Origin of the sequence: Pontibacter fetidus (genome assembly GCF_010119545.1) — a bacterium.
Classification (GTDB): Bacteria; Bacteroidota; Bacteroidia; order Cytophagales; family Hymenobacteraceae; genus Pontibacter; species Pontibacter fetidus.
This window is the reverse complement of the sequence record NZ_JAAEAA010000001.1, coordinates 57,672-173,014: the sequence shown is the minus strand read 5'-3', so window position 1 is coordinate 173,014 and position 115,343 is coordinate 57,672. Positions and strand designations below refer to the sequence as shown.

The window sequence follows — 115,343 nt, the reverse complement described above, 5'->3', positions numbered from 1 at the left end:
GAGAAAATACCGCGCTGTTTATTATTGTAAACCGTTTGCTGCACTAATGCATAACTCGAAGCCGGCAAATATGGTCCGCGGTCCTCGCACTTATACTGTATACTGTCGATCAGGCTTTGCTGATGCTCTACGCGTACACCCATGGCAAAAGGCTTGGCTTCAATCGTTACCCCAGACGTATGCAAAGTTTCAAAAATATCGCGGGCACTGTGGCCTGTTGCCAGTATCACCGATTCGCCGGTATATTCCTGGCCATCCTGCGTCACGACACCTTTCATTTCACCACGCTCTACTATAAAACTGGTCACGCGCTTATCAAACAACACTTCGCCGCCAGCCTCGCGCACCGTTTCCCGGATAGCTTCTATGATCTTTGGTAATTTATTGGTACCAATGTGCGGGTGGGCATCAAATAAAATATCCGGCGTAGCTCCGTGCTGAACAAATATCTGCAGAATGCGCAGCAGGTCGCCACGCTTTTTAGAACGGGTGTATAGTTTCCCATCAGAGTAGGTACCAGCACCGCCTTCTCCGAAACAGTAATTGGAATCCGGGTTAACGATATGTTCTTTGTTAATGGCAGCCAGGTCGCGGCGGCGGCTTCTTACGTCTTTGCCACGCTCCAGAACGATAGGTTTAAGCCCAAGTTCGATACAGCGCAAGGCAGCAAATAAACCAGCCGGGCCGGCACCAACTATAATCACAGGCTTCTCTTTAGAAACATCTTTGTAACTATAGACCGGCGAAATAATTTCCGTAGGAGGGGTGTCTAAATAAAGGTCGGCTTTAACGCGTACCAACACCTGGCGGCCGCGGGCATCTATAGAGCGCTTAATGCGGTGCAGATATTTAATATCTTCCGGGCGAAGACGGGCAGTTTTTAGTAATTCGTGTTCTAATTGGGCGGCATCAAAAGCCACCTCGGGAGCCAGAACAAGCTCCAGTTCTTTTTTTCTCATGTAACGCAGGTAAGGTAGTTAACCTTAAACTTTATAATTGTTGAATGCTAATTACTGATTGTTGAATCAGCTATAGTTTTAAATTGCTAAATGGCTGGATTGTTAAATTGTTCTCCAACTATAGTTGTAACATTCTCCAAAATCTGGCGCCGGTATCCAACCGTTGACGCACAGTGGATGCGAGTCTCCAGACTCACTGGGTTATACTATAGTTTGAAGATAACACCGCAAAGATAATGCAAATTCAATCTATAATAAAAAAGACCTCACAGGTCTCTAAGACGCTGTGAGGTCAAACTCATAATAGATGTCATCTCGAGGAAAGGAGAAATCTATCTCAACTATAAGCTGTATAAGATTTCTCGTTTTGGCGCGCAATGACTATTCGACAATTAAATCTCCCCGTTCAGCACTTTATCTACCCAGCCTTTGCCCCATTCTTCGTGTTCCTGCTCGGTAAATAGTTCCGGGTAAAAAATGCGTTTCTGGAATTTTGGAGGCAGGTATTTCATCCAGTTGGTACCGCCGGTGGCTGCAATTACGTCTGGGTCGCGCTGCAGGTAACGCACTGCCGATTTGTAGTGCATCAATGGCCAGTTTACGTTTACATTACTGTCCAGGTCGCGCATCTGGCGTTTAAGCTTTTCGTTCTGCTGCTCCGCCTCCGGTAGTCGTTTGTACACGCTCCAAACGTTTTTGTTTTCGTATTCTTTTGCAAACGCGATCAGCTGCGTAGTATACTTCTCTTCAAACTGAACCAAGGTCAGGGTTTTGGCACCAGAGGCTACTTCGGTGGCGCCCTCTTTCCAGTAAATACAGCCTATCATTTCTTCCTGGGTGCTCTGTAAACCAAGGGCGGCGCGCTTATCTTTTGCTACCAGGTTGCGCAGGTCCGTAGAGGCAATTTCTATCATCCGGTACTGCGCCGACTGGAAACCACTGGCCGGCATCAGCGCCATCCTGAACTGCAGGAACTGTTTCGGGTCCATGCCATCTACCATCACATCAAACGAGTTGATCAGGTTATCGAAATAGCGGTTAATGCGCTTCAAGCGTTTAGTTAATACTTCAGCTGTAATAGCTTTGTCTTCACCAATTTGCCTGTACTCTTCCAGGCACAGCTTAAAGTAGAGTTCAGTTATCTGGTGGTACATGATAAATATCTTCTCATCCGGAATTGTGGTGCGCGGATTCTGAAGGCTCAGCAGCGTATCCAGGTGAATGTAATCCCAGTAATTCAGGAAATCGGTGTGGTAAAGGCCTTCCAGGTAAGCCGCCAGGTCCTGGCCCAAAGGCACATACTTTTGTTCCAGGCGCTTTAATTGTTCCAGCACTTCCGGTTTAAAGTTGTAGTCCATAGTTGGTTCTTTTGATGAGATGCACTTTAAAGCTACAAAGTAAGCAAAACTATAGTTTGCTACATGGCAAATTCTAAATATTATAACGGCTATGCTATATTTTACGATGCAGCACAGCAGAATAACTATAGATTAACTACATACTACACTACAAACTATAGTTTCAACGTGCGGCAACACGTTTTTATAGAGCAGGCAGCGGAATTGGTATAGCAAAGAAGCCGGTTCGTAGAAATAAGGCTAATTTATAGGTATGTTGCTAAAATAATGGGAGTTTATTCATAAATTTGGTTTCTACGATATTTTACTCATACGCTTACCTGTTATGGCCGAAAAAAGCAGTGTTTTTGATATGATTGGTCCCGTTATGATCGGTCCGTCCAGCTCCCATACAGCTGGTGTGGTTCGCATCGCAAGAGCTGCCATCCGCATACTGGGTGCAGCGCCCGAAGAGGCCATCATCACGTTCTATAATTCGTTTGCACGCACCTACGAAGGCCACGGCAGCGACCGTGCTATAGTTGCCGGCCTGCTTGATTTTAAAACAGACGACAAGCGTATAAAAGAAGCATTTGACCATGCCAAAGAGCGCGGCCTGAAGTATACCTTTAAGTCTGTTGGTAATGCAAGCACCATGCACCCTAATACCATTAAACTTAACCTGAAAGCGCAGGGCCGCGAAGTAGAAGTGGTAGGGCAGAGCCGTGGCGGCGGCGTGATACAGATAGTAGAGGTAGATGGGTTTACAGCCAGTTTTTCGGCTAACCTGCATACGCTTATTATTGATGCCGATGATAAGACGGGGAGTATAGCGCATATAGCTTCCGTAATTGCCCACGACGATTGTAACATTGCCACGATGAACGTATCGCGAAAAGGCAAGAACGAGCTCGCACGCCAGTTCATCGAAATGGATTCCGGCATTAAACCTATCACTTTAGAATACCTGAAACAGCTCAGTTGGGTAAAGCATGTGGTCTACATCCCGAACATTGATCTTTAACCGACCTATTATCACTGATAAACTATGAAGAAATCTACTAACCTGTTGCTGGCTCTTGCCCTGGGTTCAGCTTTGCTAACTGCCCCGGCTTTTGCCCAGGATAACCCCGGCACAGGCGGCTGGACATTGCGCGAAGCTATAGAATACGCCCAACGAAACAACCTGCAGGTAAAGCAATCGGGTGTAAACCGCGACCTTAACAAAATAGACCTGAACCAGTCCCGCATGGACCGTTTACCTGACCTGAACGGGAACGGTGGCTATAGTTTCAACACAGGTTCGTACCAAAACCCCGTAGACTTTAGCCTAAGCACCGAAAACTCCCAGACGGCAAATTTCCAGGCAAATACCTCGCTGCCGCTGTTCATGGGTTTTCAGCAGAACAACCTTATCAAACAGAATGTACTTGACCTGCAGGCAAGCGAGCAGGATATACTGGCGTTACAAAACGATATCACACTGCAGGTTATCACGTCTTACTTAAACGTTTTGTTTTCGGAGGAACTGATAAAAACTGCCGAACTACAGCGCAACACCACCCAACAGCAACTAAGCAGAACCAGGCTGCTTTTTAAAGCCGGTAGCGTAGCCGAGCTTGCCGTACTGGACCTAGAGTCGCAGCTGTCTACCGACGAGCTGGATATAATTAATGCTCAGAACCAGCGTGACATTGCCCGCTTGTCATTGATACAGCTTCTGAACCTGGAAAACGAGCAGGCAAAAAACTTTAACATTATTATACCTGAAGTACCGGAGCCTGATACAAAACCTGTGCTTACAGAACCTACAACGGTTTATGATGTGGCGTTACAAACGCAACCTGGCGTAAAAGCCGCCGATCTGCGCGTTTTAAGTGCCGATAAAGGACTGGCAATAGCGCGCGGTGCATATTATCCGAGAGTATCGTTGGCAGCAGGTTTAAGTACCCGTTACATAAAAGGAGGTCAACGTATTATCGGCACTGAAACAATATCGGGCAGGCAGGAACAAATATTTTACCTGGATAGAACCGGTAACGATAAGCAAACCTTCTACATGCCCTTTACTTTTGAGCAGCCTATCTCTGAGAACAGCAACATCATAAACCAGTTCCAGGATAATATCAACAAGTTTGTAGGCGTCAATGTCAGCATTCCGGTGTTTAACGGATTTCTGGCCCGCAACAATGTGCAGCGTGCTAAACTGGGCCAGGTTAATGCTAAAATAAACGCTGATATAGAGCGTAACCAGCTACGCCAAACGATAGAGCAAGCTTATGTAGATGCACTGGCAGCACAGCGTAAGTATACAGCTGCAAAACAGCAGGTTACCGCCCTCGAAAAGAACTATAAAAATGCGGAGCTTCGCCTGAATAGCGGTGTAATCAATACCGTAGATTTTTTAGTGATCACGAGCAACTACCGCAGAGCCCAATCTAATTTAATACAAGCCAAATACGAGTATACTTTTAAACTTAAGGTACTGGACTTTTACCAGGGTAAAGAAATCTCATTATAAGAAACTATGGCAGCCAAAAAATCAAAAAAGCTCATCCCCATTTTAATTACTGTACTTGTTGTAGCTATCATTTTTATAGTTGTAGCCAAAAAAGCCGGCTGGATAGGTAAAGAAGAAGGTGTGGAAGTGGTGCTGTCTGATGCAAAGAAGACAGAGATTATCGAAAAAGTAAGCGCATCTGGTAAAGTACAGCCTGAAACAGAAGTAAAAATTAGCCCGGACGTATCGGGTGAGATTATAGAACTGAACGTGGAAGAGGGCGACTCGGTAGTGAAAGGCCAGTTGTTGCTTCGTATCCGACCTGATAATTACCAGTCGTTTGTTGATGCGCAGCAGGCCACTGTTAACTCATCCAGAGCGCAGCTGTCGCAGGCAAGAGCCCGACTGGCACAAGCCCAGGCCAATCAACTGCAGGTAGCGCAGGCGTATGAGCGAAACAAGAAACTATACGACCAGAAAGTAATCTCAGAAGCCGAATTTGAGCAGAGCAGAGCCGCTTATAACTCGGGTCGCCAGGAACTGGAATCGTTGAAGCAAAGCATACGTGCTGCCGAATTTGGCGTGCAGAATGCCCAGGCATCGTTAAAAGAAGCCCGCGAGAACCTGAACAAAACTACTATTTATGCCCCGGTTAGCGGCACCGTTTCTAAACTGAACGTAGAGCGCGGCGAGCGTGTGGTTGGTACATCGCAAATGGCTGGTACCGAAATTATGCGTATTGCCAACCTGAACAACATGGAAGTACGCGTAAACGTGAATGAGAATGACATTATACGCGTAGCGCTCGGCGACTCGGTTATAGTGGAAGTAGACTCTTACACAACCCGCGACGAGAAGTTTAAAGGTGTAGTTACGGCCATTGCCAACACAGCCAAAGACGCTGCCACCCTGGAAGCTGTAACTGAATTTGAGGTACGCATCCGTTTACTGAACGAATCATATGGCCACCTGGCTAAAAAGAATCCGCGCCCTTTCAGACCGGGTATGACGGCTTCGGTTGATATTATTACAGAGCGTAAGAACAATGTACTGTCGGTGCCTTTATCGGCGGTTACTACGCGTGCTGAGGAAGAGAAGAAACCAAAAATGAACGAGGCCAGCACGGGAGAGCAAACCGAAGAGGAAGAAGAAAAACGCCCGGCTGTAAAACTGGACGAGATCGTATTTTTGTACGACGCGGCTACCAACACGGTTAAGGCTCAGAAAGTAACCACTGGCATCAGCGACTTTGATAATATCGAGATTATCAGCGGAATTAAAGCTGGTCAGAAAGTGGTATCTGGGCCGTTCAGAGCGGTATCTAAAACACTGAAAGATAAGAGCAAAGTTACCGTAAAAGATGCAAAGGATATCAGCAAAACAGACGCTGGTAAAGACGAAGAAGAAGAGCAAGAATAACGAATTCATTTTGGAAAAAATAGCTGTAATAGGAGGGGGAAGTTGGGCAACGGCACTGGTAAAGATCCTTTCCGAAAACAAATCGCAGGTACATTGGTGGATGCGCAACAAAAACGATGTGCAGCACCTGGTAAACTATAAGCACAACCCCCGCTACCTGAGTGGCGTGCAGTTTGACCTGAACTATGTAAAACCAAACCCGGACCTGCAGGCCGTAGTAGCTGCCGCCGACTGGGTAATACTGGCTGTGCCAGCCGCTTTTGTGCAGGAAGCTATAGTTGGGCTGCCTAAAGATGCCTTGGAGGGTAAAGTTATAGTTTCGGCTATAAAAGGTATGATACCGGATGAGAACATCCTGATAACCGAGTATGTAGAGCAGCACTTTAATGTGCCTAACAGCCACCAGTTGGTAATTGCCGGTCCGTGCCATGCCGAAGAAGTTGCCCTCGAGAAGCAGTCTTACTTAACTATAGGCTCGCACGACATTAGCACAGCCGAGCGATTTTGTGAGCTGCTGCGCAACCGTTATGTAAAAGCCAACCCACTTGATGACCTGGACGGCATTGAGTATTGCGCCGTGATGAAGAACATTATTGCCCTGGCCTGTGGTATTGCCCGCGGCCTGAACTATGGAGATAACTTCCAGGCGGTGCTGGTATCTAATGCCATGTTCGAGATTGAGCGTTTTTTAGATGCCATTATGCCATTGCACCGTTCGCTGAGCGGCTCCGCTTACCTCGGCGACTTACTGGTTACAGCTTACTCGCAGTTCAGTCGCAACCGCACGTTCGGTAACATGATAGGCCGTGGCTATACTGTAAAATCGGCGCAGGTAGAGATGAACATGGTGGCCGAAGGTTATTACGCCGTGAAAAGCATTTACGAGCTCAACAAAAAGCTGAACGTGGTCATGCCGATCACGAATGCCGTGTACCTTATACTTTACGAGAAGATTTCGCCGGGAGTGGAGTTTGAGATTTTGAAGGAGAAGCTGAAGTAGAAGCTATAGTTATAGTGTAGTAAAAGGACTTGGATACTATTATACACTAGTAGTGTGCAACGAAATTAGAACTATACTTTAAAATGCATATTAACTCTAAAATAAGCTTGCCCACTATTTCGACCTTCCTTTTACTTATTAGCTTCGGCTGTGGTAAAAAAGAAGAAGTTACATGTATTGATGATTGTATGGAGTCATACTTGGAACAAAATGAGATGGTCAGCTATAAAGGTGAAGAAGTAGGCTGTAAGTTCTTTTTGAGTTTGTATGAGTACCAAAACAAGCAATATTATGTGTTAGATAGCCATTGTTCTGATGTGGCAATTAACCCTACTGACTGTAATGGCAACACCTTGTGCGAAACCGGGAATGAAAAGGAATGCAATGAGTTTTTTAAAAAGACAAAGTATATAGGTATAGTTGGAATTAAGCCATAAATCACCACACACAATAACTTCTATAGCACATAAACGCACTATAGTAGGTACGTTAAGATCAAAAGTACATCATGCTTCTAATTTTACACCTTACTTAGGTAACTCAAACGACCAACTTTATGGAAGATCCACAAAACGAAAGAGATAACGCTACTGCTGATAGCACAATTCCGAAAGTGACAGGCATTGGCGGCATCTTCTTTTTTTCAGACAACCCGGAGCAAACACGGGAATGGTATGCCCAAAACCTTGGATTTGATGTGGATCAGTGGGGCTCAACCTTTGCTTCCCGAAACGCTGACCGGCCCGAAGAAATTAACTACCTGCAGTGGAGCGCATTTAAAACCGGGGATGCCTATTTCTCTCCGTCCCAGAAAGATTTCATGATCAATTACCGTGTTCAGAACATAGAAGGATTGGTTAGCAAACTCACAGAAAATGGGGTAACTGTACTCGACGAGATCACGACCTATGACTACGGTAAATTTGTGCATATCCTGGATGCTGAAGGCAACAAGATAGAACTATGGGAGCCGGTAGATGCTGCTCTGAAATAAACCGGCTTGTACAGCAGATACAAAAATTAGAAAGCTATAGTTAAACTATAAATACTTCCGAAACTATACCTAAACGCAGCACCTTGCAACTATAAACTATATCAATTTAAGCTTTTGTGTTATAGTTAAGGACTGATGTTATAACGGCTATTTATTTTCGGGGCTACTACCATTCAGGAATCAAAATATTCTCTAATTTTCCGCCACTTTCCAATCACAAATTCAACCTTTTATGAAAAAAAAATTACTCCTGAGCCTGCTTGGCCTTGGCAGCTTTTACACGGCAAATGCGCAGGTTGCCGATTCTACTAAAACAGCGCCACCTGTTGTAGAAAATGTAGCAGACAACTATAAACCGGTGCGCTTCTTACTGGGCGGTGCCTTTGAGTTTGGCGGCGATGAGGTAGGTACCGTTACGTTTACCAATGGCGATGAGCAGTCGATAAGAGCAGGGCAGGGCGTAGCTATTGCGGTAGGTGCCGAGTTTCAGTTCCGGAAACTGGAGCAACTGCGTTTGCGTGCAACAGTTGGCTATAAATACGTAACCACTGCCGCCGACAATGTCCATATCCGGTTAACCCGCGTGCCCCTGCACTTTACAGCAAACTGGATGGCTACCGAAAAGCTGAGATTTGGAGCAGGCATTGTAAAACACCAGGCTGTAAAATTAAACACAGATGGTCTTAAAGATATGAATGGTAATTCTGGTAATGCAACGTATGATGCCAGCACCGGCGCTATTTTCGAGATCGCGTATAGCGGCATCGGCATTTCATATACCATCATGGACTATACCGACAAGGATAACTTTACGTACTCGGCTAATTCCTTTGGTATAACGATAAGCGGCGTACTGCCTAAACGTAAATAACTTACAAATACCACCTGGATACTTTATGGTAAAAGTAGTTTGCGCCATTATAGAACATAACGGCAATGTGCTGCTAACACAGCGCAGCTCCAGCATGGCACAACCACTATTATGGGAGTTTCCGGGTGGTAAAATAAACGCCGGTGAGTCGGAGACTGATGCGTTGATACGTGAAATAGAGGAAGAACTGAACCTGCTTATAGTTCCCCACCAACGGCTCACCCCAGTCGTTCATAGCTATAGTTCTAAAACTATAGAATTGATTCCGTATACCTGCGAATTGCAATCCGGTGAAATAAGTTTGGCTGAGCACATGGCCTATAGTTGGGCAACTATAGATGAGTTGCTTAACTATAGTTGGTGCCCCGCCGATGTACCAATCGTAGAAGAATATATTCGCTTGAAACGTCAGGTATAAATTTACCTCCCCCTGCCCCCTCCTAAAAACAGGATGGGGTAATATAAAAATTAAAGCTAATCATTTTGATAGTGGGACTCCTTCCCCTGTTTTTAGGGGAAGGCTGGGAAGGGGTAATGCTCAACCCAAGCAACTTCCCTGATTTAGCCCTATCTTTGCAGTATGGCACAACTCCCGGAAACTTTTGAAACCCGTATGCAGCGAATTTTAGGCGCTGATTTCCCAGACTTTCAGCAGGCTTTGCAACAAACGCCACCTGTCAGTATCCGGGTTAACAAACAAAAGTATACCGCAGACCTAAACCTCTCAAAAGTGCCCTGGACTGATACGGGCTATTACCTGGCAGAGCGGCCATCCTTTACCTTAGACCCACTGTTGCACGCCGGCGCATATTATGTGCAGGAAGCAAGTTCCATGTTTGTGGAGCAGGCGCTAAAACAAACTATAGATTTGGATCAGCCGCTGCATGTATTAGACCTGTGCGGCGCACCTGGCGGTAAATCAACACACCTGGCCAGCCTGATCTCTAAAGATAGTTTACTGGTCTCAAATGAAGTGATAAAAAACCGGGCATCTATACTTGCCGAAAACATAGCCAAATGGGGTACGGGAAATGTACTGGTAACTAACAACGATCCGCGCGATTTTGGAAGGCTACCGGAGTTCTTTGATGTGATGGTAGTGGATGCGCCATGCAGTGGCGAAGGTATGTTTCGGAAAGACCCGCAGGCAGTGGAAGAGTGGTCGGAGGAGAATGTGGTTCTTTGCGCCAGACGCCAGCAACGAATATTATCTGAAGTATGGCAAGCCCTGAAACCGGGGGGCATTTTAATTTATAGTACCTGTACCTGGAACGAAGCCGAGAACGAAGAGAACATGGCCTGGCTTGCCGAGCAGGAAAATGCCGAAAGTATAAAACTCAATTTTGATACCGGATGGGGGATTGTGCGTTCTGAAATGTTGGGCGTGGAAGGTTATCGTTTTTACCCGCATGCCGTGCAGGGCGAAGGCTTCTTTTTAGCTGTGATGCGTAAAGCCGGACAGGCAGAAGAAGAGAGCTATAGCACAGGCAAAAAAAAGAAGTATAAATTACAGGAAGCCGGCAAAAAAGAGAAAGCGCTGGTACAAAACTGGGTACTAAATCCGGAAGACTTTGCCTGGATACAGCACAACGAAACCATCTTTACCATACCCCAAGACCTGTTTGAGGCAGCCGACGAAGTATACCAGAAACTATATGTGGTGTATGGTGGCACGCAGGTAGCAGAAGTAGCAGGTAAAAAAGTAAAACCACTTCAACCACTGGCTTTATCGCAATACCTTAACAAAGCAGAATTCAACACCTTTGACCTGGACCTGGAACAGGCAATCCGTTATTTGCGCAAAGAAGACATCAACCTGGGCACAAACGGTTCGGACTGGGTGCTGCTACAATATAAAGGCTTTCCGTTGGGCTGGGCAAAACAGATCGGCAACCGCATCAATAATTACTACCCAAAAGAGTGGCGCATCCGGATGGACCTGCCAAATGAGTTGCCAGAAAAGTCTGTATTGGAGTAAACCATAGTTTGATTTAACTAGAACACAGTTGTCATCTCGACGAAAGGAGAGATCTATTCAAAATTCATAATAGATTTCTCACGCTGTTCGAAATGACAATAAAGAAGAAAGCCGATGCAACTATAGTTTGCACCGGCTTTTTAATTATAGCAAGGTTAACTTTTTAACCTTCTAACTTCCAAACTTTCTAACTATAGTAGCTTTATAACTATAACTTACTCTACAAACAGCACAAGCCCTTTCAAATACTCACCTTCCGGGTGAAAGATGGAGATGGGGTGGTCCGCGGGCTGGGAGAGATGGTGCATTACTTTTATATTACGACCGGCCTCAATAGCCGCTGCCATTACCGTGTTGTTAAACAGGTATTTATCTACTACCTGCGAGCATGAGAACGTGAAAAGTATACCGCCCGGCTTAATCTTTTTCATGGCCTCGGCATTCAGGCGCTTGTAGCCCATCACGGCATTGTGGCGCACCTTCTGGCTCTTGGCAAAAGCAGGAGGGTCCAGCACGATCAAATCATACAAGTCTTCCTTGCCTTTTAAGAAATCAAACGTATCCACGGCATAGGCTTCGTGGCGCTCAGGCGCGCTGCTCAACTCCCCGTTTTTTATAGTCAGCTCAATTGCCTTTTTAGATACATCCACAGAGTGCACCAGTTCGGCGCCGGCATTTAAAGCATACACCGAGAAACCACCTGTATAGCAGAATGTGTTCAGTACTGATTTGCCTTTAGAATAACGGGCAAGCAGCTCGCGGTTCTCGCGCTGATCTATAAAGAAGCCAGTCTTTTGCCCGGTTTCCCAGTCTATAAAGAACTTATTGCCATTTTCAGTTACTACTACGCCACCTTCCGATTCACCAAACAGGTAACCATTAACAGCACCCGGTACAGACTTCTGTGGCAGTGACTCAGCACTTTTATCGTACACCGCACGCAGCTTAGTGCCATAAATTTCCTGCAAAGCTTTAGTTACAAATTCGCGCACATTATACATGCCCAGCGAGTGTGTCTGCACTACGGCGGTATCTTTATACATGTCCACGATAAGGCCCGGCACGCCATCGCCTTCGGCATAGATCAGGCGGTAAACATTTGTTTCAGGGTTATCAATTAAGCCTAATCGGTTGCGGTAATCGTAGGCCTGCTGCACTTTGCTCTTCCAGAAACTATAGTCTGGTTCTACCTGCTCAAACGAAAAGATACGAACGGCAATAGAACCCAGCGCATAATGGCCCATCCCCAGAAACTCGCGCTTACTGGAGTAAACCTCCACAATTTCGCCTTCTTCCGGCTCACCATCTGCCTTGCGAATAGCCCCCGAAAATACCCAGGGATGTAAACGTTTAAGTGAGTTCTCCTTGCCCGGAGCCAGGTATAATTTAATAAAAGACATTTCTGATTGTTAATTGATGATTGCTACTTGCCCATACTAGCTCAAGTATAAGCAAACAGCAAAGGTAGGCAATTCAGTTCTATAAGTATATAAGACCGGAATAGTCAGGGCAGTTAAACTATAAACTATGGAAATTACATTTTCAGGAAACCGAGACTTACCAGTTGCTGGTATAACTTCTGAACAGGCAGGCCAACTACATTAAAGTAAGAACCTTCAATCCGCTCGATGCCTATTTTACCGATCCATTCCTGTATGCCGTAAGCGCCAGCCTTGTCGTAAGGTTTATAGGTGTTAATGTAATAGTCTATCTCTTCGTGGCTAAGCTGCTTAAAGTGTACTTTAGTAATGTCGTGAAAAATGTCTTTGATATCACGGGTAAGGATACAAACGCCTGTAATTACCTCGTGGCTGGTGCCGGAAAGTGCGCGGAGCATCTCATAAGCTTCCTGGTAATTGCTGGGTTTGTTAAGTACTTTATCGCCAAGACAAACAATGGTATCAGCCGTCAGCAAAATATGGTCCGCCAGGTCTTCAAAATACTGATCTGCTTTGTGCGATGCTAAAAATTCGGCGATCTCTTCGCGTTTCAGTTCAGAAGGAAAATCTTCTTCAACGTCTTTTACATGCACATCAAACTTCAGGCCCAGTCCGGTGAGCAATTCCTTCCGGCGAGGCGAGTTAGAGGCAAGCAGCAGGGGCCGTGATAAATTCATCTTCTTTGATCGAGCTAAATAAAAATCCGCAGATAACCTTTGGGTAAAAGAACGTTGATTTTTGCGGCATAATGGCACCACTGTAACATACGCGTTTTACTTGATCCATGCTGACATCGTTGGTAATAAGGGCAAGGCGCGAAGCACCGGTATCTACCTGCCGGATACAAGCTGTAAAATTACGCTCGTAGCTCAGGCGGCTATAGTTACGCTGTAATTCGGGGTCTATACCTAATACGCGCTGGAAAATAAAATAGTGCATCACAGTCAGGTCCAGGTCTTTTACTTCCTGTGGCACATCCCAATCTATCAGGTGGTGTACTTCCGGCTTCAGGCGTAGTTTATAAGCGTTGCCAGACAAGTATAAACCAAAGGCCCATTGCTTTCCAACTATAACCTCATTCAGTTCCACCGGGTCTTCTTTCGGAGTTATGGTGAAGTAGGCTTCCAGGCGTTTCAGAAATTCCTCATCCGATATATCTATCTGCTGAAGCACACGGTGCGTCGGCAAAATACGCAAATCATCGGCTTCCGTATTGGTCAGGTACATGAGGTGGTAATTGTAGGCCTCATAACCGGTATGCGAGGGGTTCTGTGCTGTCATGCGTTTGCGGTATTCCAGCGAGCCTTCGTAACGGTGATGCCCATCTGCCAGCAGTACCTGTTTTTCGCTCAGCACATCCATAAACTGCTGCATCACGTCATGGTCGTGTATCACAGCCAGCACATCGCGTACGCCCTGGTAATCTTCTGTTTCGTAGATCGGAGATTTTATACTTTCATCCATATACTGTTCCAGTATAAACTCCGGATCAGTATACAAGCCATGGGTGGCACTGCTGTTCAGTTCTGTTTTAGCGAGCAGGTCAATGCGGTCGTTTACAGCGCTTGGTATCGTATTTTCATGGCGGAGCAGCACGCGTTCGCTCCAGTCGTAGGCTTTTATATGGCAGATAAATCCTTTGCGACAATATTCCTTTTGCTCGCCGGGCAGCTTAAAATACTGGTAGTACACATAAATGCCCGGCAGCGGATCCTGGGCGATTATCCCTTTTTCTTTCCATTGCTGTAGCAGTTCAGCGGCTTCGTTGGCGGGCTGTGTGCCACGCGGCACGGATAAATGGATGCTGTTATACGGATTCTGGTATAAGGCTTCGCGCTGCTTTGCCGATACCACATCAAACAGCGGAGACGTGAGTGCCTCAATTTTATGGTCCAGGAAATGACTATAGCGCCAGGCTTTTAAGGGTAATATCTCGGCCATGTTATGGGGTAAGGAAGTATAGATTTTTGTTACTCAAAGTTGCCTAACGCATTACGGCGCCAAACGTTTAAGGTGCCAGTTGTTTTCCTGCAACTCATACACAATGCGGTCGTGCAAGCGGTTTGGGCGGCCCTGCCAGAACTCTACATGGTCAGGTGCCAAAATAAATCCGCCCCAGTGCTCAGGTCTTGGTATTTCTGGTAAGGCTGCAAATTTAGAAGTATAGGCTGCATCTGCTTTTTCAAGTTCTTCGCGGCTTTCTATTTGTTGGCTTTGCGGCGATGCCCAGGCCCCGATCTGGCTGCCTACTGGCCTGCTGTGGAAATAGGCATCGGAAACCTCGGCAGATACTTTTTCTATCTTACCTTCTACGCGCACCTGGCGCTCCAGTTCCGGCCAGAAAAATGTGAGCGATGCAAACGGATTTTCCTGCAGGTCGTGCCCTTTGCGGCTGCTATAGTTGGTAAAAAAAACAAACCCATTAGTGGTTACATCTTTCAGCAAAACTACGCGTGCAGATGGCCTTCCGGACTTATTTGCCGTAGAAAGCACCATAGCAGTAGGCTCATTGGCTTCGGCAGCAATTGTTTCTTCCATCCAGGCCTTAAACTGGGTTATTGGGTCGTTGGCTACAGATGCTTCCGTGAGCGATTCCATAGCGTAATTTTTGCGGATAGCCGCTATATTTGGTAACAAAGACATAAGCTACATCGGTTTTGCCAAAATTATAAAAATATCCGCTGTAGTACCAATTTAGTTGTAAAGCTATAGTTAAGGCTTTTGACACGGTTACTATACCTAAAGCTACAAATACCCGTAGTGCATTACCTATTACTACAAAGCATACTTTGCGTTATAAATAAAGGCGCATTATGTAACTCTAAACAGGGTAAAAAGAGTACAACAAAAATACCTAAACAGACTTAATGATGATGGAAGAAGCAAGGTTGACAAAGCCTCAGAGTGGCAGTATACTTATCTCAGAACCCTACCTTGGCGATCCTAATTTTGACCGCTCGGTGGTGCTGTTGTGCAACCATAACGAAGCAGAAGGTACGTTTGGGCTTGTACTTAACCGTTTATCCAACCTCAAGCTCTCGGATGTGGTGGATATTTACAACGATACCTTTGATGTAACGCTGGGCATTGGCGGTCCGGTGCAATACAACACCCTGCATTACATACACCGGTTGTCCAATTTACCGCAGGCTGTAAAACTAGGCGAGGACCTGTACTGGGGTGGCGATTTTGAAATGCTGCGCACCATGATCGGCTCAGGTATAGTTACTTCTGCCGATATTCGTTTCTTTTTAGGCTACTCTGGCTGGACGCCGGGACAATTGCAGGAAGAGATCGATAAAAATGTTTGGATAGTAAATAACAATGCTGTGAATAAATTGTTTAATTTAGAGGCAGATACTCTCTGGCGAAGCATCCTGCGCCAGATGGGGGGCAAGTATAAGGTTTTGTCGAATTATCCGGCAGACCCTCGCCTGAACTAATGTTATTACGTCGTAAACTTATCCGTAATCATGACTACAGAAAATAAGGATCTGGACACTACCGGAGCTGAGGTTAACAAACCTGAGAATCAAAATGCAGCTGATGAACAGAAGCAACCTGAATCGCCGCAACCTATTGCTGAAAACATTCCTGCTGAGGCCAATGCGGTTGAGCAAAACCCAGAGGCCTCCGAGAACGAGGTTCCGAAAGAAGAGCAGCCGGAAGTAAATCCTGAACTGAAGACACAGGAAGAGGCAGTAGCTACTGAAGAAATCACAACTGCATTTACAGAAGCTAATACCAATGTTACCGATGTTGCTGTCACAGCCACAACTATAGCTCCGGAAAACCAGGCCACCGAAATCACACCTCAACTGCCTGTAGCAGATGCACACCCTAAGGCAGTTAGCCCTGCAGAGCATGATGAGGATGAACTGGAAGAAGACGACCATACAGACTATAGCCAGCTATCGATAAATGAACTAAGAACCCTGCTGACCACTACTCTGAAAGGCGGCGACCTTCGCAAAAAACATAAAACTATAAACGAGCTGCAACGCTATTACGACCTGCGTTTCCAGGCGGAGAAAGCTGAAGCGCTTGACCGTTTTAAGCAGGAGGGTGGTACTGACGAAGATTTTGATTACCATACTACACCCGAGCACCAGGACTTAGAAAAACTGCTGACCACCTACCGCGACAGCCGCCACCAGGAACGCCAGCAAACCGAAGAGCAACGTCAGAAAAACCTGGAGCGCAAGCAGGAATTACTGGCCCGCCTGCGCGAACTGGTAGAGTCTTCGGAGACCAAAAGCAGCAGCGATGAATTAAAACGCATACAGGCCGAATGGAAAAGTATAGGCCCCGTTCCAGCTGGCGCAACCCAGCAACTATGGGATTCTTACCACGCCCTGCTCGATATCTTTTATAACAACCGCAGCATCTTTTACGAACTGAAAGAACTGGACCGCAAACGTAACCTCGATGCCAAGCTGCAGTTGATAGAACGCGCAGAGGCTTTAGAGAACGAGCAGTCTATCAACAAAGCGTTGGAAGAGTTACGCCACCTGCACGAGGAGTGGAAAAATATTGGCCCTGTACCAAACGACCAGCGAGACCCGATCTGGGAGAAGTTTATTCAGGCGTCTGAAAAAGTACATACCCGCCGCAAAGCTTACCAGGAAGACCGCAAAGTACATGAAATGCAGAACCTGGAGAAGAAGCGTGGCTTGCTGGAGCGCCTGCAGGCTTACCAGGGCTTTACTACAGACCGCATAAACGAGTGGCGCGACAAGACCGATGAGATACAGAAGTTAAAAGAAGAGTGGGATGCCGCCGGATTGGTACCGAAAGAATATGCAGAGGATATAAACAAGAATTTTTGGGGTAACTATAAAGCTTTCTTCCAGCACAAGAACCAGTTTTTTAAAGGGCTTGATGAGCAGAAAATGCAGAACCTGCGACTTAAAACTGAGCTATGCGAACAAGCCGAAAGCCTGAAAGATAGCACCGACTGGAACGCGACCAAAGAAAAACTGATACAGCTGCAGAAGAAATGGAAAACGATAGGCCGTGTGCCGGATAAGTATTCCGATAAAATCTGGCAGCGTTTCAGAAGTGCCTGCAACGAGTTTTTTGACAAAAAACAGGCACAGGAACAAAGCCGCACTGCCGAACTTGAAAAGCTGTCTTCTGAAAAGATGGAGCTGACGGACAGGATTTCTGAAAAGATATCACAGCCTACAGAACCAGCCTCGCTGGAAGAGTATGAACAGTTTGTTAGCCAGTGGCGTGCCCTTGACCAGAACAACCAGCGTAGCAGCCCCAAAGTAGAGGAGAAGTTTATTGCCCTGATGGAAAGTTACCTGGAACGTGTACCTGGCCTTAGCCCTGAAGAGCGTGCTGAAATGGTTGTGAAACTGCAGGTAGAGCGCCTGAAGAGCAGCCCTGATGCAGCACAAAAGCTGCAGCATAAAGAGCAGGGCATACGCCGTGAGATTACGCAACTGCAAAACGATATACAAACGCTACGAACCAACATCGAGTTTTTTGCCCGTTCAAAAAATGCCGACAAGCTGCGTGAAGAGTATGAAGGCCGCATTGCAGATGCCCAGCATCGTATAGATCAGCTAAACCGTCAGCTAAAGGCTTTCAGAGGCTAATTTTTTATACCTGACATTCAAAACATTAGGCTAAACCTATAAAAAAAGTTGCAGTAGGTATTTGCAGATTTCAAAATAGAACATACCTTTGCAACGCTTTAGAACACTAAGGCACACCAGAGTAAGCCTCCATAGCTCAGCTGGTAGAGCAACTGACTTGTAATCAGTAGGTCGTTGGTTCGATTCCGACTGGGGGCTCACCTCAAAAAGCACATGTTTGTACTACATGTGCTTTTTAATTCAAACATAAGTACAAGCCTCCATAGCTCAGCTGGTAGAGCAACTGACTTGTAATCAGTAGGTCGTTGGTTCGATTCCGACTGGGGGCTCATACCCCGAAAGCCTTCAGAAACTTCTGAAGGCTTTTTTGTTTCTAAACCTGTCCAATTCCCGTTCTATGATATGTCAGGTTTAATCCTTTATTTTGACTTCTGATCTCAACGGTATCGCGCTATATGCAACTTATAGAAGTAAACACCCCGGAACTTGAAAAAGATTTTCTGCAGGTTCAGCTAAACCTCTACAAAAAAGACCCGAACTATATCCGACCTTTGGATAAGGACGTACTCAACGTGTTTGATCCGAAGAAAAATAAATTACTTAAGGACGGAGAGGCTATACGCTGGATACTGAAAGACGACAAAGGTAAACTGATCGGCCGCGTGGCTGCCTTCATAAACCCTAAAACCTCTAAGGGCGGTGACCAGCCAACCGGTGGCATGGGGTTTTTTGATTGCATTGATAACCAGGAAGCTGCCAATATGTTGCTTGATGCGTGCAAAAACTGGTTGCAGGAGCGTGGCATGGAAGCCATGGATGGCCCTATAAACCTGGGAGACCGCGATAAATGGTGGGGCCTGCTGATAGATGGCTTTTACCCGCCAAACTATGGCATGCACTATAACTATCCGTATTATCAGCGCCTGCTTGAGAACTATGGGTTTGGTTTATACTTTAAACAGTATACCTATTACCGCAAGGTAGATGATGAGCTTCCGGAGAAGTATTATGAGAAAGCAAAGCGTATTTTAGCTGACCCTGCCTACCGTTTTGAGCATATGGTAAAGTCAAACCTGCCAAAGTATACTGAAGACTTCAGAACGGTTTATAACAAAGGGTGGGCAAAACACGAAGGCGTAAAACCAATGACCGAAGCACAGGCTGGAGCCGTCATGAAATCATTAAAGCCGGTTATTGATGAGCGCATTATGTGGTTTGCTTACTATAACGATGCACCTGTCGGTTTCTTTATTGCCATACCAGAGCTGAACAAATTGTTTAAGTATGTAAACGGGAAAATGGATTTGTGGGGTAAGCTTAAACTAGTATACCACCGCTGGAGAGGCGCAGGATCAACTATGTACGGCATTGTGTTTGGTATAACCCCGGAGCACCAGAGCAAAGGTGTAGAAGCTGCCATGATTGTGGAAGCAGGAAAGCTGATTCAGAACAACCCAAGCATACCTTATGTGGACCTGCAAATGAACTGGATAGGCGATTTTAACCCAAAAATGATGCACTTGGTAGAGCAGATCGGAGGCCGCATTTACAAAACACACGCTACTTTCCGCTACCTCTTTGACAGAACAAAAGAATTTAAGCGGATGCCGGTAATTAAATAAGGCCTGGCAGGTCTAGTTTTGGGTCAAAGGCCCTTCGCGTCAGGTCTTCCCATTCCCAACCGGTTTTATCTATGATCGTTTTTAGATTACATCGCCGGTAGGCTATTTGCGCTACTTCGTTACCGGATGGTTGCTTTAGGGGTATACCAGCTTTATGTAATTCAGATACATCGAGGGGAGGCGCGGGAGCTTCACTTACCTCTACAAAGGTAGACCCTATCGTTTCGATATAGCTGGTTAAGGCCTTCCGTAAAGGCAGCATAAATTCCTTGTCAGGGCGTTTGTCTTCATCAACGTATAGGTACAGTGTGCTGAGTAATTCATCAAGCATCACCACATTTAAAAGCAGGCTGTTTTCTTTCCGGACATGGTGGTAATAGAACAGCACAGGATAGGCAAGGTGCATCTGGCCCTGATGCACCAATTGATCCTCTAAGCCTTTAAACTGGGTGTTTAGCATCTTAAAATCATTTCCATTCCAGTTACTGATCAAAATGGACTGCACACTATAGCCTATCGATGCAATCCGGATGCTTAATGAACGGCGCTTAGTAACTGCCTCCAGCACAGGTACCATATACGTTATAGCTATCGTTATAAATATCAGCCCGGAGAAAGAGATCACGGAAGCGTATATTTTCCATAAATCAGAGCCACCAATAAAATCGCCGTTCCCCATCGTAGATAGCGAATAGCCAGTGTAGTAAATGCGTTCAAAATTATCGGCTGGTTGGTTTGTTTCACTTTTTACTACTGCCCTTGGGTCCGAAATAAAAATTAGCGCATTGCCTGCCCAAAGCATCAATACCCAACTACCAACAGTGGCAATAATTATGATAATACCCACCCAGGTTAGCAGCACCTGCGACCGAAAAAACTTACTTATTTTTTTAAAAACATTCCAGATCCCTTTGCTTAAGATATTACTTACAGGGCCAGCGCCACGCGCCGATAGTGTCGTGTAAATCAGGTCGTAAATGGTCAGTAAAATCAAACCAATTCCACTGGCAGCAAGCAGAATATTTTGCATCTAATTTTTAAGTGTGGAGTTTTGCATCTGACATTATACCTTTACTTGTAACAGCAGGTTGTTCAGCGCATTGCTATAGTTTGGCTATGCTGTTCGTATACTTATGGATTCACTTACACAAATTGTATTAGGAGCCTCGGTTGGCGAAGCTATACTTGGTAAAAAGTTAGGGAACAAAGCACTTTTATGGGGCGGTATAGCCGGCACCATTCCGGACCTGGATGTACTGGCCAGCCCGCTGCTGGATATGGTAGGTGAGTTGAGTTTTCACCGTTCAGTTACGCATTCCTTTCTGTTTGCTATAGTTGTTTCGCCGTTGCTGGGTTTGTTGCTGAAAAAGCTATTTAAAAATAATGAAGCTACCTGGCAGGAGTGGGGCTGGCTGTTTTTCTGGGGCTTTGTAACACACGCTTTGCTCGATAGCTGTACTACCTGGGGCACACAGCTTTTCTGGCCATTCAGTAACTATGGCGTCGCGTTTTACAACATTTTTGTTATTGATCCGCTTTATACATTGCCTTTTCTGGGTTTGGTACTTGCTGCTGCTTTTTATCCAAAATCAAATCCTGCACGCCGGTTGCTAAACTATACTGGCCTGGCCATTAGCACGGCATATCTGCTTTTTTCATTTGGGGCTAAGGCGGCTGCCAACAAGGTATTTGAGCATAACCTTACACGGCAAGGTATAAACTATAGTTCCTATATCAGTAAGCCTACTCCGCTCAATACTATTTTCTGGTCTGTTACTATAGAAGCTAACAATGGATTTTATCACGGGTTCTATTCGCTTCTTGACAAAGATGATACAGTAAACTATAGTTTTGAGCCTCAGAATACACACCTGCTTGCACCTTACCTAGGAGACGAAAAACTAAGCCGTTTACTCGAAATCACAAAAGGGTACTTTACGGTTAAGCCTGCTGCAAAAGGAATTTATATCAATGACCTTCGCTTCGGCAAGTTTGATGACTGGAGAAAAGAAGGCGGCGGGTATGTGTTTGTCTACCACGTCTGGAGAAACCCCGACGGCACATTAAGTTTTAAAGAAATAAACAACCGGCCTAAGTTAGATAAAGGTTACTTCCAGGACTATTGGGAACGTATTAAAGGAATTTAAAAGAAAAGAGCAGGCCAATAACCTGCTCTTTTCTTTAGAAGAATTTATCAAAGTATAGAATGGTTAATCAGAACTATAGTATTTAGTTGGTATAAAAGGTTTAAATACAAAAGCTGGGTATCTTTACACTATACTGTTAGGTAATTAATTCTTTAAATCAGACACAATAAAATAAGTATAAGATGAATAATAACAGATGGGCTTTAACAGGCCGTAAAGCTATAGTTACTGGTGGCTCAAAAGGCATTGGAGAAGCAACCGTAAAAGAATTTTTAGAACTTGGAGCTGACGTGCTGGCAGTAGCCAGAAATCGTGAGGACCTGGAAAAACTGCAGAACAACGCTACAGGTAACCTACATACGCTTGTGGCTGACATGAGTACCTCCGAAGGCCGTGAGCAGTTACTGAATTGGGTGAATACCAACTGGGGAGCGCTGGACATACTGGTAAACAACGTAGGAACAAACATTCGCAAGCCTACCGCTGCCTATACTTCCGACGAGTATGATTTCATCATGAATACGAATCTTCGATCTGCTTTTGAGCTAAACCGTTCTATGTATCCGCTTTTAAGCAAATCAGCCCAGGGCAATATCATTCATGTTACTTCGGTGGCCGGGCTTACGCATGTGCGCACTGGCAGTGTGTATGGCATGACCAAAGCAGCTCTCACACAGCTTACCAGAAACCTGGCCGCCGAATGGGCACCGGATAACATCAGGGTAAATGCGGTTGCACCCTGGTACATCAGTACACCGCTGGCTCAGACGGTGCTGCAAAACGAAGAATTTTACAACAATGTGATCAACCGTACTCCTTTAAAAAAAATTGGTAAACCGGAAGATGTGGCTGGTGCTGTTTCGTTTCTGTGCATGCCTGCTGCCGCATACATTACCGGGCAAACTATAGCCGTAGATGGCGGATTTACGATCAATGGTTTTCATCCGCAGTAAATGTTTATTTTTAGCTATAAAACGCGTAAAAGTATGCTTGTAAATAGTGGTTTTTCTGCACAAAAAAGTGTAAATTTGTATGTTTAGGATATGGGAGTAATCATAAAACTCGTTGCTCTCTAAAACCCCGACAAATGGCTATAAACCGAACCCTGATTCTCTTCTTTATTTCCCTAATCGCTTTATCAGTTTCATCCTGCAGGCCTGCCTGTCCTATTATGCAATGCAACGTGCGCATGGTGCACCCGCATGGCGAAGGCATTTACAGAGGCGTGCCCATATGGAAAAAACAAAATATGAAGTATGGGGAGAAGGTAAAAATTAACAAAGAAAAACAGAAGCGGAATGAGAAGGATAAAAGCCAAAATAAGAACTAAACTATATAGAGCAATGGCTATTTTTAGTTAAATTGCCTGCTATTACATTTATCAAACAAATTATTTATACTTCGAAACATGACTGAAGGCGAAAGAATAATACCAATAAACATTGAGGACGAAATGCGTGGCGCATACATCGATTACTCAATGTCTGTTATCATTTCGAGAGCCTTACCTGATGTTCGGGACGGATTAAAGCCGGTGCACCGCCGCGTGCTTTATGGTATGTCTGAACTGGGGGTATCGTATAACAAACCATATAAAAAATCAGCCAGGATAGTAGGAGAGGTACTGGGTAAGTACCACCCACACGGCGACTCTTCGGTATACGACACTATGGTGCGTATGGCCCAGGAATGGTCGTTGCGCTACCCGCTGGTAGATGGCCAGGGTAACTATGGCTCGATAGACGGTGACTCGCCGGCTGCCATGCGTTACACCGAAGCCCGTTTAAAGCGTATCGCCGATGAGTTGCTGAACGACCTGGACAAAAATACAGTAGACTTTGTACCTAACTTCGATGACTCGCTGAAAGAGCCGAGCGTTATGCCAGCCAAATTCCCGAACCTGCTGGTAAACGGAACATCTGGTATTGCAGTAGGTATGGCCACTAACATGGCACCGCATAACCTCACCGAAGTTATAAACGGCATTATAGCCTACATCGATAACCGCGAGATTACCATTGCAGAGCTGATGCATTACATTACGGCACCAGACTTCCCGACCGGTGGTATCATTTACGGGTACGATGGGGTTAAATCGGCATTCGAAACAGGCCGTGGCCGCGTGTTAATGCGTGCCCGCGCAACATTTGAGACAACCTCAACCGGTAAGGAGCAGATCATTGTAACGGAAATCCCTTACATGGTAAATAAAGCTACGCTGATCGAGAAAACAGCTGCCCTTATCAACGAAAAGAAAATTGAAGGCATTTCGGATCTGCGTGACGAGTCTGACCGCGATGGTTTGCGCATTGTGTATGACCTGAAGCGTGATGCCATCCCGAATGTTGTACTGAACAACCTGTACAAGTATACAGCCCTGCAATCTTCGTTTGGTGTTAATAATGTGGCCCTGGTTAAAGGCCGCCCAATGACGCTGAACCTGAAGGACCTGATCCATCACTTTGTTGAGCACCGCCACGAGGTAGTTATCCGCAGAACGCAGTACGAACTGGATGAAGCGAAGAAACGTGCCCACATCCTGGAAGGCTTGCTGATAGCGCTGGATAACCTGGACGAAGTAATTAACCTGATCCGTTCGTCGCGCGACCCTGAGATTGCACGAAATGGTTTAATGGAGCGTTTTGCGCTTTCTGAAATTCAGGCCCGTGCTATATTGGATATGCGTTTACAGCGCCTTACCGGCCTGGAGCGTGATAAAATTCAGGCAGAGTATCAGGAAATCATGAAACTGATTGATTACCTGACGTCTATTCTGAATGACGAGGGACTGCGTATGCAGATCATCAAAGACGAACTGGCTGAAATTAAGGAACGTTACGGCGATGTGCGACGCACCAGTATTGAAGCCAGCACAGGCGATATCTCTTACGAAGACATGATACCGGAAGAGAACATGGTGATCACCATTTCGCATGAAGGGTATATCAAGCGTACGTCACTAAGCGAATACCGTAGCCAGAGCCGTGGTGGGGTTGGTTCAAGAGGTGTTGCTGCATCTAAAGAGACTGATTTTACTGAGCACCTGTTTGTGGCGAGTACGCACAACTATATGTTGTTCTTTACAGAGTTTGGTAAAGTATTCTGGCTTAAAGTATACGAGATTCCGGAAGGAGGGAAGACGACCAAAGGACGTGCCATCCAGAACATTATCCAGATCGAAAAAGAAGATAAAGTTCGTGCGGTCATCAACATCCACGATCTGAAAAACCAGGACTACATTCTGAACCATAACCTGGTATTTATTACCGAGAAAGGTACGATCAAGAAAACGATACTGGAGTCTTACTCACGCCCAAGAACTAACGGTATAAACGCCATAACTATAAACGAAGGCGACCGACTGCTGGACGTGCAGCTAACAACCGGTAACAGCGAAATAATTATTGCACTGGAGTCGGGGAGAGCGATACGCTTTAACGAAACACAGGTTCGCCCGATGGGTCGTAATGCTGCCGGCGTAAGAGCCGTAACACTTGCCGGACCAGAAGATAAAGTTGTTGGTATGGTTTGTGTAGAAAGCAACGAGACCGAACTGCTGGTTGTATCTGAGAACGGTTATGGCAAGCGCTCTATACTGGATGAGTATCGTATTACCAACCGCGGCGGTAAAGGTGTAAAAACCCTGAATGTAACTGAAAAGACAGGCAAACTGGTAGCCATCAAAGGGGTGATCGATACAGACGACCTGATGATCATAAACCGTTCTGGCATCACGATCAGGCTGAATGTTTCGGAAATTCGTACAATTGGCCGTGCTACGCAGGGTGTGCGCCTGATAAAGCTGAACGAAGGTGACCAGATATCGTCGGTTGCTAAAGTGGAGATGAGTCCGGAAGAAGAACTGGAAGAAGCTGTACTGGAGCAATCGGAATTGACGCCTGAGGAAACTTTACAACCAGACGTAATGGTAGATCCTGAAACAACAGAGGAATCATAAACCTCTGCAGGTCAGGAATTTATTTGCTTTCAATTAACGTTAAATAACTATTACAAACCTTTCATAAACACGCATGAAAAAAGTACTCTTAACTGCCCTGGCTGCCGCTACCATTTCTGTGGCAAGCGCTCAGAATTCGGCTGTGAACAGTGCCATTCTTAACCAGAAAAATGGTACACTGGATAAAGCACAGACAGAGATTGACAAAGCCATTTCGCACGAAAAAACAAAAGATAAAGCTAAGACGTGGTTTACGCGTGGTACTATTTACCAGGATATTATCGGTCATCCGATCTATGGTAAACTTGCTACTGAAAAAACGCCAACTATAGTTATCGAATCTTATAACAAGACGATTGAGCTGGATGGTAAAGATGGCCAGTATGGCAAGCAGGTGCCGGCACGTATGGAGCAGCTGTATGGGGTAGTTTTAAACCAGGCAGTAGAGAACCACAACAACCAGGTGTGGGACAAAGCAATAGAGAACTATGAGCTGGCGCTTAAAGTAAAGCCAGGCGATACTACTGCGCTGAAGTATGGTGCTTATGCCGCTATTAACGCTAAAGACTATAAAAAAGCGTTAGGTTTCTTTGATACTTTGATTAAAACTGGTCAGGCTGGCGAAGATGTATATAAAACAAAAGTGCAGTTACTGCAGGAGTCAGAAGCATCTGATGAGCAGGTAATGGCTGCACTGGCAGAAGGCCTGAAAGCACATCCGAACAGCGTATACATGATGCAGGAAGAACTGCGTTATTACCTGAAGAACAACCGTGCAGACGAAGCGCTTTCTAAATTAGAAAAAGCAATCGAAAAAGACCCTAAAAATGCGAGCCTTTATGCCGTATTAGGTAACCTGCAGGAGAAAAAAGGTAACTTGGACGGTGCGTATAAGAGCTACCAGAAAGCAATTGAAGTAGATCCTAAAAACTTTGATGCTTATTATAACCTGGCAGTACTTGAGTTTAACAAAGGCGTAAACGTTGCCAAAAAAGCCGAGAAAATGGACTACGCCACATACCAGAAAAAAGGTAAGGCTGTAGAAGCAGAGGCTAACAAATATTTCCAGGCATCAGTACCATATTTCGAGAAAGCAATTGAGATACAGCCAGAAGACCAGGCTGCACTTAAAAACCTGTTATCAGTTTATACACGCTTAGGTCGTAAGGCTGATGCGGACAGAATAAGCAAAAGACTAAAGTAATTTTTAGTTAACCACATAAAGAGGGAGGCTCAAAAGGCTTCCCTTTTTATATGCCTCAAACACTACTTAACATAATATAAATTATAAGACTGATTTATACTTTGTAAATAAGTGTCACTGATAATATACTTTATGTTAAATAGCAGCTTATTTTAAAAGAATCTATAGTTTCGGAAACTAACATACGATTTGGTTATTAAATAGCTTAATACATTAACGCTGTAGCATAAAGCTATTCTATAAATTGAATTTGAATTGTTTACACAACGTTGCTTTACTGTTTGTCGTGGCTGGCAATGCTTGTGTCGGATGGTTATAGTTTGTTAGTAGCGTTTGATTATATTTAAACTATACCAAAGCTATAGATTTATGAAATGCCCAGCCTGTAACGAAACGCTTCTGATGAGCGATAAAAACGGAGTTGAAATTGATTATTGCCCGAAATGCCGTGGTATCTGGTTAGATCGTGGCGAACTGGAAAAGATCATCGAACGTTCCGGTGATCACTATTCTAAAAAGGAAAATTACGAGTCGGATTATAAGCGCTATGGTTACGACAAGTATGGCCGCGAGAACAAGCATCCGCATAAAAAGAAAGAATCTTTTTTAAGTGATCTGTTTGATTTTTAGTACATAAAAAAACCTCTGCTTCATAAGGCAGAGGTTTTTTTATAGTTTAAATTACAGCTTATTTCTGCGCTTTAGCAGTTGAAACAGAAGAACCATTAGCGTTTATTCTGGCTAATCTGGCTGTAGTTTTAACTTTAGTAATTTTAGTTAACAAACCGATGCCCAGTATTGGCTTTACAACTTTCGTTTCGTACTGTGGGTAAAATACCACATCATAACCAGGATTAGCAACCATCAGGTTATATAAGGCATAATTTGCTGTACGGTCTGCTACCATGTTACCAATTACCGGAATTGATGCAATATTAACGTTACCGCCTCCTTGTGTAGAACCACCTTCAGCTTTCAGAATTCTCTCAAAATCGATACCCAAAATTTTAGTAGAACTAGCTTCTGCTGAAACCTGGTCAGAATATGTAAAATCAGATTTAACAAGCTCAACGTGTGTGTTAGGCTCACGCATTGTTCTGTTTACACTTGTGCAACTTGTAGTAAATGCAGCTGCTACTGCGGCTAAGAATAAAACTTTTTTCATGTATTAAGTATTAAATTTGTTTTAGCATTTGAAGCCTGTTATCCAGCAAACCAGATGCTCCATAACCGGCTAATGGCTGCAAATATATAAAATTGAATATATTCATTAAAATATATATTTATTTAAATTTATTTTCAGTTATTAAGTGTTTAACTATGAACTAATTGCATTTAGATAATACCTATAGTTTATACCTTTTTAGTAAGTACCCTCTCCCCTTTTAGCACTTTGTAACTATGGAAGTAACTATACATGTTGGTTTAATAGGTTTCGGCATGGCTGGCAGGTTGTTTCATGCTCCATTTATCTCAAATGTACCCAGTCTGAAGCTCTCAAAAATTAAAGCAAACCGGCCTGAAAGTATAGCATTGGCAAAACAGCGTTACCCAGATGCTACTATAGTTACTGATGAGCAGGACATTTTTAGTGATGCGCTACTTGACCTTGTAGTTATCGCGACTGCTAATCCGACGCATTATAGTTTAGCGAAAGCTGCCTTACTGGCTGGTAAAAATGTGCTGGTAGATAAACCGTTTACCATCACCACTGCCGAAGCCGATGAGCTTATAGCCATAGCCAAACAAAAAAATAAGCTATTAACAGTTTACCAGAACCGCCGTTGGGACAGCGATTTTAAAACAGTAAAAAAAGTTTTGGCAGAACAGCTGTTAGGGAATGTGGTGGAGTATGAAGCTCATTTCGATAGGTTCAGGAATGAGATTAAACTAGCTACCTGGAAAGAAGAAAATTTACCCGGCGCCGGCATCTTATATGACCTTGGCGCACACCTCATCGATCAGGCTTTGGTGTTGTTTGGGGAACCGCAGGAAGTTTATGCCGATATCAGAAAACAACGCAAAGACTCACTTATTCCGGATTACTTTGAAGTGCAGCTGCATTACCCTACGTTAAAAGCTATTCTGAAAGCTGGTATGCTGGTACGCGAAACAGGGCCGCATTTTATAATTCACGGCGATAAAGGCACGTTTATTAAGTATGGCATGGATGTACAGGAAGTCGCATTAAAGGCTGGCTCCTTCCCTACTGCAGCCGACCAAAACTGGGGCACAGAACCGGAAGCACTCTGGGGAACCCTGCATACAGAAATAGACGACAAACCTTACATCGGAAAATATAGAAGCGAACCCGGAAACTATAGCGAGCTGTACCAGAATGTATACCAGGCTATAGTTGGCACCCAGGAGTTGGAAGTTAGACCGGAACATGCCCGCAATACCATTAAAGTAATAGAACTGGCCATACAAAGCAATCACGAAAAGCGCCGTATAAGCTATAGCTAACCTAATCAAAAAACGCCTGTAAAGTATTAACTATACAGGCGTTTTTTTAATGTTTATAGTTTAAACTATACGTGGTGATATAGCAGTTCGGTTTGTGGCTTTTGTTCCAGGTTTGCGTATTCTTCATCATTCTCGCCACGCAGCCAGCCCACTATAGCTAAAGCTATAGCCACTGCAACAGCAATAATAAATGCCGGAAAAAAACCATCCAGCTTAAAGTTACTTACAAGTGCATCTACCAGTTTCAGCATCAGCGCTGTTACAATCAGGCCCACAATGGCCTCGAGTAAAAAGAATGTAACCAGGTTAAGTAAGCCGCCAAGCAACCAGCCTATAGTTGCTGTTAAAATTGCTGTTAAAAATGCCACCCAAAGGGCCGTCCAGAAGCTTTTAACATGCACGCTAGACATGGCATAAGAAAGTAGTAGAATTACCGCCGCTGTTACCAGTAAATTAATAATAAAGTCCATAGTTTTATTTTTTAGAGTTTAATTTCATTAGACTTCATACTACGGTAAAATACTATATTTAGATAACCACTGGCTTATTTCTTATAAGCAGGTTTAAGTTTCGCTTTATAATGCTGCTCAAATTTATGCACTTTGGGTCGGGCCAGACTTACTACATAAGGGTCTGAAGGGTTGCGGGCGTAATAGTCCTGGTGATAGGCTTCGGCGGGCCAGAACTTGGTAAAAGGTACAACTTGCGTTACGATCTTGTTTTTAAACTTGCCTGAGGCATTCAGTTGCTGAATCTGTTTTGTAATAATTGCTTTTTCGGCAGGCGAGCGGTAAAAAGCTACCGAGCGGTATTGTTTGCCATGATCCGGGCCTTGTCGGTTAAGCGTGGTTGGGTCGTGGGTGGCAAAAAATACGTCAACCAGTTCCGGAAAAGTGATTTGGTCCGGATGATAATAGACCTGTACGGCTTCGGCATGGCTGGTTAGGCCTGCGCTCACCTGTTTATAAGTTGGGTTACGCTCCTTACCGCCTGCATATCCCGAAATCACGGCCTCCACTCCTTTCAACCGTTCAAAATACGCTTCGGTGCACCAGAAACAGCCACCGGCGAAAGTAGCTTTCGCTAGCCCTGTCGTATCTGCTTCAGCCAGTTCAGTAATGTCAGCTTCTTTAGATTGGGATTGTTCAGGATCAGGCTGGCTACATGAACTCAGGAAAAGCAAAAACGGTAGGAAAGTATAAAACAGTGTTGCCATAAGTATAAATCTATAGTTTATTTACGGCAATGACTGTGCTCCGGGTTTATTAACCTTAAAGCATTAGGGCGAATACGAAAAAACAATCTGTTTAATACAGGCTGTGCTTGCGGTCTGCAATAACTTTATCAAAATCCCAGGGAACCTGCTCTTTAAAAGCATGCTGGCGTACCTGGCAATCCCTTTTAATACAAATGCTGCACGATGGCTCAATACATGGGTCAGTGTGTACGAATAATTCGATGCTGGAATCTATTTTATCCCGAACCAATGCCCCCAGGGCTTCTACTTCATCGTGCGCTTCCAGTACATTTAAATACCAGGGCACAGTTAAGTGGCAGTCTATGTGCAGGGTAGTGCCATATTTTATCACACGCAGGTTATGAATATCGATCCAGTTTTCGCGGCGGTTCTCGTTTAACACTTTCACAATACGCTGCAGCAGTTCATAATCAGCCTCATCCATAATACCAGCCACCGACGAGCGCAAAATTTTATACCCTGTATAACAGATAATCCCGCCAAAAATTACAGCCACCACACTATCGAACCAAACCATACCCGTCAGGAAAATAAGCAGAAGACCGATGAGAATACCCGCTGTGGAATAGGCATCAGATTTCAGGTGCTTCCCTCCTGCAATCAACACCAGCGAATTCACGTTTTCGCCGCGGCGCTGTGTAATAAAACCTACCAGATAGTTGATTATACCAGTAGCAGCAGTTAACAGAATACCAATGTCGAGTTGGTTTAGCGCGTGGGGCTCAAAAAGATTGTAAACGGATTTGAAAATGATGACACTGCCAGCTACTAATATAAGCGAACCTTCGAGGGTGGCAGCTATAAATTCAATCTTTCCATGGCCGTAAGGGTGGTTCTCGTCTCGGGGCCTTGCCGATAATACCAGGCTATACAACGAAAAACCGCCGGCCACAACGTTTATGATAGACTCCAGGGCATCAGTAAGTATGGCGTTGGAATTTGTAAGGAAGTAGGCTACAAACTTAGCTATCAGAAGTAACACACCTACTACCACCACTACAAGTTGTAGTCGTATGTTTTCGCGCAGGCGACTTATAGTTGATAGCATCCGGAAGTTAAGCTGTGGTTGGAAGAAATGTTTACCCCGCAAAGGTACAAAAAATACCCGCCATTAACGGCCTCTTCTACACAGCATTCATCTGTACTCCTCCAGAAAATGGATCACGAAAGCTTCCGCTTATAACAGGTCGCTTAAATCCAGCCAGTTCGGGTTCATTGACTCGATCAGTTTCTGATTATCGTTAGAGCTGCTTTCTTTTATCTGCTTTTCGCGGGCAAGTGCTATTGCTTCACGGTCGTAATGCTCGTAATACACTAATTTCTGGGTGTGCGACTGGCCTTTTTGCAAGTGTTGCTGTAAGTTTTCAGAAGTGCCGATCTGTAAATTATTGCCGGGCTCACCCCCGCAAATGTATACAAAGTAGTGATTATCGTGTGCCTGCATCTTTCGCTATATTTATGTTAAGCTATACGTGTTAGAATTGGCTACGTTGGCTTACCAGTTAACTATGTTTACACAACGCCCGCAGTTTAGCGTGTATTGCAAAACTATGCTGAAACTATAGTCTATTCACCAGGGGAAGGAGTCGCCAGCAGCCATTGGCAGGCATCTTCAATGTCATAAAACGTCTGGATCTCTACTTTAGAGCTAAGCTTTACAATTTCGTCGGTGCTGATCTGGGTATAGAAGGCAGGCGAATAGACCCATGCAAAATGTCGTGTACCTAACGCATACATCCCCGGAAACCATACTTTGCCAACCCACTCGATAGCACCCGGGTAATGCCCTGTCACTTTTATGTTATTGTTCAATATTTTTGGGAAAGGATGCGCCCGCAGTGTATCCAGAATGGCAGTACAACCCGCTCTTGCTCTGTCGGCATACAAAATTCCGGACCAGTCGGCCAGCAATACATCATTACTTTTACAGCGGTATAATTTCAGAAAGTCTTCTACTTCCGGAGCCGGTAATTGTTCTTCAACTTTCAGAAGGTCTCTAACTTTTGTTAAATGCATAACTCACCTTAAACTAACTGGTACAATTTTGTATACCGTAATTTATAAGATTTTGTGGCGCTTTTAACTAAATTTTAAGATCTGGCGGGTGTTCGTTAGTATTTTTACGGGCAGCCTTTTACGCCTGAATTTAAACCATGATGTTATTTTGCGGCGTATACTGCTTATGGCACTGAACAAAAAAATTGCTTACTTTTTACAGAAAACCTATTCGCCTGACGCGCGCATAGATGACAAAATGCTGGGCAAAGACCTTACATTTATAACCAATGAGAATGGAGAACCGGTAACGCTTTTTATTGGCACCCGCCGGCCGGATGGTGCCATTACCGGGGAACGGTATGTGCGAACTATAGTTCGGAAACCCAACAGCCAGGAAATCTTAAAAAGCCACTGGGATTTGAAAGGCAAAGTAGATCGCGCCTGAACTATAGTTCTTCCAGGTCGTAGTCTTTGCCTTTACCAAACTGTATAAGCTCGTGCAGCAGGTATAGTTCTAAAGTATACAGGTCTTTTAATTGGTACACATTTTCTTCCGGCATATCTACTACCCAAAATTCGTATACTTCGCCGTGGTTACGGAGCCTGTATTTATTTCCTTTCCGGAGATTATTAAATGCTAAAGCCATAGTTGTTTTCAGAAGTGCAAAGGTATGATTTGGTAGTTTGCCTTCCGCACTAATTTCAGGATTTTACGCGCAATGTTGGTTAAAGTATAGATGGCAACTATTACCCGGTCTACATCACTATAATTTATGCGTACCTTTGCCCCTTTAATTCGCTTATACTGTGCTGGATATTATTTTTGAAGATGCCCATTACGTGGCCATCAATAAACCAAACGGCTTACTGGTTCACCGTACACGCATCGCTGAAGAAAAGAAAGAATTTGCCTTGCAACTGCTGCGCGACCAACTGGGCCAAAAGGTATACGCCGTGCATCGCCTGGACCGTGGCACCTCGGGTGTGCTGTTGTTTGCTAAATCTCCGGAAGCTGCGGCCCCACTAGTAAAATTGTTTGAAGAACGGGAAACAGGTAAAGTCTATTATGCTATAGTTCGTGGTTATACTCCCGAAGAAGCCACTATCGATAACCCCATCCGGCCGGACAAAGACCATCAGCATAAAGCAACACAGGATGCCATTACCCATTACACCCGCCTGGCAACTATAGAATTACCGATACCGGTTGGCCGCTACACCACTGCGCGCTATAGTCTGGTGCAAGTCAAACCCGAGACCGGCCGCATGCACCAGATACGCAAGCATTTCGCACACATACGCCATTACATTATCGGGGATAAAAAGCACGGCGACTGGCGTCATAATAAAATGTTTCTGGAAGAGCTAGCCAGTTCAACCATGCACCTGCATTCCGAAACACTATTTTTCATACATCCTTTTACAGCCCAGCAAATACACCTAAAGGCGCCGCTATCGCCAGGCATGGCACAAATTTGCCAACACTTTAACTGGATAGAAGCATTAAAATCACATCACGTAATGTTACCTGAAAGTACGGCAGTTATTCCTGGTGAAGGGCACGTTTGATAAGCTCTACCTGCAGGTGGGCAACTAACTGGTTTCGGGCATCGGAGTTGATGACCAGTAACATATAAGCCATAGGCGAAAGGCGCCAGTCCTGTATCACCTGGCCGTTTTGTGCGCGGTAAACGGTTTTTATATTTTCCTGTAGGGGCAAATGCATACAGCTGCAAACTTCAGTGGCACGTTTTACAGCCTGTCCCAGTTCTTCCCGGCTCTGGCAACCATGTTTTTCCAGCAGGTCGCTGGCATAAAATTTCAGGTTACGTTCGGCTATACTGTCCAGAAAACCATTGATGAGGTTGCTATACTGTAGTTGTTCGAAGGTTGCTAACATAGTTTCAATTGCTTTGGGTTTATACATTACCGGGCCGTAGCCTTTTCCTGCTGCAGATCACGAAGTTTCTGAAACAGGTCTCTTTCTTCTGTGTTCAGGTGTGTTGGTAGTGCTATAGTTATCTTTACGTAAAGGTCTCCGTACTGGTCGGGTTTGCCATAAACAGGCATGCCTTTGCCGCGCAGGCGCAGCGTTTTATCATTTTGTGTGCCTGCTGGTATCTTCAGTTTCAATTCGCCGGTCAGGGTGCGAACATGTGCATCCCCGCCAAGTATAGCTGTGTATAGGTCAATGCTGGCGGTGGTATACAGGTCGTTGCCTTTGCGCTCAAACGTAGGGTCTGGCTTAACAAAAACCTTAATGTACAGATCGCCTGGTGTGCCACTACCGCCCATCTGTCCGCCTTTCCCTTTTATCCGGAGCACCTGCCCGTCGGCCACGCCTGGTTTGGTAGTAATACGCAGCTGCTGGTTGTGCAGGCTAAGTAACCGTGACGCTCCATGATATGCTTCCTGCAACGTAATTTCCATTTCAGCTTCCAGGTCCTGCCCTTTTGGTGCTTGCCCTCTGCCGCCTCTGCCCTGCTGCCCGAAGCCGCCACCACCGCCTCCAAAAAACTGCTGAAAGAACTCCGAAAAGCCACCTCCAAACATATCGGCATCGCCTTCAAAACCACGGAAGCCACCGCCTGGCTGACCACCATAATACTGGCCCTGCTGGCCTCCAAAACCACCGCCTGCATTCTGGTACTGGCGCCAGTTAGAGCCCAGCTGGTCATACTGCTTCCGTTTTTCTTCGTCGCCAATTACTTCGTAGGCTTCACTAATGTCTTTAAACTTATCTTCGGCAGTTTTGTCGCCTTTATTTTTATCCGGGTGATACTTTTTGGCAAGCGTCCGATAAGCCTTTTTTATATCTGCCTGAGAAGCTTTTTTATCGACGCCCAGTATTTTGTAATAGTCCTTGTAATCCATAGTTGAAGTGCTTTTATACTGCCTGTAAAAACATCAGTAGTATAACTTATAAAACGTGCTAATGCCTTACCGGTTTACACTAAATTACAAAACAGCTATAAACAAGAAAAGCACCTTTGCAGGTGCTTTTCAAGAGTACAGATATCGTTCGTTAAATCGTGTCTGTTACAACCAGCAAGGCGTAGATCACACCCGGAATCCAGAAGAGCAGCGTTAGAATAAGGCTGATCCAGAAGGAAGTTCCAATACCATCGTGCAGGAAAACAGCCAGCGGCGGAAGCAGAACTGCCAGAATGATTTCAACTATGGATGTTCTGGAGCCACTTTGTTTCATGGCTTCGCGCAGGTCTTTTTTAAGCTCTTTCTTTTCAGCTTTTGTCATAGTTGCTACACGCTCTTTTACAAGCTCCAGTGCTTCTTTTTCGGAGATTGTGTTGGTAGTAGCGGCAGCCTCAATCTTAGCCGGAGCTACCGGAGCCAGTTTTACAGGAGCAGTTACAGCTTTGGTTTCGATAGATGCCTGCAGGGCCGGAGCTTCGGCTTTTTGTGTGGCTTCTTCTTCGGCTGCGGCCATGGCTATAGTGCTTAGGCTTTGTGTTTCGTCAGCAGTTACTGCCGGAGCTTGTTTTTGCTTGGCCTCATAGTAAGGAGCTTGCTTATGTGCAGCAAACTCATAATACTTAGCAGAGTTACACGCAAAAAGTAACTGGCCGGCAATCAAAACAAACACTAATTGAAGTAAATTTCTGAATTTCATAGTTAAAGGGGTTATGTGATAGTTTATTTTGAAAAAATCTAAAAGTGGGTTTTACTGCTATTTCATACTATATATAGTTGGTTTTTGTTATAGTATTTAGGGCGAGTTTGCTAAATAGTGCGGTGTCTGAACTATAGTAGACCTAATAACTAAAGAATTAAAGCAGTATTACACATGAGCTTATAAGCATGATAGGTTATAGTTCATCCTCTGCAGATAGTTCAGGCCTGAAATATGAGAGGGTAGCTTCTAGCGACGTATAAATCGCACGTTTCAGATACTCCCATCGTGCTTCGTCGGTCTGCACAAATTTCTGGTTCACTTCCAGTTCAACGCCAATGTATTGTTCGTCTGTAAATTTTCGGCGCAAATAAGTCGGAAAACCATCTGCTATACCTAAGTATGGGTAGTTGAACCGTACTACTATATCTTCAGCACAGTTTTGAAGTTCCTGTTTCCAGCGGCGGCAAATTGTTTGTTCCAGCTTACGCTTTGGGTCATAAAGTAACCCGATGTCTGTTTCGCGCACTTCGCCATTCAGCTCCGGGGTAAACGTGTGCACAGCTACATGCAACACCTGTCTGCCAGCCATCACAAAATCATCTATCAAATGCTCTACCTGCTCCCGGTACGGGAAGTAATATTCCTTTAGTATAGCTGCCTTTTCATCGTCGTGGATATCTTTGGTTATATCGGAAAAGAGTTTGGCGTGGTGCAGCGACCGGTTAAGCTCAACCAGCAAGCGCGAGGTTTCAGCATAAAACGTTTTATCTGCTAAGGGCTCCAGTTCCTTAAACAGCTCCAGAGCCCCAATGTCATAGCCTTCATGCGAGTTCAGCACTTCCTGTTTTTCTTTGAATAAGGAGGTGTAAACGGCAGGTACCTGGTTGCCGCCATGTTCGCAGGTAAGCAATAGTTTTAGCATGGTTTTTCAGGTAAGTATACGCCGCCTTTTTGCAGGCAGTGCGCCAGTTGCGTATATACTTTTTCTATTGTCTGGGTATCCGGGTTTAGTCTGGTGGCTTCTAAAATACGTTTGGCCAGGTTACCCCGCGAAAGAATGACATTGAGCGCATGCTGTACTTCCGGTTGCTCTTCTAAATTGATGCATTCGTTAGCCAGGTGACGCCATAGTTCGCCGGCTGTACAATTACCTTTCTTATCAAAGCCAAAGCAACGCAAAAATTCCAGGTCGGTTAGTATGGTTTCCTGTCCGTTTGAAATAACCTGAACCAGTATCCTCGAAAGCCTCTGCTCATCAAAGCTCATCAGTTCTTTCAAGGCTACCCAACGTTCTCCTATCAGAGCTTGTATAACAGCTATAGTTGCCTGCACCACGGCCATATCTGCTACCGGGCTCTCCTGTATATCCAGCAAACGGATTTCAATGGTATTGCGCTCGAAACGGGCAATGGCGCCACGTGAGTTCAGAAACTCTTCCTGCAACGTTCCTTCCGGGTCGTAAGGCGCTACATCGGCATACATTTTTTGTAGTATCTGCTCTTCGTAGTCCTTCTTATTGAAAACCGGCTCTGGAATAACCTTGCCAGCTATACTTGGGATTTTGCCCTGATTATGTCGGTATACTTCCAGCCGAGAATCAAACATGCCAGTTACTTTACCGTCCAGTATAGGCGATGAGGCACTTAGCGCAGGTAATATTGGCAAAATCATGCGGATAGCGGCATGCAGTTTAGCAAACTCTTCGTCGTTAGCAAAAGGCAGGTTTAAATGCGTGCTTTGCAGGTTTGCCCATCCATGGCCTTTGCAATCGAAAATACGGTTATAGGCTTCGTAAACGGCATTATGCTCGTGCGGCCATAGTTGTGTATCGGTATCAGGGTTCATGAGCGGGTGCGCGCCGGTTGGCAACAGCATGGCGTCATACTTTTCCAGCATCTGGTTTATCTTCTGAACATGTTCCTGAAACTTGCAATGCAAACCTTCTAAGGATCTTACCGGCCCCTGCGTTTTAAGCTCCACTACATGTAACACCAGTTCGTTAGACCAGGCTATTTCACCAAACTCTACATCAGAAATGTATCGCCCAACTTCATCATATATCAGCTTGTCGGTGATGGGCAGTACACGCAAGTCTTTTTTACTCACGATCATGTACTCCATTTCCACACCGTAACCCTGGAACAGGTGCAGCGTGCGTTTAGGTTGGCTATCCATCGGTTCTGATGTTTTTATGGTTGTCGATACGTCGTTTAATGGATTTGATGATAGCAGCATATAGTTCTTTTTTTAGGATCTTATCTTCGCAACCCGCGTCTATACTTGGGTTATCGTTTACTTCTATTACGTAAGCTTTTCCGTCAATTTCTTTCAGATCCACCCCATACAAGCCGTCACCTATCAGGTTAGCGGCTTTAAGGGCAGTATGCAACACATGAAACGGAACATCCTCAAACGGCACCACTTCATCATCTCCTTCTTCGTCCTGTTTCTTTTTCCCGTTCCAATTATAAATTTGCCAATGGTCTTTGGCCATAAAATACTTGCAGGCATATAAAGGCTGTTTATCCAGCACGCCTATACGCCAATCGAAATCTGTCGGCGTAAATTCCTGGCCAATTATTAGCTCAGAATCCGATAGCATTTCATCCAGCTGTTTTTCCAGTCCTTTCCGATCTTTAGCCTTTACCACACCTTGCGAGAAAGAACTGTCCGGCTTTTTAAGCACACAAGGCAGGCCCAGTTCCGCTTCTACTTGTTCCCGGTTATCCTTATGGATGATCATGGTTTTTGGTACAGGCACTTTTGCTTTCGTTAGTAATTCGGCCAGGTATACTTTGTTGGTACACCGAAGTATAGAAACCGGATCATCGATCACCACCAAACCGTCGGCGTGCGCTTTACGGGCAAACTTATAGGTATGATGGTTAACTGAAGTTGTCTCACGGATAAACAGGGCATCGAACTCAGCCAAACGGCGGTAATCGTCTTTGGTAATGAGTTCGGTATAAAACCCTTGCTGTTCTGCTGCCTCTACGAAATTTTGGATGGCGCGTTCGTTTGATGGCGGAGCTTTTTCTTCTGGGTCCACTAAAATGGCCAGATCGTATACTTTACGGCTGATACGGGCACCTGAAAAACGGTGGCGTGCAAAGTATGCTTTCGCGAACTTAACCATATAACGTTTGTGGTTTTCCGGCACATCGGTAACAGGTATAGGCGATATACTTTGCAGCACCCATTCGTCTTTGAAAACAAACTGGGCACGCAGCAACGGCGCCTGGAACAGGTCGTGCAGTTGCTTGCAAAGCTTCTCGTACTTCTGTGCTACATTCTGGCCAAAGTATATGCTCAGGGTAAAGGTTTTAGACTTTAACTTACTAAGGCTTTTCTGTACCAGGTCGTTAATTTCCATGGTAATGGCCCGCGCTATAGTTGGCGTTTTAAGGTCCTGCATGGTGGTAACGCTGGGTATGGGTTTGTGGCCACGGGCCTCAGCCAGCAACGACACATAATAACCGGCACTCTGGTATTTATATGATCGGCAAAGATTAAATATTCGGGCGTTTTTTATATCTGTATAAGTAGTATCTGTCAGGTACGTCTGGGCATCAACAACTTCTACATCCTCCATTTTCGTCTCCCAGTCTTTCGGGTAATCGACTACTACTATTTTTCGCATGTTAAGTGTTTTCAGTTTGGGTGTTTTTCGGCTCTATGGCCAATAGATTTGCATCGAAGGTTGACATGCCCAACATGATTGAGCTAAGCAGATGCGAAAGTCCGACTTCGTAATAATTGTTTTTAAAATATGGGTTCTCTGGATAAGGATCGGCAACTACTACATGCTGCAGATCATCGGTAAAGCCACAGAGCACAACAAAATGGCCCATCGGGTAACCCTGTACATCATCATAAACCGAGTTACCGGCTTCGTCGGCAAATTCGCGGGCACTGCGGTATAAGTAGGTTGCACTTAAACCTGTTAGCATTGGTATACCGTTATCGAAAAAAGTGCGAAGCAACGTTACGGTAAGGTCTTCGCAACGCAGTTTGCCGCCCAGTTTCAGAAACTCGATATAAGCAAGGGAGGCTCTTTTGAGTTTTTTACCTGTTTTAATGGTTAGCTGCTCTTCCAGTTTGGCTATAATTTCTTCGTTGGACAGGCTGAACCAGGTAGGGTCAAATACATTTAGATTATAAGTGAAAATGGTTGCATCATAACCGCGCTGCAAGGCATGGCAGGCCAGCATCACTTCCAGCGTACCTCCCTCATCCAGGTAGGGTACTTCTTTTATCACTTCGCCTAGCGGAATGGGGTCCTTGAAATACCGGTAAACAGCATGTAGGCTGGTAGGTCCGCAGGTTGAATCGTCTGGTTGGGTATGTATCTTAATCGGAATCAATAGGTATAATTTTCTGAATGAGATTGATACTGTGTGACCCTTATACGCTGAGAAAACTATAAGTTTTTTTAAATAAATAAGATACTATAGGATGAAAGCGGCCTGTACTAGCTAGCTAACCGTAGCCGGAAGAGTTATTTAACTCAAAATGATTATCTTAGATACAAAACAACAAACGTACTTAAAGATGAGCTGGAGTTTCGGGTTGAAGCAGCGCAATAAAATAGCCCTGGCATTTGCGACTATTTTTGTGATAATTGTGCTTGCCAACTGGTTTGTGAGCTACACGATGGAGCGCGTGGGCAGGAATTTCCAGTCTGTATACCAGGATAGACTGGTGCCTTCAATGGACATTTCGGAAATACTGGAGCGCTATTACCAGAACCGGATGTTGTTAGAAGAACATGTAATGGCAGAAGACATTTCGCAGCATAAAAGGCTGCGACAGCAAATAACTACCAACGCCCAAACTATAGATTCGCTTGCAAAAAAATTTGAAAACACTTACCTCGTTGATAAGGAATTGCAGGAACTGGCTACTTACAAAGTACAATTTAGGAAGTTAGTTGACATACAGGATCGTATCTTAAACCTAAGCGCCCAGGGCCAGAAAGCAGAAGCCAGGCAACTATACCGCACCGAAGGTCAGGAAGCTTTTCAGGATTTACTGACGCCGTTGCACGCGCTCATCCGGGTGCAAGGCGATGTGGGACAGGAACTATACCAATCAGCAGACAGAAGTGTAAAAATGCTGAAGGTACTCACCTATCTTGTAATTGGGCTGGCTGTTATAGTTGCGCTTATAGTTGGCACGCTCCTGCAGACTTCACGCAAACTAAATACCGTAAAGCCGCAGAAGTTTAACCTGAACTAGGTAGAAACTACTATTTAGCAAGCAATGCTTCTATAGCCGCATCAACTTTTTCAAAATCAAAGCCTTGTAACACCTGCTGCATCTGCTGATTAATTTGTTCAGTACAAAGGTTTCCGATGCTTCCTTCATGGGTATGATTTACTTGAGTAGGCGCTTCAAACGTGCCGTTGGTTATAGTTGCTCCAATGTTCTTGTATGCGTCTCTAAAAGGCACGCCCTGCAGTACTTCGTTATTCACCACTTCCACGCTGAAGGCATATTTATACTTCTCGTCCTGCATGATGTTGTCTTTAACTATAAGCTTCGGCAGCATGTAGTTTGCCATCTGCAGGCAGTCGAGTATCGTATTAAATGCCGGAAACAGGCTTTCCTTCAGCAACTGCATATCGCGATGATAGCCTGATGGCAGGTTTGCAGTTTGCAGTGCTATTTCGTTTGGCAGACCTTGTAGTTTATTGCTTTTCCCACGGATCAGTTCAAACACATCCGGGTTCTTTTTGTGTGGCATGATGCTGGAGCCGGTAGTCAGTTCATCCGGCAAACTCACAAAAGCAAAATTCTGACTCATGTACAGGCAAAGGTCCATCGCCATACGGCCTATAGTTGCAGCTATAGTTGCCAGTGCCGTTGCCACCACGCGCTCGGTTTTACCACGCCCCATCTGCGCATACACCACATTATAGTTCAGGCTTTCAAAACCAAGCAATTCTGTAGTTAGCTGGCGATTAAGCGGGAACGAAGAACCATACCCAGCTGCGGAACCCAACGGATTTTTGTTACTGATTTTGTAAGCAGATTGTACAACCAACAGGTCATCGATCAGGCTCTCGGCATAGGCGCCAAACCACAAGCCAAAGGACGATGGCATAGCCACCTGCAGGTGCGTGTAGCCAGGTAACAATTTAGCCTTGTGCTGTTCACTTAGCTGCTGCAACGTATGGAATAAAGTTTCTGTAGCTTCTACTACCTGCCGCAGTTGGTGGCGCATGTATAGTTTCAGGTCAACCAACACCTGGTCGTTGCGCGAACGGCCGCTGTGTATCTTTTTACCAGCTTCGCCAATGCGTTTGGTCAGCAACAGCTCTACCTGCGAGTGCACATCTTCCACGTCATCTTCAATCAAAAAATTACCCTGCGCTACTTCTTTGTACAGTTGCTTGAGCTCGCGTTGCACAGCTTCCAAATCGTGTTGCTCCAACAATCCAACCTGGTTCAGCATACGCGTGTGTGCCAGCGAGCCAAGTATATCAAACGGTGCCAGTTCCAGGTCCATTTCGCGGTCGTTACCCACCGTAAAACGTTCTATTTCTGCCTGTACCTGTATGTCTTTCTGCCAGAGTTTCATCTGATTGATGGTTAAATTGTTGGATTGTTAAATTGTTGATGTAAAATGAAAATAGTTAGTGTTCGATTAACTTTAAACTATTAGGCATTCATCATTACTCATTATTAATTATACTCAGCATTTGGATGTAGAGACGAATGCCTTCTTCCAGTTCCTTTAGTTCGATGTATTCGTCGGCGGTGTGAGAGCGGGCGGAATCTCCGGGGCCCAGTTTAACGGATGGTACACGTAGCAACGCCTGATCGGAAGTGGTTGGTGAACCGTAGGTGTTGCACCCCAAACTTATGCCTGCCTGAACTATAGGATGATCAATTGGAATATTGGATGGCTGCAGACGTACTGAGCGTGGCGTAACAGTTGCCTTTACATGCTGTTTCACTGTCTCGAGCACTTCATCCAAACTATAGGCGTCGGTCACGCGCACATCCACGGTAAACTTACAGGTATCCGGTACTACGTTATGTTGCGAACCAGCCTGCACTACGGTTACGCTCATCTTTATCGGACCAAGCGTATCGGATACTTTCTCGAATTTATAGTTGCGGAACCACTCGATATCTTGCAACGCTTCGTAGATGGCATTCACACCTTCTTCGCGGGCGGCGTGACCAGCTTTGCCGTGGGCTACACAGTCCAGTACCAGCAGTCCTTTTTCGGCTACGGCCAGGTGCATTTGGGTAGGCTCGCCAACTATAGCAAAGTCAATTTCACCTAGTTTCGTAAGTATAGACTCCAGCCCGTTTGTACCTGATATTTCTTCTTCAGCGGTGGCGGCAAGTATAAAATTATAGTTGAGATTCTGCTTCGGATAGAAGTGCAGGAATGCAGCAATCAGCGATACCAAGCAACCACCTGCATCGTTGCTTCCCAGTCCGTATAGTTTGCCGTTTATTATAGTTGGCGTGAACGGATCTATAGTATAGCCGGCGTTTGGTTTTACGGTATCGTGGTGCGAATTTAAAAGTATAGTTGGCAGCTCGGGGTTGAAGTATTGGTTATAAGCCCACACGTTATTTCCTTGTCGCTCAGCTTTTACGCCATGGCGCTCCAGGAAACTATAGATGGCATTGGCAGCCTTATCTTCTTCGCGACTAAAGGATGGAATGCTGATCAGTTGCTGCAACAGCTCTAGTGATTCTTTGTATAGTTGGTCTGTGGTCATGCTTATGCTTCCAGGGCTATAGTTGTTCCGGCAGCCTTCCCTTCTGCCATCGCCAGCACATCTTCTGACTGCCCTATTTTAACTATACTTACCCCACTTTGTAACGTGGCAAACGCGTTATCCAGTTTCGGTAACATGCCTGCAAACACCTGCCCTTTTTCCTGCATCGTTTTATACTTATCAGGTGTCAGCAACTCTACAACCGAATCATCATTGGCTGCATCTTCCAAAACGCCTTTTTTCTCGAAACAGTAAAGCAGCTGCACTTTATACTTTTGTGCCATCGCCACCGCTAAAACCGAAGCTACTGTATCAGCATTTGTGTTCAGCAACGAGCCTTTTCCGTCGTGCGTGAGCGGGGCAACTATAGGTGTGAATCCTGCCTGCAGCATAGCATCCAAAGCTGCAACATTTATACTTTCAGGGCCTTTTACATCACCCACAAAACCGTAATCTATAGTTTTAACCGGACGTTTTTCTGCTTTAATAATGTTGGCGTCTGCACCTGTTAAGCCGATAGCATTATTGCCAAGTGCCTGTAGTTGCGCCACAATATTCTTGTTCACCAAGCCACCGTACACCATCGTTACAACTTCCAGCGTTTCGGCATCTGTAATACGTCGACCATCCACCATTTTAGGTTCAATGCCAAGCCGCTGGCCAATGGCCGACGCAATTTTACCGCCACCATGTACCAACAACTTCGGACCAGTTACTGCAGCCCAATCAACCAAAAAGCGGTGCAGCAACCGGGGATCATCAATCACATTACCACCGATCTTAACTATCGTGAGTTTTTGCATGAAGTACTTAAATTGTCATTTCGAGCAGAAGCGAGAAATCTAAATCAGCTTAAATCTGTGATAGATCTCTCCTATTGTCGAGATGACAGTTTTATTTTATAGTTAAAGCTTAATCCTAAAATTCCTGAATCTTAAAATTCTTAGTTCAAAGATTCCAGCATGCGTTTCAGAACAGCCTGCGCAGCGAATGTGCGGTTGATGGCTTGCTCCAGTACCAGCGAGTTTGGTCCGTCCAGAATTTCATCGCTCAGTTCTACATTGCGACGAACAGGCAGGCAGTGCATTACTTTCGCGTTGTTGGTAAGGGCCAGTTTTTCGTTGGTCATCATCCAGCCTTCACCATCTGTCAGCACTTTGCCATACTGCTCGTAGCTCGACCAGTTCTTTACATATACAAAGTCCGCATCCTTCAAAGCTTCGTCCTGGTTATGCAGCACCGTAGCGCCTTTGGTAAACTCATCGGCCAGATCGTAGCCTTCCGGGTTGGTAATCACCAGCTCCACATCGGCCTGTTGCATCCATTCGGCAAACGAGTTGGCTACACATTGCGGTATTGCCTTTACGTGCGGAGCCCATGTTAACACTACTTTAGTCCTTTTACCTGCAGGCTTTTGCTCGGTTATCGTTACCAGGTCTGCCAGGCTTTGCAGCGGGTGGCGTGTAGCCGACTCCAGGCTTACCACCGGTACATTGGCGTAAGAGATAAACTTGTTCAGCAGGTCTTCGCTATAGTCTTCTTCGCGGTCCTGCAGCTTCGGGAATGAACGGATACCGATGATGTTGCAATACTCGCCCATCACAGCTGCAGCTTCTTTGATGTGCTCTACCGTAGTACCGTTCATAATGGCGCCATCCTGCGTTTCAAGTGCCCAGCCTTCCTTGTCCAGGTTCATCACCATCACGTTCATGCCCAGGTTTTGTCCGGCTTTCTGGGTACTCAGGCGCGTACGCAGGCTTGGGTTCAGGAAGATCAGGCCAAGGGTTTTATTCTCGCCCAGCTTTTTATAGTTGTATGGATTTTCTTTCAGGTGCAGCGCTTCTTTAACCAGCTCATTCACATCGGCCACATCGTGCACAGAAGTATATTTTTTCATTCTTAGTTTTCCTGAAGGGTATAAACAATAGATTCAAACGCCGACACAAAAGCTTCTATCTCCCGGGCGCTTATAGTTAGTGGCGGCAACAAGCGCAGCGTGTTTTTGTCGGATGACGAACCTGTGAAAATGCGGTGTTTCTCCAATAGTTCTTTTCGTATCGGCGCGCACGATTCTTCGAGCTCTACTCCTATCATCAGGCCCTGACCACGCACTTCGCGTACGCCCGGCAATGCCTGTAGTTCCTGCATCAGGCGTTGGCCCATGCGGGTGGCATTATCCAGCAACTGCTCCTGCTCCATCACTTCCAGCACCGCAATACCAGCAGCACAGGCCAGGTAATTTCCGCCAAATGTAGTACCCAGCATGCCATGCTTTGCTTCAATGTTCGGGCTGATCAGCACACCGCCTATCGGGAAACCATTACCCATTCCTTTTGCCACCGTGATCAGATCTGGCTTCACACCGGCATGCTGATGCGCAAAGAATTTACCAGAACGACCGTAACCCGACTGCACTTCATCCAAGATCAGCAGAGCCCCGGCTTTTTTGCAGCCAGCTTCTACCGCCTTCAGGAAAGTTGGCTCCGGAATATGCACGCCGCCTACCCCCTGTATGCCTTCTACAATTACAGCAGCCAGTTCTGAGCCATGTTCATTAAGGGCTTGCGCAAAAGCATCCAGATTGTTCAGGGGCAGGAAAACTACGTTATCTGTCTCGTTAACCGGTGCAATGATCGATGGGTTATCGGTAGCAGCTACGGCAGCCGATGTACGGCCATGGAAAGCGCCTTTAAAAGCGATGATCTTTTTACGGCCTGTTTGAAAAGAAGCCAGCTTGATAGCATTCTCGTTGGCTTCAGCGCCGGAGTTGCACAGGAACAAACTATAGTCTGGGTATCCGCTGAGCTCTCCGATTTTTGCAGCCAGTTCTTCCTGCATCGGCATCTGCACCGAGTTAGAGTAAAAACCGATATCGTATAGTTGGCGGGCAATGCGCTTTACATAGTGCGGGTGGCTATGGCCGATTGAAATTACAGCGTGGCCGCCATACAGGTCCAGGTAGCGGGTACCTTTGTCGTCCCAGATGTAGCAGCCCTGGCCGCGTACGGGATTAATATCAAAGACAGGATAAACGTCGAAGAGATTCATGGTTTATTCGTTGAATTAGATGTAGGAAGTAAGACAGTAAAGGAAGTACTCGACGTACATAGCTTTAATTGTTGATGGTTATATTGTTTAATTGTTGTTTTCAATACTATTGTCATTTCGAGCTGTAGCGAGAAATCTATTTTGAATTTGAGATAGATCTCTCACTTTGTTCGAGATGACATCTCCTGAAACTATAGCTTAAAACCCAGCCGGTTTCAGCTTTAATCCGGCGGTTTCTTCCAGACCGAACATTAGGTTCATGTTTTGTACCGCCTGGCCTGATGCGCCTTTCAGCAGGTTATCGATCATGCTGGTGATCACGAGCATGTTGCCTTGTTTCTCCAGGTATAAAATACACTTGTTGGTATTTACCACCTGCTTCAGGTCAGGAGTGTTGTCGCTTATCCAAACGAATGGATGTGTACTGTAATAGCTGCTGTATAGTTCGCAGGCTTCGGCTATAGTTAAGCTGCAAGGCAGGTAACTGGTGCAAAGTATACCACGCGTAAACGGCCCGCGATACGGTACAAAATGGATGGCAGGCAACTCCTGCGCTGGCTGTAGTTCGTGCAACGTTCGCCGGATCTCATTCAGGTGCTGGTGGTTAAGCACTTTATAGTTGGAAATATTGCCACTGCGCCAACTATAGTGTGATGTCGGGCTCAGGCTTTGGCCCGCACCGGTGCTACCGGTGATGCCGCTTACATGCACTTCATCAGTGATCAACTCTTTGGCAGCTAATGGTAGCAAGGCCAGTTGGATGGCCGTAGCAAAGCAACCCGGGTTAGCAATGTGCTGTGCCTGTTGTATAGTTTCGCGAAGCATTTCCGGTAAGCCATAAGTAAAAGCACGACGGGCCGCATCTATAGTTTGCGCTTTGCCTGCTTCCCCGTTCCAACGGAAGTCCTGGCTCAGGTCGATGATCTTAGTGCTTTCTGCAAAACTGTTCTCAGCTAAAAACTTCTTCGCTTCGCCATGACCAACGCATAAAAACAGCACATCCACTTCCTGATCAAACGAGTCGCTGAAGTATAGATCGGTTTCGCCTAACAGATCGGCGTGCGCGATGTGTACTGGTTTACCTGCCTGGCTCTTGCTGTGTGTGAAAACCAGCTCTACATTCGGGTGATTCAGCAACAGGCGCAGCAGTTCACCGCCTGTATAGCCGGCTCCGCCAATTATACCTGCTTTTACTTTTCCGTTGCCCATGCTGCAGTAGTATTGTTAACGTTGTGATATAGTTTGGTTTGGTTACCAAAAATCTTGGTAAAGCCTTTCACATCGTCAGCAGTCCAGGCGCGGTTCATTTCGCCGTAGCTGCCAAACTTATCGCTCATCAGGTCATGTTCACTCTCAATTCCTTCCACCTGGAATCTATATGGCGCCAGCAGCACATGTACTTTACCTGTTACAGTTTGTTGTGTGCTCTCCAGGAAAGCCTCAATGTTGCGCATGGTTGGGTCCAGCAGCTGACCTTCGTGTAGCCAGTTACCGTACCAGGTTGCCAGTTGGTCTTTCCAGTATAGTTGCCATTTAGTTAGCGTATGCTTCTCCAGGGTGTGGTGAGCTTTTATAATTACCATTGGTGCCGCAGCTTCAAAACCAACACGTCCTTTAATGCCGATAATGGTATCACCCACGTGGATGTCGCGGCCTATAGCAAACGGACCGGCAATCTCCTGCAAACGCTGAATTACCTGTACCGGACTTTCAAAGATTTCATCATTCAACCCAACCGGCTCACCGTTCTTGAAAACTATAGTTACGCGCTCCGCTTCCTGTTTTGTAATCTGTGTCGGGTAAGCAGATTCAGGTAATGGCAGATGTGAAGTCAGTGTTTCTTTGCCGCCAACTGATGTGCCCCAAATGCCTTTGTTAATGGAATATTGCGCTTTGGTAAAATCCATCTCCACGCCATACTTGCGCAGGTATTCGATCTCTTCTTCACGCGACAGTTTCATATCACGAATAGGCGTGATGATTTCTACATCCGGGATGATGGCCTGGAAAACCATGTCAAAACGAACCTGGTCGTTACCAGCGCCGGTGCTACCATGTGCTACGTAATCTGCACCAATGCTTTTAGCAAAGTTGGCTATACTTAAGGCCTGCGTTACACGCTCCGCGCTCACTGAAAGCGGATAGGTATTGTTCTTCAGCACATTACCAAAGATCATGTACTTAATGCAGCTCTTGTAATAGCTTTCTTTCTCATCAAGGTGCGTGAATTGCTTAACACCTAAACTATAAGCGCGGCGCTCAATTTCCTGGATTTCTTCTGCAGAAAAGCCGCCGGTATCAACTAAAGCTGCATATACTTCCAGCCCTAGTTCCTGCGACAAATAAATGGCACAATAAGATGTATCTAAACCGCCGCTAAAGGCTAACAAAACTTTCTTCATAACTATAGATTATACTTTGATAGCCTTAGGAGGCTTGCTTATTTTCGTCTTTATCCTGATCTGGTAACAGTACCGGCTGCACCGCCAAACGCTGACGGTAACGCACCCAACGCTCCTGCAAACTGGCTGGTTTTGCAGCTGGCTTTTGCTCTGTAACCGGCAATGGTATAAATGTCGGCTCCTGTGCCGGGTCAAATAGCATGGCCGTGCACAGGCAGTTGCTGCGGTTCTTGCTCGTCAGTATCGGGAAGTTTACGCAACTTTCGCAGCCTTTCCAGAACGACTCATCATCTGTCAGCTCAGAATAAGTAACTGGTTTGTAACCCAGGCCAGAGTTGATCTTCATAACCGCCAACGCCGTGGTTAAACCAAAGATTTTGGCATCCGGGTACTTGGTGCGTGATAGTTCAAAAACTTTTTGCTTGATCTGGCGGGCAAGGCCGCTTTTGCGTAGCTCCGGCGAAACTATAAGGCCAGAATTAGCCACGTATTTGCCGTGCCCCCACGTCTCGATGTAGCAGAAACCAGCCCACTTACCATCCGGGTGCAGCGCTATTACGGCTTTCCCTTCCTGCATTTTCAGGGCTACATATTCGGGTTTGCGTTTGGCTATACCGGTACCACGGGCCTTCGCCGAAGCTTCCATTTCGTCGCAAATTGTTTGCGCGTAACCCACGTGGCTTTCATTTGCCACCGTAACTATAAAATCCGGTAAATTGGTCATTTAAATATAAAACAGATTATAGTTGGCTGCCTGAACAGCCTGTAGTGCTAAAACAGAGATAATACAAGTGCCTTGAGCTGCCTTTCGAAAAAGCTGAGCTTACACGGATGTATCCTGAAAAAACTTATTGGTTGGGAAGCAGGATCACCGCGTAGGCGATCCGATAAATCGTCGGCCTAGGGCCTGCACCTGAATGTAGAGAAGGCGCACCTGAAAACTGCCCTGCATATGCGGGCAGAAAAAGTCGCACGCTTTGTGGCAGCGTGTTTTATCGTTGGCTTAGCACCAGATAAAAGGACCTTTTTTTTCATTTCTTAACAGTAGGTAAAAAAAGCTTTTAGTGGTTAAATACTACTAAAACGGTGCAAATGTTTTCACTAAAAATTTTCATAAACAACAATCAATCCAAAATTCAAATAAAAATTATACGTCATATACTTAATAGTATAATTATAGTGGATTTCAAAATGAACAAACTATAGAAATTAGCTTTTAAGGTTTAACTTGCGCCTTTTCTGACTAGCGATGATGAAGAACCTGAACCTGCCGGTAATGATCGGTATCTTATTTTCTGTTATAGGCCTGGTTACGCTTTTCCTGGTAGGCCAGGCCCTGACAGCGGCTATCTGGCTGAGTTTTGGTAACGGGCTTTTGCTTACAAGTTTGCGGTTTACGCGGGTAAATGAGTTTGGTGAAGCAGAACAACAGCCAGTGCCTAAGGCCAGGGTATATGCCGGCATTTTCCTGATCGTGTTGGCGGGAATATTGTTGCTGTTACAAATAATACAGGACCTGCAGCAACCTGCGGCTTAACTATAGTTCAGATCCTGCTCTCCAGTGTCAGGATAACTTTATAGGGTGCCAGGTCGCGTTTAAGTGTAAGGCGCAATTGCTGCCCCGGCCTGCCCTCCAGCATATCCAGTATGTTGTTCAGGTCCATCTCCTGGCAGTCCTGCCCGTTAATGGAAATAAGCTGATCGCCTGCCTTTATACCTGCTTGCTGCGCTGCCGAATTTTTAGAGACATTGGACACAACATATACTTTAAATCCGGGCATAGGCGTACTTACCTCAAAACCAGCAATGTTATAACTGAAAGGCTGCTTATACTTGCGGTTAGGCAACAGCACAAGCCGGTTATGCGGGTAGTCAAAAATTACGGTAAAACGTTTCAGGATATCCGAACCCAGGTTGCCGTTCCGGTTAGCTACTTTCAGGGCAACGCGTATGGCTTCCTCGTCAGGGTATGAGGCTGGTAAATCTGCAAATTCATACCGCCCTATCGACATACTGTTTAGCCGCCCGATCTTCCCATTTATATCGCCGCTCAGCCCACGGCCCAGGTAAGCTTCCATAACTTTGGGTGGCAGTTTTAGTCGTTCGTTGGTAGGTAAGTATAACGAAAGCGAATGGCTTGCACCGGTATCTACTACCAGTTTTACTTTCAGCGTATCGCCGTTATACTGCCTTACATTTGCAAACAGGTACGCTTTGCAATCTTCGATATGTAACTCGTGCACTTCGGCTTTTTTGTTGATCTTGAGTTTCGTATCCGGTTTATAAAGCGTGATCATTTGGGTGTTATAGTTCACCTTCACAATAAAATTCTTGAAAATATCGTAGCCTATAATGCCATGTATCGGCATCCCCATACGGCTCGACAGATCAAAAATATCTTCCAGCAACACATATACTTCATGGTTTTCGCCTTTAATAGTAGGCAGGTACATGTTGTTACCACTCGAGATAAGTGCTTCGATAGCATAGCCCTCACCAAGGCCCTGCACTGTTATTTTCCGGGAGTTGTTCAGACTGAGGCTATCGGAGTAGTGCAGTTGGGTAATAAGCGTGCTGTTAACCCCGGAGTCGAGTATAAAGTTAAGCGGCTTAGAATCGTTGATGCGAACCTGGATAACAATAAGGTTGTGTACCAGTTTAAAAGGTAGCTTTATTTTGCTGGCGTTACTGGTGAAAAAAGCAGTATCCCGGGGAATAAGATGCTCCTGCGCCTCTGCGAAATGAGAGAAGCAACTTAACAGACAAAGCAACACCGGGTAGAATGCTTTTGTCATCATGGTTTGGCGGGGTTAATAATATAACTTCAGAATAGTATTACATACGTATGAAATATAAATATAATCAAACATAAGATAGGTTATATTAAAATAAGTGCGTGATTTAAATAGATAGTCGCAGTGAAGTCAATTGTACTCTCCTAACTAAATGATGAAGCAAGTTGCATTTCCAACAAATCTACCACTTGCTGAAACTATAAGATATTGTACAAAACTAACCGCACACAAAATCAACCATAGCCTTGTTTAAAAACCCGTTTGGCCATTTTCATTTGAAAATGCGGCAGTTATAAGTATATTAAGGATAACCACCGACACTGCAGCTGCAGTATAATTAAACTTTAATAAGATTAACAAAAAAAAGCAGATGAAGCCTTTACTTATCGTATAAGCTTTTTAGAACTGCAATTAAAAACATGACAACAACAGAGAGCCCCACTTATAAAATCTATACCCCACAGCACAATTCCGAATTAGATCGCAACCAAGTCATTGACTTTCTCTATCATCACCTGGATGCATATGGTGATAAACGAGAGGACATTGCCAAGTGTATAGTATATGCGCTTTCGCTGGCAGAAGGTAAAGGCGGTGCTGTGTTGGTAGCCAAGGAAAATGAAAATATAGTTGGTGCACTTATTCTGAACAATACCGGGATGAGCGGTTATATACCGGAAAATATTCTAGTTTACGTAGCTGTACACAGCAGTCAGCGTGGCAAAGGTGTTGGCAAAAAACTGGTGAAGCTCGCTACAGAAACTGTATCAGGAAGTATAGCACTGCATGTGGAGCCGCAAAACCCTGCCAGGCACCTGTATGAGAAAATGGGCTTCACTAATAAATATTTAGAATATAGATTACAACGATAACAAATGGCAGTTTTAAAGCTTCACCGCAGCAAACTACAACACAATTACCAACACTTAAACCAGGTATTTAAAGCACATGGCATAGACTGGGGAATTGTTACAAAACTACTTTGCGGCGAAGAAAAATTCTTGGAAGAAGTTTTGGCCCTTGGCGTTCGTGAAATTCATGATTCACGGGTAACAAACCTGAAAGCGATAAAGAAAATAGCCCCCGACGTTCAGACTGTATACATAAAGCCCGCCCCCAAAGGCAGTATACCCGACATTATAGAGTATGCAGATGTAAGTTTCCAGACAGAACTAGAGATAATCAGGCTGCTTTCGGAGGAGGCCGTACGACGTAAAAAACTGCACAAGATCATCATCATGATTGAAATGGGGGACTTGCGCGAGGGCGTACTTGGTGAAGAACTGGTAGACTTTTATGCGCAGGTTTTTGAGCTTCCAGGGATAAAAGTTATAGGTTTAGGCGCTAACTTTAATTGTCTGCACGGGGTAATGCCTACTCAGGATAAACTTATACAGCTAAGCCTCTACAAGCAGATCATCGAAGCCAAATTCAACAAAAATATACCCTGGGTTTCGGGTGGTACTTCTGTTACAATTCCATTGCTGTTTACGCACCAGTTGCCTAAAGGCATCAACCATTTCCGGATTGGCGAGGCGCTTTTTTTCGGACTAAACCTGTTTACCGCCGAGACCTTTGAAGGCATGCACGACGATGTGTTTGAATTACAGGCCGAAATTATAGAGCTGACAGAAAAGCCCATGGTACCGGTTGGCATATTGGCAGAAAACCCCAGCGGCGATAACTATGAGATTGATGAAAGCCTGTATGGTAAAACATCGCACCGGGCTATACTTGATATTGGCCTGCTGGATGTTAATCCCAAGTTCCTGCTACCCAAAGATGAACTAAGCGTAATTGGGGCAAGCTCTGATATGCTGGTAATAGAACTAGGTGAAAATAAGAACAACTATAAAGTTGGTGATGTCTTGCAATTCAGCCTGCGCTATATGGGGGCGCTTAGTATCTTAAACTCAAGATACATCACAAAAGAGATTGTGTAGCCAGGAAAAGCCTGTTTCTGCTAAAATTTTTCTTGTCTATATTTGCCGGACTGAACATAAACTAAAGGCACATGCACTACCACGATTACACTGACCTGATAAACAATAACAAAAAGTGGGTAGCTGAAAAGCTTGAACTGACTCCTGAATATTTTAAACAGCTGGCCCAGGGCCAGAAACCACCTTTTCTTTACATCGGTTGTTCGGATAGCCGTATGCCAATTTCCAGCTTTACGCAAACAGAGCCCGGCGAATTATTCATCCACCGTAATGTTGCCAACCAGGTATCGTTAACCGATATGAATTTACTAGCTGTGCTGGAATATGCTGTTGATGCTTTGGATGTGCGTCACATAGTTGTTTGCGGGCATTATTGCTGTGGTGGCGTTGAGGCTGCGTACAAAGGTTCGGCTACAGGCGTAGTTGAGAACTGGGTAAGCCCAATCCGCGATATCTATATCCAGAACCGCCAGGAAATTGATAGCCTGCCAACCGAAAAAGCCAAACTGCAAAGACTGGCCGAACTGAACGTGATTGCCCAGGTAAAAAACATCTGTACCACATCGGTAATGCACCGTGCTTATAAATCATTAAAATACCCTACAGTACATGGCTGGGTGCTGGATATTGAGAATGGCCTGATTAAAGACCTGCCGCTGCCAACAAGCGAATGGCAAGCTCTGGGGTTGATACCGTAATGCTATAGTTTAAAACCTTACCCCTGCAGGTTAAGTTAATATTACTAAGTCAGTAATAACTTAACCTGCAGCACTTTGCAAGACTATACAAGACCTACTTTATTAAAAAAAGTAATTGAACCGGTTCAAGAGTTTGTGCGCGCTGAAGCATTTAGCGGCATACTCCTCATGGCCGTAACCGCACTTGCGCTTGTATGGGCAAACTCGCCCTGGGCCGAAACATACCTCAGCACCTGGAACACGCCATTTACGATTGGTATCGGTAATTTTGGCTTATCAAAACCTATACTTCTCTGGATAAACGATGGCCTGATGGCGATCTTCTTCTTCGTGGTTGGCCTGGAAATAAAACGAGAAATACTAACCGGAGAACTATCATCATTTCGGAGTGCTGCATTTCCGGTAGTTGCTGCCTTAGGTGGTATGGCCGTGCCTGCCCTCATTTACTTTTACCTGAACTCAAACCAGGAAGGTGCCGGTGGATGGGGTATCCCGATGGCCACGGATATTGCTTTTGCACTGGGCATCCTTACTTTGCTCGGCGACCGGGTAAATGTATCTCTTAAACTGTTTCTGGTGGCTTTTGCTATAGTTGATGATATAGGTGCTGTGCTAGTAATAGCCCTTTTTTATACATCGGATATAAACTTCTTGAGCTTATGGTTTGGTATCGGTCTGTTTGGTATATTACTGGTGTTAAGTGCCCTCAAATCCCGGAAGATCTGGTTTTTCATTATCCTTGGTATCATAATGTGGGTCGCTTTCCTTTTATCCGGAGTGCACGCCACTATAGCTGGTATACTGCTGGCCTTAACTATACCTGCGCGCTCCAAAATTTCAGAAGAACAATTTATTTCCTACACTCAACATGTCATCACTGACCTGGAAGCACTACAGGCGGCTACTTTATTGCAACAACCTGAAGATGATGATGAGATGCAGGGCCATTTTCAGGATGCCTTGCAGACCGTAGAAACAAACTGTAAAGCAGCCCTTTCTCCCCTTCGCCGCCTGGAGCATGCTTTGCACCCATGGGTAGCATTTGCTATTATGCCCATATTTGCGCTATCAAACGCAGGCATTAGAATTGATGCTGGCTTGCTTGATGATTTCAGGGACCCCGTTGTGCTGGGAATAATGCTGGGACTTGTACTTGGCAAACCTGTAGGCATTTTATTATTTACCTGGCTGGCTACACTAACAGGTGTTACCGCTAAACCTGGCAATATTAGCTGGCTGCATGTAGCCGGTGCCGGGTTGTTGGGAGGTATAGGGTTTACAATGTCTATTTTTATTGCCAACCTCGCCTTTACAAATTCTAACTTACTCCCCTTAGCCAAGTTCGGGATATTGGCCGCATCCCTTATCGCCGGAACTATAGGTTATCTCTTGCTTCGGTTTACGTATAAAAGTTCTGCGAAAATATGATTCCGCTAATTAACAAACTATAGATTTATTTAACCGATCAGTGCATCCAGGAAACCAAGGTTCTCATTTTTCTTTTTGATTACCAGCAACGGGATGTCATCATTTTTACGGATAATTTTTTCTGTAACGCTACCCATTAACAGTAAGGTCGCACCTGACATACCACGTGCTCCCACTACAAGCAGGTCGGCACGGGCACGGTTTGCTTCCAACACCACTACTTCGCCGGTATCATCTGATATATTTTTGCGCACAAGGCTAAAGTAAGTGCGGCCCTCTAACCCAGGAAACTCGGCCATCATTTTCCCAAATTTGTCTTCGGCAAAGTGTCTGGTACGGGTATCAAACTCTTCGTAGCTCACACCAAGTGTAATATATCCGGTTGGTACTTCATAAACATGTAGGCAGGTAATTCGGAGTTCAGGTTTTGCGCTGGCAAGTTGCTGTATGTAGGCCAGCGTCATTTTAGAGTACTCAGAAAAATCGATACTTACCACTATGTGTTCTAGCTTAGGTTCCGCTGTTTCAGGTATCAGCAAAACACTTACATCGCCTGTATGTACCAGTTTATGCGAAAGTATACCGCTACCACGAAGGCGCAGCTTACGGCCCGTTACAAATAGGTCAACTTCTAATTGTCTGGCAGTTTTTAATAGCTCCTTTACCGGATGTCCGTCTTTAACCAGTACTTCAGTGTATACATTATTTATGCCGCTAAAGTAATGTTGAACAAGTTTCTGCATTTCCTGTAAGGCCTCCGGATGCGAATCCATGGCATCTGTAATATTCAGGCTTTGCAACACCTCCTTCGGAATGTCCTGCTTTTGGCGCACATACACAAAATATACTTTTCCGATGGGTAATATCCGGCACAGAAAAGCAGTATAGCAAACCTGAATTTCATCCATCCGGCTGTAATCCATTGTTACCAGCAGTTTTTTCCATGTATCCATGATCGGAGAGCGTTAAATAACAGAACACAAGTAACTAACAGGCATCTTACCTGCTAAATACACTACGCATACTAAGGTTAATTGTGTTTTGGAAAGATATAATATGTAGCAAAATAATACTCACCAGCGTATCAGGCGCTGGCAGGATGTTGCAGGAACGGTCTGACTGATTCGGCGTATACACGGTGCGCTTTTACTGCAGTAAGGATGTTATCCGGGTAAAGCAGCGATGTAAGTTTGCCCCCAAATACGCAGCCTGTATCAATGTTTATGGTGTTGTTGCGCCAGGCAGGTTCCAGCACAGGGGTGTGGCCATACACCACAATTGCATGCCCGGTATAGTTGGCGGCCCAGTCCAGGCGCACAGGTAACCCATGTTTATCGGTTTCGCCGGTAGTAGGGCCATATAAGCACAGGTCACGAACAGTGCGGTTGTGCCGGCCATGCAGGTGCTCAGCGAGGCCGGCATGTGCAATTACCAAACGGCCTTCATCCAACAGAATATGGTGAGGCAGGCTACCCATAAAATCGCGTATTCTTGCGATAAAAGCCGGGCTGCAATGGCTTAGCTGCTCCATGGTGTGTTCCAGGCCATGCCGTACCTGCACATTCCGGCCAATTAATTTGCGGTATAGTTTGTCGTCGTGGTTGCCGCTTACACAGTATGCCTGCTTTGCCGATACCATATCCATCACTAGGTGTATTACCTCCGGAGATTTAGGGCCACGATCTGCCAGGTCGCCTACAAAAACGGCTTTGTGCTTTGCCGGGTGTGTTACCTGAAAGGTATGCGTTTCTTTGTCAAAAGCCAGATGGTAGCCAAGCTTTTCCAGTAATTCCTGCAACTCATCAAAGCAGCCGTGCACGTCCCCAATGATATCAAAAGGGCCATGCGCTTCGGTTTGCACCAGGTAACTACTTAGGTCTTTAATTTGAGCCATCTTTCTGCAATTTCACAACCAGACTAACCTATAACTGAAAAGTAGGTACACAGGTTGGAGCAACCGCTTTAAAAAATTGCCGGTAAAGCAAATCTTTTTTTTAATGTACCTGCCAAGGTTAGTTATTACCTTTGCCAGGGCGCCAGTGTCTATCGAAACGTATATTACCCCAATGCCTCTTTATAAAAAGTATAAATTACCTCTTTTGTGGTTGCGCCGGCATACCTCCAGCCGCGAGTTTATGCTTATTTCCAGTGCCCTTGTAGGGCTTACGGCAGGTATGGCAGCCGTTATACTTAAAACCATTGTACATTACCTGTACCTTATGCTTGCCTATGGTGGCCGCCTACTCGATACGCCGGTGCTGCTGGTTGTGCTGCCTATTATTGGTATCCTGCTGACGGTAATGGTAATACAGCTGTTTTTTAAAGGTAAAGTAGAAGGCGGTACTGCCGGTATCCTCTATAGCATTGCCCAGAAATCAAGCATCGTCCGCAGAAGTAAGATGTACTCGTATGTAATTACCAGTGGCATTACGGCGGGTTTTGGTGGCTCTGCCGGTCTAGAGTCGCCTATAGTTGTTACCGGTTCTGCTATTGGGTCAAACTTCGGGCGGTCGTACCACTTAAATTACCGCGAACGCACGCTACTGCTTGCTTGTGGCGCTGCTGCCGGTGTTGCGGCAGTATTTAATGCACCGGTTGCAGGCGTGTTGTTTGCCATCGAAATCCTACTTACAGATATAAGCATTTCTGCTTTCATACCCCTTATGATTGCGGCTGTAGTCGGTACGCTTTGCTCTACACTTACACTCGACGAAGACCTGCTTTTTTATGTAGAAAAGATAAATGATTTTTACGCCGGCAATATTCCTTTTTACATGGTGTTAGGTGCACTTACTGGCCTGATATCGGTATACTATACCCGCACCGTGCATTGGATAGAAGCGATATTTGAACCCTTGGCCGGTAAGGTATACAAACGCGCCCTTATCGGAGGCTTATGCCTTGGCTTGCTCATCATGTTGTTTCCGCCACTTTTCGGGCAGGGCTACGAAGCCATAAAACTGTTGCAGCACGACAATGCAGAGTTGCTGTTGAAAGACAGCTGGCTCCGGTTTTTCGGAACCAACGAATGGGTGGTGCTTTGTTTTGCAGGGGCGCTTGCGCTGGTAAAAGTAATTGCGTCTACGCTTACGCTGGTGTCGGGTGGTAAAGGTGGTAATTTTGGCCCTTCCATGTTTGTTGGCGCCTTTGCGGGCTTCTTTTTTGCAAAACTGGTAAACCTGACCGCATTAGGAAATGTGCCTGTAAACAGCTTTACCATGGTGGGCATGGCCGGTATACTTAGTGGCGTAATGCATGCTCCGTTAATGGGTATATTCCTGATAGCTGAAATTACTGGCGGCTATGCACTCATCATTCCGCTCATGATCGTGTCTGCTACCTCGTATGCGGTTGTAAAGTATTTTGAACCATACTCTCTGGAGGCAAAGAAACTGGCGCAAAAAGGTCAGCTCCTTACCCACAATAAAGATGCGACCGTACTTCGGATTATGAAGATCCGGCACCTGATCGAAACGGAATTTCAGGCCATTAGTCCGGAAGCCACTTTACGCGATCTGGTAGATGTAATTGCCCATTCCCGCCGCAATCTTTTCCCGGTAGTTGATGCCAATGGCACGCTGGCAGGTATCATTCTCCTGGAAGATATCCGTGAAATAATGTTTAATACCTCCCGCTACGATACCGTTAAAACCAAAGAGCTGATGGTTAAGCCCCCTGTGCTGGTGCAACACGATGATAGCATGGCGGATGTAATGAAGAAATTTGATACTTCGGGAGCCTGGAACCTTCCAGTGGTAGAGGGTGACAAATACCTGGGCTTTGTTTCCAAATCAAGCATTTTTACAAAGTACAGAAAGCTGCTGATCAAGACGACAAATGTGTAGCGAAACTATAGTTTCAGTTGTAACCCTATAGTTTGTTTAAATACACCTTTGGCAAATTACTTACTGCTAAACTATACCTTACTGAACTATGGCAAACAGCACTATAGTTTACCTGTTCGGGTCCTGCAGGTCTGCGCCTAATTTCTCAACACCGGCGGCACTTCTGAATCCACTCAAGAGGCAATCCTTCCAATAACTTATCACAGATCTTTTGCGCGATCGGGCAACGTTTATCGGACCTGGGCGCAAGCTCTCCCCTTCTTTTGGATTATCCGATTTTAAAACCACTTTGTTCGCAATTTTAGAGAGTATCTTTTTCCGGAAGGTCTGGCGTTTATCTTCGTCTTTGCTCAATACATCTACTTTCAGGTTGCTATAGTATAGGTTCAGGTTTCCGGTTGCTTTGGTCCTGTTCAGTTCGATGCTAAAATCACTTTTCTGAATTCGGCCTTCCTTAATACTTATAAAAGCAGTAGGTTCCAATATAGGATTAAGCGTAGCAGCGTTGGCAGGTCCTACGCTACCTTTTAACGTATGATACCCACCCGGGTCGAGCAGGTTTAACCGTATGGTTGCTTTAATTGGTGCCGTACCATTTATACTTCCGCGCACATGGGCAACTGCAGGAGTTTTGCCCGACATCAGGTTTTTGTCGTTGCTGATGTTTCGTATACTTGCCTGTATATTTTCAATGGTCAGTTTGCCGGTTTGGGTGGCTTCCGGAACAAGTTCCTCGTAGCGAACCTGCATGTTTTGTACGTTAAGCCGGGCTATAGTTAAGCCGGTTTTAAGTTGCTGCACCAGGTCGTGGGGCAATGGTTTTTCGCCGCGCTGCACGTAGTTTTTCTTGTCCATGTAAGCACTCAACGACGGATTTTTAATGACTACCCGTTTAGCTGCCAGGTTGCTGTACCGTGAATGCGTGCTATAGTTTACACCGCTTACGTTAATTTCGGGCACTGTCAGTTTTATACGTGATATTGCCTTTCCTTCGCGGCGTGCCATTTCGCTATACTTCAGCAGGGGCAACACTTTAAAATCACCAATGTTCAGGGTGCCATCTGCTGTGTTTGCTTTTACAGCACCTGCCTGTAATTTATAAGTCCCATCGGGTAAACTATAGCCAACCTCTCCCGACTCCAGCGCCAAATTTTTTGCATAATAAGCTCTGTTCCGGTCATAGAACGAAGCACTGTCCAGCCGCAGGTCCTCCACTTCAATTGTAAAATTTGCTGCGTAAATCTTATCTGTTTTTGCTTTTCGGCCTTCTTTTATCCTGATAGTTCCGTTCTGCAATTGAATACGGTTAATATGCAGGTTTTTGGCAATGCCTTGCAGCATTTTATGTAAAGGCTCTTGCTGTTGCGTGGTGTCCGGGCGTATTTCTGTTACCTGCAAAACAGGTTGCTGCACTTTCAGTAACCGCACATCAAGCGGTTTGCCCTGCAGTATTTCTAAAAAATTAACGCCAGAAATAACGAGTTCATTTGTGCGCAGATCCAGCAAGGTGCGGGGCACTTTGTCTTTTTGGGGAGTACCTTTTTTCGCTGCCTTATCATGTTTCTCCCAAACCGTAAAGTCCGGTATAAAATGTACACTATCGGCAGCTATACGAGCTCCCGGCAACGAGGTGCTAAACCCGTATAGTTTCAGCGTATACAAGCCTTTGGTCTGCGCGTGCACGGTGGTTTCCAACTTATCTTTTAACCAGGGTGTGAAATAGCGTTTTGTAAGCACTATAGTTATACCGAACAAGAGCAATAGAACAACTATAGCCCAGGCCCACCATTTACGAAGCAGCGATCTGAAATTCACGGATGTGTTTAAGTTTAGGCTACATACGCTAATCTTTCAGCCCTGTTCAACAACTGGTTACATACGGGATCAAAATTTTACTTGGTAACCCAAAAACTATAGTTTAATATTGAACAAACGTTCATTCAATTTCATGAATAGATTTGAGGAGAAGAGAGAACAAACTATAAACAAGCTATTAACGGTGGCTTTGCGCCTTTTTGCATTGCAGGGCTTCGAAGCTACCTCCATCCGGACGATAGCCGCAGATGCTGGAATTTCGCTGGGCTTGCTTTACAATTATTTCAAAAGCAAAGACGAACTGCTGGATGAAATTTTTAAGCGCGGTATAAACGATATAAAGGTTACTTTACAGGAAACACACGATAGCACTGGCTCCGGAATTGAGCAGCATATACGGCAAACGGTTAAGTTGCTGAAAGAGAAAAAGGAGTTCTGGAAACTATTGCACAGTATCAGGATGCAATCGGTGGTTGTAAGGCAACTGATGGCTGAGCAAACCACTTTTGTAGAGGCACATATAAAACAGGATCTTGTTGAAGCAGGTATCCCCTTTCCCGATTTGGAAGCTAAGTTGCTTTTTGCATCTGTAGATGGTATGGCGCATCACTATCTTTTACATGACAATTATCCGATTGACGATGTAGCCACGTTGCTGATCATGAAGTATAAAAGAGGATAAACCTGTACCTTTAAACTATAAAGCGATGAACTCTCCGAAATGGCTTGACCGCATCTTATACCCGTTTGCGCACCACACATTGCAGTTGCCCGCCGGCCGGATGCATTACTTAGATGAAGGCCAGGGTGATGCTATAGTTTTTGTACATGGCACGCCTACCTGGTCTTTTTTATGGCGCCAGCAAATAAAATCATTGAGCCGTAATTTCAGATGTATCGCGCCAGACCATCTCGGCTTTGGCTTATCTGATAAGCCTGCAGAGCATACGTTTGCTTATACCCCCGAAGCGCATGCCAACAACCTGGAAGCACTACTGGCTCATTTGCAAGTAAAGAATATCACACTGGTGGTGCATGATTTTGGAGGACCAATTGGGTTACGCTACGCTTTGCGTTACCCCGAAAACGTGAAGAACCTTGTGATCCTGAATACCTGGATGTGGAGTCTGGAACACGAAAAGCGAATGATGAAAATCAGTGAGTTTATGGCAGGAAGGATTGGACGTTTTTTATACCTGCAGTTAGGCTTTTCGGCAACTATACTTTTACCACAAGGCTACCACGAGCGCAAACACCTTACGCGCGACATTAAAGCCCATTACCAGCGCCCTCTTACAGCAAACAAAACAGGAACCTGGAAATTTGCAGTTGCCTTACAAGATGCTAACCCTTACTTTGCTGAACTATGGAACCAGCGCCAAAACCTACGAACTATAAACAAACTCATACTTTGGGGCGAAAAAGACAAACTGCTACCACTTCATTTCCTGGGTAAATGGGAACAGGAATTTCCAAATGCAAAAGTGATAAAATATAAAGCCGGGCATTTTGTGCAGGAAGAACGTGGCGGGGAAGTTGCCGAAGCAATTCAGCAATTTATATTAGCAAATTAATATATCTGGCATCATCTTGGTTAAGCAGTTTGTAAAATAAAACGTATGAAAAAGACATTACTGTATTTTAGCCTGGCTGCCTTAACTTTCTTAAATTTTTCCTGCGACACCGATGGCGGAGATGCTGACGAAGTTATCCCGGAAATGGCGCTAACTATGCACCGGGCATTTATGTACCATGATAATCATGAAACCAAAAATGCCACCTACACATCTGCTAATTTGCAAAGCGCGTTTTTAACTGAAAACGAAAGACTAACCATTTATGTAGGTGGTGATAAAGATGATATATCCTTCGAAATAGCAGAAGCTGACCTGCCAAGTGGGTATGTCGGAAATTACGTATTAAAATCACTTCCGAACCCGGATAACGGAAAAGCAAAAACCAGCTATAGTTATGCTACCAGTCCTACATCAGGATCAGTATTCTTCAGCCAGGCAAACGCAATGAACGGCTCTGTGGAAATCACGAACTATAACGAAAAGCACCAACTCATTAGTGGCACTTTTGAGTTAACAATGGAAAATGTACCTGATCCAACTGCTACCTCACCTACTAACCCAAGAAGCTGCGACGTAACTATAACCGGTACTTTCGCAAACGCTAAACTGAAAGCAACCCTTTAAAAAACAACAGCGACAAGTATAGGTAATTCTTGTCGCTGTTTTACATAATAGTTATACTATTTATTTCTTCTGATGGCGCTCCTGCAACACAGTTACCACATCGGCCAGTTCTAAGCCAGTTGCAGCCAATAGCACCAACAGGTGGTAGATCAGGTCTGCCGCCTCGCCTTTCATGGTATCTAATTTACCAGCCACCGCATCAATAACAGTTTCTACGGCTTCCTCCCCTACTTTCTGCGCTATCTTGTTTATACCTTTTTCGTACAGGAAATTTGTATAAGAGCCTTCTGCCGGATTGGCTTTGCGTTGTTGTATTACCTCTTCCAGTTGAGCGATAAACTGAATCGCTTTTGCTCTTTTAGCAGTCTGTTCTTCGCCAAAACAACTGGTTGCTCCGGTATGGCAGGTTGGGCCGTTAGGCTTTACTTTTATGAGTATAGAATCGTTGTCGCAGTCTTCGGCTATACTTACCACCTGCAGTGTATTACCAGAGGTTTCTCCTTTAGTCCAGAGGCGGTTTTTGGAGCGGGAAAAGAAGGTTACAAGTCCCTCCTGCCGTGTTTTATCAAGTGCTTCCTGGTTCATGTAACCCAACATCAGTACCTGGCTGGTATGCTCGTCCTGAATTATAGCGGGCACCAATCCGCCCATTTTATCGAAATCCAACATCTTATAGTTAGAAAGTTTAGAAGTTAAAAAGTTAGAGAGGTGTTTTCTAACCTGGCTTACTTGGCGCGAAAATTATTTTCGTGCCTTGCTACAGTTGCGAATCTCAGATTCGCTTTTATATTTCGACACGAAAGTAACTTCCGCGCCAGAAATTCTATATTCTTATATCTACCCCCTGCAATTTCAGAAACCGCTTTAGTTCAGGTATTCCCAGTTCTCGGAAATGAAACAGGCTGGCAGCTAAAGCGGCATCGGCATGAGCGCTGTTAAAAGCATCTGCAAAATGCTGCATGTTGCCTGCACCGCCTGAGGCAATTACCGGAACCGAAACAGCTTCTGAAACCGCTTTGGTAATATCCAGTGCAAAACCTGCTTTGGTACCATCGTTGTTCATACTTGTCAGCAGAATCTCGCCGGCACCCAGTTCTACCACTTTTTTAGCCCAGGCTATAGTTGCCCATTCAGTTTCTATAGTTCCGGCACGGGTATATACCTTCCAGCCGCTGACTTCTGTATATTTGGTGTCGATGGCTACAGTCACACACTGGCTGCCAAAACGGTCGGCTAATTCTCTCACTAGCTCCGGGTTGCGGATAGCAGATGAATTGATAGATACCTTATCAGCACCTGCCATCAGTAATACTTCCACGTCGGCCACCGAGCTGATGCCACCACCCACGGTAAACGGAATGTCGATGTGGCGCGCAATATCGCGCACCAGTTCGGCAAAGGTCTTGCGCTCTTCATTGGTAGCGGTAATGTCCAGGAAAACCAGTTCGTCAGCTCCTTGCTCGGCATACCATTTGGCCAGTTCTACCGGGTCGCCTGCATCCCTGATGTTCTCAAACTGAATACCCTTTACGGTACGGCCGTCTTTAATATCCAGGCAGGGAATAATGCGTTTGGTTAACATATAAATCGCGCTAAGTCTTTCAATAATATAGTGCCTTCATAAATGGCTTTACCGATGATTGCACCGGCTACACCAATTTCCTGCAACTGCTCCAGGTCAGCTATAGTTGTAACACCGCCACTGGCAATAATATCTGCTTCGGGTAAGGCAAGTTTAAGGTGACGATACGTGTTGATGGATGGCCCCTGCAGTTTTCCGTCTTTGCTCACATCGGTGCAGATAAACAGCTTGGCACCCGTTTTTACATAGCCAGATATAAAATCCTGCAGCGGGTATTTGCTTTCTTCGGTCCAGGCGCTGATGGCAATGTTGGTACCTTTGAAATCTGCCCCGATGATGATCTTTTCCGGACCATACTTTATCAGCCAGTTCTTAACCGTTTCAGGTTCGCGCACGGCTATACTTCCGGCTGTGATATGGGTGGCACCCGCATCAAATGCCTGCTTTACCGCCTCATCAGACTGCAAGCCACCGCCAAAATCAATCGTTAAGTTAGTGTTGGCAGCTATAGTCTCCAATACGGCCAGGTTCACGGGTTTCTTGGCGCGGGCACCATCCAGGTCAACTAAATGTAGGCGCTTAATACCATGCGCTTCGAATCGTTTGGCTACTTCCAGCGGGTTACTGTCGTAAGTGGTTTGCTGGGCAAAGTCGCCTTCGGTGAGGCGTACGCACTGGCCGCCAATTATGTCTATTGCTGGGATGATCTCCATCATAGGGCTAAAAAGTTTTTCAGGATTTGAGAGCCTGCAGGTCCGCTTTTTTCAGGGTGAAACTGCGCAGCGTAAAAGTTTTTATAGTGTAAAGCAGCCGAAAATGGCTCCGGGTACGAAGTCTGGGCAATGGTATACTCACTCATCGGCACGTAATAACTGTGTACATAGTATACAAAGTCCTGCTCTTTTATACCTACAAAAAGTGGCGACTGTAAGTTCTCCAGCTGGTTCCAGCCCATGTGCGGTACTTTCAGGTCTGTCTCAATTCGCTTCACCGGCAACGGAATAATTCCCAAAAGATCGGTATTGCCTTCTTCGGAGTGCTGGCAAAGCAGCTGCATGCCCAGACAAACGCCAAAAAAGGGTTGCTCCAGTGTCGGTAACAGCTTGTCCAGGTTGCGGGACTTCAGTTGGGTCATGGCTGACGAAGCTTCGCCTACGCCCGGGAAGATCACCTTGTCAGCCGACTTTATAGTTTCGAAGTCGCAGCTCAGGGTAGCATTTATACCCAGCCGCTCCAGCGCAAACATCACCGACTGCACGTTACCAGCCTTGTAATCAACTATAACCAGATTCATTTAGTTAAGAGTTTAGAGTTAAAAGTTTAAAGTTCTGGCGCGAAAATCATTTTCGTGCCTTGCTATAGTTGCGAATCTCAGATTCGCTTTTATACTCCGACACGGAAGAAACTTCCGCGCCAGTACTGATAAAGTTTACATCCTGTATATCCTTCCAAATCCTGAAAATCCTGATTCAGACTAAAACAAAAAAGCCTGACTCGTTTCGGAGTCAGGCTTTTTGGATATATACGTTTATACTTCTAGCAAATCCATAGGCAAGCGGCTCCGAAACTGTTGCTTCGTGCATGATGATGGTGCATATGAGCCATTGTGCCTTTCATTGCTGCAAATATAAGACAACTATAGTTCAGGAACTACAAAATCCTGTAATCTCTTTGCGCAACTATCATTTCTAAATAGCAGCATTTAGGTTACATTTGGATTATGAAAAAGATACTTGTACTTGCTGGCGTGTTTGCTGTAACTATGGCGCAGGCACAACAGCGCATGACTCCGGAATTACTCTGGAAACTAGGCCGTGTTTCGGCTGAAACGGTAACACCCGATGGCAAATCGGTAATATACGGTGTTGGCTATGTAAATATGGACGAGAACAGCAGCGAGCGAAACCTCTACCGTATTCCCGTAACTGGCGGACAACCAACACAGATCACCTCTACAAAGGGTGGCGAAAGCGTAGTGCATATCGACAAGGCCGGGAACATCATTTACCTGCACAAAGGCCAACTATGGCAACTAACCGGCGGAAAAGGCGAGCCGAAGCAACTAACCAACTTTGAAGGCGGCCTGAGCAATATTCGCTTCTCTCCGGATGGAAAGTATGTGTTGTTTTCGCGCGAGGTGGAAGTAAAAAAAGTACATAGCTCTGATATGTACCCAAAACTTAAGAAAGCGAACGCTTATGTGTACGACGACCTGAACTACCGTCACTGGGATACCTGGGAAGATGGTAAGTTTCAGCACGTTTTCTTTGCTCCCTACAACGATGGCAAAATAGGTACGGCTACCGACATTATGCCAGGTGAGCCACACGATACACCGCAAATGCCTTTCGGCGGACTGGAAGACATGATCTGGAGCCCGGATAGCAAAGCTATACTTTACGTTAGCAAAAAGAAGTTTGGTAAAGAATATGCAGTTAGCACCAACACCGATATTTACCGCTATGACCTGGCCTCTGGTAAAACGAGCAACTATACAGAAAGCAACAAAGGCTACGACACAGCACCAGCTTACTCCGAAGACGGCACAAAACTGGCCTGGCTGGCAATGGATGAAGACGGCAACGAAGCTGACCAGAATGAGCTGATCATTTCGGATGTAAAATCAGGTAAAAAATACAACCTGACCAAAGACTGGGACGAAACTATAAACTCGTTTACCTGGAGCAAAGATGGCAGCAAGATCTGGTTTGTAGCGCCTACCAAAGGTACCATTCAGCTTTTTGAAGTTGAGTTACCGAAAAACCTGGGCAAGTTCTCGGCTAAAAATATTAAGCAGGTTACGAAAGGCCAGTTTGATATCAATGACATTGCTGGCCAGTCAGGTAACAGCCTGATCGTGTCGCGCACCGACATGAACCACGCTGCAGAGCTTTTCCGTGTTGACTCAAAATCTGGTAAGCTAACGCAACTTACCAATGTTAATGACGCAATTTACAGCAAGCTTTCACTGAGCAAAGTTGAGCCACGCATTACCAAAGCTACCGATGGCAAAGACCTGTTCTCGTGGGTTGTTTATCCGCCAGATTTCGACCCAAACAAAAAGTACCCAACCTTGCTTTACTGCCAGGGCGGACCTCAATCAGCGCTTACACAATACTATTCTTACCGCTGGAACATGCAGCTGATGGCAGCTAATGGGTACATTGTGGTTGCACCAAACAGACGCGGCATGCCGGGCCACGGCGACGAATGGAACCGCCAGATCAGTGGCGACTGGGGCGGCCAGGCCATTCGCGATTACCTGACTGCGATTGATGATGTAGCCAAAGAAAAATATGTGGACAAAGACAGACTGGGTGCAGTTGGTGCCAGCTATGGTGGTTACTCCGTATTTATGCTGGCAGGCCTGCACGAAGGACGCTTCAAAACGTTTATCGCCCACGACGGTCTGTTTGATATGCGCAGCTGGTATGGCACTACCGAGGAGCTTTTCTTTGCAAACAACGAACTGAAAGGCCCTTATTGGGATACTAAAGCTCCAAAAGCTTATAAGGAGTTTAACCCGATCGAGCACGCAAATAAATGGAACACCCCAATCCTGATCGTTCAGGGTGGCCAGGATTTCCGTGTGGGTATTGAGCAAGGGCTGCAGGCATTCCAGTTGGCACAGCTGAAAGGCATTAAGAGCCGCCTGTTATACTTACCAGATGAGAACCACTGGGTACTACAGCCGCAAAACGCTATAGTTTGGCAGAGTGAGTTCTTTAAATGGCTCGACGAGACGCTGAAACCAACCAACAACTAAACTATAAAAGCCCGGTACTTAGCTGTACCGGGCTTTTTTGTTGCTATAGTTTGGCTATAGTTTGATTGTATTGAAAAGGTCTCTTGACGACAGTTAAGTTTCATCATCCTTTTGTCATCCTGAAAGGATCTTGTGGCCTGTAGCATAGGCTTAACCTCCCTTCCGCCAAGTTTCTTTACAGAATGACAGGAGAGTTTAGTTGAACAATATTAAAATCCTCTGTCCTCGCTCGCGTCCCGCGAGTGTGTGTTACCTGCGGCCTCTGGCCGCTTCAAACTATAACTACAGTCTATAGTTACCTAAATTTAAAATTATAGTGTAATGTGGCGAGACGCCACCCAATAGCTCACACTCGCGGGACGCGAGCGAGGGCTTACTTTGCTGGCGCGGATCTGTGATCAGTGTCTTACAATAATGTCGGATTTTTAATCCGACTGGTCCAGACACTAGCGAGGATACTCACACCATGAATCCGAATAACGATCAACGAAATCAAAAACTCTCCCGCAAATTATAGGCTTGTCGCATGCGCCGGATCATCCGCTCAGATTCCTTGAAGTTCAGTGTCTGCTGACCATCCGAGAAAGCTTCTTCTGGCTTTTGATGTGTTTCGTAGATCACGCCGTCTGCACCGGCCATCACAGCTGCCAACGACATTTCTTCCACATAATCACGTAGCCCGATACCATGTGACGGATCAACTATAACCGGCAGGTGTGTTTTGGCTTTCAGTACAGGCACAGCATTCAGATCCAGGATGTTGCGGTAGGCATTTTCATACCCACGGATGCCGCGCTCGCAGAGCATGATCTTTTCGTTGCCGTTAGAGAAAATGTATTCTGCGGCCTGCAGCAGTTCTTCTATAGTTCCGGAGATTCCTCGTTTCAGCAGCACCGGTTTCTGCGCTTCGCCCAGCGCATCCAGTAAATTAAAGTTTTGGCTGTTACGGGCTCCCACCTGGAACACATCTACGTAATCAATCATGTCTTCAATCTGCGATACCTGCATTACTTCGGTAATGATCTTGATACCATGCTCGCGGCAAATGCGGTGAAACAGTTGTAAACCTTCCAAACCTAACCCACGAAAGGCGTAAGGAGAGCTTCGCGGTTTGAAAACACCACCACGCATGATCTTCACATCATTCTCAACCAAATGCTGTACCACCAGCTCGATCTGCTTCTCACTTTCGATAGAGCACGGACCTGCCATAATGCTGAACTGCCCTTCCCCGATCACCACACCATCACCCAAATCAATGCAGGTTGGTTCAACTTTCCATTTGCGTGAAATCAGCTTGTACTCATCCGACACACGATGAATATCGGCCACACCAGGCAACTGCCCGATTGTCCGGATATCGAAATCCTTCTTGCCGATGCCTACGATGTAATGGCCCTCCTGCGTTAGTACCTCGTTCGCTTTAAATCCAACAGCATTTACCTGCTGCAGGATAGTTTCTTTCAGTTCAGCAGGAATACCTTGCTGCAATTGTATGATCATGCTTCTTGTTTAATGCTTTGGATGAATGACTTGATGTTGTGCTGCAGGCTGCCTTCCCGGACTAATGCTTTTATAAAAGCACTGCCGATAATGGCGCCACTGGCATGGTTACAGGCCTGGGTAAATGTTTCGCGGTTATGTATGCCGAAGCCTATAATGCCGGGATTCTGAAGTTGCATACCAGCTACACGCTGGAAATAATCAGTATTTGCTACTGCGTTACCATTAGTGCCACCTGTCACCGATGCCGACGAAACCATGTAAATAAACCCGTTGGTATGGCTGTCGATCTCTCTAATGCGTTGCTCTGTTGTCTGCGGTGAAATCAGGAAGATCTTGCTCAGGTTATGCTGCTCAAACAGACTTTTATACTCCCGCACATAATCTGAAAGTGGCAGGTCGGGCAGAATGATGCCATCAATACCAATTTCACTGGCTTCCTGGCAGAACCGCTCCACGCCATACTGCATTACCGGATTCAGGTAGCCCATTAGTACGAGCGGAATTTGCGTGTATTTCCGGATAGCCTTTAGTTGCTCAAACAGCTTCGGAATGGTCATACCGTTGCGCAGCGCAATTGTGCTGCTCTGTTGTATAGTTGGTCCGTCAGCCAGGGGGTCAGAAAAAGGCATACCAATTTCGATCAGGTCTACGCCGTTCTTTTCAAGCTCCAAAATGATCGGCACCGTATCTTCTATGTTCGGGTAACCAGCTGTAAAATAAACCGATAGTAGGCCCTGTGGCTTACGTTTGAAAAGTGTTTTGATTCTATTTTCCATGCAGCTCAAATCTGTCTAAATAAGTAGTTAAATCTTTATCGCCACGACCGGACAGGTTCACAACTATAGTTTCGTCGGGCTTAGCACCGATTTTGCCAAGTGCGGCCAGGGCGTGCGCGCTTTCCAGGGCCGGTATAATTCCTTCCAGTCTGGTCAGTTCCAGCACTGCCTGAAGCGCCTCGTCATCGGTTATACTTTCAAAAATGGCTCTGCCGGACTGGTGTAAATGAGCATGCAACGGTCCAACTCCCGGATAATCAAGTCCCGCCGAAATAGAATATGGCTCTGTCACCTGACCATCTTCGGTCTGCATCAAGAGTGTGCGGCTGCCATGGATGATACCTTCTCTACCTAATACTGAAGTAGCGGCCGACTCACCAGAATCTACACCCAAACCTGCAGCTTCTACAGCAATAAGTTTCACTTCAGGTGTATCCAGGTAATGATAGAAAGCACCAGCTGCGTTGCTGCCGCCGCCCACACAAGCCACCACATAATCCGGGTTTTCGCTACCGGTTTTCTCTTTAAGTTGCGCCTTTACCTCTTCTGAAATAACTGATTGGAAGCGCGCCACCATATCCGGGTACGGGTGTGGGCCAACTACAGAACCAATGATGTAATAAGTGTCTTCGGGGTTATTGATCCAGTCGCGGATGGCTTCGTTGGTGGCATCTTTCAGGGTTTTGCTGCCGCTGGTTGCAGGCACTACAGTAGCGCCTAACATTTTCATCCTGGCTACATTAGGTTCTTGTCGTTCAATGTCTACTTCACCCATGTACACGATACATTCCAGTCCCATTAGTGCACATACCGTAGCCGTTGCCACACCATGCTGACCGGCACCGGTTTCGGCTATAATGCGCTTCTTGCCCAGTCGTTTTGCCATCAGCACCTGTCCGACCGTATTGTTGATCTTATGCGCCCCAGTGTGGTTCAGGTCTTCGCGCTTCAGGTAGATGTTGGTGTTATATTTTTCGGAGAGGCGCTTGGCAAAGTAAAGCGGTGTTGGCCGGCCCACATAGTCTTTCAGCAAAGCTTGCAGCTCTTCCTGGAAGTCTGGCTCAGACATTATCTTTAGGTAGTTTAACCGCAGCTCCTCCACATTCGGGTACAGCATTTCCGGGATATACGCCCCGCCAAATCTGCCATAGAACCCGTATTCGTCAACTGTGTATTTCATGTTATTCTAGTTAAAAGTTAAGAGTTAAAAGTTATGAGTTATTAAAAACCACAATCTTGTGCTCTTAACTTATTACACTTATAATTAGCACTTTAAACTTTTAACTTTGAACTCTTAACTTCTCCATAAGGAGCTTCACTTTCCCTACATCCTTCAGCCCGGGTTCTATTTCAAATCCGCTGTTCACGTCAATGGCAAAGGGCTTTGGCCTTACCTTATCCAGGTGCTTGATGTTTTCCAGGTTCAGGCCACCACTCAGGAAGTAAGGTTTCGGTGAGAGGTAATTTCTCATGAGTTCCCAATCGAACGGAATGCCGTTACCGCCGTGTGCCTCTCCTTTGGTATCGAAAAGGAAATAATCACAGCTTCTTTCGTAGAGCAGCGTGTTCTCAAACACAAAGCGGTCATCCACCGAAAAAACTTTGATCACTTCAAACCCTGCATCCTTAATCTCCTGGCATTGCCGTGGCGACTCGTGGCCGTGCAGTTGTATCACATCCAGCTTATAGTTCCGGGCTATTTCAACTATAGTTTCCGTAGTTTCATCCACAAAAACACCTACCTTTTTTATAGTTGTCGGCAACTCTGCCAATTGCTCCGGCGTTATAGTTTCCTGGCAATAGCGCTTCGAACCTTTATAGAAAATAAAGCCCAGGTAATCGGGCTGAAGGGCTGCGATCTGCTTTAAGTTCTCCGGATCGCGCATGCCGCAAACTTTTACTTTCATAGTACCTGTTGTTTTAGTTCCTGTACCTGTCGTAACTCTTTTATGAAAGCGGCTGCTGCCCGTTTAGGACGGCTATCGTTCATAAAGGTCTCCCCGATCAGGAAGCCATTATAGCCTGCCTGCTGCAACTCAACCAATGTTTCTACCTTACTCAGGCCGCTCTCCGATATTTTGGTAATGCCAGCCGGAATGTAGTTTGCCAGTTCAAAAGATAAGTTTACGTCCGTTTTAAAGGTTTTCAGGTTGCGGTTGTTCACGCCAACTATAGTTACAAATTCGTTCAGCGTTTCGTCGAGCTCCTGCTTGTTGTGCACCTCCAGCAAAACCTCCAGACCAAGCGAGCGTGCAAACGACGCAAGCGCTTTCAGGCGAGCTGGTTCCAGGGCAGCCGCTATCAGCAAAATGGCATCGGCACCAATCGATTTTGCTTCCACGATCTGGTATTCATCCACAGTAAAATCCTTACGCAGGATCGGACAGAAATTGAATTTACGCGCAGTTACTAGGTCTTCGTTCTTCCCGCCAAAGTAGTTTAAATCGGTAAGGATAGACAACGCGGATGCCCCGGCCTGCATATAACCAATAGAGGTCCGCTCTACAGAAACATATGGATTAATGTCGCCTTTGGAAGGTGATCTGCGCTTGATCTCGGCAATAATTCCGCTTTTGTCCGGGCGCAACAGGTAACGCTCCAGCGAGAGGCATGGCGTATCAAAATACAGGCTTTTCTCCAGCAACTTTACCGGGTAAAGTTCTCTGCGTTCGGCTACTTCCTTGTATTTATGGGCGATAATTTCGTCGAGTATGTTCATGTTATTAGATTTGAAGATTTGGAAATTTGGAGATTTGAAGATGCTCAGGCTACTGCTAATTTTTGATCCTGTATCAGGTTGTTGAATAAACTATAAGCCTTACCTGATTCAAGTGTTTCTTTAGCAACAGCAACAGCATCCGGTATGCTAATTTCTGGCCTTGCACACTGGATAGCCATGCCGGCATTGGCAGCAACTACGGCAGTCTGCGCGGCGGTTCCCTGCCCTTTTAAAACATCTAAGAATATCTTTGCAGCACTGTCAATTGTACCTCCACCTTTAATCTGCTCGTGCTGAAGGCGAGGCAAGCCGAGTGCTTCAGCATCTAACAGAGCTTCCTGGTTGTCAGAGATCACCTTAAACGGACTGGTCAAGGAAATTTCGTCGTAGCCATCCAGGGTATGGATGATGCTATAGTTTACTTCGGGTTGCTGCTGATAGAGGTAACTGTACATGCGGGCCAGCTCCAGACTATAAACCCCTACCATCTGTAGTTTCGGGAAAGCCGGATTTACCATCGGGCCCAGCATGTTAAAGAACGTCTTCACCGCCAGGTCTTTTCTGATAGTGCCTACACTTTTCATGGCCGGATGGAAGAGCGGTGCGTGCAGGAAGCAGATGTTATAGTTGGCAATAGAGCGTTCCAGTGCATCGGTATCTGTAGTAAATTTAATGCCCAACGCCTCCAGCACGTTAGAAGAGCCGCACGACGATGACACGCCATAGTTACCATGCTTGGCAACCGGAATTCCATTAGCTGCTACCACAAAAGACGACAGCGTGGAAATGTTGAACGTATCTTTTCCGTCGCCGCCCGTGCCGCACAGGTCAATCGGGTTGTAAGCGTCCAGGTCTACACGCTGGCACTGGTCGAGCAGCGCATTCCGGAATCCTTCCAGTTCCTCCACTGTAATGCTTCGCATCATGTACACCGTCAGGAAGCTCGAGATCTGGCTCTGGTTGTACTTACCGCCAGTAATATTAACCAGTACCTCCCGCGCCTGCTCTTTAGTAAGTGTTTTATGTTCGAATAAGTGATTCAGTATTTCTTTCATTGTTGTTTTTTTACCTCCCCCTAACCCCCTCCTAAAAACAGGAGGGGGAATTTTAGAACCTATTTAGTGAGCAGTTCAATAAACTTTCTAACTTCCAAACTCTCTAACTTTTTAACTGTCAAGCCAGTTCTTAATTATCTCCCTTCCAAATTCCGTCAGCACCGACTCCGGGTGGAATTGCACGCCGCGTACATCATACGTTTTGTGACGCAGCGCCATGATGTTTCCGGCTTCATCTATAGCAGTTGACTCCAGGCATTCCGGTAACTCCTGCTCAACAAGCCACGAATGATACCGACCAGTTTTGAATGTTGCAGGCAGGCCTTTAAAGAGTAATTCATCCTCACCAACTATAGTTGTGGGCATTGCCACACCATGCCATACCGCATTGCTGTTAAACAACTTACCGCCATACACTTCACCTATCGCCTGATGTCCGAGGCAAACGCCAAACAGGCTTTTGGACGGGCCAAAAGTGCGGATGATCTCTTTCAGCATACCGGCCTCATCTGGAATACCAGGTCCCGGAGAAAGCATGATCTTGCTATAGTTGCCAACTTCTTCTAGGGTCGTTTTGTCGTTGCGACGCACGGTAACTCGCGCACCCAGTTCCTGCAGTAGGTGCACCAGGTTGTAAGTGAAAGAGTCGTAGTTATCGATTACCAGAATGTCCATCTTAATTGATCTCCTGAGCTAAGGTTAAAGCTTTGCGTAAAGCCATTAGTTTATTGTCTACCTCCTGCAGTTCACTTTGCGGATCCGAAGCAGCCACAATACCGGCACCGGCCTGGTAGTATAGTTTGTAGTCTTTGCTCAGGAAAGAACGGATCATGATGGCACTGTTGAAGTTGCCGTTAAAATCCAGGAAACCGATGCAGCCACCGTAAAAGGCGCGGTTTGTGGTTTCATATTTGTCGATCAGTTGCATGGCCTTGTGTTTAGGTGCACCGGAAAGTGTACCGGCCGGAAAAGTGCTGGCCACCATCTGCAGCGAATCCTGCTGGCTGTGCAGTTGCCCCGACACTTTTGAGACCAGGTGAATGACATGCGAGTAATATTGGATCTCACGGAAGGTTTCTACTTCAACACTATGTCCATTACGACTCAAATCATTTCGGGCCAGGTCCACCAGCATCACGTGCTCCGCATTTTCCTTCGGGTCGGCCAGCAGTTTTTCTGCCAGCGCTGCGTCGGCAGCATCGTCACCGGTTCTTCTGAATGTGCCCGCAATCGGGAAAATGCTGGCTTTGCCGTTTTTGATTACCAACTGCGCTTCCGGCGACGAACCGAAGATCTTGAAGCTGCCATAGTCGAAGTAAAACAGGTACGGCGATGGATTGATGGAGCGAAGGGCGCGGTACACATTAAACTCATCTCCCTGAAAAGCCTGCTCAAACCGGCGGGAAAGTACCAGTTGAAAAACATCACCCCGGAAGCAATGCTCCTTCGCCTTCTGAATATTTTTAAGGAATCCTTCACTGCTGATATTATAAGCCTCATCTCCGGAAGTCTTGAAACTATAGCTCGGAATGTTGCGGCTGTTGAGTAAGGCTTCGAGTTGGGCAATGCCGTTGTCGTCGTCCTGGTTATAGTTGTGCGAGAAAATGTAGGCTTCGTTGGTGAAGTGGTTGATAGCGATGATGTAGCGGTAAAGCGCATAAAACAGGTCAGGCAGTTGCTGGCGATCCGGGCGCTGGGTCAGTTCAATGTCTTCGTAATAGCGCACCGCATCATAGTTCATGTACCCGAACAGCCCGTTATTGATGAAGTTAAACGCATTCGATTCTACCTCAAAGCACTGTGCAAAAGCCGCCAGTTGAGCTGGCACATTTACATCTTTCGTGATCGGTGTCTGCTTTATAGTTCCGTCTGGAAAAGCTTCTGTCAGCACCTCGTTTTCTGCTTTTATTGTTGCCAACGGGCTGCAGCAGATGTAGGAGAAACTGTTTTCGGCTCCGTGGTAATCTGAGCTCTCCAGCAGAATACTGTTCGGGAATCGGTCGCGCAGCTTCAGGTACACGCTCACCGGGGTCAGCGTATCAGCCAGTAGGCGCTTATAGTTGGTGGTAATCTTATAGTTCATATCTGGTTTAGAATGCGTAGAAAACAAAAAAGCCTGCTGTCCAGTGAACAGCAGGCTTTTAATACCTTTGGTTGTATGCTATATCATTTATCTCATCTTATACATAGCAAGGCTGTTCACGATACTTTTTGTAACGTGCCACCACCATGCAGTAAGATGAAGATTCTGATTCATGTCTTGATTATAGTTCGCTTTTATAGTTAGCGATGTCACAAATGTAAGCCCTGATTTTGCAAAAGCAAACTATAGTTGAGTTTTATTTTTAAACTATAGCTCATATACTAGTGGTTGACAAAGTCTTAAACATCTAAAACACAAGCCCTTGCTGCGTGTTTTCACCAGCAAGCATAAATAGCGGATAGTTGGATTGTTGGTGAAAACACCAACAATGGCAAAATGTCAAATATAAATAACAATATATATTACTAATAATCAACGAACTACAAAACTCCTTTTGTAGTAGGCAAGGTATTGTCGTTAGGGTTGCGGTGCACGGCCATCCTTATCGCTTTGGCAAAGGCTTTAAAAATCGCTTCTATTTTGTGGTGCTCATTCTGCCCTTCGGCTTTAATGTTTAGGTTCGATTTTGATGTATCGGAGAACGATTTAAAGAAATGAAAGAACATCTCAGTCGGCATATCCCCTACTTTCTCACGCTTAAAATCAGCTTCCCAGACTATCCATGGGCGGCCGCCAAAATCAATGGCCACCTGCGCCAGTACATCGTCCATCGGCAGCAAAAAGCCATAACGCGTAATGCCTTTTTTATCACCTAAAGCATTCAAAAATGCTTCGCCCAAAGCAAGTCCGGTGTCTTCAATGGTATGGTGCTCGTCAATATGCAGGTCGCCTTTTACAGCTATAGTCAGGTCTACGTTGCCGTGGCGGGCCAGCTGCTCCAGCATATGGTCAAAAAAGCCAAGACCAGTTTTGATGTCGGATTTCCCGGTGCCGTCCAGGTTCAGGTCTATCAGGATGTCGGTTTCGGACGTCTGCCGGCGTATAGTTGCTTTGCGCGGCGGCAGCTTCAGGAAACGATAGATCTCGTCCCAGTCGTTGGTGCTCAGTGCAGCTTCATCGCTCTGGAAATCGGCTAACAATATGGCTTTAGCACCCAGATTCTTGGCCAGTTGCACATCCGTAAGGCGGTCACCGATAACGTAGCTGTTGGCAAGGTCGTAGTCTTCTTCCAGGTACTTTTTCAGCATGCCAATGCCGGGCTTGCGCGTTTCCAGGCCTTCGTGTTCAAAGCTGCGGTCGATCAGGATATCCGAGAACTCAATGCCTTCGCTTTTCAGAATATCCAGCATTTTGTTCTGATATGGCCAGAAAGTGTGCTCCGGGTAAGAATCAGTGCCCAGACCGTCCTGGTTCGTAACCATCACAAACTCGTAATCCAGTTCATTAAAAATCTTGTGCAGGTTGCGGATCACTTTCGGTATGAACTCAAACTTCTCAAAAGAATCAACCTGGTAATCGGTCTTCGGCTCCACCAGAATGGTACCATCACGATCTATAAATAATGCTTTTTTCATTTTCTTTCTTTGACTATTTGACAAAGGACTGTGTGACAAAAGAGATACATAAAGTGGTCTTTTGTCCTTTGTCAATTAATCCTTTGTCTAAACTTTAAATTCAGCCATGGCCTGGTATAGTTTCTGGTTCTCGTCTGTGGTGCCAACTGATATGCGCAGGCAATTTTCGCAGCCGGGCACGCTCGAACGGTTACGCGTTACAATCCCTTTATCCAGCAGGTAACTATACAGCGCGTTTGCATCCTTCACCTTCACCAATATAAAGTTGGCATCTGTCGGGTACACTTTCTCAACTATAGCCAGGGTTGGCAAAGCCGCTTCCAATAGCTGCCGTTCCTGAATGATCTCTTCGATCATGTACTTCAACTGTTCATCCTGATCAAGGGCTTTTAGGGCTAGTTCCTGAGTAGCTTCGTTTATATTGTACGGCGGTTTGATTTTGTCGAGCAGCGCAATGATCTCTTCTGACGCGAAGGCCATACCCAAACGCAAACCGGCCATGCCCCATGCTTTGGAGAAAGTCTGCAGCACCACCAAATTAGGGAAATCCTGCAGGCGCGTAGTCCAGCTTGGCTCATCCGAAAAATCAATGTACGCTTCGTCAACTATAACCAGTCCGTCAAAGTTGTCGAGAATTGCTTCAATGTCTTCGGGGTTGATATTATTGCCGGTCGGGTTGTTGGGCGAGCAGATAAAGATCAGCTTTGTTTCGGGCTTCACGTTTCGCAGCACTTCGGCCACCGGAATCTGGAAATCAGCAGTCAGTTGTACCGTATCCAGCTGCACATCGTTCAGGTTGGCAGATACTTCGTACATGCCGTAGGTTGGCGGTAAAAAAAGCGCGCGGTCCTGCCCCGGACGGCAAACCATCCGGAACAACAGATCAATCGCTTCGTCAGAGCCATTGCCCAGGAATATCTGCGACGGCTTCACTCCTTTTATAGTGGCTATCTTACTTTTCAGGGCTTTCTGGTGCGGATCAGGGTAGCGGTTATAGTTGTTGCCGGCCAGGCTGCCCAGGTTATTTTCGTTGGCATCCAGGTACACGCTGGCCGTGCCTTTAAACTCGTCACGGGCCGATGCGTAGGGCTTCATACGCCATACATTCGGCCTAACTATACTTTGTAAGTCAAACATTTATAGTTTCTTTAATCGGATACTTACTGCATTTTTGTGTGCCTGCAAACCTTCAGCATCGGCCATTAATTCTATGGTTCTGCCTATGTTCTGCAGACCTTCCGGCGTTATGTACTGGAACGTGATCTTCCGGACAAAACTATCCAAAGAAACGCCGCTATAAGCACGTGCATAACCATTTGTCGGCAAGGTGTGGTTGGTTCCGGATGCATAATCGCCGGCGGCTTCGGGCGTATAGTTGCCCAGGAAAACAGAGCCAGCATTTACCACGCCATCAGCTATAGTTTGCAAATCTTTTATGGCCAAAATCAGGTGCTCCGGGGCATATAAATTAGAGAAATCGAGCATTTGCCTGGCACTTTTCATAACTATAGCCATGCTGTTTTCCAGCGCCTGCGCGGCTACGGCTTCGCGTGGCAGTTCCTGTAGTTGCTTCTCAATTTCTGAGATCACCTGGTCAATTATAGTTTCGGATGTGCTCAGCAACACCACCTGCGAATCGGGTCCGTGCTCGGCCTGAGAAAGCAGGTCGGCAGCTACAAAAGCAGGATCAGCTGTTTCATCGGCCATCACCAGCACTTCCGACGGGCCAGCCGGCATATCGATAGCCACGCCCAGTTGCGTCACCAGTTGCTTGGCCATGGTTACGTACTGGTTGCCCGGTCCGAAGATCTTACTTACAGCAGGCACACTTTCGGTACCAAATGCCATGGCAGCTACGGCTTGTGCGCCACCTGCTTTCACTATAGTTTCGATGCCTAACAACGATGCCGTATAGCGGATGGCCGGGTGTATAGCACCTTCTTTAGACGGTGGCGTGCAAAGCACAATTTGTTTACAGCCAGCCAGTTTTGCCGGAATCCCCAGCATCAACAGCGTAGAAAAAAGCGGCGCTGTACCACCCGGAATGTAAAGCCCTACCTTCTCGATAGCCACACTTTTACGCCAGCAGTTTACGCCCGGCATCGTTTCAACTATAGGCATCTGCTCGGCCTGCTGCAAATGGAACAGCTGAATGTTACTGTACGCCTGTAAAATCGCTTCTTTCAGTTCGGCGCTGATCTCGTATTCAGCGGTGGCCAGTTCTTCGGGTGTTGCCAGTAAAGCATCCGGGCGTTTGCCATCATACTTTTCTGCCAGTTGGTACAAGGCTTCGTCCCCCTGCTCCTGCACCAGCTTAAAGATGCCGCGTATAGTTGGCTCCAGTTCCTGCAGGTCTTTTACTGGTCGCTTTGCCAACTCGGGCCAAACTATAGTTTCCGGGTATAGTAGCTTCTTCATCAGATGATCATTTTCTCAATCGGAACAACCAGGATACCCTGCGCACCAGCCGCTTTCAGCTTTTCAATTTTGTCCCAGAAATCGTCTTCGTTTACAACAGAGTGCAATGAGCTCCAGCCTTCTTCCAGCAACGGCAGAACCGTCGGCGACTTCACACCCGGTAGTAACTTAGATATCTCAGCCACTTTATCGTTCGGGGCATTTAATAAGATATACTTGGCACGCTGGGCACGCTGAACGGATTGTATCCGGAATAAAAGTTTCTCCAGTATTTCCTGTTTCTCAGCATTAAGGTCTTTGTTTGCAATTAGCACTGCCTGCGACTTAAACACACGTTCCACTTCCTTCAGACCATTGCTGATAAGAGTACTGCCCGAACTAACTATATCACAAATCGCATCAGCCAGGCCAATGCTTGGAGCGATCTCCACCGACCCGCTTATCGTATGAATATTGGCTTGCACGCCACGTTCTGAAAGGTAAGACTGCAGTAAATTAGGGTATGATGTGGCAATGTTCTTCCCGTTCAGGTCTTCGATAGAGCTATAGTTGTCGCCTTTGGGCACGGCCAGCGACAAGCGGCATTTCGAGAAACCAAGCTCTTCTACGGTCAGGTGTTGCATGCCTTCTTCCACCAGCACATTCTGGCCAACTATACCAATATCGGCCACGCCGTCGGCTACATAACCGGGAATATCATCGTCGCGAAGAAAAAGAATCTCCAGCGGAAAATTAGTGGATTCTGTTTTTAGTTTCAGGCTGCTGCTGATGAACGAGATACCGCACTCACGGATCAGTTTAAGCGAATCATCACTGAGCCTGCCTGACTTTTGTATGGCTATACGAAGCATAAAATTTGTTCTGAAAATGAAAATAAAGGCGATCTATACCCTGCTTCCTGCAACGTATAAAATGGGTATACACCCAACGGGGGCTATATGTTAATTGGATTCCTCTTACGAGGAATGATGGAAATGATGTACGTGCGCAGCAGTACCACAGGCAACAGAAGTTGCCGGAGTAGAAAGGATGCTATGTAACGTGGCGTTGCGCATTGTATGGCTGCAAAAGTAAAGCAGGATTTTTTAGTAAACTATAAAATGCCGGAAAAGTTTGATAAGGCTGATAAAAAATAAAGTGCCGGCCCTTTTGCAGGAGACCGGCACTTTATAGTTGTTACAGGCTCTTTGCCCGGGTTATTTATTCAGGATCATCTTCACAGACTTGGCTCCGGAAGGTGTAAGCAAACGGGCAATGTACATACCCTTAGATAAAGCGCTGCCATCAAACCCGAACTCATATAACTTACCGGCCTCGGCCACGCCCATGTTCACTTTCTTGATCAGAACACCGCGCATGTCATACACTTCCAGCAGGTAGCTTTCCGATTTTTCTAAACTAAACGCTATAGTTGTTCTGTCAGTGAACGTGTTCGGGTAGTTGTAGAACTGTGCTGTTTGCGGTTTTTCAGCTACCTCAAGTTTAGAGCCTTTGGTGGCTGTTTTCACTTCGTGGATCACGATGGAGCCTCCGCCGAGAATGGTATTATTGCCAAGCTCTGCATTTTCGAGGGTACCTCTTGCGTTATCATATACCACATTACCGCCGTTCCATATCTTAATGCGGAATTTGTCGTAACCGCCGCTACCATTTACCTGTCCGTCTGTCGCAACAACCATAAAATCGTAAGTTCCTGTTCTACCTGCAATTGTACCAGTGCCTTTATAAGTTGCCTTAGCACCAGATATTACCAGTGAACCTGCGTTATGTGCTGCGCTCTTAAAGTTGATGTTACCTGCCTGGAACTGGAACTCGGTGTTGCCTTCTACTTCGTTTTTGCCTTTTTTGTATTTAGCCACAAAACCGAAGTTAGCTTTACCAGTTACGTCAGAATTTTCCAGCGCTCCTGCCGGCGAATTTATCCAGCCACCGCCGGTTACAAATCCGCCATCAGGATCATAAACTGGGAGGTAAACTACTGGAGATACGGAGCAACCACCTGCTGATGCAGTAATTGCATACACGTTAACTGGAAGTTTACCAAGTTTAAAAGTTGCGTTACCTGATGCATCGCTTGTAGCCGTGTATTTTTCTTCACCATCAATGAGAAGTTTAACAGCTACTCCTGCTATATTGGATGCTCCATTTTTAACCGAAACAATTATGGTAACATCCTCCAGGATACTTCTTGGGTTGCTGGCACTACTTGCGTCTAGTGCGACATCATTTATAGTAAGCTTACCATTTACCAATGTTGTAGTATAGTTGCTGAGTTTATCGTCAATGCTGGCCGGAATTACACTTGTGCCATTGATACTATAGGTTGTTGTAATAACCTCATTATTAACAGCTCCGGAAACATTGCTACTATAATTAGTCAATGGGTCGACTTGTCCGCAGTACTTGCTCATGCTTGGTGCAGTTATAGTAAGCGGCGCCGGCGTAATGTCAGCGGTTGTTGTAGCAAATAAAGAACTCAGTTTATAGTTCGGATTGCTGATAGCTACATTAGCGTTTACTGCCTTGCTCACACCAACATGCCTGTCACTAAACTTAGCGTTGCTTACTGTTACTGCAACCACATCGCCGGAAACTATAGTTGCTACCGGAACACTACCTGTGGCAGAAGCTACGTCAGTACCGTCATAAACTTTGTTAACTGCTGTAATCTGGGCAGTAACCTCTTTCGGAGATATCGTTGCGTTTGCAATGCTCAAGTTTCCTAAACTATAGTTGTCTTTGTCAGTACCAGCCAGCGAAACATCAGCGCTTACTGTTCTGTCGCCTGCATTGACATTGTTAAACAGCGCATTTGTTACCACCGTCGCTACATCGTCGCCGGTAATTACACCATCTAACGTAGCAGTAGTGCCCGGTGCATTTGCGTTACCGTCATATACCTTACCCGGGTTAGCTAACGTTGCTGTTAGTTCTTTTGGCGCGATAAACAGTGTACTGGTAGCATTTTCAGCGGTATAGTTGCTGTTATTTAGCGTGGCTACAACCGCATACGAATTTGCCGCTTTTGGCAATGCAGACGCACCGTTGTAAGTAACTGTTACAGCCAGACCTGCTGGTGCTGTTGTTACAGTTACAGCTTGCGTATTGCCGTTATATACCTTGCTAAGATCCGCTAATGTTATAGAAGCAGGCGCTTGTGAAATGGTCAGTAAAGCATCAGTCTTGGTTGCGGTATAGTTACCAAGCTTATTATCCGGGTCGTTCAGCGTAACTGTAATCGGATACGTACCGACATTAGAATTTTCATCTGCCGTAGTGCTGTAATTAGCTGTTATGTTGTCATGGGTTTTAACGCCATCCAGTACGCCATCCAAAACAGGGTTAGCTATGCCGTAAATTCTGGATTTAGCATTGGCAATGGCAGTCAGGTTAGCTTTATTTATAGTTAGCGTACCATTTGTAATTACAGGTGTATTATAGTTACTTAAAGCATCACCAGCTAACACTGGAACAATATCATAAGTACCTACCGGACTGGAAGCTACAGCAGCGCTGCTATAGTTTGCTGTAATGGCATCCCCATTCTTGACACCTGTAATGGTACCGGTAAATGCTGGGTTTTCATCGCCATATGTTTTGCTCTTGTCGGAGGCCACTACGGAAATGTCTGCTTTGTTTATAGTGAGTACGCCGGCTTCGTAAATAAAACTATAGTTAGTTGCCTGGCCACCAGAAACTGAAATCGGATAGCTGCCTGCACTGCTGGTTATAGTTGCAGTAGTTGTAATGGCTGGTGCCTGCGTCAGCACACTTTCTGATTCGCTGTTTACAAAACCATCGTAGCTTATGGTCAGTTGCGGGTTAGCATCGCCATATATTCTGCTCTTGTCATCAGCTTTAACAGTTAACAGTGCTTTCGTGATCTCAAAATTTGCCGGGTTGTAGGTGATGCTATAGTTCGATAGCGCAGCTTCAGGGCTCAAAGTGGCGGTGATGCTATAGTTGCCAACTGTTTCGCCGGCTGCACGGGTATACTCTGCCGTAATGCCATCTCCTTCAATAAACCCTGCTGTCGAGCCGGTTAGCATAGGGTCTGAAGAGCCGTACACTTTTGTATTGGCTGCCGACGTAACCGAAGCCAGTTTTGGAGTGATATCAGCTAGTGCGTTAGCTATAGTTGTCAGGCTATAGTTGTCTTTATCATCTCCGGTCAGCGCTGCTCCTGCTAAGGAAACCGTTTTGCCGACACCTGCATGTTTGTTAGCAAAAGTGGCTGTACCACCGGTTAACTGTACATCATCTCCAGTTATAACGCCATCAAGGGTTAGGTTTGAAGCCGAAGCATTTTCAGTTCCATCGTACACTCTGCTGGCAGCGACAAATGCACCTGTTATTGGTTTGGCAGTAATAGCTGCCGTGGTGCTGGCTGTTGAGTTGCTTAAACTATAGTTTCCATTACTTATGGCAACGTCTGCCGTTACGGTTTTACCAGTGCCAGCGTTTTTGTCCGAGAACCGGGCATTAGTAACCGTTACTTCTACTATATCCTCTCCAACAAGTCCGGTAGGTATATTGCCCACAGCTTCAGCATCGGTATTCCCATCATACACTTTATCAGAAGCTGATATGGTGGCTGTAACCTGTTTCGGGTTAATGGTGAAAACAACTCCTGGTGTAAAGGTGAGCGTATAGTTGTTGCTGAGTGCCAGAGTACCTTTTAAAATAGCGTAAGTGCCTGCGTTTTCGCCGGCTGCTCTTGCAAGCGCCCCCGTAAAGGCATCGGACCCAACAAGATCTGTATTTGTGTAAGAGAATACAGGGTCATTGTTGCCGTAAATTTTACTTTGACTGGCTACCGGAGTTACAGTAATTGCTTTAGGGGTGATGCCAAATGTAGTACCGGTTACAAGGCTCAAACTATAGTTATCTCCCAGGCTAAGATCACCCAGGTTAACAGCATAGTCGCCTACATTCTCACCTTCGTCGCGAACAAGCTTGCCTGTAAAATTATCTCCGGAAACTACAGAACCACTTGTTACAGTGTAGGTAAGTTCCGGATCGGTTTGACCATAAATTTTGCTTAATGCATCAGCTGTTACAGCTACCGCCCTGCGCGTAATTGTGAAATCAGCAGCAGTGTAAGTAAGCGTATAGTTATTAGTAGCTGCCAGTGTACCCTGCGTAATGGCGTAAGTGCCCACATTATTTCCGATGGCTCTTGTTAAAGCTCCCGTCAAATGGGCTGCATCTACCAGGCTACCTTCCGAAATTTGGTATGTAAAGGCAGTCGGGTCTGTATCGCCGTACACCTTGGTCTGGCCTGTATTTGCAGCTATAGTTATCGGTCTTGGGGTTACAGTAAGAGTACCGTTAGTAGCAGTAACAGTATAGTTCTGGATAGTTGAACCGGTTACTTCCGGCACAATATTATAATCGCCTATTGGTGAGCCAGCTGTGGCGGCAGAAGAAGCGGTTACAGTAAAGCTTTCGCCCTGGGCACCACCACTAACTAGCGAACCTGAAAATGCCGGATTTGCATCGCCATAAACTTTGGTGGCATTAGCAGCGCTGATGGCTAAGTCAGCTTTCGCGATTACCAGCGTTCCTGTTGCTTGGGCGTTTGTATAGTTGTCGTTACCTGCAAACGTGGCCAGCACACTATAACTTCCTGCATTTACAGGAGATTCTACATCCTCATTTCCTAACGTGTACGTTACAGTCGCAGCGCCAAGGTTTTCATCGGCTACACCGCTTACTGTTGCGCTGCTAACTACTTTTCCTGAACCATCATAAGTATAAGGTCCGCCTACTGTTAAGGCTACGGTTGGCGTTGCCTTTGCCACGTTCAGCTGAACGGTTTTCTGCGCCTGGTTATAGTTGTTTGTTTCAGCTGCTGAAACAGTTAAGGTATGAGGTCCGGCACCAAGTACGGTTCCAGCGGCCGGCGTATAGGTCAGCGCACCATTGCCTATAGTTACAGATGCATTCAGTTGTGTTGCTGACAAAGCTGTACCATAGGTTATACCTGCAGGGCTTGCCCAGCTAATCACCTGGTCTGCTTTATTTATTACCAACGTACCAGTTGCACTGCCACTATAGTTATCGTTCACTAGTGTAGCCACCACAGCATAGCCGCCCTGCTTATAGTTTATAGGTAAATCTCCTGCCCCATCATAGGTTATAGTATAAGTGCTTGAGCCAGTTGCAGAAGTAGTAGCTGTAGCGGACTTTGCGTCTCCGTTATAGGTATGCTCCAGGTTGGCTAACGTTACAGTGGCTGTTGCTTTACCAATTACCAACGTGCCACTAACAGACTGGGCATTATAGTTTGCATTTGTAAGTGAAGCTACCACCTGGTAACTACCTGCAGCTGTAGGTACAGTTGCTTCACCATCATAGGTTACCGTTACCCCAACCAAGTTTGCCGGACTAGTTGTAACCGTTGCACCCTGTGGTGAGCTGTTGTAAGTTTTTGCTAAGTCAGCTAAAGTTAAAGTAGCAGTAGCTGGTGTAACAGTAAGCAATGCTGGCGTATTTGTTACCTCATAGTTTGCCAACTTACTATTTGGGTCTATGAGTGTCGCAGTTATCGGGTAGTCTCCTACGATAGAGGTTGTAGTTGCTGCAGAACTATAGCTGACCGAAATATTATCGCTTGAAAGTAAGCCTGTAACTGTTCCGTCTAAAGTAGGTAATGGATCGCCGTATACTTTCGTTTTTGGATTTACGGAAATGCTTAGCTGTCTCTGATTAACGGTTAACGTTGCGGCATTGCTGTATATGGTTGTATTGCATCCGGTTATCGCAGCTCTGTACTGATACCCGTTCATGGCAAAAGTTGGGGTAGTCACAGTATAAGTTGCAGATGTTGCACCATTTATCGGTGTCCAATTACTGCCATTATCACTACTTACTTGCCACTGATAGCTGTTTATATCACCAGATGCTGTAACTGAAAAGGTTGGGTTAGAATCGCCGTAGGTAACTTCACTTGGTTGAGGTTGAGAAGTTACTAAAGGGGAAGAACAAGTTATAGCTGTTACTGTAAATGAATTTTGAGTAGTGGTTTTATTGTAATCCTTTGTACCTGTAAAATCTGCCTTTATTCCATTATTTCCATTGTAACTCCCAGCGGCTTGAATTACATTATATACTATAGTAGCTGTACCAGATGAGTTAGTATTAACAGTAGCAATTTTTATATTATTGATATAAAAATCAACAGGAACGTTACTTATAATCTCACCACTATTGGTACCATTTGTTTGCCTTAATGTAGCAGTTATATTAATGTTAGAGCCTTGAACAGCGGATGCTGGACTTAAAAGTGTAATTGAAGTATTTATTGCATCCGTAAAATAAGCCAGGCCCTGATAAGCCGTTTCCTTACCATCAACTATAACTGTAAACTTAGTACCTAAATGCCGTTCTTCTATCGGGTATTCAATTCGCCAGGTACCATCCGGGTTTACTTTAGTATCATGGTAGCCGTGGTGATGCTCGTGTGCCGGATCTTCTTCCAGGTGAATATCGACTAAACTGTCCAATGTCCAGCCAGATCCGGTAATGATGGCTATTTCGCCGGGGGCATAATCATCTTTATCTGAGGTTACTGTCGGAACAGGTTTACCGGCAGCAAGGTAAGCATTTTGGGCCTGCACACTAATGGAGGCAAACATCAATAGAACCGGCAACAATAACAAGTACCGGTACCAACTCAAAAACAATACTCTGAGTGTTAGTAAAGCTTTAACATGCATAAATTCCAGGGTTAAAGTATAAAAGTTAATTTCTCCATTTTACTCGCTACCAATTAGCGCCACGCAGTGTATTTGGATTTTGCTTGATTAAGCATCAGCAAAATAAAAGCAAACACTAAAGCACAATGTGCTCAAGCATCGTCAGACAGCATGTAAAAACATGAATTTATTTAGGATTATTTATTCTTATTTAAGTTATATACAAAATAAATAAGAAAAAGTTGTATTTAGTTCACATCATACTTATTATTATGTGTAAATGTTTCTTAGCTAAGTGAAATATAAATATCCGCAGGTGAATAATTTTTATGAACCCGATTGGTATAGCAAAAGGTACTCTGTCAGATTGTTGCGGCAGGCAGGAACTTTACCACATAGTTTTTACCTTTGCAGGAATTGTAGTTTATAACAAAAATGGCAAGGTTTTTTCGGTGATAACTAAATCCCGAAATCCATACATGCTTATAAGTATCATATGAAAAAGTATCTGCTACCTATACTGTTACTTTTCACACTGCTTTTTGCCGATTTGCAGGCTAGTGCACAGGTTAAACTGCCTCAGCCTAGCCCCGAAGCTAACATCAAGCAAACTATTGGCCTAACCGATATTGCCATCCGGTACCATGCACCCGGTGTTAAAGGCCGTAAAATTTTTGGCGGACTTGTGCCTTATGGTAAACTATGGCGTGCCGGAGCCAATGAAGCAACCCTGATCACGTTTACTGATGAGCTTTTTCTGAACCACGAACGGGTGCCGGCCGGTACCTACTCGTTTTTTATACTTCCGGAAAGCGACAGTGTCTGGAACATAGTCTTGAACCGCGACACGACATTGTGGGGTTTGGAAGGTTACGATGAACTGAAAGATGTGGCATACCTGCGCGTAAAACCAACCAAGGTACCGTTTACTGAAACCATGCAGTTCAGCTTTTCTGATATCGGTACGAACACCGGTTACCTGAACATGACCTGGGAAAACTCCAGGATTGCCGTGCGCATCGAAACCGAAATTGAGAAGAAAGCATTGGCCAACATTGAAGATGCCCTGAAAAAAGCTGCTCCTGACGACTGGTATACCTGGGCACAATGTGCCGATTACATGGTGGCTCGTAAAGAACTACACCAACGCGCCCTCGAACTGATCAATAAATCGATTGCTATAAAGGAGACCTTTTTCAATAACTGGGTGAAAGCCAAACTATACGCCCTTAACAAGGAATACGAAATGGCCGCAGACCTTACTGCTAAAGCAATTCAGTTGGGCAAAAACGAGCCTGAATCGTACCAGACCTATGCCCGCGACATTGAGAATGCCCACAATTCCTGGAAAAAACGAAAAATGTAAAAGCTAACAAAACAGAGCCTCAGAAATGAAGCTCTGTTTTGTTATATACTTACTTGTTAAAATTTTTAAGAGCGCTAAAGCCTTACAAATTGTGTGTTGTTACTGATTGTGTATGGTTTAGGCATTAGGCGCTCTGAGGTCTAATCTGCCTTTTTTATAGTTTAGTCCCTATTTTATAATTACCGTTTTTACAACCACCCCTGCCCCTCAGAGCTACGCTCGCTACCTTCGAACTCTCGTTCTCGGTAGTTTAAGGAGGGAGCTTTTAGGCCTTTGCTATAGTTGATAGGATAGTTCTATAGTTCTGGCAAAGCACGGACAGGTCGCGACCTGTCCCTACGAAACTATAGCCACGATCAATTTCTAGGCTTAGCGGTTCAAACTATAGCTACAGGTCAATAGTAGAAAGAACGCAGTCTTTGGGTTGAGCGCCTTTGACTTGTTGCGGTGCCGCAGGCAATCCGAGGCACGAGGATAGCAAGAAGGCAGCAGCGCGATGCCCGAAGACGGGGCCTCCCGGCCGTGAGGGAGCCAAAGCTAAGATGAAACTATAGGTGTATAAAGCTCCCAGGATTGGAGGGAATTTGAAAGGATGCTTGGTTATGCTTATTTAAACAATAGGACATATAAGATCCCTCGACATCGCTCGGAATGACAAAAGGAAACTATAGAACCAGACGCTAGCAGAAGCTGCGCACACTGCTTGGCCTAAAAACTATCAGCTGAAATAGATTTCTCCTTGCCTCGAAATGACAAGCAGTTAAGAATACCCTTATAAAGGAACGATTTAAAACTTGGCTACAAAGCGGAGGTTCAGGCGGCGGCCAGTCAGGTAATTTGGTACAGCGTAAGTGATGCCGTTCATATCGCTCACGTAGGTATAAGACACCCTGTTATTTGCATCTATTAAGTTCAGTACCTCCAGCCCGATCCATAAACTCTCCAGCGAAAGCTTTTTCTTTTCTACCAGGTCACTTTCAAGTATAAGCACTTTAGAGAAACCGATATCTACCCGCTTATAAGATTTACCTGAAAACGCATTCCGGAACTCAGGCTGCCTTGGCGGACCAAAAGGCAACCCACTGCCATAAACCAGGTTCAGGTACATTCTTATCGTTGGGTTATCCGGCAAATGGTCCTGGAAGAAGACCCCGATGTTTACCAACTGGTCAGATGGCCTGCGAATGTAGCCTTGCTCCTGCCGGCCGGTAATGTCCCCATTAGCCCCATATACATTTACAGAATCTCCCTGCACATCTTCCCTAGTCCTCATCAAACCTAAACTTAGCCACGACTCCGCTCCTTTTATAAATTCGCCGTTAACACGCACGTCCATACCAGCCGCATACGCCTTTGCATTGTTTTTAGCATAGTAGCGCAGCCTAACATTGTCAATATCATAGGGCACTACGTTGGTCAGGTGTTTATAGTAAAGTTCAGAGGTAAGCTTAAAGTCACGGTCCCAGGCTTTAAACAAGTAATCGCTGCCAAGTATAGCATGTACCGACCGTTGAGCTTTCAGGTCTGGGTTAAGTACGCCATCAAAATCGCGGAGCTCCCGGTAAAATGGCGGCTGATAATATACCCCCAGCGCTGCCTTAAAAGAAAGATCAGGATTGCGACGGGTAATAAAAGAATACTGTACACGCGGCGACAAAAGCCATTCGCCATTCAGGTCCCAGTAGCTGGCGCGTACACCATACGTCAGGGTTTTTAAAGAATCAAGGTCTATAGAGTGCTGTACATAAGCGTTGTAGCGGAGCGTTTTCAGGTTTAAGTCTGATTGTAAGGCGTACGTCTGCAATACATAATCAGAAGAATCCCTGAAACCATACTCATCCAGTTCATCTTCCATTTTCTCCTGCCCTGCTTTTATACCAAATTGCAGTTCATTTGCCTGGTTTATCGTCCAGGTGTTACGGCTCTCGGCCGTTAAAACGCGGGCCAGTAAGGCGTTACGGGCATGGTTAAACTCGCTGCCTATGCCCAGTACCATCTGGCATTCTTCAAAGTTGCCGGTATTATCCATCTCACAAATACGGTAGCCCGCTTCAATATCCCGGAACTCGCGTTCGCGTGAGGACACTCCTGACAGTATAAGCTCAGAACTATAGTTGGAGGAAAACTGATGCGCCAGGTTAAGGCCCGCCTGGTAAGTGCTATAGTTCATCTTCTCACGACCATCAAACCCTACATAAAGCCGTAAGGGTACCTGGCGCGTACCAAATGTCGTAACCCTCGATTCCGGGATTACCAGGTAATCGTTATTGGCATAACTGGTTAGTATACCCAATGTTGTTTTGCCGGTAGGCGTTGGCCCTTTCCCCAGATCTATACTTACATAGGCTTGCGCATCCGAGAAGTTAGGTTTGTACTCACCATCGGTTTGCAGACCCTGTAACAGGTATTGCCCGTTTTTGTGCCGCACACCCAACAAATAGGAAATCTTTTTATTCTTGGAGGCATTTTCTACGTGCAGTGCGCCGCCGGTTAAACTACCGGTTATAGTTGCACCAAAAGAGGTTGGCCTTTTGTAAGCTATGCTGAGCACCGACGACAGTTTGTCGCCATACTTGGGTTGCCAGCCTCCCGACGAAAATTCGATGTTGCCAACCAGGTCCGGGTTTACAAAACTGAGTCCCTCTTGCTGTGCATTGCTAACCAAAAATGGCCGGTAGATCTCGATGCCATTTACATATACCAGGTTCTCGTCATAATTACCACCCCGCACCGAATACGTACTTGAAAGTTCGTTATTGCTGCTTACACCCGGTAAGGTAACTAGTATCTTATTAAAATCGCCATAGGCTGAGGGCAGTTTTTTAGTAAGGCGTGGGTCCAGCGTTGTTGTGCTGGCCTGTTCACGGGTGTCGCCGTCACGTTTGCCCTGCACCTGCACGGTGGAGAGTTGCTTGGGGTCTGGCTCAAGTATAAATGCTAAAGTTATAGTTTGGCCGGTTGCTACTTTTACCTTTTGGGTCAGCTCTTTATAGCCAAGGTAACGAACGACTACCTCTAGTTGTGTATTTGCCGGCACCTGAAGTATAAACTGACCTTGTGCGTCACTTTTAGCACCAATAGTTGTGCCTTTTATACCGACTGTTGCCAGCTCAAGCGGCGCCTTATCGGGTGTGCGAATGGTGCCTTTTATACTTCCCTGTTGTGCTAAAACACCCAGCGGCAAAAGCAACATCCAGCATACCGACAGGTATTTCAGCATCAGGGCGAACCGTTATTTTAAAACGTTTTTAAGATTTGCTATCGTTGCGATTGGGTCTTGGGCAGAGAAAACAAAGCTACCGGCAACCAGTACATCTGCTCCGCTATCTAAAAGTGCCCTGGCATTTTGCTGATTTACGCCACCGTCAATTTCTATAAGCGCCTGGGAGTTACGCTGTAAAATAAGGTTCTTTAAAGCTTCTGTTTTACGATAGGTGTTCTCTATAAATTTCTGTCCGCCAAAGCCTGGGTTTACCGACATCAGGCAAACCAGGTCCAGGTCAGCAATAATATCATCGAGCAGGCTAACTGAAGTATGTGGATTTACGGCAACGCCCGCTTTTGCACCAGTAGCCTTGATCTGTTGAATAGTGCGATGCAGGTGGTTGCACGCTTCTATATGTACCGAGATAACATCGGCGCCCGCCGCCCGGAACTGCTCAATATAAAGCTCTGGCTCCACAATCATCAGGTGCACATCCATTGGTTTCTGGGCATGCTTCTTAATGGCCTGCATCACCGGAAAACCAAACGAGATATTCGGCACAAAACGGCCATCCATGATATCGATGTGCAGCCAGTCGGCTTGGCTGGTATTCAGCATTTCTACTTCAGATTGCAGGTTGGCAAAATCAGAAGCAAGTACGGAAGGGGCTATTAGTGGTCTCATGCAGGCAAAGGTATAAATTTTATAGTATAGGTTTTAAATTTATACTCTGGCACATTCAGGCAAAGTATAGATCTATAGTTTTACAAAACGAACGGTAGCCACTTGCTTGCCAGAAATTACGCGGCACAGGTAAATTCCTTTTTGAAGTGCCAGCGGTTGCAAATTTATAGTTTGTCGCTCCTGGTTAGTTTGCAAGGTTTTCCGAAGTATAAGCTTACCGGTCGCATCCAGGAGCTGTAGTTCTGCAGGTTTGGTACGCCATTTTTCCGATAACAGCAGCATCATCTCAGGTCCGGTTACTGGGTTAACTATAGCTATTCCTTCGTCGCTGTTTGAGGCGGGCAACGCCGTTACTACGCGACTATAGTTCGGTAAGCCATAACCAACTATGTTATCCGGGTTGTTTGCTTTGCTGCCAAGCTGGCGTATGAGTTGTATCAGTTCGTAGTTTGTTTTGGATTGGTAGCCCTGCCAAAGTATAGTGGCAAAACCTGCCATAATAGGTCCTGAAAACGAGGTACCATTACTTTTTACCAAGTTACCGGAAGAGTTTAATACATAGGCACTGGCGCCCAGCGCCACAACATCCGGTTTAATCTGGCCATCTGCCGTTGGCCCTCTCGAGCTAAACGAAGCTATAGTTCCTACAGAATCTACTGCCCCAACTGTTAATACCGAATCGGCATCAGCTGGTGCTGTTATATATTTCCAGTTGCCATTCCCTTCGTTGCCGGCACTAACTACTACCAGCATTCCGGTTGCTGCAGCAAAATCAGCCGCCCTCGAAACTATAGTTGTATTCCCGTCCATCTGCTCGTAGGTATAGCTCACCGAAGGCGCATCGAAAACAGAATAACCCAGCGAAGAATTGATCACATCTGCCCCGGCGCTGTCAGCATATTCGGCTGCGATCAGCCAGTTTACTTCTTCAATGTTATGTTCGGAAGGTGCATTTTCGGTGCGGAGCAATAAGTAGTTGGCTTTAAAAGCCGTACCAATCATAAAACCGGGCGCATACGCCGCCATTGTTGACATAACTGAAGTACCATGCGGGTTGGCCCCAAAAACATCTGCCTCCTTGTCTACAAAATCGTAAGTGCCTGCCAGTTGCCCGTTCTGAAATAAATGTGAGAAAGCCGGAATAGTATTTACCCCCGGAAAACCGGCATCGAGCACAGCTATCGTCATTCCCTCACCATGTAGCCCGGTTTCGTGCAGTACTGTAGCGCCCAGCATATTTGCCTGGTGAAATGCCCTGCCATAATCCTTTGCATCTATAGCTGGGTTTATGGTGGCATTTGAAATTGTAAAGTCCGTTTTTACGTTTGAGAGTGCATGTGTAGTGGGTGCAACTACCCTGTTTAACGCTCGGGAGTTTTTAACAAAGGGCAATGCAATTATTTCGGAAAGCTGAGTAGTGTTTGCTTTGATAACAACCGCATTAAACCACCTGGAACTATACCACACCTCAACACCCTTGTTCTTTATAGTTTGAACGTAGACAGGGTTTACCGGAAGATCTCTTGAGGTAATCGGGATTTGTTGTCGCTGCCTGCGGGCAATAGATTTTGAGCTGAGAAATTTCTCAGGTTCCTGAACGCTGAAAGGTGTGTTATTCTTATCGGTTAGGTAGATCAGGTATTTTTTAGACTCCTCCTGCTGTTGAGCCTGTAGACCGCTACATGTGAGCAGTAAAAAAGCAAACAGAAGGAGACTTTTCATGGCTTATAGTTTACCGTAATCGATCAGAATTTCAGTACGCTTATGGCCGTCTAGAATATAGTTATCATCGCCAGAGCAATCCACTGGATCGCAACTTTCAAATGACAAGCGGTGGAACAATCTGTATATTTTCCCCACTCCATATGCATAAATTTCCTTACGATCGTAAAAATCTGTAGCAGGTTTAGCCACTGGAGGTAATATTGTTATCGAGGCAGTTTTATCAAATTCAACATCATTAACTACTGAAGGCTTACCAACATTAGAGTAAACGTGTTTTTCACGATCGCCTTGATAATCATAATGGTCATTGTAAGCATCAGCCTCCCAAGTCCTGCCTTCAGTGACTGGAAAGACAAGCTTTATGTACTTTGTATTATCCTTGGTTAGGATAACCATTTTATCATCTTTGGTCACCGTCATCACCGAATCATCCAGCCATTCGCTTTGAGCGTCAGGCCTTACAGAACGGATTATCTTGTAAGTAAGGGCATTTGTCTGATCCAAAAATGAATCAGCTACCCACTCGCGCATCTGGAAATGCTTTTCGGTAGGTACGTTGTTCTGGTACTCTATATCTGTTACATCGTAAACCCGGTAATTGCCCACCTGCAGCGGGTAATAATTCAGACCACGTGCTTCCGGATCTGGAGTTACATAGCTTTCGTCGCAGCTAACTACGACGAAAGCCAGTAAAAACCAGCACAACATTTTTTTGATCATGATGGCAGAACGTCTAAAGTATAGTCGAGGTTATAGTTTGTTTCTATCCAGCCACCGCCCACTACATCGTTCCCTTCATAAAATACGGCTGCCTGTCCGGGTGCAATTGCATTAACACCATGCAGGAAATGTACTTTCATTTTATCACCTTCCTGCTCTATAATGGCTTCCGTACCACCATCGTTATAGCGCACTTTGGTTATAGTTGGTATGGGTCTGTCAATCAGGTTATCATACTTCACCATGTTCAGTTTACCAACTGTCATCGCATTCTTCGCCAGGTCTTCAAAGTTACCTAACACCACACGGTTTTGCTCTTTCTCTATTCTGGTAACAAAAACCGGGTAACCCAACGCCACACCAAGTCCTTTACGCTGACCAATGGTATAGAACGGATATCCTTCGTGTGTACCAACGACAGTACCATCTTCCAGCACAAACTCACCGCCGGCAACCTGCTCTTCCAGACCTTCGATGCGGCGCTTCAGGAAGCCGCGGTAGTCGTTGTCAGGTATAAAGCATATTTCATAGGACTCTGGTTTATTCACCAGTTCGGTAAAGCCACGGTCCAACGCCATCTGGCGAATCTCGGACTTACGCAGATTACCTAACGGGAATATAGTACGCGCTAGGCTCTTCTGTGAAATTCCCCACAGGGCATACGACTGGTCTTTATGCTCGTCCAGTCCTTTTGAGATCACATAACGGCCGTTTTCTTCACGAATGTTGGCATAGTGTCCGGTTGCTATAAAATCGCAGCCAAGTTGGTCGGCGCGGCGAAGCAAGGCATCCCATTTTATGTGCGTGTTGCAAAGCACACACGGGTTTGGCGTGCGGCCAGCCATGTATTCGTCGGTAAAGTGATTGATCACAAAATCACCGAACTCTTCCCGAATATCAATAATATAATGCGGAAAACCGAGTTGTACTGCTATGTTACGGGCGTCGTTTATAGAGTCGAGGGAGCAGCAGCCGGTTTCTTTTTTGCTACCGCCGCTAGAGGCATAATCCCAGGTTTTCATGGTCATACCAACCACTTCGTAGCCCTGCTCGTGCAACATAACCGCCGCCACAGAACTATCGATACCGCCACTCATGGCAACTAAAACCCTTCCTAATTTACTCATGTATGTAAGATACTAAAATACTTTGTCTTTAAAATTTGATACAAATATAGCAACAACCCGGCAGTAATAAAGATTTCAGCAAAGCTAATATTAGAGTTGTGCAAGGCTGCAAATTATAGTTATAGCTGAAAATTGTTGCTTTGAAAAGCTAATCGGGCTTACTTTTGCACTTGAATGTATAACCGAAGAACGAACTTATAGTTTAAGTTAATAGATAATATGGGCCTACGTACCTCAGTAATAGTAAATGGAGTGAATAACCTAAGCGATGCACGTTACTGTGCCGGCATGGGTGTAGACGTAATTGGGTTTAACCTGAAACTGGACGACCCGAACCGGGTGCAGCCGCAAACACTGAAAGAAATTGCTGGCTGGGTATCAGGTGTAAAACTGGCCGGCGAGTTCGAAAGAGCCAAACCGGAAATCATAAACGAGCTGGCCGATGAATTTAACCTGGACCTGATACAACTGGATACTCCCTACCTGATCGACGAAATTGAAGAGATCAACCGCCCGGTTATCCAAAAAGTATTCATCAATAAAGATACGGTGGTAAGCGAACTGTTGGAAATGATGGACCTCTACAGTCCCTATGTGGATAGCTTCATTATATACTCTACAGACTTTAAAACTATAGACGGCACCAACGAAAAACTGCTAAAAGAAGTCGCTAAAAAACACCAGGTTTACATTGGCTTCGGACTTCAGAAAGAGAATGTAAACAACCTGATCGAGAAAGTTAGACCAACCGGCATCGGCTTACAAGGTGGCGAAGAAATACGCCCGGGCTACAAAAACTTCGACGAGTTCCAGGACATATTTGAAGAACTGGAAGACTGATCTATAGTTAGAAAGTTAGAAAGATATAAGTTAGAAAGTTTTAAACGAAAACGCCCACTGAAACTATAGTTCAGCGGGCGTTTATATTTTATAAAACTATAGTTTTTAAGGAGAACGAAGACTTTATATTATTTTCTAACCTCTCAATTTTTCAACTCCAAAAATCTATAATTCACTAACTTTCTAACTTTCCCTAACTGGTTTAAACTGCAGGTATTTGATGGCAATGCCTTCTGCAAGGTAGCGTTTTTCGTAAGTGGTATAGATGCCCATGGTGTGCTCCTGGAGGTCTGAAGAATAAAGGTCAGTGGTTGAGACCAGGTGCTTTATTTTTCTGTCCTGTAAAACTTCTAAGGTATAATCAAATAATGGCTGATTATCTGTTTTCAGGTGAATGATGCCGTCGCGCTTCAGCATATACTGGTACATTTCCTGGAAACGGGGCGATGTAAGTCGGCGCTTAATATCTCGGTCTTTCGGGCGGGGGTCCGGGAACGTGATCCAGATCTCATCTACTTCGCCTTCAGCAAAATGGTCCGAAACGGTTTCGATAAATGTACGCAGGAACGCTACATTTTCCAGCCCTTCTTCTACAGCCATCGTGCTTCCTTTCCAGATTCGGTTGCCTTTGATATCGATGCCGATGAAATTCTTTTCAGGATGCAAACGCGCCATACCTACCGTATACTCACCGCGGCCGCAACCAATTTCTAATACAATCGGGTTATTGTTGCCAAAATGCTCTGAACGCCACTTGCCTTTCAGGTTTCCATACTTCTCATCGCCATCCTGCACCACGTTGTCACGTTCAGCTATCGTCGCGAATTTCTCTAACTTAGATCTTCCCATTATTTATAGTTCTTCAATCTCTGCTACCAAAAAGGTACTGCCACCAATAAATATAACCTCATCCGGAGCCGCATTTTCCCTAGCTGCCTGTACTGCTTCTGCTACAGAACTATAGCTCTTGCCCCTTAAACCAACTTTATCAGCTTGCTGCTGCAATTCTGTAACTGGTAAAGCACGAGGTATACTCGCCTGGCAGAAATAGTAACTATAGTTTTTAGGCAGCATTTCCAGGATATTAGTAATATCCTTATCGTTTACCGCCCCAAAAACAAAGTGTACCTGTTTAGGCTGCAGGCTTTGTAACTGTGCAAGTATCTGATTAATTCCATCCACGTTATGCCCAGTGTCACAAATAGTTAACGGACTATAGTTAAGCACCTGCCATCTCCCCTTCAACCCGGTTAGTTGTTTGGTATTCGCCAGCCCGCTTCTGATTGCTTCTTCAGTTATTAAAAAGCCACGTTCTTTAAGCAGTTCTATAGTTTGCAGCACACCTGGAAGGTTATAGCGCTGGTAAATACCTGTCAGGTCCAGTTTCAGGTCTGCTAAGTAAAGTTCATCGCTGCGGTACACATCAAAAACCTGCTGCTCTAAACTATGGCTTTTAAGGGCAACACTATAGGTATCGGTGGCAAAGTATAATGGGGCATTTACTTCTGCTGCTTTCGCTTTAAATACACTTTCCGTTTCAGGTTGCTTTAAGCTTATAGTTGCCGGAATGTTAGGTTTTATGATGCCAGCTTTCTCTCCTGCTATTTCCTGTAAAGTATTCCCTAAAAGCGCCTGGTGGTCAAAACCGATATTAGTGATCAAAGAAGCTTCCGGGGTAATGATGTTGGTAGAATCCAGTCTGCCACCCAAACCTACTTCTATTACGGCTACGTCTACCTTTTCATCCGCAAAATACTGAAAAGCTAGCGCCACGGTCATCTCGAAAAAAGACGGCTGAACTTCTTCAAACAGAAGTTTATAGTTCTCTACAAAATCAATAAGGTATTGCTGCGGCAGTTCAATCCCGTTTACACGCACGCGCTCGGTAAAGGATTTTAAGTGCGGGGAAGTATAAAGCCCGGTTTTATAGCCTGCTTCCTGAAGTATAGCGGCCAGCATATGCGAACTGCTACCTTTGCCGTTGGTACCGCCTACGTGTATAGTTTTATAGGTATGTTGCGGGTTGCCCAGGGCATTGCAAAGCGCAATAATATTGTCGAGGGACTTCTTAAAAGCAGCATTGCCGATGCGTTGAAACATCGGCAATTGCTGGTATAGGTAATCTAACGTTTCCTGATAGGTCATTACGATAGGCTATCTGGTTTTTATTGTATAGGTTATAAAGCCTGTGGCTCCTTTTCCGTACTCATCGTTGCCACCTAAGCGCACAAAGGTTGCTTTCTTAAATACTTCCATGCGGTAGATCTCAGCCACCTGCGACGAAACAGTTGATTCAACAACTCTTGCATTCTCTACAGTACCATCCGGGTTGATCGTGATCTTAATAACTACTTTACCGGTTTCACTTGAAGTGTCCCGTGGTTTCGGGATATCACCCCAGCCCCATCCGGCCATGTTCAGCGATCCGCCTGCGCCACCACCCGATTTACCGTAAAGCGCTTTGGCATCCAGTTTACCCTCCGGCGAGCCTTTGTCGCCTACTGTGCCCGGGTTATCGCCGTTATTATTACCGGTTGCTTCATCTGATGTTCCGCTTTTACCGGTGCCAGAGCTGGTAGTTGGTTTACCCGGGTATAATGCTTTTGGCTTTTCAGCCTCTTTCTTAACTATCACTTCTTCCTTCGGTTGGGCCTTAGGCTGCGGCTTGGCTTCTTCTTTTACAGAAACAGGCGCGTCCGCTGTGGTGGTCTGTACTTTTGGCGTTTCTACGGGTTGCGGAGGCGTAGGCTGAACGGTTGGTTTTGGCTCCCGTACGGCATCAGGCTGTGTAGGTGCAGGCTTGCTGTCTTTCACATTCTTCGATTCATTCGGCGTCGCCATTGTTTGGATGTCACCGCTGCCAACATTATCCAGACCATAGTTCAGCTCAATACCAATATCCTCAGCAGGTGGCCCAGGTGCGCGCCAAGCCATTACATAGATCAGAAGTAAAAGCAAAATTAAGTGCACCGCCACGCTGATACCGGCGGCAATACGCTCATTCTTCTTTTCTTCCTGTGATAAGGCTAATGACATAATTCTTTTTATACTTATTCCGGCAATGTAGCCAGTGTAACTTTTGCTTTCAGATTAGATGCAATACCGGCCACTCTGGCCAGGTGCTCTACCGGTACCGATTTATCTACATGTAATACAACGACACCTTCCCCTTCCTGGGTTCCCTGCAAAAGTGCTGCCAACTGTGGCTCCAGGTTTTCAATTGTAACAGGTTGGTCATTTAATGCATAGCGCAGATCAGACGTTATCGTTACACTGATCTTTTGCATTACGATGTTAGACGTTTTGCTGGACGGCAAACTAACCGGTAAACCAGAAGGCGTTACGAAGTTGGAAGTAAGCATAAAGAAGATAAGCAGCAGGAAGATGATGTCCGTCATAGACGACATACTGAACTCGGCGCTTATCCTGTTTTTAGAGCGTAAATTCATGCTTATAGTTGTGGTTCTTGTAACAGATCAAGGAATTCGATAGACGAGTATTCCATAGAATGCACGATGCTGTCGATTTTACCAACCAGGTAGTTATATCCTACATACGCCGGTAGACCAATGATCAGACCAGCAGCTGTCGTTACCATCGCTTCATAAATACCACCAGAAAGTAGTTTCGGACTGATAGAGCCTTCGGCCTGCGCAATAGCAATGAACGCCTGAATCATACCGGTTACAGTACCTAGGAAACCAAGCATTGGCGCGGCACCAGCTATAGTTGCCAGACCAGATAAATTGCGCTCCAGGCGGCTGATCTCGATCTTACCTACGTTCTCAATTGATGTCTCGATGTTCTTTAGTGGGTTACCGATACGGCTGATACCTTTAGAAAGCATTCTGGAAACAGGCGTGTTGGTTTGAGCGCAAAGCATTTTAGCACCATTAATATCGCCGGCCAGTACCATGCTCTTTATGCGGTCGTTAAAGCCTTCCGGGTTTTTAGCAGCTTTTTTTAATGTTAGATAGCGCTCTACAAAAATGTAAACCGCAGCCAACGAAAGCAGCGCCAGCGGATACATTGCCCAGCCACCGGCCAGGGTAAGGTCGATAAGGGAAACAGATGTTTCGGCGGCAGCTTCAGTACCTGCTGCAAGCGTAGTTGTATCGGCAGGTGCGCTGGTAGTGATTTGTAATAAGATAGATAGCATATTAGTTGTTAAGTACCCAGATGGAGTCTCCGTATGTTTTTCTGTATTGGTTCATGGCGCCTTGTGCTTCCTCGGCCGTGGCAAAATCAGCTACCGAAACGCGGAACAAGCGGCTGCCTTTTAAAGGAGTCAGCACTTTGCCGTCGTGGCCATTAGCTCTTACTGCATCGCGACCAGTTTCGGCGTTCTGTAAACGGGCATAACCGCCGGTAATAATATAAAAACGGTCTGTCTTTTCACTTATTGTTAGCACTGGCTCAGCTATTTCTTCCACTATAACTTCCTGATTTAATTCAGGTTCAGCCTGAATAGCTAAAGCAACACTATCAATATCAGCTATTTCGTCTGCTATAGTTTCAGTTTCTGTTGCAAGAATGGCTGCTTCTCCAAACTCCGTAGTTCGTAACATCTCCTGGTAAGCTAACTGGCGTTCAGAAAGCGAAAGAGGCGTAAAGTCTGAAGTATACTGGATGTTTGCTGAAGTATGGCTGCCCAACGTGCCGGAAGTAAATAAAGTGATCGGGTTGAGGCTGCTCAGGTTATACTCTGTCTGTAACGATAATAAGTATAGAGCAGAACCGGTAAGGCCGGCAATTACTAAACCGGCAGCTGTAGTATACACCTTGCGCAGGCGGCGCTTAAGTTTAGTGCCTTGCTGTGGTTGCGCCTGCTCGCGGTCTTTCAGCAAGGTACGCAGCACCACAGATTCCTCTGCCCTCACTGGTCTTGCCGTTATCTCTGGTAAGCCAAAGCTGGCCTCCAGCAGGTTGTCACCTTCTTTATATTCAAACTCCAGGCGGTGCGCTGCATTATACCTGAAAACACCAATATCGCTTAATTCAAAGCGGTTATCGGTTTTCAATTGATCGTTCGCCTGGTTAACAAAAGCCGCTACCAATTGCTGTGCATCAACTGTCGAAATGCCATTATGGTAGGCAATCGTGTTGATGAGCAGGCCATCGGTTAAAATTAGCTTCTCGTTAAAGGCCACCCGCTTGGATGGTGGCGTAATGGTATGTTTTACCGGGTGCACCACGGCCGGTACATAACGGGTTATCAGCCCGCCAAATCCCGGGATGATGACACAGTCGTGGTCATAGAGCAAGGACTTAATGTGCTTTGCTACCATAGGTTACTAGAATGAATAGGTAACGCCTCCTATCACGTTTATACTCTTCACGGGGTAATTTACAAACCTTTCGTATTTGTTGCCCAATAAATTATTAGCCATCAAAAATACGGTAAAGTTACTTGTAAACTTATAGTCCGCTTTCAGGTTAAGATCTATAATGTTGTCTGTCTCGCGAGTTACAAAAGTACCGTCTGGTCTGTACACACGTCCGAAAGAACTCCCAATATAGTAAAGTTCTGAATTAAAGAGAATCTTATCGTAGAAGTTATAGGTACCAAAAACACTCGCCATCAGCTCCGGACGGTGGAAGGGCTGGTCTAAGGATGCCGTGTTATACTTGTTATAATCAAGCTTTAAACCAAGGCGTACTTCGTCGATATAATCGAAAACTGCTTCCGAATAAATATTTAAAACATTTGTTACACCATCGTCATACACCAGGTCAAACTTGGTCGAATCGGCTTTGGAGTTGTTGTAGAAGTATAGGTTGCGGTAATTCTGGTAAGCCACACGCCCGGTAAGGTGCACATAGTTCGATAAATTGGCAGAAAAACCACCATATACTTCTAAACCTTTATTGATATCAGCTACATCAACCTTCGGTGCTATCCACGGATTTTCTTTGGTCAGCTCATATAAAGTAACTCTTTGCAAATCCCCACCTAATCCAAAGTATACCAAAAGGTTATCTTTAATAGGCTCTAAGCCTAAACGTATCTGCGGATAGATGTTAAACTTACGGGCATCATTTACTTCATCGCCGGTATAGGCTACGTTTGCACCGATCATTACACGGGCAACGCCAAACTGGCGCTCGTAACTTGGGTTCAGTTTAAAGAAAGGACGTGATACGCTGCTGGAATCTTTATGCGACACAAAAGACAGGTCTGCATCTACTCGGAAACCTGAAAGTGTATCAATGGCATATTCCGAGTTCAGGTTAAGCGCCACGTTTGCTTCGCTCATGTCGTAACGGTCGTTCAGGTAATTCAGTTTTATACCTGCCTTGTATAACAGCGGCGAATCAGATGTCTGGTTATGGATGTACCCGTTTGCATTGATCCGGTTAAAGATCTGCTTAGTGGTGTCTTTGTCCACTTCAGCTTTTAAAGCTGGCGCATATCCGTAAAAATGGTTCTTGTCGCGCTCGTAGCCTAAGCGACCACCAATAGTAAAGCCAGGTAAAAAGCGCTCGCCATGTACACCAACGCTCGTATTGGAAACCGCCGACTGGCTCTGTACTTCAGGGCCACGCGCCGAACCCACATGGCTTACCTCCGCGCCATACGATGAAGTTTCGGAGCGCTTGTTGTGGAAATAGCCTTTTAAGTATAGTGTAGCATAGTTACCGAAGCCGGCTTTCAGATAGTTGCCGTATAGTTTTGTCAGTTCGTCCTGCTTTATAGTCAGCACGCGCATCTGCAACTCAATGTCCTGAGACGGCAAACGGTAATCTTGGAAACGGTACTTTATAGTTTTATCAGCTACCGACGGCGGCTCCACTTTAAATTTCTCAAAGTTTCGGGCTGCGTTCGGCAGTTCTATAACGCGGTTCTTTTCAACTACTACTTCGGCATCCTCCAGCTTTGCTCCTTCACCCCAGCCGTTATTCTGTGCTTGCGCCGAGTTCATAAATGCGTAGCCAACACACAACACAATGGCCAGCGATGCTTTTCTTATCTTATTTTTCATCTTGTGCTTCTCTGTCTTATACTGTATGTTACTTCTGCTGACCTTCCGGATTAACGTTAGTTGTATCAGCACCTTTGCCGCCATTAAGTTTGTCCAGCTTCACTTTTGCTTCTTCCACTATCTCAGCAACCGGCGACCCTTCAATAATCGAATTAAGGGTTGCCTTTGCCTGGAAGAGTTCGTTCTGAGCTGTATAGTTATCGGCAATGATGAGGAACGCTTTCCCTAACCAGTAATCATGATTCGAGAACTTGTTATTAAAGGCAAAGGCTTCATCCAGCGACTCTTTATATTTCTTCTGCTTATACAATATTTCAGCAACCATGTATTGCGCTTCGGCGCCATGTACGTCCGATGCAGCCGCAGCCGTTTCTTTAAATTCTTTCAGCGCCTGCACCAGGTCACCTTGCGCATAAGTCGATTTTGCTTTGTACAGCATGGCCGTATTATAAGCGTTAATCGCAGCATTACCCTGACTGATCAGTTCGCTGGCAATACGCTTGCTGTTTGCATAGTCGTTGGTGTTATAATAGCTCATCATTAAACCGGTAAGCGCATTCTGCTGTTCCTTGCGGTTTGCGGCAACATCGCGCAGGCGGCTATAGTATTTAATGGCTTCTCTATAGTTCTTTGCTGCAAATTCCAGGTCGGCTACTTTCTGTATCGCACGGTTCACGTATTCCGATTTGTTCTCGGCAATAACTTCCTTCATGCGCTGCAGACCAGCCTGGTTGTTGTTCTGTTTCAGGTACGAATCTGCTAAGAAGTAGCGGGCATCATTCACAAACGGACTTTTCGGATAAGCAGTTAAATAGGCTTCCAGTTTGGTTACTGCCTGCTCATACTTTTCATTGAAGTACAAGGTCTTAGCGGCTTCAAACTCAATACTTTCCAAGGCCGTACTTTCCGGGTTGTTGGATTTATACTTAGCCAGGTAAGCATCAAATTCTTCGTTTCGGTTCTGTGCTGCCAGCGACTCCTGTAAACTATACAAGGCACCACTTGCTACTTTAGACGATGGAAATTCATCCAGCACACGTTTGAAATCCTGAATGGCTTCGTTGTGTTTGCCTTGGTTTGCATTCGCCTGTCCGCGTTTAAGCAGTGCATTTGGTATAAGCTTGCTCGTAGACCCTGAATTTATTAGTTGGGTAAAGCCTGCCACAGCCGGACCATAGTTTCCTGCTTCAAAGTCAAGTATAGCGGCCTGGTATTGGGCATCATCGGCGTAACGCGATTGCGGGAACTCGGCAAGTACCTTCTTCAGGTTCTGTTCGGCTTGTGCCTTGTTACCGGTTATACCAGCCAGCACCCCACGCTGGAAATAAGCATAATCTTTATCCGGCGAATTAGAGGCAATTACTTTATCGTAGAGGTCTTCGGCCTGCTTATAGTTTTTGCTAACATAATACAGGTCAGCAAGGCGTAGCATGGCATCGTAGTGGTTTGGGTTGCCCGGCTTGGTGCCGTTCACAAATTCCCGGAAATGTGGCAGCGCCTTGTCATACTGCTTGGTGTTATAGTAGGCATACCCAATACCGTAGCGCGACTTTAGGTAATAATCAGATTTTGCAGCTGTGGTATTACGGAAAACGGCCGCATAACTGTTAATAGCATCGTTATAACGCTGCCCAACAGAGTAAGCTTCCCCTTTTATAAAATGCGATGCAGCGGTTACTTCTTTATCATAAGGGTACTGCAACGACTTATCTAACATAGCCACAGCTGCCGGGAATTTAGCTTCGTTAAAAAGATTAACACCATGCAGATAAGTCACACGCTGATAAGTTGTTAAAATCTTGTAACTCTTCTTCGGCATGCTCTCGATATGGCGAATAGCTTCCGGGTAGTTGTTAGAGCTGAAGTAGGCTTCGCTTAACAAATCATCGGCCTCATTGGTCTGGTCAGAGTCCGGGTAGTCTTTGCCAAAGGTGGTAAGCGAATTGATGACTTCTCTATAGTTACCAAGTTCGTAGCTCACCTGCGCATACTTTAAGGTAGCGGCTTCGGTCACATCTTTGTCGTGGTCGTTTTTGCGGGCCTGGTCGAAAGCGGTTTGTGCGAACTGCTTGTTGTTTTCGCGCAGGTAGCTTAAGCCAAGGTAATAAGCCGCATTTTGCCCCAGCGCATCTTTTTTAAGCGCTACAGCTTTAAAATTGGTGATAGCCTCTTTATAGTTGTTGTTCTTATAGTCGGTATAAGCCAGTTTGTACTGAATTACCGGATCTAAAGACTTTTTACCCTGGGCGTATTGGTTGAAAAATTTATCTGCCGTTTTGTAGTCAGCCCGCTGATAATAAGCATCCCCTACTAAAAGCGCTATCTCATCGGCTTGCTGAACTTTTGGTGTTTTGGCTAAAGCTGCTTCACCGTAACGGATCACTTCATACACATCATTTTCCTTATACAAAATCTCCGTGATCATGTAAGGTACGATTTGCGCATAGGCTTCATTTTTCTCAGCAATCAGCAGGTCTTTTTTGGCGGCTGCATAATCGCCGTTGCGGTACGCGATGTAACCAGCGTAATAGTTGGATGCATAGGCAAAGCGGTGCTCATCTTCCCGGAAACCGGTCGTCTTGTTCTTATCGAAGTATAGTTTCGCGTTCGCAAAATCTTTGGTAGCGAAATAGGAATATCCCAGCTTAAACTCCAGCTCCTTGTTCTGTTTTATACTGAGCAAGTGCGTTGGTGCCTTTTTCAGCAGGTCTACAACTTTTTTATAGTCTTTCTGCTCAAAGTAGTATAAGCCCAGTTCGTAGTTAGCAAGCGCCGTTTTTGGGTGCGCCGGGTAGTTTTTGGCAAAGTTCAGGATAAGCTGTTCCGCATCAGGGTGCAGCAAGTATAAACCACTCAGTGCGTAATAATATTGCGCATCGGCCGTTTTGGCGTTGTCGCCGATCAGTTCGATGTATTTCCGGAATGCTTCCTGAGCGGCGCCATACTTGGCACGGTCAAAAAGCTCAAGTCCCTCATGAAAGTATTTATCTTTGGCTGTAAAAACCTGCGTGTTCTGGGCCACCACTACATGAGAACCTCCTGCGAGTACGGATGCCAGTGCTATTTTGTACGCTATCTTCATCGTGTTTTTATAAAACGACCTGACTTGGTCAGAGCAATATCGTTTTGAATAATATAAAGTATAAATGGCGAACTGTACGCGCCACTTCAATCAAAGTTAACAATTTTTACCGACGTGTACCGGTCCTGTTTTCATAACCTATAGTTGCCGGCAAACAAAATATAGGGTAACAAGTATATAATGTCCTGCTAGCTGAATTATTGTATACCCACGTAAAATTAGATGGCCAACGTTTTCGGAACAGGATGCAGGATCTTAAATACTAATTCCCGAAGTATATCCGCCTCGCTCATATCGCCCCCCGTTATACCTTTCGATTGCAGGTCCGCTTCCCGTAAATAGTGAATAATATCTACTACCCTGTTTATCGGGTAAATGCGCATCGCATGCTGAAATTCCTTCACTTTCCAGGCCTGCTGCCCCAACAGTTTTTTTAGCCCGCCCTCCGATTTATCGGCTGCGGCATGCAAACTCAGCAACTTCGTGAAAAACGAAAATAGCATCCCAATGTTAGGTATAACCGGGTTATTTTTTGGATTGGCTTCAAAGTAGTTGACAATGCGGTTGGCCTTCAGCACGTCCTGGGCAATGATAGCAGCTTGTAGTTCGAAAATGTTATACTCTTTACTGATGCCAACATTCTCCTGTACCACACGCTCATCAATCGTCTGGCCAGGTTTCAGGTTCAGTAAAAGCTTATCAATTTCGTTTGCCAAACGGCTCAGGTCTGCGCCTATAAACTCGCTCAACTGCTGTACGGCCTGCGGCGTTGCTTTTATACTTTTGCTTTTCAGGTAACTGGTAACCCATGCAGGCACCTGGTTATCGTACAGCTTTTTGGTAGTAAGCATCACCGAATGTTGCGCAAAGGCCTTCGACAGCGCTTTGCGGCCATCCAATGTTTTATGCTTATAGGCAAAAACAAGTATAGTTGATGGTAGCGGATTTTTAAGGTAGGCTTCCAGCAACTTGGCAGGGTCTTCTTTATCAATATCCTGTATACTCTGGGCTTCCTTAACTATAACTACCGAACGGTCGGCCATCATCGGGAAACGCTTGGCTTGCAGCAAAACTGTCGCCACGTCTACATCTTTTCCATAAATCACAACCTGGTTAAAGCCCTTTTCATGTTCCTGCAACGCATGCTGCTCTATGTAATCCGATATCAGATCGATGTAGTAAGGCTCTTCGCCCTGCAGAAAGTATACAGGTGCAAATTCCCGCTTTTTGAGCTGCTCTAAAATGCCTTCAGGTGTATGGGCCATGAGTGTGGTTAAAGTCAAAAGTATAGCTACACAAATTTAAGGTATAAGCCCGAAAGATGAAGAATAAACTTATAGTTTAAGCCATCAGGTAGGTGCATGTTTTATAATTTAGAAGGATACTAAAGTTGGCTATACTTTAAAAACCTATTTATACTTTCTTCGGCCATCATTTAAAGTATAGCCGTGTTAACTGCCAACTCTTTTTTATATTTGCTGAGAATAGAAGAATTAAAGTATAGATGAACCTGATAGAAGAACTAAGATGGAGAGGCATGCTCCACGATTTCATGCCCGGCACCGAAGAGCAACTGGCATCTGGCATGACCACCGGCTACATTGGCTTCGACCCGACCGCAAGCTCTTTACACATCGGTAACCTGGCAACTATCATGCTATTGGTACACCTGCAGCGTGCCGGCCATAAACCTGTTGCATTGGTTGGTGGTGCTACCGGTATGATCGGCGATCCATCAGGTAAGTCAGCCGAACGTAATTTGCTGGACGAGGCAACCCTACGTGCAAACCAGGAAGGTATAAAAGCCCAGCTCGAGAAGTTCATGGATTTTAACGCTGGTGCCAACTCTGCCGAGATCGTGAACAACTATGACTGGTTCAAAGAATTCAGTTTCCTGGGTTTCCTGCGTGAAGTGGGCAAGCACCTGACAGTAAACTATATGATGGCCAAAGACTCGGTTAAAAAACGCATCAGCGCTGATGAGGAAGGCGACCGTGCCGAAGGCTTATCATTTACCGAGTTCTCGTACCAGCTTATACAAGGTTATGACTTCTATCATTTGTATAAGAACAAAGGTGTAAAGCTGCAGATGGGTGCTTCAGACCAGTGGGGTAACATCACAACCGGTACCGAACTTATTCGCAGAATGGATGGTGGTAAAGCGTTTGCATTGGTTGGCAAACTGGTTACTAAATCAGATGGTACCAAGTTCGGAAAATCAGAGGGCGGAAATATCTGGCTGAACCCTACGTTAACCTCCCCTTATAAGTTTTACCAGTTCTGGCTAAACCTGTCGGATGAAGAAGCTGAAAAGCTGATAAAGGTATATACATTATTACCTCAAGAAGAAATTGAACGCCTTACAGAAGAGCACAAACAGGCGCCGCACCTGCGCGTTCTACAGAAAGCCTTAGCTAAAGATGTTACAATTCGTGTGCACTCCGAAGAAGACTATATTTCTGCTATCGATGCCTCAGAAATTTTATTCGGAAAAGGTGATTTAGAGACCTTAAAAGGCTTAAAAGAGGAGATTCTGCTCTCAGTGTTCGAAGGTGTACCTCAGATAGAAATCACTAAGTCATCTTATACTGAAGCGCAAACTATAAGCGACCTGCTTTCTGATATTACCAGCAGCCAGATATTTGAATCGAAAGGCGAAGCAAAGCGCATGATAAAGAACGGAGGCGTAAGCGTAAACCGCCAGAAAGTGCAGAACCCGGAAGATGCGGTAAACTTTGAATTGCTGCAGGATAAATACCTGGTTGTGCAGAAGGGAAAGAAGAATTACTATTTGATTACAGTTAACTAACTGATTTATAGTTAGTTACAAATAAAAAAGGTGAACTTTTCAGTTCACCTTTTTTATTTGTAGTAGTCTGTAAGATTACTATTTTTTATCAGCAGTGCTGTTTTTCATGTCCTGAACTTCCTTACGGATGTCCTGAGCCATGTTTTTCAGATCCTGCATGCCTTTACGTACACGTGTACCTGCAGCTGCGTTGTTTTTGTCGTAGAACTTTTCGAAATCAGATTCAAGCGACATTACAAGGTCTCTCAGTTTGCTAAAGTTGTTGTTCATTAGAGCTATTTGTTATAGTGAAACATTTGATTTAATAGCTCTAATATACACATTTAGTAATAAGAAGCAAAAATTAAGAAAATTTAATATATGCCCTTACAGCCAACTAGGCGGTAACTGATGACTTAGAGTACAAGCCTTTGTCCAATTTTTGTGCAATTTTCTCAAACGCATCAATTGTCTCTTTAACATCATCCAGGGTGTGAGCCGCAGTCGGGATAAGGCGCAGCATGATCACATCTTTAGGTACTACCGGGTAAACAACGATTGAGCAGAAAATATTGAAGTTTTCGCGAAGATCAAGCGTTAACTGTGTCGCATCAGGTATCTGACCGTTCAGGAAAACAGGTGTTACCGGCGATGTAGTTGTACCGATATTAAAGCCTTTTTCACGCAAACCAGACTGAAGCGCATTAACTACGGTCCATAGTTGCTCTTTCAGTTGTGGCTGTGTGCGCAGTAATTCCAAACGCTTTAGGGCACCAACTACCAGCGGCATCGGCAACGATTTAGCGAAGATCTGCGAACGCATGTTATAACGCAGGTATTCTACTACCTGCTCATCAGCAGCAACAAACGCACCGATGCTTGCCATAGATTTCGCAAACGTTGAGAAGTATACATCGATACCATCCTGGCAATTTAAATGCTCACCTGTACCGGCACCTGTTTTACCCATCGTACCGAAACCGTGTGCATCATCTACAAACAGACGGAAGTTGAATTTCTCTTTAAGCGCTACCACTTTGTCCAGGCTGCCCAGGTTACCAGACATTCCAAACACACCTTCTGTTATTACAAGTATAGCACCGCCAGTATTCTCAGCCCAACGCGTTGCACGCTCTAACTGCTTCTCCAGGCTGGCCATGTCGTTGTGTGCATACACAAAGCGTTTACCCTGGTGCAGACGCAGGCCATCAATAATACAGGCATGCGACTCAGCATCGTAAACGATAACATCGTGGCGGTCAACCAGCGCATCAATAATCGATACTACACCCTGATAACCAAAGTTCAGTAACAATGCATCCGGCTTCTGAACAAATTCAGCCAGCTCAGACTCCAGCTGCTCGTGCAGGTTAGAGTTACCAGACATGATACGCGCACCCATCGGATAAGCCATACCCCACTCCGCTGCCGCTTCAGCATCAGCCTTACGTACTTCCGGGTGGTTAGCGAGGCCCAGGTAATTGTTCAGACTCCAGGTAAGTACATCCTTACCTCTGAACTTCATACGTGGAGCGATCTCCCCTTCCAGCTTCGGAAAAGTAAAGTAACCATGCGCATAATGAGAGTGGCTACCTAATGGACCTCTATTGGTCAACAGTTTTTCAAATAAATCCACTTGAGTAATAATTAAGTTATCTGGATATTTTCTGTCTTAACGTGCTTTATATGCATTCATACGAATTTTTGCATAAAGCTGCGCAAATTTAAGTTTTTGCGGCATCATTTACAATGTAAACCTTTGCACTTAAAGCCTTTTTTAAATATATGGCTTTTATGTTTGGCTGCAAAGCCGTTTCTTTGAACTATAGAATAACCACAGCTCCGGCATGAGAAAAATAAATAAGATATTAGTAGCTAACCGCGGCGAAATTGCCCTGCGTGTAATGCGTACAGCCAAAGAAATGGGTATTAAGACCGTAGCCATTTACAGCGAAGCCGACCGCAATGCCCTGCATGTACGTTTTGCCGACGAAGCGGTTTGCGTTGGCGGCCCAAAATCTAACGAATCATACTTACGCGGCGATGTGATTATTGAGGTTTGTAAGAACCTGAACGTAGATGCGATACACCCTGGTTATGGTTTCCTGTCCGAGAATGCAGGTTTTGCCAAGGCAGTTGAGGCGGCTGGTTTGATCTTTATAGGTCCTTCGCCGGAAGCTATTGAACTGATGGGTAGCAAACTGGCCGCAAAAGCTGCAGTTGCCAAGTATAACATACCTATGGTACCTGGTACCGAATATGCCATTACCGATGTAGAGGAAGCGAAGCAAATTGCTCAGAAGATCGGTTTCCCGATACTGATTAAAGCCAGCGCCGGTGGTGGTGGTAAAGGTATGCGTGTAGTGGATAGCGTAGCCATTTTTGAAGAGCAGATGCAACTGGCCGTGAGCGAAGCTACATCAGCGTTTGGCGATGGCTCTGTATTTATCGAAAAATACATCGGCTCTCCACGCCATATTGAAATACAGGTGTTGGGTGATACGCATGGTAACATTGTTCACTTATTTGAGCGCGAATGCTCTATCCAGCGTCGTCACCAGAAAGTGATCGAAGAAGCTCCATCCGCAGTACTTACGCCTGAACTTCGCGATGAAATGGGTCGCTGTGCTGTAAATGTTGCTAAAGCCTGTGATTATGTAGGTGCCGGTACAGTTGAGTTCCTGGTAGATGAGAACCTGAACTTTTACTTCCTGGAAATGAACACTCGCCTACAGGTAGAGCACCCGGTTACCGAACAGATAACTGGCCTGGATCTGGTACGAGAGCAAATTCAAGTAGCAGAAGGCAAGCCGTTGGCTTTTGCCCAGGATGACTTAACTATAAACGGCCATGCGCTGGAACTGCGTGTTTACGCCGAAGACCCAACCAATAACTTCCTGCCGGATATCGGAAAACTGGAAACGTATAAGCGCCCACAAGGCCTGGGGGTACGCGTAGATGATGGCTTTGAACAAGGCATGGATATTCCGATCTATTATGACCCGATGATCGCGAAGCTAGTAACGTTTGGGAAAGACCGCCAGGAAGCTATTGAAAAGATGATCCGGGCGATAGATGAGTACCAGATCACAGGAATCGAAACCACGCTGCCATTTGGCAAATACGTGTTACAGCACGATGCTTTTGTAAGCGGTAATTTTGATACGAAGTTTATAGAGCGCTACTTCTCTCCTGACGACCTGAAACCAAAGCCGACGGAAGAGGAGGAAACTATAGCAGTAGCTTTAGCGGCTATGCTCATGCAGAAACAAAAACCAGCTATAGCTGATAATGCTGCTGCAACAAACGCAACTATAACTTCTAACTGGAGAAAGAACAGAACTTAGTACAAACTATACTAAAACAGAAAAGG

103 protein-coding genes and 2 tRNA genes (1 of these 105 only partly in view) are annotated in these 115,343 nt (G+C 45.5%); 39 read left to right on the top strand and 66 right to left on the bottom strand.

Annotation, left to right across the window (positions count from 1 at the left end; all coding sequences use genetic code 11):
• Together GWO68_RS00760 and GWO68_RS00755 are read right to left on the bottom strand one after the other, a co-directional pair.
• Positions 1–959: the 5' portion of an NAD(P)/FAD-dependent oxidoreductase gene (locus GWO68_RS00760; protein WP_162344484.1), read on the bottom strand. The gene continues 619 nt to the left of window position 1, outside the view; 959 of the gene's 1,578 nt are visible here — the first part of the coding sequence; it begins with the start codon at positions 957–959; the stop codon falls past the left edge of the window.
• 392 nt (positions 960–1,351) lie between these two features.
• Complete coding sequence (locus GWO68_RS00755; RefSeq protein ID WP_162344483.1) at positions 1,352–2,317, bottom strand: tryptophan 2,3-dioxygenase family protein; 966 nt, start codon at positions 2,315–2,317, stop codon at positions 1,352–1,354.
• Positions 2,318–2,380: 63 nt separating this feature from the next.
• On the opposite strand from GWO68_RS00755, the gene GWO68_RS00750 reads away from it, so the two are divergent.
• The 10 genes from GWO68_RS00750 to GWO68_RS00705 all read left to right on the top strand — a co-directional run bounded on the left by GWO68_RS00750 (position 2,381) and on the right by GWO68_RS00705 (position 11,058).
• On the top strand, positions 2,381–2,530 hold the full coding sequence (locus GWO68_RS00750; RefSeq protein WP_162344482.1) for a hypothetical protein: 150 nt from the start codon (positions 2,381–2,383) through the stop codon (positions 2,528–2,530).
• Between the two features lie 112 nt (positions 2,531–2,642).
• On the top strand, positions 2,643–3,320 hold the full coding sequence (sdaAB, locus tag GWO68_RS00745; protein ID WP_162344481.1) for an L-serine ammonia-lyase, iron-sulfur-dependent subunit beta: 678 nt from the start codon (positions 2,643–2,645) through the stop codon (positions 3,318–3,320).
• 24 nt (positions 3,321–3,344) lie between these two features.
• Positions 3,345–4,817 (top strand): TolC family protein, encoded by a 1,473-nt coding sequence (locus GWO68_RS00740; protein ID WP_162344480.1) that lies wholly within the window; start codon positions 3,345–3,347, stop codon positions 4,815–4,817.
• 6 nt (positions 4,818–4,823) lie between these two features.
• Positions 4,824–6,215, top strand: coding sequence for an efflux RND transporter periplasmic adaptor subunit (locus tag GWO68_RS00735; protein WP_162344479.1), 1,392 nt, complete (start codon positions 4,824–4,826; stop codon positions 6,213–6,215).
• Entirely contained in the window at positions 6,157–7,215 is a 1,059-nt protein-coding gene (locus tag GWO68_RS00730) for an NAD(P)H-dependent glycerol-3-phosphate dehydrogenase (protein WP_162344478.1), read from the top strand. Before GWO68_RS00735 ends, GWO68_RS00730 begins: the two co-directional genes overlap by 59 nt.
• 83 nt (positions 7,216–7,298) lie before the next feature.
• The gene (locus GWO68_RS00725; RefSeq protein ID WP_162344477.1) at positions 7,299–7,652 is read left to right on the top strand and encodes a DUF6970 domain-containing protein; all 354 of its coding nucleotides are present in this window, start codon (positions 7,299–7,301) and stop codon (positions 7,650–7,652) included.
• 119 nt (positions 7,653–7,771) lie between these two features.
• The gene (locus tag GWO68_RS00720) at positions 7,772–8,209 is read left to right on the top strand and encodes a VOC family protein (protein ID WP_162344476.1); all 438 of its coding nucleotides are present in this window, start codon (positions 7,772–7,774) and stop codon (positions 8,207–8,209) included.
• Positions 8,210–8,441: 232 nt separating this feature from the next.
• Positions 8,442–9,080: a hypothetical protein gene (locus tag GWO68_RS00715; protein ID WP_202923620.1), complete on the top strand. Its 639-nt coding sequence runs from the start codon at positions 8,442–8,444 to the stop codon at positions 9,078–9,080.
• A gap of 25 nt (positions 9,081–9,105) precedes the next feature.
• Positions 9,106–9,498 carry a (deoxy)nucleoside triphosphate pyrophosphohydrolase gene (locus tag GWO68_RS00710; protein ID WP_162344475.1) on the top strand — a complete coding sequence of 131 codons (393 nt, stop codon included), beginning with the start codon at positions 9,106–9,108 and terminating at the stop codon, positions 9,496–9,498.
• A 162-nt stretch (positions 9,499–9,660) separates the two neighbouring features.
• On the top strand, positions 9,661–11,058 hold the full coding sequence (locus GWO68_RS00705) for a methyltransferase RsmF C-terminal domain-like protein (RefSeq protein WP_162344474.1): 1,398 nt from the start codon (positions 9,661–9,663) through the stop codon (positions 11,056–11,058).
• Positions 11,059–11,273: 215 nt separating this feature from the next.
• On the opposite strand, the gene GWO68_RS00700 is transcribed toward GWO68_RS00705, so the two are convergent.
• The 4 genes from GWO68_RS00700 to pdxH all read right to left on the bottom strand — a co-directional run bounded on the left by GWO68_RS00700 (position 11,274) and on the right by pdxH (position 15,140).
• The gene (locus tag GWO68_RS00700; protein ID WP_162344473.1) at positions 11,274–12,458 is read right to left on the bottom strand and encodes a class I SAM-dependent rRNA methyltransferase; all 1,185 of its coding nucleotides are present in this window, start codon (positions 12,456–12,458) and stop codon (positions 11,274–11,276) included.
• Between the two features lie 134 nt (positions 12,459–12,592).
• The gene (locus GWO68_RS00695; protein WP_162344472.1) at positions 12,593–13,174 is read right to left on the bottom strand and encodes a Maf family nucleotide pyrophosphatase; all 582 of its coding nucleotides are present in this window, start codon (positions 13,172–13,174) and stop codon (positions 12,593–12,595) included.
• Positions 13,140–14,438, bottom strand: a complete 1,299-nt coding sequence (locus GWO68_RS00690; RefSeq protein WP_162344471.1) for a DUF1015 domain-containing protein — start codon at positions 14,436–14,438, stop codon at positions 13,140–13,142. Before GWO68_RS00690 ends, GWO68_RS00695 begins: the two co-directional genes overlap by 35 nt.
• A gap of 51 nt (positions 14,439–14,489) precedes the next feature.
• Positions 14,490–15,140: a pyridoxamine 5'-phosphate oxidase gene (gene pdxH, locus GWO68_RS00685; protein ID WP_162344470.1), complete on the bottom strand. Its 651-nt coding sequence runs from the start codon at positions 15,138–15,140 to the stop codon at positions 14,490–14,492.
• 224 nt (positions 15,141–15,364) lie between these two features.
• Here pdxH and GWO68_RS00680 point away from each other — a divergent pair, with 224 nt between their 5' ends.
• The 5 genes from GWO68_RS00680 to GWO68_RS00660 all read left to right on the top strand — a co-directional run bounded on the left by GWO68_RS00680 (position 15,365) and on the right by GWO68_RS00660 (position 19,725).
• On the top strand, positions 15,365–15,940 hold the full coding sequence (locus GWO68_RS00680) for a YqgE/AlgH family protein (protein WP_317164472.1): 576 nt from the start codon (positions 15,365–15,367) through the stop codon (positions 15,938–15,940).
• A gap of 30 nt (positions 15,941–15,970) precedes the next feature.
• Positions 15,971–18,103 (top strand): DUF349 domain-containing protein, encoded by a 2,133-nt coding sequence (locus GWO68_RS00675; RefSeq protein ID WP_162344469.1) that lies wholly within the window; start codon positions 15,971–15,973, stop codon positions 18,101–18,103.
• Between the two features lie 125 nt (positions 18,104–18,228).
• Positions 18,229–18,301 (top strand) — tRNA-Thr (locus GWO68_RS00670).
• Positions 18,302–18,359: 58 nt separating this feature from the next.
• Positions 18,360–18,432 (top strand) — tRNA-Thr (locus GWO68_RS00665).
• Between the two features lie 126 nt (positions 18,433–18,558).
• Complete coding sequence (locus tag GWO68_RS00660) at positions 18,559–19,725, top strand: hypothetical protein (RefSeq protein ID WP_162344468.1); 1,167 nt, start codon at positions 18,559–18,561, stop codon at positions 19,723–19,725.
• Here GWO68_RS00660 and GWO68_RS00655 read toward each other — a convergent pair.
• Positions 19,718–20,755, bottom strand: a complete 1,038-nt coding sequence (locus tag GWO68_RS00655) for an ion channel (RefSeq protein WP_162344467.1) — start codon at positions 20,753–20,755, stop codon at positions 19,718–19,720. The genes GWO68_RS00660 and GWO68_RS00655 overlap by 8 nt on opposite strands.
• A gap of 103 nt (positions 20,756–20,858) precedes the next feature.
• On the opposite strand from GWO68_RS00655, the gene GWO68_RS00650 reads away from it, so the two are divergent.
• From GWO68_RS00650 to GWO68_RS00625, 6 genes are all read left to right on the top strand, one after another.
• A complete protein-coding gene (locus GWO68_RS00650) occupies positions 20,859–21,872 on the top strand; it encodes a metal-dependent hydrolase (RefSeq protein WP_162344466.1) in 1,014 nt (337 codons plus the stop codon).
• Positions 21,873–22,054: 182 nt separating this feature from the next.
• A complete protein-coding gene (locus tag GWO68_RS00645; protein ID WP_162344465.1) occupies positions 22,055–22,825 on the top strand; it encodes an SDR family oxidoreductase in 771 nt (256 codons plus the stop codon).
• 134 nt (positions 22,826–22,959) lie between these two features.
• Positions 22,960–23,202, top strand: coding sequence for a hypothetical protein (locus tag GWO68_RS00640; protein WP_162344464.1), 243 nt, complete (start codon positions 22,960–22,962; stop codon positions 23,200–23,202).
• 78 nt (positions 23,203–23,280) lie between these two features.
• Complete coding sequence (gyrA, locus tag GWO68_RS00635) at positions 23,281–25,830, top strand: DNA gyrase subunit A (protein ID WP_162344463.1); 2,550 nt, start codon at positions 23,281–23,283, stop codon at positions 25,828–25,830.
• A gap of 73 nt (positions 25,831–25,903) precedes the next feature.
• On the top strand, positions 25,904–27,034 hold the full coding sequence (locus GWO68_RS00630) for a tetratricopeptide repeat protein (protein ID WP_162344462.1): 1,131 nt from the start codon (positions 25,904–25,906) through the stop codon (positions 27,032–27,034).
• A gap of 369 nt (positions 27,035–27,403) precedes the next feature.
• The gene (locus GWO68_RS00625; RefSeq protein WP_162344461.1) at positions 27,404–27,664 is read left to right on the top strand and encodes a TFIIB-type zinc ribbon-containing protein; all 261 of its coding nucleotides are present in this window, start codon (positions 27,404–27,406) and stop codon (positions 27,662–27,664) included.
• Between the two features lie 58 nt (positions 27,665–27,722).
• Here the strand turns inward: GWO68_RS00625 and GWO68_RS00620 are convergent, their stop codons facing one another.
• Positions 27,723–28,199: a hypothetical protein gene (locus GWO68_RS00620; protein WP_162344460.1), complete on the bottom strand. Its 477-nt coding sequence runs from the start codon at positions 28,197–28,199 to the stop codon at positions 27,723–27,725.
• A gap of 236 nt (positions 28,200–28,435) precedes the next feature.
• Between GWO68_RS00620 and GWO68_RS00615 the strand changes: the two genes are divergently transcribed.
• The gene (locus tag GWO68_RS00615; protein WP_162344459.1) at positions 28,436–29,500 is read left to right on the top strand and encodes an oxidoreductase; all 1,065 of its coding nucleotides are present in this window, start codon (positions 28,436–28,438) and stop codon (positions 29,498–29,500) included.
• A 65-nt stretch (positions 29,501–29,565) separates the two neighbouring features.
• On the opposite strand, the gene GWO68_RS00610 is transcribed toward GWO68_RS00615, so the two are convergent.
• From GWO68_RS00610 to GWO68_RS00590, 5 genes are all read right to left on the bottom strand, one after another.
• Positions 29,566–29,970, bottom strand: a complete 405-nt coding sequence (locus GWO68_RS00610) for a phage holin family protein (protein ID WP_162344458.1) — start codon at positions 29,968–29,970, stop codon at positions 29,566–29,568.
• Between the two features lie 74 nt (positions 29,971–30,044).
• Complete coding sequence (gene msrA, locus GWO68_RS00605; RefSeq protein ID WP_162344457.1) at positions 30,045–30,716, bottom strand: peptide-methionine (S)-S-oxide reductase MsrA; 672 nt, start codon at positions 30,714–30,716, stop codon at positions 30,045–30,047.
• A 91-nt stretch (positions 30,717–30,807) separates the two neighbouring features.
• Complete coding sequence (locus tag GWO68_RS00600) at positions 30,808–31,806, bottom strand: cation diffusion facilitator family transporter (protein ID WP_162344580.1); 999 nt, start codon at positions 31,804–31,806, stop codon at positions 30,808–30,810.
• A gap of 129 nt (positions 31,807–31,935) precedes the next feature.
• The gene (locus tag GWO68_RS00595; RefSeq protein ID WP_162344456.1) at positions 31,936–32,202 is read right to left on the bottom strand and encodes a GIY-YIG nuclease family protein; all 267 of its coding nucleotides are present in this window, start codon (positions 32,200–32,202) and stop codon (positions 31,936–31,938) included.
• A gap of 122 nt (positions 32,203–32,324) precedes the next feature.
• Complete coding sequence (locus GWO68_RS00590) at positions 32,325–32,774, bottom strand: hypothetical protein (RefSeq protein WP_162344455.1); 450 nt, start codon at positions 32,772–32,774, stop codon at positions 32,325–32,327.
• Positions 32,775–32,940: 166 nt separating this feature from the next.
• Between GWO68_RS00590 and GWO68_RS00585 the strand changes: the two genes are divergently transcribed.
• Positions 32,941–33,201 (top strand): hypothetical protein, encoded by a 261-nt coding sequence (locus tag GWO68_RS00585; protein WP_162344454.1) that lies wholly within the window; start codon positions 32,941–32,943, stop codon positions 33,199–33,201.
• 1 nt (position 33,202) lies between these two features.
• On the opposite strand, the gene GWO68_RS00580 is transcribed toward GWO68_RS00585, so the two are convergent.
• Positions 33,203–33,403, bottom strand: coding sequence for a hypothetical protein (locus GWO68_RS00580; RefSeq protein ID WP_162344453.1), 201 nt, complete (start codon positions 33,401–33,403; stop codon positions 33,203–33,205).
• A gap of 160 nt (positions 33,404–33,563) precedes the next feature.
• Between GWO68_RS00580 and GWO68_RS00575 the strand changes: the two genes are divergently transcribed.
• Entirely contained in the window at positions 33,564–34,325 is a 762-nt protein-coding gene (locus GWO68_RS00575; RefSeq protein ID WP_162344452.1) for a pseudouridine synthase, read from the top strand.
• Here the strand turns inward: GWO68_RS00575 and GWO68_RS00570 are convergent.
• The 7 genes from GWO68_RS00570 to GWO68_RS00540 form a co-directional block, all read right to left on the bottom strand.
• A complete protein-coding gene (locus GWO68_RS00570) occupies positions 34,300–34,656 on the bottom strand; it encodes a hypothetical protein (protein WP_162344451.1) in 357 nt (118 codons plus the stop codon). The two genes, GWO68_RS00575 and GWO68_RS00570, sit on opposite strands and share 26 nt — an antisense overlap.
• 26 nt (positions 34,657–34,682) lie before the next feature.
• Positions 34,683–35,630, bottom strand: a complete 948-nt coding sequence (locus tag GWO68_RS00565) for a DnaJ C-terminal domain-containing protein (RefSeq protein ID WP_162344450.1) — start codon at positions 35,628–35,630, stop codon at positions 34,683–34,685.
• Between the two features lie 151 nt (positions 35,631–35,781).
• Positions 35,782–36,387 (bottom strand): YqaE/Pmp3 family membrane protein, encoded by a 606-nt coding sequence (locus GWO68_RS17745; protein ID WP_235941886.1) that lies wholly within the window; start codon positions 36,385–36,387, stop codon positions 35,782–35,784.
• A 196-nt stretch (positions 36,388–36,583) separates the two neighbouring features.
• Complete coding sequence (locus GWO68_RS00555; protein WP_162344449.1) at positions 36,584–37,312, bottom strand: N-formylglutamate amidohydrolase; 729 nt, start codon at positions 37,310–37,312, stop codon at positions 36,584–36,586.
• Positions 37,306–38,625 carry a carboxylate-amine ligase gene (locus GWO68_RS00550; RefSeq protein WP_235941885.1) on the bottom strand — a complete coding sequence of 440 codons (1,320 nt, stop codon included), beginning with the start codon at positions 38,623–38,625 and terminating at the stop codon, positions 37,306–37,308. Before GWO68_RS00550 ends, GWO68_RS00555 begins: the two co-directional genes overlap by 7 nt.
• Positions 38,558–40,030 carry a RimK family protein gene (locus tag GWO68_RS00545; protein ID WP_162344447.1) on the bottom strand — a complete coding sequence of 491 codons (1,473 nt, stop codon included), beginning with the start codon at positions 40,028–40,030 and terminating at the stop codon, positions 38,558–38,560. Before GWO68_RS00545 ends, GWO68_RS00550 begins: the two co-directional genes overlap by 68 nt.
• A gap of 1 nt (position 40,031) precedes the next feature.
• Complete coding sequence (locus GWO68_RS00540) at positions 40,032–40,754, bottom strand: cysteine peptidase family C39 domain-containing protein (RefSeq protein WP_162344446.1); 723 nt, start codon at positions 40,752–40,754, stop codon at positions 40,032–40,034.
• Positions 40,755–40,902: 148 nt separating this feature from the next.
• Here GWO68_RS00540 and GWO68_RS00535 point away from each other — a divergent pair, with 148 nt between their 5' ends.
• Positions 40,903–41,628: an MCP four helix bundle domain-containing protein gene (locus tag GWO68_RS00535; RefSeq protein ID WP_235941884.1), complete on the top strand. Its 726-nt coding sequence runs from the start codon at positions 40,903–40,905 to the stop codon at positions 41,626–41,628.
• 10 nt (positions 41,629–41,638) lie between these two features.
• Here GWO68_RS00535 and argH read toward each other — a convergent pair whose 3' ends face one another.
• The 8 genes from argH to GWO68_RS00495 form a co-directional block, all read right to left on the bottom strand.
• On the bottom strand, positions 41,639–42,973 hold the full coding sequence (gene argH, locus GWO68_RS00530) for an argininosuccinate lyase (protein ID WP_162344445.1): 1,335 nt from the start codon (positions 42,971–42,973) through the stop codon (positions 41,639–41,641).
• Positions 42,974–43,067: 94 nt separating this feature from the next.
• Complete coding sequence (locus GWO68_RS00525) at positions 43,068–44,135, bottom strand: M20 family metallo-hydrolase (protein ID WP_162344444.1); 1,068 nt, start codon at positions 44,133–44,135, stop codon at positions 43,068–43,070.
• Positions 44,136–44,137: 2 nt separating this feature from the next.
• On the bottom strand, positions 44,138–44,938 hold the full coding sequence (argB, locus tag GWO68_RS00520; RefSeq protein ID WP_162344443.1) for an acetylglutamate kinase: 801 nt from the start codon (positions 44,936–44,938) through the stop codon (positions 44,138–44,140).
• 140 nt (positions 44,939–45,078) lie between these two features.
• Positions 45,079–46,032 (bottom strand): Rossmann-fold NAD(P)-binding domain-containing protein, encoded by a 954-nt coding sequence (locus GWO68_RS00515; RefSeq protein ID WP_162344442.1) that lies wholly within the window; start codon positions 46,030–46,032, stop codon positions 45,079–45,081.
• 2 nt (positions 46,033–46,034) lie between these two features.
• The gene (locus tag GWO68_RS00510) at positions 46,035–47,183 is read right to left on the bottom strand and encodes an aspartate aminotransferase family protein (RefSeq protein WP_162344441.1); all 1,149 of its coding nucleotides are present in this window, start codon (positions 47,181–47,183) and stop codon (positions 46,035–46,037) included.
• Positions 47,184–47,381: 198 nt separating this feature from the next.
• Complete coding sequence (gene argC, locus GWO68_RS00505; RefSeq protein WP_162344440.1) at positions 47,382–48,392, bottom strand: N-acetyl-gamma-glutamyl-phosphate reductase; 1,011 nt, start codon at positions 48,390–48,392, stop codon at positions 47,382–47,384.
• A complete protein-coding gene (gene argG, locus GWO68_RS00500; RefSeq protein ID WP_202923619.1) occupies positions 48,374–49,585 on the bottom strand; it encodes an argininosuccinate synthase in 1,212 nt (403 codons plus the stop codon). Before argG ends, argC begins: the two co-directional genes overlap by 19 nt.
• Before the next feature lie 25 nt (positions 49,586–49,610).
• Entirely contained in the window at positions 49,611–50,309 is a 699-nt protein-coding gene (locus GWO68_RS00495; RefSeq protein ID WP_162344439.1) for a GNAT family N-acetyltransferase, read from the bottom strand.
• 525 nt (positions 50,310–50,834) lie between these two features.
• On the opposite strand from GWO68_RS00495, the gene GWO68_RS00490 reads away from it, so the two are divergent.
• The gene (locus GWO68_RS00490) at positions 50,835–51,122 is read left to right on the top strand and encodes a hypothetical protein (protein WP_235941883.1); all 288 of its coding nucleotides are present in this window, start codon (positions 50,835–50,837) and stop codon (positions 51,120–51,122) included.
• A gap of 7 nt (positions 51,123–51,129) precedes the next feature.
• Here GWO68_RS00490 and GWO68_RS00485 read toward each other — a convergent pair whose 3' ends face one another.
• The gene (locus tag GWO68_RS00485; RefSeq protein WP_162344438.1) at positions 51,130–52,383 is read right to left on the bottom strand and encodes an aspartyl protease family protein; all 1,254 of its coding nucleotides are present in this window, start codon (positions 52,381–52,383) and stop codon (positions 51,130–51,132) included.
• 416 nt (positions 52,384–52,799) lie between these two features.
• On the opposite strand from GWO68_RS00485, the gene GWO68_RS00480 reads away from it, so the two are divergent.
• The 4 genes from GWO68_RS00480 to nhaA all read left to right on the top strand — a co-directional run bounded on the left by GWO68_RS00480 (position 52,800) and on the right by nhaA (position 56,449).
• A complete protein-coding gene (locus tag GWO68_RS00480) occupies positions 52,800–53,252 on the top strand; it encodes a GNAT family N-acetyltransferase (RefSeq protein WP_162344437.1) in 453 nt (150 codons plus the stop codon).
• A gap of 3 nt (positions 53,253–53,255) precedes the next feature.
• Positions 53,256–54,323, top strand: coding sequence for an alanine racemase (locus tag GWO68_RS00475; RefSeq protein WP_162344436.1), 1,068 nt, complete (start codon positions 53,256–53,258; stop codon positions 54,321–54,323).
• 71 nt (positions 54,324–54,394) lie between these two features.
• The gene (locus GWO68_RS00470) at positions 54,395–55,021 is read left to right on the top strand and encodes a carbonic anhydrase (RefSeq protein ID WP_162344435.1); all 627 of its coding nucleotides are present in this window, start codon (positions 54,395–54,397) and stop codon (positions 55,019–55,021) included.
• 75 nt (positions 55,022–55,096) lie between these two features.
• Positions 55,097–56,449, top strand: a complete 1,353-nt coding sequence (gene nhaA, locus GWO68_RS00465) for a Na+/H+ antiporter NhaA (RefSeq protein WP_235941882.1) — start codon at positions 55,097–55,099, stop codon at positions 56,447–56,449.
• Between the two features lie 29 nt (positions 56,450–56,478).
• Here the strand turns inward: nhaA and GWO68_RS00460 are convergent, their stop codons facing one another.
• Positions 56,479–57,402 (bottom strand): universal stress protein, encoded by a 924-nt coding sequence (locus tag GWO68_RS00460; RefSeq protein ID WP_162344434.1) that lies wholly within the window; start codon positions 57,400–57,402, stop codon positions 56,479–56,481.
• 131 nt (positions 57,403–57,533) lie between these two features.
• Entirely contained in the window at positions 57,534–58,343 is an 810-nt protein-coding gene (locus GWO68_RS00455; RefSeq protein ID WP_162344433.1) for a metallophosphoesterase, read from the bottom strand.
• Positions 58,344–58,515: 172 nt separating this feature from the next.
• Here GWO68_RS00455 and GWO68_RS00450 point away from each other — a divergent pair, with 172 nt between their 5' ends.
• Entirely contained in the window at positions 58,516–60,294 is a 1,779-nt protein-coding gene (locus GWO68_RS00450) for a chloride channel protein (RefSeq protein WP_162344432.1), read from the top strand.
• 108 nt (positions 60,295–60,402) lie between these two features.
• Here GWO68_RS00450 and GWO68_RS17985 read toward each other — a convergent pair whose 3' ends face one another.
• A complete protein-coding gene (locus GWO68_RS17985; protein WP_162344431.1) occupies positions 60,403–62,109 on the bottom strand; it encodes an AsmA family protein in 1,707 nt (568 codons plus the stop codon).
• Between the two features lie 133 nt (positions 62,110–62,242).
• On the opposite strand from GWO68_RS17985, the gene GWO68_RS00440 reads away from it, so the two are divergent.
• From GWO68_RS00440 to GWO68_RS00430, 3 genes are read left to right on the top strand one after another with little or no spacing between them, the layout of a single operon-like run.
• Positions 62,243–62,791: a TetR/AcrR family transcriptional regulator gene (locus tag GWO68_RS00440; RefSeq protein WP_162344430.1), complete on the top strand. Its 549-nt coding sequence runs from the start codon at positions 62,243–62,245 to the stop codon at positions 62,789–62,791.
• Positions 62,792–62,816: 25 nt separating this feature from the next.
• The gene (locus tag GWO68_RS00435; RefSeq protein WP_162344429.1) at positions 62,817–63,683 is read left to right on the top strand and encodes an alpha/beta fold hydrolase; all 867 of its coding nucleotides are present in this window, start codon (positions 62,817–62,819) and stop codon (positions 63,681–63,683) included.
• A gap of 45 nt (positions 63,684–63,728) precedes the next feature.
• Positions 63,729–64,310: a DUF6252 family protein gene (locus tag GWO68_RS00430; RefSeq protein WP_162344428.1), complete on the top strand. Its 582-nt coding sequence runs from the start codon at positions 63,729–63,731 to the stop codon at positions 64,308–64,310.
• 60 nt (positions 64,311–64,370) lie between these two features.
• Here the strand turns inward: GWO68_RS00430 and hisIE are convergent, their stop codons facing one another.
• The 4 genes from hisIE to hisH form a co-directional block, all read right to left on the bottom strand.
• A complete protein-coding gene (gene hisIE, locus GWO68_RS00425; protein ID WP_162344427.1) occupies positions 64,371–64,979 on the bottom strand; it encodes a bifunctional phosphoribosyl-AMP cyclohydrolase/phosphoribosyl-ATP diphosphatase HisIE in 609 nt (202 codons plus the stop codon).
• 154 nt (positions 64,980–65,133) lie between these two features.
• Positions 65,134–65,892, bottom strand: a complete 759-nt coding sequence (gene hisF / locus GWO68_RS00420) for an imidazole glycerol phosphate synthase subunit HisF (protein ID WP_162344426.1) — start codon at positions 65,890–65,892, stop codon at positions 65,134–65,136.
• A complete protein-coding gene (gene hisA, locus GWO68_RS00415; protein ID WP_162344425.1) occupies positions 65,886–66,608 on the bottom strand; it encodes a 1-(5-phosphoribosyl)-5-[(5-phosphoribosylamino)methylideneamino]imidazole-4-carboxamide isomerase in 723 nt (240 codons plus the stop codon). Before hisA ends, hisF begins: the two co-directional genes overlap by 7 nt.
• On the bottom strand, positions 66,605–67,186 hold the full coding sequence (gene hisH / locus GWO68_RS00410) for an imidazole glycerol phosphate synthase subunit HisH (protein ID WP_162344424.1): 582 nt from the start codon (positions 67,184–67,186) through the stop codon (positions 66,605–66,607). Before hisH ends, hisA begins: the two co-directional genes overlap by 4 nt.
• Before the next feature lie 426 nt (positions 67,187–67,612).
• On the opposite strand from hisH, the gene GWO68_RS00405 reads away from it, so the two are divergent.
• Positions 67,613–69,658 (top strand): S9 family peptidase, encoded by a 2,046-nt coding sequence (locus tag GWO68_RS00405; RefSeq protein WP_162344423.1) that lies wholly within the window; start codon positions 67,613–67,615, stop codon positions 69,656–69,658.
• A gap of 492 nt (positions 69,659–70,150) precedes the next feature.
• Here the strand turns inward: GWO68_RS00405 and GWO68_RS00400 are convergent, their stop codons facing one another.
• The 13 genes from GWO68_RS00400 to GWO68_RS00340 form a co-directional block, all read right to left on the bottom strand.
• The gene (locus GWO68_RS00400) at positions 70,151–71,161 is read right to left on the bottom strand and encodes a bifunctional 3-deoxy-7-phosphoheptulonate synthase/chorismate mutase (protein WP_162344422.1); all 1,011 of its coding nucleotides are present in this window, start codon (positions 71,159–71,161) and stop codon (positions 70,151–70,153) included.
• On the bottom strand, positions 71,158–71,940 hold the full coding sequence (gene trpA / locus GWO68_RS00395) for a tryptophan synthase subunit alpha (RefSeq protein WP_162344421.1): 783 nt from the start codon (positions 71,938–71,940) through the stop codon (positions 71,158–71,160). Before trpA ends, GWO68_RS00400 begins: the two co-directional genes overlap by 4 nt.
• A complete protein-coding gene (trpB, locus tag GWO68_RS00390) occupies positions 71,930–73,120 on the bottom strand; it encodes a tryptophan synthase subunit beta (protein WP_162344420.1) in 1,191 nt (396 codons plus the stop codon). Before trpB ends, trpA begins: the two co-directional genes overlap by 11 nt.
• Before the next feature lie 100 nt (positions 73,121–73,220).
• Positions 73,221–73,847 carry a phosphoribosylanthranilate isomerase gene (locus tag GWO68_RS00385; RefSeq protein ID WP_162344419.1) on the bottom strand — a complete coding sequence of 209 codons (627 nt, stop codon included), beginning with the start codon at positions 73,845–73,847 and terminating at the stop codon, positions 73,221–73,223.
• Positions 73,844–74,659 (bottom strand): indole-3-glycerol phosphate synthase TrpC, encoded by an 816-nt coding sequence (gene trpC, locus GWO68_RS00380; RefSeq protein ID WP_162344418.1) that lies wholly within the window; start codon positions 74,657–74,659, stop codon positions 73,844–73,846. The genes GWO68_RS00385 and trpC overlap by 4 nt, the downstream gene beginning before the upstream one ends.
• Before the next feature lie 44 nt (positions 74,660–74,703).
• Entirely contained in the window at positions 74,704–75,714 is a 1,011-nt protein-coding gene (gene trpD, locus GWO68_RS00375; protein ID WP_162344417.1) for an anthranilate phosphoribosyltransferase, read from the bottom strand.
• Positions 75,715–75,825: 111 nt separating this feature from the next.
• Positions 75,826–76,389, bottom strand: coding sequence for an anthranilate synthase component II (locus GWO68_RS00370; RefSeq protein WP_162344416.1), 564 nt, complete (start codon positions 76,387–76,389; stop codon positions 75,826–75,828).
• Position 76,390: 1 nt separating this feature from the next.
• Positions 76,391–77,797, bottom strand: coding sequence for an anthranilate synthase component I family protein (locus GWO68_RS00365; protein ID WP_162344415.1), 1,407 nt, complete (start codon positions 77,795–77,797; stop codon positions 76,391–76,393).
• A 440-nt stretch (positions 77,798–78,237) separates the two neighbouring features.
• On the bottom strand, positions 78,238–79,332 hold the full coding sequence (gene hisB / locus GWO68_RS00360; protein ID WP_162344414.1) for a bifunctional histidinol-phosphatase/imidazoleglycerol-phosphate dehydratase HisB: 1,095 nt from the start codon (positions 79,330–79,332) through the stop codon (positions 78,238–78,240).
• A gap of 87 nt (positions 79,333–79,419) precedes the next feature.
• Positions 79,420–80,469 carry a histidinol-phosphate transaminase gene (gene hisC, locus GWO68_RS00355; protein WP_162344413.1) on the bottom strand — a complete coding sequence of 350 codons (1,050 nt, stop codon included), beginning with the start codon at positions 80,467–80,469 and terminating at the stop codon, positions 79,420–79,422.
• Positions 80,470–81,750 (bottom strand): histidinol dehydrogenase, encoded by a 1,281-nt coding sequence (gene hisD / locus GWO68_RS00350; RefSeq protein ID WP_162344412.1) that lies wholly within the window; start codon positions 81,748–81,750, stop codon positions 80,470–80,472. It abuts the gene before it with no gap.
• On the bottom strand, positions 81,750–82,601 hold the full coding sequence (gene hisG / locus GWO68_RS00345) for an ATP phosphoribosyltransferase (protein WP_162344411.1): 852 nt from the start codon (positions 82,599–82,601) through the stop codon (positions 81,750–81,752). Before hisG ends, hisD begins: the two co-directional genes overlap by 1 nt.
• 345 nt (positions 82,602–82,946) lie before the next feature.
• Positions 82,947–89,390, bottom strand: a complete 6,444-nt coding sequence (locus tag GWO68_RS00340) for an MBG domain-containing protein (protein WP_162344410.1) — start codon at positions 89,388–89,390, stop codon at positions 82,947–82,949.
• Between the two features lie 556 nt (positions 89,391–89,946).
• Here GWO68_RS00340 and GWO68_RS00335 point away from each other — a divergent pair.
• Positions 89,947–90,816: a DUF2911 domain-containing protein gene (locus tag GWO68_RS00335; protein WP_162344409.1), complete on the top strand. Its 870-nt coding sequence runs from the start codon at positions 89,947–89,949 to the stop codon at positions 90,814–90,816.
• Between the two features lie 787 nt (positions 90,817–91,603).
• Here the strand turns inward: GWO68_RS00335 and GWO68_RS00330 are convergent.
• The 5 genes from GWO68_RS00330 to mnmA form a co-directional block, all read right to left on the bottom strand.
• Complete coding sequence (locus tag GWO68_RS00330; RefSeq protein ID WP_162344408.1) at positions 91,604–94,036, bottom strand: TonB-dependent receptor; 2,433 nt, start codon at positions 94,034–94,036, stop codon at positions 91,604–91,606.
• Between the two features lie 12 nt (positions 94,037–94,048).
• Positions 94,049–94,705: a ribulose-phosphate 3-epimerase gene (gene rpe / locus GWO68_RS00325; RefSeq protein ID WP_162344407.1), complete on the bottom strand. Its 657-nt coding sequence runs from the start codon at positions 94,703–94,705 to the stop codon at positions 94,049–94,051.
• Between the two features lie 72 nt (positions 94,706–94,777).
• Positions 94,778–96,427 (bottom strand): S8 family serine peptidase, encoded by a 1,650-nt coding sequence (locus tag GWO68_RS00320; protein ID WP_162344406.1) that lies wholly within the window; start codon positions 96,425–96,427, stop codon positions 94,778–94,780.
• Positions 96,428–96,430: 3 nt separating this feature from the next.
• The gene (locus tag GWO68_RS00315) at positions 96,431–97,150 is read right to left on the bottom strand and encodes a hypothetical protein (protein ID WP_162344405.1); all 720 of its coding nucleotides are present in this window, start codon (positions 97,148–97,150) and stop codon (positions 96,431–96,433) included.
• Complete coding sequence (gene mnmA / locus GWO68_RS00310; protein ID WP_162344404.1) at positions 97,147–98,277, bottom strand: tRNA 2-thiouridine(34) synthase MnmA; 1,131 nt, start codon at positions 98,275–98,277, stop codon at positions 97,147–97,149. Before mnmA ends, GWO68_RS00315 begins: the two co-directional genes overlap by 4 nt.
• A 219-nt stretch (positions 98,278–98,496) precedes the next feature.
• Here mnmA and trpF point away from each other — a divergent pair, with 219 nt between their 5' ends.
• The gene (trpF, locus tag GWO68_RS00305) at positions 98,497–99,117 is read left to right on the top strand and encodes a phosphoribosylanthranilate isomerase (RefSeq protein ID WP_162344403.1); all 621 of its coding nucleotides are present in this window, start codon (positions 98,497–98,499) and stop codon (positions 99,115–99,117) included.
• 183 nt (positions 99,118–99,300) lie between these two features.
• Here the strand turns inward: trpF and trmB are convergent, their stop codons facing one another.
• The 9 genes from trmB to holA form a co-directional block, all read right to left on the bottom strand.
• Positions 99,301–99,966 (bottom strand): tRNA (guanosine(46)-N7)-methyltransferase TrmB, encoded by a 666-nt coding sequence (gene trmB / locus GWO68_RS00300; RefSeq protein WP_162344402.1) that lies wholly within the window; start codon positions 99,964–99,966, stop codon positions 99,301–99,303.
• Positions 99,967–99,969: 3 nt separating this feature from the next.
• Positions 99,970–101,262 carry a bifunctional folylpolyglutamate synthase/dihydrofolate synthase gene (locus GWO68_RS00295; RefSeq protein ID WP_162344401.1) on the bottom strand — a complete coding sequence of 431 codons (1,293 nt, stop codon included), beginning with the start codon at positions 101,260–101,262 and terminating at the stop codon, positions 99,970–99,972.
• Positions 101,263–101,271: 9 nt separating this feature from the next.
• Entirely contained in the window at positions 101,272–102,153 is an 882-nt protein-coding gene (locus GWO68_RS00290; RefSeq protein ID WP_162344400.1) for a TonB family protein, read from the bottom strand.
• A gap of 14 nt (positions 102,154–102,167) precedes the next feature.
• Entirely contained in the window at positions 102,168–102,566 is a 399-nt protein-coding gene (locus GWO68_RS00285; RefSeq protein ID WP_162344399.1) for an ExbD/TolR family protein, read from the bottom strand.
• A 2-nt stretch (positions 102,567–102,568) separates the two neighbouring features.
• Complete coding sequence (locus GWO68_RS00280) at positions 102,569–103,276, bottom strand: MotA/TolQ/ExbB proton channel family protein (RefSeq protein ID WP_235941881.1); 708 nt, start codon at positions 103,274–103,276, stop codon at positions 102,569–102,571.
• 1 nt (position 103,277) lies between these two features.
• A complete protein-coding gene (locus tag GWO68_RS00275) occupies positions 103,278–104,405 on the bottom strand; it encodes an HU domain-containing protein (RefSeq protein ID WP_162344398.1) in 1,128 nt (375 codons plus the stop codon).
• A 6-nt stretch (positions 104,406–104,411) separates the two neighbouring features.
• Positions 104,412–106,100 carry a TonB-dependent receptor gene (locus tag GWO68_RS00270; RefSeq protein ID WP_162344397.1) on the bottom strand — a complete coding sequence of 563 codons (1,689 nt, stop codon included), beginning with the start codon at positions 106,098–106,100 and terminating at the stop codon, positions 104,412–104,414.
• Positions 106,101–106,128: 28 nt separating this feature from the next.
• Positions 106,129–109,182 (bottom strand): tetratricopeptide repeat protein, encoded by a 3,054-nt coding sequence (locus tag GWO68_RS00265; RefSeq protein ID WP_162344396.1) that lies wholly within the window; start codon positions 109,180–109,182, stop codon positions 106,129–106,131.
• Positions 109,183–109,400: 218 nt separating this feature from the next.
• Entirely contained in the window at positions 109,401–110,447 is a 1,047-nt protein-coding gene (gene holA / locus GWO68_RS00260) for a DNA polymerase III subunit delta (RefSeq protein WP_162344395.1), read from the bottom strand.
• Positions 110,448–110,686: 239 nt separating this feature from the next.
• Between holA and tyrS the strand changes: the two genes are divergently transcribed.
• Positions 110,687–111,991 carry a tyrosine--tRNA ligase gene (gene tyrS / locus GWO68_RS00255; RefSeq protein ID WP_162344394.1) on the top strand — a complete coding sequence of 435 codons (1,305 nt, stop codon included), beginning with the start codon at positions 110,687–110,689 and terminating at the stop codon, positions 111,989–111,991.
• 78 nt (positions 111,992–112,069) lie between these two features.
• On the opposite strand, the gene GWO68_RS00250 is transcribed toward tyrS, so the two are convergent.
• Positions 112,070–112,261, bottom strand: a complete 192-nt coding sequence (locus GWO68_RS00250) for a histone H1 (RefSeq protein WP_162344393.1) — start codon at positions 112,259–112,261, stop codon at positions 112,070–112,072.
• 106 nt (positions 112,262–112,367) lie between these two features.
• Positions 112,368–113,606 (bottom strand): aminotransferase class I/II-fold pyridoxal phosphate-dependent enzyme, encoded by a 1,239-nt coding sequence (locus GWO68_RS00245; RefSeq protein ID WP_162344392.1) that lies wholly within the window; start codon positions 113,604–113,606, stop codon positions 112,368–112,370.
• A 211-nt stretch (positions 113,607–113,817) separates the two neighbouring features.
• Here GWO68_RS00245 and accC point away from each other — a divergent pair, with 211 nt between their 5' ends.
• The gene (gene accC / locus GWO68_RS00240) at positions 113,818–115,317 is read left to right on the top strand and encodes an acetyl-CoA carboxylase biotin carboxylase subunit (RefSeq protein WP_162344391.1); all 1,500 of its coding nucleotides are present in this window, start codon (positions 113,818–113,820) and stop codon (positions 115,315–115,317) included.
• The last annotated feature ends 26 nt before the right edge of the window (positions 115,318–115,343 follow it).

Bases quoted from the DNA above. Each gene is read 5' to 3' on its own strand.
- GWO68_RS00440 (WP_162344430.1), top strand. From the start codon at position 62,243: ATGAATAGATTTGAGGAGAAGAGAGAACAAACTATAAACAAGCTATTA.
- GWO68_RS00750 (WP_162344482.1), top strand. From the start codon at position 2,381: ATGGCAAATTCTAAATATTATAACGGCTATGCTATATTTTACGATGCA.
- GWO68_RS00550 (WP_235941885.1), bottom strand. From the start codon at position 38,625: ATGCTGCTATCATCAAATCCATTAAACGACGTATCGACAACCATAAAA.
- GWO68_RS00330 (WP_162344408.1), bottom strand. From the start codon at position 94,036: ATGCTGAAATACCTGTCGGTATGCTGGATGTTGCTTTTGCCGCTGGGT.
- GWO68_RS00705 (WP_162344474.1), top strand. From the start codon at position 9,661: ATGGCACAACTCCCGGAAACTTTTGAAACCCGTATGCAGCGAATTTTA.
- GWO68_RS00700 (WP_162344473.1), bottom strand. From the start codon at position 12,458: ATGTCTTTTATTAAATTATACCTGGCTCCGGGCAAGGAGAACTCACTT.
- GWO68_RS00485 (WP_162344438.1), bottom strand. From the start codon at position 52,383: ATGATGACAAAAGCATTCTACCCGGTGTTGCTTTGTCTGTTAAGTTGC.
- GWO68_RS00545 (WP_162344447.1), bottom strand. From the start codon at position 40,030: ATGCGAAAAATAGTAGTAGTCGATTACCCGAAAGACTGGGAGACGAAA.
- GWO68_RS00525 (WP_162344444.1), bottom strand. From the start codon at position 44,135: ATGACCACAGACCAACTATACAAAGAATCACTAGAGCTGTTGCAGCAA.
- accC (WP_162344391.1), top strand. From the start codon at position 113,818: ATGAGAAAAATAAATAAGATATTAGTAGCTAACCGCGGCGAAATTGCC.
- GWO68_RS17745 (WP_235941886.1), bottom strand. From the start codon at position 36,387: ATGAAATTCAGAAATTTACTTCAATTAGTGTTTGTTTTGATTGCCGGC.
- holA (WP_162344395.1), bottom strand. From the start codon at position 110,447: ATGGCCCATACACCTGAAGGCATTTTAGAGCAGCTCAAAAAGCGGGAA.
- GWO68_RS00630 (WP_162344462.1), top strand. From the start codon at position 25,904: ATGAAAAAAGTACTCTTAACTGCCCTGGCTGCCGCTACCATTTCTGTG.
- trmB (WP_162344402.1), bottom strand. From the start codon at position 99,966: ATGGGAAGATCTAAGTTAGAGAAATTCGCGACGATAGCTGAACGTGAC.
- GWO68_RS00405 (WP_162344423.1), top strand. From the start codon at position 67,613: ATGAAAAAGATACTTGTACTTGCTGGCGTGTTTGCTGTAACTATGGCG.
- GWO68_RS00455 (WP_162344433.1), bottom strand. From the start codon at position 58,343: ATGGCTCAAATTAAAGACCTAAGTAGTTACCTGGTGCAAACCGAAGCG.
- GWO68_RS00570 (WP_162344451.1), bottom strand. From the start codon at position 34,656: ATGTTAGCAACCTTCGAACAACTACAGTATAGCAACCTCATCAATGGT.
- GWO68_RS00340 (WP_162344410.1), bottom strand. From the start codon at position 89,390: ATGTTTGCCTCCATTAGTGTGCAGGCCCAAAATGCTTACCTTGCTGCC.
- GWO68_RS00720 (WP_162344476.1), top strand. From the start codon at position 7,772: ATGGAAGATCCACAAAACGAAAGAGATAACGCTACTGCTGATAGCACA.
- GWO68_RS00270 (WP_162344397.1), bottom strand. From the start codon at position 106,100: ATGAAAAATAAGATAAGAAAAGCATCGCTGGCCATTGTGTTGTGTGTT.
- GWO68_RS00385 (WP_162344419.1), bottom strand. From the start codon at position 73,847: ATGAAAGTAAAAGTTTGCGGCATGCGCGATCCGGAGAACTTAAAGCAG.
- GWO68_RS00655 (WP_162344467.1), bottom strand. From the start codon at position 20,755: ATGCAAAATATTCTGCTTGCTGCCAGTGGAATTGGTTTGATTTTACTG.
- GWO68_RS00710 (WP_162344475.1), top strand. From the start codon at position 9,106: ATGGTAAAAGTAGTTTGCGCCATTATAGAACATAACGGCAATGTGCTG.
- GWO68_RS00595 (WP_162344456.1), bottom strand. From the start codon at position 32,202: ATGCAGGCACACGATAATCACTACTTTGTATACATTTGCGGGGGTGAG.
- mnmA (WP_162344404.1), bottom strand. From the start codon at position 98,277: ATGAGTAAATTAGGAAGGGTTTTAGTTGCCATGAGTGGCGGTATCGAT.
- GWO68_RS00755 (WP_162344483.1), bottom strand. From the start codon at position 2,317: ATGGACTACAACTTTAAACCGGAAGTGCTGGAACAATTAAAGCGCCTG.
- GWO68_RS00295 (WP_162344401.1), bottom strand. From the start codon at position 101,262: ATGACCTATCAGGAAACGTTAGATTACCTATACCAGCAATTGCCGATG.
- GWO68_RS00585 (WP_162344454.1), top strand. From the start codon at position 32,941: ATGGCACTGAACAAAAAAATTGCTTACTTTTTACAGAAAACCTATTCG.
- trpB (WP_162344420.1), bottom strand. From the start codon at position 73,120: ATGAAATACACAGTTGACGAATACGGGTTCTATGGCAGATTTGGCGGG.
- hisC (WP_162344413.1), bottom strand. From the start codon at position 80,469: ATGTTTGACTTACAAAGTATAGTTAGGCCGAATGTATGGCGTATGAAG.
- sdaAB (WP_162344481.1), top strand. From the start codon at position 2,643: ATGGCCGAAAAAAGCAGTGTTTTTGATATGATTGGTCCCGTTATGATC.
- GWO68_RS00285 (WP_162344399.1), bottom strand. From the start codon at position 102,566: ATGAATTTACGCTCTAAAAACAGGATAAGCGCCGAGTTCAGTATGTCG.
- GWO68_RS00265 (WP_162344396.1), bottom strand. From the start codon at position 109,182: ATGAAGATAGCGTACAAAATAGCACTGGCATCCGTACTCGCAGGAGGT.
- hisF (WP_162344426.1), bottom strand. From the start codon at position 65,892: ATGTTAACCAAACGCATTATTCCCTGCCTGGATATTAAAGACGGCCGT.
- GWO68_RS00320 (WP_162344406.1), bottom strand. From the start codon at position 96,427: ATGAAAAGTCTCCTTCTGTTTGCTTTTTTACTGCTCACATGTAGCGGT.
- GWO68_RS00640 (WP_162344464.1), top strand. From the start codon at position 22,960: ATGGCTATAAACCGAACCCTGATTCTCTTCTTTATTTCCCTAATCGCT.
- hisG (WP_162344411.1), bottom strand. From the start codon at position 82,601: ATGCTTCGTATAGCCATACAAAAGTCAGGCAGGCTCAGTGATGATTCG.
- GWO68_RS00460 (WP_162344434.1), bottom strand. From the start codon at position 57,402: ATGGATACATGGAAAAAACTGCTGGTAACAATGGATTACAGCCGGATG.
- GWO68_RS00580 (WP_162344453.1), bottom strand. From the start codon at position 33,403: ATGGCTTTAGCATTTAATAATCTCCGGAAAGGAAATAAATACAGGCTC.
- trpC (WP_162344418.1), bottom strand. From the start codon at position 74,659: ATGAACATACTCGACGAAATTATCGCCCATAAATACAAGGAAGTAGCC.
- GWO68_RS00510 (WP_162344441.1), bottom strand. From the start codon at position 47,183: ATGAATCTCTTCGACGTTTATCCTGTCTTTGATATTAATCCCGTACGC.
- GWO68_RS00625 (WP_162344461.1), top strand. From the start codon at position 27,404: ATGAAATGCCCAGCCTGTAACGAAACGCTTCTGATGAGCGATAAAAAC.
- GWO68_RS00365 (WP_162344415.1), bottom strand. From the start codon at position 77,797: ATGAACTATAAGATTACCACCAACTATAAGCGCCTACTGGCTGATACG.
- trpA (WP_162344421.1), bottom strand. From the start codon at position 71,940: ATGGAAAATAGAATCAAAACACTTTTCAAACGTAAGCCACAGGGCCTA.
- GWO68_RS00555 (WP_162344449.1), bottom strand. From the start codon at position 37,312: ATGCTAAAACTATTGCTTACCTGCGAACATGGCGGCAACCAGGTACCT.
- GWO68_RS00290 (WP_162344400.1), bottom strand. From the start codon at position 102,153: ATGTCATTAGCCTTATCACAGGAAGAAAAGAAGAATGAGCGTATTGCC.
- GWO68_RS00490 (WP_235941883.1), top strand. From the start codon at position 50,835: ATGATGAAGAACCTGAACCTGCCGGTAATGATCGGTATCTTATTTTCT.
- GWO68_RS00660 (WP_162344468.1), top strand. From the start codon at position 18,559: ATGCAACTTATAGAAGTAAACACCCCGGAACTTGAAAAAGATTTTCTG.
- GWO68_RS00695 (WP_162344472.1), bottom strand. From the start codon at position 13,174: ATGAATTTATCACGGCCCCTGCTGCTTGCCTCTAACTCGCCTCGCCGG.
- GWO68_RS00275 (WP_162344398.1), bottom strand. From the start codon at position 104,405: ATGGTAGCAAAGCACATTAAGTCCTTGCTCTATGACCACGACTGTGTC.
- gyrA (WP_162344463.1), top strand. From the start codon at position 23,281: ATGACTGAAGGCGAAAGAATAATACCAATAAACATTGAGGACGAAATG.
- GWO68_RS00735 (WP_162344479.1), top strand. From the start codon at position 4,824: ATGGCAGCCAAAAAATCAAAAAAGCTCATCCCCATTTTAATTACTGTA.
- trpD (WP_162344417.1), bottom strand. From the start codon at position 75,714: ATGAAAGAAATACTGAATCACTTATTCGAACATAAAACACTTACTAAA.
- GWO68_RS00535 (WP_235941884.1), top strand. From the start codon at position 40,903: ATGATTATCTTAGATACAAAACAACAAACGTACTTAAAGATGAGCTGG.
- rpe (WP_162344407.1), bottom strand. From the start codon at position 94,705: ATGAGACCACTAATAGCCCCTTCCGTACTTGCTTCTGATTTTGCCAAC.
- GWO68_RS00730 (WP_162344478.1), top strand. From the start codon at position 6,157: ATGCAAAGGATATCAGCAAAACAGACGCTGGTAAAGACGAAGAAGAAG.
- hisIE (WP_162344427.1), bottom strand. From the start codon at position 64,979: ATGTTGGATTTCGATAAAATGGGCGGATTGGTGCCCGCTATAATTCAG.
- GWO68_RS00650 (WP_162344466.1), top strand. From the start codon at position 20,859: ATGGATTCACTTACACAAATTGTATTAGGAGCCTCGGTTGGCGAAGCT.
- GWO68_RS00690 (WP_162344471.1), bottom strand. From the start codon at position 14,438: ATGGCCGAGATATTACCCTTAAAAGCCTGGCGCTATAGTCATTTCCTG.
- tyrS (WP_162344394.1), top strand. From the start codon at position 110,687: ATGAACCTGATAGAAGAACTAAGATGGAGAGGCATGCTCCACGATTTC.
- GWO68_RS00435 (WP_162344429.1), top strand. From the start codon at position 62,817: ATGAACTCTCCGAAATGGCTTGACCGCATCTTATACCCGTTTGCGCAC.
- GWO68_RS00250 (WP_162344393.1), bottom strand. From the start codon at position 112,261: ATGAACAACAACTTTAGCAAACTGAGAGACCTTGTAATGTCGCTTGAA.
- GWO68_RS00400 (WP_162344422.1), bottom strand. From the start codon at position 71,161: ATGATCATACAATTGCAGCAAGGTATTCCTGCTGAACTGAAAGAAACT.
- GWO68_RS00335 (WP_162344409.1), top strand. From the start codon at position 89,947: ATGAAAAAGTATCTGCTACCTATACTGTTACTTTTCACACTGCTTTTT.
- GWO68_RS00495 (WP_162344439.1), bottom strand. From the start codon at position 50,309: ATGACCAATTTACCGGATTTTATAGTTACGGTGGCAAATGAAAGCCAC.
- hisD (WP_162344412.1), bottom strand. From the start codon at position 81,750: ATGAAGAAGCTACTATACCCGGAAACTATAGTTTGGCCCGAGTTGGCA.
- GWO68_RS00480 (WP_162344437.1), top strand. From the start codon at position 52,800: ATGACAACAACAGAGAGCCCCACTTATAAAATCTATACCCCACAGCAC.
- GWO68_RS00450 (WP_162344432.1), top strand. From the start codon at position 58,516: ATGCCTCTTTATAAAAAGTATAAATTACCTCTTTTGTGGTTGCGCCGG.
- GWO68_RS00315 (WP_162344405.1), bottom strand. From the start codon at position 97,150: ATGATCAAAAAAATGTTGTGCTGGTTTTTACTGGCTTTCGTCGTAGTT.
- argB (WP_162344443.1), bottom strand. From the start codon at position 44,938: ATGCAAAAACTCACGATAGTTAAGATCGGTGGTAATGTGATTGATGAT.
- msrA (WP_162344457.1), bottom strand. From the start codon at position 30,716: ATGGCAACACTGTTTTATACTTTCCTACCGTTTTTGCTTTTCCTGAGT.
- hisA (WP_162344425.1), bottom strand. From the start codon at position 66,608: ATGATGGAGATCATCCCAGCAATAGACATAATTGGCGGCCAGTGCGTA.
- GWO68_RS00645 (WP_162344465.1), top strand. From the start codon at position 22,055: ATGAATAATAACAGATGGGCTTTAACAGGCCGTAAAGCTATAGTTACT.
- GWO68_RS00675 (WP_162344469.1), top strand. From the start codon at position 15,971: ATGACTACAGAAAATAAGGATCTGGACACTACCGGAGCTGAGGTTAAC.
- GWO68_RS00740 (WP_162344480.1), top strand. From the start codon at position 3,345: ATGAAGAAATCTACTAACCTGTTGCTGGCTCTTGCCCTGGGTTCAGCT.
- hisH (WP_162344424.1), bottom strand. From the start codon at position 67,186: ATGAATCTGGTTATAGTTGATTACAAGGCTGGTAACGTGCAGTCGGTG.
- GWO68_RS00475 (WP_162344436.1), top strand. From the start codon at position 53,256: ATGGCAGTTTTAAAGCTTCACCGCAGCAAACTACAACACAATTACCAA.
- GWO68_RS00565 (WP_162344450.1), bottom strand. From the start codon at position 35,630: ATGGATTACAAGGACTATTACAAAATACTGGGCGTCGATAAAAAAGCT.
- GWO68_RS00590 (WP_162344455.1), bottom strand. From the start codon at position 32,774: ATGCATTTAACAAAAGTTAGAGACCTTCTGAAAGTTGAAGAACAATTA.
- argH (WP_162344445.1), bottom strand. From the start codon at position 42,973: ATGAAACTCTGGCAGAAAGACATACAGGTACAGGCAGAAATAGAACGT.
- argC (WP_162344440.1), bottom strand. From the start codon at position 48,392: ATGGGCAACGGAAAAGTAAAAGCAGGTATAATTGGCGGAGCCGGCTAT.
- GWO68_RS00680 (WP_317164472.1), top strand. From the start codon at position 15,365: ATGATGATGGAAGAAGCAAGGTTGACAAAGCCTCAGAGTGGCAGTATA.
- GWO68_RS00280 (WP_235941881.1), bottom strand. From the start codon at position 103,276: ATGCTATCTATCTTATTACAAATCACTACCAGCGCACCTGCCGATACA.
- hisB (WP_162344414.1), bottom strand. From the start codon at position 79,332: ATGAAAAAAGCATTATTTATAGATCGTGATGGTACCATTCTGGTGGAG.
- GWO68_RS00725 (WP_162344477.1), top strand. From the start codon at position 7,299: ATGCATATTAACTCTAAAATAAGCTTGCCCACTATTTCGACCTTCCTT.
- GWO68_RS00370 (WP_162344416.1), bottom strand. From the start codon at position 76,389: ATGGACATTCTGGTAATCGATAACTACGACTCTTTCACTTACAACCTG.
- GWO68_RS00715 (WP_202923620.1), top strand. From the start codon at position 8,442: ATGAAAAAAAAATTACTCCTGAGCCTGCTTGGCCTTGGCAGCTTTTAC.
- GWO68_RS00610 (WP_162344458.1), bottom strand. From the start codon at position 29,970: ATGGACTTTATTATTAATTTACTGGTAACAGCGGCGGTAATTCTACTA.
- pdxH (WP_162344470.1), bottom strand. From the start codon at position 15,140: ATGTCTTTGTTACCAAATATAGCGGCTATCCGCAAAAATTACGCTATG.
- trpF (WP_162344403.1), top strand. From the start codon at position 98,497: ATGGGCCTACGTACCTCAGTAATAGTAAATGGAGTGAATAACCTAAGC.
- GWO68_RS00430 (WP_162344428.1), top strand. From the start codon at position 63,729: ATGAAAAAGACATTACTGTATTTTAGCCTGGCTGCCTTAACTTTCTTA.
- GWO68_RS00620 (WP_162344460.1), bottom strand. From the start codon at position 28,199: ATGAAAAAAGTTTTATTCTTAGCCGCAGTAGCAGCTGCATTTACTACA.
- argG (WP_202923619.1), bottom strand. From the start codon at position 49,585: ATGAAGAAAGTTTTGTTAGCCTTTAGCGGCGGTTTAGATACATCTTAT.
- GWO68_RS00615 (WP_162344459.1), top strand. From the start codon at position 28,436: ATGGAAGTAACTATACATGTTGGTTTAATAGGTTTCGGCATGGCTGGC.
- GWO68_RS00470 (WP_162344435.1), top strand. From the start codon at position 54,395: ATGCACTACCACGATTACACTGACCTGATAAACAATAACAAAAAGTGG.
- GWO68_RS00515 (WP_162344442.1), bottom strand. From the start codon at position 46,032: ATGAAAAAATATACTTCTGTGCACGATGTGGCCGATGTGAATGAGCTG.
- GWO68_RS00600 (WP_162344580.1), bottom strand. From the start codon at position 31,806: ATGCTATCAACTATAAGTCGCCTGCGCGAAAACATACGACTACAACTT.